94 protein-coding genes, 5 pseudogenes and 1 riboswitch (1 of these 100 running past the window's edge) are annotated in these 115,343 nt (G+C 63.9%); of the genes and pseudogenes, 48 read left to right on the plus strand and 51 right to left on the minus strand.

Going from position 1 to position 115,343, the window contains the following annotated elements:
- From FQ664_RS16340 to FQ664_RS16350, 3 genes are all read left to right on the plus strand, one after another.
- Nucleotides 1–239 carry the end of a polyamine ABC transporter substrate-binding protein gene (locus FQ664_RS16340; RefSeq protein ID WP_144173305.1) on the plus strand. It extends 850 nt beyond the left edge of the window, so 239 of the gene's 1,089 nt are visible here — the last part of the coding sequence; the start codon falls outside the window, past its left edge; it ends in the stop codon at nt 237–239.
- A 13-nt stretch (nt 240–252) separates the two neighbouring features.
- Complete coding sequence (locus tag FQ664_RS16345; protein WP_144173306.1) at nt 253–1,548, plus strand: NAD(P)/FAD-dependent oxidoreductase; 1,296 nt, start codon at nt 253–255, stop codon at nt 1,546–1,548.
- An 87-nt stretch (nt 1,549–1,635) separates the two neighbouring features.
- Nucleotides 1,636–2,313: a DUF3313 domain-containing protein gene (locus FQ664_RS16350; RefSeq protein ID WP_144173307.1), complete on the plus strand. Its 678-nt coding sequence runs from the start codon at nt 1,636–1,638 to the stop codon at nt 2,311–2,313.
- Between the two features lie 161 nt (nt 2,314–2,474).
- Here the strand turns inward: FQ664_RS16350 and FQ664_RS16355 are convergent, their stop codons facing one another.
- Nucleotides 2,475–3,851, minus strand: a complete 1,377-nt coding sequence (locus FQ664_RS16355) for an L-serine ammonia-lyase (protein WP_144173308.1) — start codon at nt 3,849–3,851, stop codon at nt 2,475–2,477.
- 146 nt (nt 3,852–3,997) lie between these two features.
- Between FQ664_RS16355 and FQ664_RS16360 the strand changes: the two genes are divergently transcribed.
- Nucleotides 3,998–4,933 (plus strand): LysR substrate-binding domain-containing protein, encoded by a 936-nt coding sequence (locus FQ664_RS16360; RefSeq protein WP_144173309.1) that lies wholly within the window; start codon nt 3,998–4,000, stop codon nt 4,931–4,933.
- A 225-nt stretch (nt 4,934–5,158) separates the two neighbouring features.
- On the opposite strand, the gene FQ664_RS16365 is transcribed toward FQ664_RS16360, so the two are convergent.
- The 10 genes from FQ664_RS16365 to FQ664_RS16415 form a co-directional block, all read right to left on the minus strand.
- Nucleotides 5,159–6,580, minus strand: coding sequence for an undecaprenyl-phosphate glucose phosphotransferase (locus tag FQ664_RS16365; RefSeq protein WP_144173310.1), 1,422 nt, complete (start codon nt 6,578–6,580; stop codon nt 5,159–5,161).
- Between the two features lie 176 nt (nt 6,581–6,756).
- A complete protein-coding gene (locus FQ664_RS16370) occupies nt 6,757–7,509 on the minus strand; it encodes a WecB/TagA/CpsF family glycosyltransferase (protein ID WP_144173311.1) in 753 nt (250 codons plus the stop codon).
- On the minus strand, nt 7,509–8,696 hold the full coding sequence (locus FQ664_RS16375; RefSeq protein ID WP_144173313.1) for a glycosyltransferase family 2 protein: 1,188 nt from the start codon (nt 8,694–8,696) through the stop codon (nt 7,509–7,511). The genes FQ664_RS16370 and FQ664_RS16375 overlap by 1 nt, the downstream gene beginning before the upstream one ends.
- Nucleotides 8,693–9,895 carry a glycosyltransferase gene (locus FQ664_RS16380; RefSeq protein ID WP_144173314.1) on the minus strand — a complete coding sequence of 401 codons (1,203 nt, stop codon included), beginning with the start codon at nt 9,893–9,895 and terminating at the stop codon, nt 8,693–8,695. The genes FQ664_RS16375 and FQ664_RS16380 overlap by 4 nt, the downstream gene beginning before the upstream one ends.
- Before the next feature lie 11 nt (nt 9,896–9,906).
- On the minus strand, nt 9,907–10,920 hold the full coding sequence (locus FQ664_RS16385) for a VirK/YbjX family protein (RefSeq protein WP_144173315.1): 1,014 nt from the start codon (nt 10,918–10,920) through the stop codon (nt 9,907–9,909).
- 10 nt (nt 10,921–10,930) lie between these two features.
- Nucleotides 10,931–11,908: a glycosyltransferase family 2 protein gene (locus tag FQ664_RS16390; RefSeq protein ID WP_144173317.1), complete on the minus strand. Its 978-nt coding sequence runs from the start codon at nt 11,906–11,908 to the stop codon at nt 10,931–10,933.
- A gap of 5 nt (nt 11,909–11,913) precedes the next feature.
- Entirely contained in the window at nt 11,914–12,438 is a 525-nt protein-coding gene (locus FQ664_RS16395; protein ID WP_144173319.1) for a serine O-acetyltransferase, read from the minus strand.
- A gap of 8 nt (nt 12,439–12,446) precedes the next feature.
- The gene (locus tag FQ664_RS16400) at nt 12,447–13,403 is read right to left on the minus strand and encodes a glycosyltransferase family 2 protein (RefSeq protein ID WP_144173321.1); all 957 of its coding nucleotides are present in this window, start codon (nt 13,401–13,403) and stop codon (nt 12,447–12,449) included.
- Nucleotides 13,404–13,458: 55 nt separating this feature from the next.
- Nucleotides 13,459–14,925, minus strand: coding sequence for an FAD-dependent oxidoreductase (locus FQ664_RS16405; RefSeq protein WP_144173323.1), 1,467 nt, complete (start codon nt 14,923–14,925; stop codon nt 13,459–13,461).
- Between the two features lie 236 nt (nt 14,926–15,161).
- Nucleotides 15,162–16,538 carry an oligosaccharide flippase family protein gene (locus tag FQ664_RS16415; RefSeq protein WP_144173325.1) on the minus strand — a complete coding sequence of 459 codons (1,377 nt, stop codon included), beginning with the start codon at nt 16,536–16,538 and terminating at the stop codon, nt 15,162–15,164.
- A gap of 95 nt (nt 16,539–16,633) precedes the next feature.
- Here FQ664_RS16415 and FQ664_RS16420 point away from each other — a divergent pair, with 95 nt between their 5' ends.
- The 3 genes from FQ664_RS16420 (at nt 16,634) to galE (ending at nt 21,835) form a co-directional block, all read left to right on the plus strand.
- A complete protein-coding gene (locus FQ664_RS16420; RefSeq protein WP_144173327.1) occupies nt 16,634–18,160 on the plus strand; it encodes an O-antigen ligase family protein in 1,527 nt (508 codons plus the stop codon).
- 5 nt (nt 18,161–18,165) lie between these two features.
- Entirely contained in the window at nt 18,166–20,781 is a 2,616-nt protein-coding gene (locus tag FQ664_RS16425) for a glycoside hydrolase 5 family protein (protein WP_144173328.1), read from the plus strand.
- A gap of 79 nt (nt 20,782–20,860) precedes the next feature.
- Nucleotides 20,861–21,835 carry a UDP-glucose 4-epimerase GalE gene (gene galE, locus FQ664_RS16430; RefSeq protein ID WP_144173329.1) on the plus strand — a complete coding sequence of 325 codons (975 nt, stop codon included), beginning with the start codon at nt 20,861–20,863 and terminating at the stop codon, nt 21,833–21,835.
- Between the two features lie 393 nt (nt 21,836–22,228).
- Here galE and FQ664_RS16440 read toward each other — a convergent pair whose 3' ends face one another.
- The 9 genes from FQ664_RS16440 to FQ664_RS16475 all read right to left on the minus strand — a co-directional run bounded on the left by FQ664_RS16440 (nt 22,229) and on the right by FQ664_RS16475 (nt 30,650).
- Nucleotides 22,229–23,035, minus strand: coding sequence for a CpsD/CapB family tyrosine-protein kinase (locus FQ664_RS16440; RefSeq protein WP_144173331.1), 807 nt, complete (start codon nt 23,033–23,035; stop codon nt 22,229–22,231).
- 10 nt (nt 23,036–23,045) lie between these two features.
- Nucleotides 23,046–24,608: a GumC family protein gene (locus FQ664_RS16445; protein WP_144173332.1), complete on the minus strand. Its 1,563-nt coding sequence runs from the start codon at nt 24,606–24,608 to the stop codon at nt 23,046–23,048.
- A 19-nt stretch (nt 24,609–24,627) separates the two neighbouring features.
- A complete protein-coding gene (locus FQ664_RS16450) occupies nt 24,628–25,743 on the minus strand; it encodes a hypothetical protein (protein WP_144173333.1) in 1,116 nt (371 codons plus the stop codon).
- A 24-nt stretch (nt 25,744–25,767) separates the two neighbouring features.
- Complete coding sequence (locus tag FQ664_RS16455) at nt 25,768–26,325, minus strand: polysaccharide biosynthesis/export family protein (protein ID WP_144173335.1); 558 nt, start codon at nt 26,323–26,325, stop codon at nt 25,768–25,770.
- A gap of 259 nt (nt 26,326–26,584) precedes the next feature.
- Nucleotides 26,585–26,761 carry an EPS-associated small membrane protein EppA gene (gene eppA / locus FQ664_RS27290; protein ID WP_178091006.1) on the minus strand — a complete coding sequence of 59 codons (177 nt, stop codon included), beginning with the start codon at nt 26,759–26,761 and terminating at the stop codon, nt 26,585–26,587.
- A 255-nt stretch (nt 26,762–27,016) separates the two neighbouring features.
- Nucleotides 27,017–27,559: a helix-turn-helix domain-containing protein gene (locus FQ664_RS16460; protein WP_144173336.1), complete on the minus strand. Its 543-nt coding sequence runs from the start codon at nt 27,557–27,559 to the stop codon at nt 27,017–27,019.
- Nucleotides 27,560–27,748: 189 nt separating this feature from the next.
- Entirely contained in the window at nt 27,749–29,167 is a 1,419-nt protein-coding gene (locus FQ664_RS16465) for a short-chain fatty acid transporter (RefSeq protein ID WP_144173337.1), read from the minus strand.
- Nucleotides 29,168–29,259: 92 nt separating this feature from the next.
- On the minus strand, nt 29,260–29,916 hold the full coding sequence (locus FQ664_RS16470; protein WP_144173338.1) for a CoA transferase subunit B: 657 nt from the start codon (nt 29,914–29,916) through the stop codon (nt 29,260–29,262).
- Nucleotides 29,917–29,951: 35 nt separating this feature from the next.
- Nucleotides 29,952–30,650 (minus strand): CoA transferase subunit A, encoded by a 699-nt coding sequence (locus FQ664_RS16475; protein WP_144173339.1) that lies wholly within the window; start codon nt 30,648–30,650, stop codon nt 29,952–29,954.
- 140 nt (nt 30,651–30,790) lie between these two features.
- On the opposite strand from FQ664_RS16475, the gene FQ664_RS16480 reads away from it, so the two are divergent.
- Together FQ664_RS16480 and FQ664_RS16485 are read left to right on the plus strand one after the other, a co-directional pair.
- Nucleotides 30,791–31,696, plus strand: a complete 906-nt coding sequence (locus FQ664_RS16480; RefSeq protein WP_144173340.1) for a LysR family transcriptional regulator — start codon at nt 30,791–30,793, stop codon at nt 31,694–31,696.
- On the plus strand, nt 31,684–32,505 hold the full coding sequence (locus tag FQ664_RS16485; protein ID WP_144173341.1) for an aldo/keto reductase: 822 nt from the start codon (nt 31,684–31,686) through the stop codon (nt 32,503–32,505). The genes FQ664_RS16480 and FQ664_RS16485 overlap by 13 nt, the downstream gene beginning before the upstream one ends.
- Nucleotides 32,506–32,728: 223 nt before the next feature.
- On the opposite strand, the gene FQ664_RS16490 is transcribed toward FQ664_RS16485, so the two are convergent.
- From FQ664_RS16490 to lexA, 4 genes are read right to left on the minus strand one after another with little or no spacing between them, the layout of a single operon-like run.
- The gene (locus tag FQ664_RS16490) at nt 32,729–35,809 is read right to left on the minus strand and encodes an error-prone DNA polymerase (protein WP_144173342.1); all 3,081 of its coding nucleotides are present in this window, start codon (nt 35,807–35,809) and stop codon (nt 32,729–32,731) included.
- Nucleotides 35,806–37,224 (minus strand): Y-family DNA polymerase, encoded by a 1,419-nt coding sequence (locus tag FQ664_RS16495; RefSeq protein ID WP_144173344.1) that lies wholly within the window; start codon nt 37,222–37,224, stop codon nt 35,806–35,808. Before FQ664_RS16495 ends, FQ664_RS16490 begins: the two co-directional genes overlap by 4 nt.
- 6 nt (nt 37,225–37,230) lie before the next feature.
- Nucleotides 37,231–37,851, minus strand: a complete 621-nt coding sequence (gene imuA, locus FQ664_RS16500) for a translesion DNA synthesis-associated protein ImuA (protein WP_144173345.1) — start codon at nt 37,849–37,851, stop codon at nt 37,231–37,233.
- Nucleotides 37,851–38,459, minus strand: coding sequence for a transcriptional repressor LexA (gene lexA, locus FQ664_RS16505; RefSeq protein ID WP_144173347.1), 609 nt, complete (start codon nt 38,457–38,459; stop codon nt 37,851–37,853). Before lexA ends, imuA begins: the two co-directional genes overlap by 1 nt.
- A gap of 100 nt (nt 38,460–38,559) precedes the next feature.
- Between lexA and FQ664_RS16510 the strand changes: the two genes are divergently transcribed.
- From FQ664_RS16510 to FQ664_RS16530, 6 genes and pseudogenes are all read left to right on the plus strand, one after another.
- The gene (locus FQ664_RS16510) at nt 38,560–39,216 is read left to right on the plus strand and encodes an HAD family hydrolase (RefSeq protein WP_144173349.1); all 657 of its coding nucleotides are present in this window, start codon (nt 38,560–38,562) and stop codon (nt 39,214–39,216) included.
- A gap of 79 nt (nt 39,217–39,295) precedes the next feature.
- A pseudogene (locus FQ664_RS28300) lies at nt 39,296–39,695 on the plus strand (LysR substrate-binding domain-containing protein); the annotation flags it as partial.
- A gap of 76 nt (nt 39,696–39,771) precedes the next feature.
- Nucleotides 39,772–41,135, plus strand: a pseudogene (locus tag FQ664_RS16515) (ATP-binding cassette domain-containing protein); the annotation flags it as partial.
- 159 nt (nt 41,136–41,294) lie between these two features.
- Complete coding sequence (locus FQ664_RS16520; protein ID WP_144173351.1) at nt 41,295–42,944, plus strand: MFS transporter; 1,650 nt, start codon at nt 41,295–41,297, stop codon at nt 42,942–42,944.
- On the plus strand, nt 42,941–44,074 hold the full coding sequence (locus tag FQ664_RS16525; protein WP_144173353.1) for an HlyD family secretion protein: 1,134 nt from the start codon (nt 42,941–42,943) through the stop codon (nt 44,072–44,074). The genes FQ664_RS16520 and FQ664_RS16525 overlap by 4 nt, the downstream gene beginning before the upstream one ends.
- Nucleotides 44,075–44,189: 115 nt before the next feature.
- On the plus strand, nt 44,190–44,783 hold the full coding sequence (locus tag FQ664_RS16530) for a hypothetical protein (RefSeq protein WP_144173354.1): 594 nt from the start codon (nt 44,190–44,192) through the stop codon (nt 44,781–44,783).
- On the opposite strand, the pseudogene FQ664_RS28305 reads toward FQ664_RS16530, so the two are convergent.
- Nucleotides 44,725–44,883, minus strand: a pseudogene (locus FQ664_RS28305) (hypothetical protein); the annotation flags it as partial. The gene FQ664_RS16530 and the pseudogene FQ664_RS28305 overlap by 59 nt on opposite strands.
- A gap of 502 nt (nt 44,884–45,385) precedes the next feature.
- Between FQ664_RS28305 and FQ664_RS16540 the strand changes: the two are divergent.
- Nucleotides 45,386–46,690, plus strand: a complete 1,305-nt coding sequence (locus tag FQ664_RS16540; protein WP_144173356.1) for an MFS transporter — start codon at nt 45,386–45,388, stop codon at nt 46,688–46,690.
- 196 nt (nt 46,691–46,886) lie between these two features.
- On the opposite strand, the gene FQ664_RS16545 is transcribed toward FQ664_RS16540, so the two are convergent.
- The 8 genes from FQ664_RS16545 to FQ664_RS16580 form a co-directional block, all read right to left on the minus strand.
- The gene (locus tag FQ664_RS16545) at nt 46,887–47,849 is read right to left on the minus strand and encodes a 2-hydroxyacid dehydrogenase (protein WP_144173357.1); all 963 of its coding nucleotides are present in this window, start codon (nt 47,847–47,849) and stop codon (nt 46,887–46,889) included.
- A 12-nt stretch (nt 47,850–47,861) separates the two neighbouring features.
- Nucleotides 47,862–49,154, minus strand: coding sequence for an MFS transporter (locus FQ664_RS16550; RefSeq protein WP_144173358.1), 1,293 nt, complete (start codon nt 49,152–49,154; stop codon nt 47,862–47,864).
- Nucleotides 49,155–49,211: 57 nt separating this feature from the next.
- A complete protein-coding gene (locus FQ664_RS16555; protein WP_144173359.1) occupies nt 49,212–50,162 on the minus strand; it encodes a sugar kinase in 951 nt (316 codons plus the stop codon).
- Complete coding sequence (locus FQ664_RS16560; RefSeq protein WP_144173361.1) at nt 50,155–50,946, minus strand: AP endonuclease; 792 nt, start codon at nt 50,944–50,946, stop codon at nt 50,155–50,157. Before FQ664_RS16560 ends, FQ664_RS16555 begins: the two co-directional genes overlap by 8 nt.
- A gap of 67 nt (nt 50,947–51,013) precedes the next feature.
- Nucleotides 51,014–52,033, minus strand: a complete 1,020-nt coding sequence (gene ptxS, locus FQ664_RS16565; protein WP_144173362.1) for a transcriptional regulator PtxS — start codon at nt 52,031–52,033, stop codon at nt 51,014–51,016.
- A gap of 461 nt (nt 52,034–52,494) precedes the next feature.
- Nucleotides 52,495–53,739, minus strand: coding sequence for a cytochrome c (locus FQ664_RS16570; protein ID WP_144173363.1), 1,245 nt, complete (start codon nt 53,737–53,739; stop codon nt 52,495–52,497).
- Nucleotides 53,740–53,751: 12 nt separating this feature from the next.
- Nucleotides 53,752–55,536: a GMC family oxidoreductase gene (locus FQ664_RS16575; protein ID WP_144173364.1), complete on the minus strand. Its 1,785-nt coding sequence runs from the start codon at nt 55,534–55,536 to the stop codon at nt 53,752–53,754.
- Between the two features lie 3 nt (nt 55,537–55,539).
- Nucleotides 55,540–56,280, minus strand: a complete 741-nt coding sequence (locus FQ664_RS16580) for a gluconate 2-dehydrogenase subunit 3 family protein (protein WP_144173365.1) — start codon at nt 56,278–56,280, stop codon at nt 55,540–55,542.
- A 445-nt stretch (nt 56,281–56,725) separates the two neighbouring features.
- Between FQ664_RS16580 and FQ664_RS16585 the strand changes: the two genes are divergently transcribed.
- The 6 genes from FQ664_RS16585 (at nt 56,726) to FQ664_RS16615 (ending at nt 63,606) form a co-directional block, all read left to right on the plus strand.
- Nucleotides 56,726–58,054 (plus strand): hypothetical protein, encoded by a 1,329-nt coding sequence (locus FQ664_RS16585; protein WP_144173366.1) that lies wholly within the window; start codon nt 56,726–56,728, stop codon nt 58,052–58,054.
- A gap of 32 nt (nt 58,055–58,086) precedes the next feature.
- Nucleotides 58,087–60,324 carry an Ig-like domain-containing protein gene (locus tag FQ664_RS16590; RefSeq protein WP_144173367.1) on the plus strand — a complete coding sequence of 746 codons (2,238 nt, stop codon included), beginning with the start codon at nt 58,087–58,089 and terminating at the stop codon, nt 60,322–60,324.
- 15 nt (nt 60,325–60,339) lie between these two features.
- A complete protein-coding gene (locus tag FQ664_RS16595; protein WP_144173368.1) occupies nt 60,340–60,813 on the plus strand; it encodes a curlin in 474 nt (157 codons plus the stop codon).
- Between the two features lie 16 nt (nt 60,814–60,829).
- On the plus strand, nt 60,830–62,275 hold the full coding sequence (locus FQ664_RS16600; RefSeq protein WP_144173370.1) for a curlin: 1,446 nt from the start codon (nt 60,830–60,832) through the stop codon (nt 62,273–62,275).
- 226 nt (nt 62,276–62,501) lie between these two features.
- Nucleotides 62,502–63,149 carry a DNA oxidative demethylase AlkB gene (gene alkB, locus FQ664_RS16610; RefSeq protein WP_144173372.1) on the plus strand — a complete coding sequence of 216 codons (648 nt, stop codon included), beginning with the start codon at nt 62,502–62,504 and terminating at the stop codon, nt 63,147–63,149.
- Nucleotides 63,150–63,318: 169 nt separating this feature from the next.
- Nucleotides 63,319–63,606 (plus strand): hypothetical protein, encoded by a 288-nt coding sequence (locus FQ664_RS16615; protein WP_063914184.1) that lies wholly within the window; start codon nt 63,319–63,321, stop codon nt 63,604–63,606.
- Between the two features lie 97 nt (nt 63,607–63,703).
- Here FQ664_RS16615 and FQ664_RS16620 read toward each other — a convergent pair whose 3' ends face one another.
- The 6 genes from FQ664_RS16620 to FQ664_RS16645 form a co-directional block, all read right to left on the minus strand.
- Complete coding sequence (locus FQ664_RS16620) at nt 63,704–63,964, minus strand: DUF1652 domain-containing protein (RefSeq protein WP_144173373.1); 261 nt, start codon at nt 63,962–63,964, stop codon at nt 63,704–63,706.
- 185 nt (nt 63,965–64,149) lie between these two features.
- Nucleotides 64,150–65,079, minus strand: coding sequence for a DNA-3-methyladenine glycosylase family protein (locus FQ664_RS16625; RefSeq protein WP_144173374.1), 930 nt, complete (start codon nt 65,077–65,079; stop codon nt 64,150–64,152).
- A 154-nt stretch (nt 65,080–65,233) separates the two neighbouring features.
- Nucleotides 65,234–66,121, minus strand: coding sequence for a pirin family protein (locus FQ664_RS16630; protein WP_144173375.1), 888 nt, complete (start codon nt 66,119–66,121; stop codon nt 65,234–65,236).
- A 96-nt stretch (nt 66,122–66,217) separates the two neighbouring features.
- On the minus strand, nt 66,218–67,192 hold the full coding sequence (locus FQ664_RS16635) for a nucleotidyltransferase family protein (RefSeq protein ID WP_144173377.1): 975 nt from the start codon (nt 67,190–67,192) through the stop codon (nt 66,218–66,220).
- 64 nt (nt 67,193–67,256) lie between these two features.
- Nucleotides 67,257–68,141: an alpha/beta fold hydrolase gene (locus tag FQ664_RS16640; protein ID WP_144173378.1), complete on the minus strand. Its 885-nt coding sequence runs from the start codon at nt 68,139–68,141 to the stop codon at nt 67,257–67,259.
- Between the two features lie 21 nt (nt 68,142–68,162).
- The gene (locus tag FQ664_RS16645) at nt 68,163–68,792 is read right to left on the minus strand and encodes a LysE family translocator (protein ID WP_075045336.1); all 630 of its coding nucleotides are present in this window, start codon (nt 68,790–68,792) and stop codon (nt 68,163–68,165) included.
- A gap of 125 nt (nt 68,793–68,917) precedes the next feature.
- Here FQ664_RS16645 and FQ664_RS16650 point away from each other — a divergent pair, with 125 nt between their 5' ends.
- The 8 genes from FQ664_RS16650 to FQ664_RS16685 all read left to right on the plus strand — a co-directional run bounded on the left by FQ664_RS16650 (nt 68,918) and on the right by FQ664_RS16685 (nt 76,417).
- Entirely contained in the window at nt 68,918–69,397 is a 480-nt protein-coding gene (locus FQ664_RS16650; protein ID WP_144173379.1) for a GNAT family N-acetyltransferase, read from the plus strand.
- A 214-nt stretch (nt 69,398–69,611) separates the two neighbouring features.
- A riboswitch (cobalamin riboswitch) is annotated at nt 69,612–69,835 on the plus strand.
- A gap of 93 nt (nt 69,836–69,928) precedes the next feature.
- Entirely contained in the window at nt 69,929–70,117 is a 189-nt protein-coding gene (locus FQ664_RS16655) for a CbtB domain-containing protein (RefSeq protein WP_144173380.1), read from the plus strand.
- Between the two features lie 9 nt (nt 70,118–70,126).
- Nucleotides 70,127–70,813, plus strand: coding sequence for a CbtA family protein (locus FQ664_RS16660; protein ID WP_144173381.1), 687 nt, complete (start codon nt 70,127–70,129; stop codon nt 70,811–70,813).
- The gene (locus FQ664_RS16665; RefSeq protein ID WP_144173382.1) at nt 70,813–71,199 is read left to right on the plus strand and encodes a cobalamin biosynthesis protein; all 387 of its coding nucleotides are present in this window, start codon (nt 70,813–70,815) and stop codon (nt 71,197–71,199) included. Before FQ664_RS16660 ends, FQ664_RS16665 begins: the two co-directional genes overlap by 1 nt.
- 34 nt (nt 71,200–71,233) lie before the next feature.
- On the plus strand, nt 71,234–71,986 hold the full coding sequence (gene cobM, locus FQ664_RS16670; protein WP_144173383.1) for a precorrin-4 C(11)-methyltransferase: 753 nt from the start codon (nt 71,234–71,236) through the stop codon (nt 71,984–71,986).
- Nucleotides 71,987–72,052: 66 nt separating this feature from the next.
- Complete coding sequence (locus FQ664_RS16675; RefSeq protein ID WP_144173384.1) at nt 72,053–72,295, plus strand: DUF1272 domain-containing protein; 243 nt, start codon at nt 72,053–72,055, stop codon at nt 72,293–72,295.
- 221 nt (nt 72,296–72,516) lie between these two features.
- The gene (locus FQ664_RS16680) at nt 72,517–73,131 is read left to right on the plus strand and encodes a response regulator transcription factor (RefSeq protein ID WP_144173386.1); all 615 of its coding nucleotides are present in this window, start codon (nt 72,517–72,519) and stop codon (nt 73,129–73,131) included.
- Between the two features lie 13 nt (nt 73,132–73,144).
- A complete protein-coding gene (locus FQ664_RS16685) occupies nt 73,145–76,417 on the plus strand; it encodes a transporter substrate-binding domain-containing protein (RefSeq protein ID WP_144173388.1) in 3,273 nt (1,090 codons plus the stop codon).
- Nucleotides 76,418–76,447: 30 nt separating this feature from the next.
- On the opposite strand, the gene gntR is transcribed toward FQ664_RS16685, so the two are convergent.
- The gene (gntR, locus tag FQ664_RS16690; protein ID WP_144173390.1) at nt 76,448–77,467 is read right to left on the minus strand and encodes an HTH-type transcriptional regulator GntR; all 1,020 of its coding nucleotides are present in this window, start codon (nt 77,465–77,467) and stop codon (nt 76,448–76,450) included.
- A gap of 206 nt (nt 77,468–77,673) precedes the next feature.
- Between gntR and FQ664_RS16695 the strand changes: the two genes are divergently transcribed.
- The 3 genes from FQ664_RS16695 to FQ664_RS16705 all read left to right on the plus strand — a co-directional run bounded on the left by FQ664_RS16695 (nt 77,674) and on the right by FQ664_RS16705 (nt 80,054).
- Nucleotides 77,674–78,213 (plus strand): gluconokinase, encoded by a 540-nt coding sequence (locus FQ664_RS16695; RefSeq protein ID WP_144173392.1) that lies wholly within the window; start codon nt 77,674–77,676, stop codon nt 78,211–78,213.
- Nucleotides 78,214–78,323: 110 nt separating this feature from the next.
- Nucleotides 78,324–79,676: a GntP family permease gene (locus tag FQ664_RS16700; RefSeq protein WP_015270532.1), complete on the plus strand. Its 1,353-nt coding sequence runs from the start codon at nt 78,324–78,326 to the stop codon at nt 79,674–79,676.
- A gap of 84 nt (nt 79,677–79,760) precedes the next feature.
- A complete protein-coding gene (locus FQ664_RS16705; protein ID WP_144173394.1) occupies nt 79,761–80,054 on the plus strand; it encodes a hypothetical protein in 294 nt (97 codons plus the stop codon).
- A gap of 189 nt (nt 80,055–80,243) precedes the next feature.
- On the opposite strand, the gene FQ664_RS16710 is transcribed toward FQ664_RS16705, so the two are convergent.
- From FQ664_RS16710 to FQ664_RS16725, 4 genes are all read right to left on the minus strand, one after another.
- The gene (locus FQ664_RS16710; RefSeq protein ID WP_144173396.1) at nt 80,244–81,671 is read right to left on the minus strand and encodes a sigma-54-dependent transcriptional regulator; all 1,428 of its coding nucleotides are present in this window, start codon (nt 81,669–81,671) and stop codon (nt 80,244–80,246) included.
- On the minus strand, nt 81,640–83,133 hold the full coding sequence (locus tag FQ664_RS16715) for a sensor histidine kinase (RefSeq protein WP_144173398.1): 1,494 nt from the start codon (nt 83,131–83,133) through the stop codon (nt 81,640–81,642). Before FQ664_RS16715 ends, FQ664_RS16710 begins: the two co-directional genes overlap by 32 nt.
- A gap of 295 nt (nt 83,134–83,428) precedes the next feature.
- Nucleotides 83,429–84,889: a sensor histidine kinase gene (locus tag FQ664_RS16720; protein WP_144173399.1), complete on the minus strand. Its 1,461-nt coding sequence runs from the start codon at nt 84,887–84,889 to the stop codon at nt 83,429–83,431.
- A 151-nt stretch (nt 84,890–85,040) separates the two neighbouring features.
- Nucleotides 85,041–85,625 (minus strand): lytic transglycosylase domain-containing protein, encoded by a 585-nt coding sequence (locus tag FQ664_RS16725; RefSeq protein WP_144173402.1) that lies wholly within the window; start codon nt 85,623–85,625, stop codon nt 85,041–85,043.
- A gap of 185 nt (nt 85,626–85,810) precedes the next feature.
- Between FQ664_RS16725 and gspG the strand changes: the two genes are divergently transcribed.
- From gspG to FQ664_RS16760, 7 genes and pseudogenes are all read left to right on the plus strand, one after another.
- Nucleotides 85,811–86,236, plus strand: a complete 426-nt coding sequence (gene gspG / locus FQ664_RS16730) for a type II secretion system major pseudopilin GspG (RefSeq protein ID WP_144173404.1) — start codon at nt 85,811–85,813, stop codon at nt 86,234–86,236.
- Nucleotides 86,237–86,247: 11 nt separating this feature from the next.
- Nucleotides 86,248–87,438 carry a type II secretion system F family protein gene (locus FQ664_RS16735; protein WP_144173405.1) on the plus strand — a complete coding sequence of 397 codons (1,191 nt, stop codon included), beginning with the start codon at nt 86,248–86,250 and terminating at the stop codon, nt 87,436–87,438.
- Between the two features lie 251 nt (nt 87,439–87,689).
- Nucleotides 87,690–88,931: a multidrug efflux RND transporter periplasmic adaptor subunit MexE gene (gene mexE, locus FQ664_RS16740; protein ID WP_144173407.1), complete on the plus strand. Its 1,242-nt coding sequence runs from the start codon at nt 87,690–87,692 to the stop codon at nt 88,929–88,931.
- 12 nt (nt 88,932–88,943) lie between these two features.
- Nucleotides 88,944–92,123 carry an efflux RND transporter permease subunit gene (locus tag FQ664_RS16745; protein WP_144173408.1) on the plus strand — a complete coding sequence of 1,060 codons (3,180 nt, stop codon included), beginning with the start codon at nt 88,944–88,946 and terminating at the stop codon, nt 92,121–92,123.
- Nucleotides 92,120–93,535 (plus strand): efflux transporter outer membrane subunit, encoded by a 1,416-nt coding sequence (locus FQ664_RS16750; protein WP_144173410.1) that lies wholly within the window; start codon nt 92,120–92,122, stop codon nt 93,533–93,535. The genes FQ664_RS16745 and FQ664_RS16750 overlap by 4 nt, the downstream gene beginning before the upstream one ends.
- A 177-nt stretch (nt 93,536–93,712) precedes the next feature.
- On the plus strand, nt 93,713–94,768 hold the full coding sequence (locus FQ664_RS16755; protein WP_144173412.1) for a HEAT repeat domain-containing protein: 1,056 nt from the start codon (nt 93,713–93,715) through the stop codon (nt 94,766–94,768).
- Between the two features lie 80 nt (nt 94,769–94,848).
- Nucleotides 94,849–96,054 (plus strand): annotated as a pseudogene (locus FQ664_RS16760) (ATP-binding protein); the annotation flags it as partial.
- A gap of 36 nt (nt 96,055–96,090) precedes the next feature.
- On the opposite strand, the pseudogene FQ664_RS16765 reads toward FQ664_RS16760, so the two are convergent.
- Nucleotides 96,091–98,108, minus strand: a pseudogene (locus FQ664_RS16765) (hybrid sensor histidine kinase/response regulator).
- A 174-nt stretch (nt 98,109–98,282) separates the two neighbouring features.
- Between FQ664_RS16765 and FQ664_RS16770 the strand changes: the two are divergent.
- Nucleotides 98,283–98,969: a type 1 glutamine amidotransferase domain-containing protein gene (locus FQ664_RS16770; RefSeq protein WP_144173414.1), complete on the plus strand. Its 687-nt coding sequence runs from the start codon at nt 98,283–98,285 to the stop codon at nt 98,967–98,969.
- A gap of 133 nt (nt 98,970–99,102) precedes the next feature.
- On the plus strand, nt 99,103–99,909 hold the full coding sequence (locus FQ664_RS16775) for a CSS-motif domain-containing protein (protein ID WP_144173416.1): 807 nt from the start codon (nt 99,103–99,105) through the stop codon (nt 99,907–99,909).
- 23 nt (nt 99,910–99,932) lie between these two features.
- On the opposite strand, the gene hppD is transcribed toward FQ664_RS16775, so the two are convergent.
- Nucleotides 99,933–101,009, minus strand: a complete 1,077-nt coding sequence (hppD, locus tag FQ664_RS16780) for a 4-hydroxyphenylpyruvate dioxygenase (protein ID WP_144173418.1) — start codon at nt 101,007–101,009, stop codon at nt 99,933–99,935.
- A gap of 300 nt (nt 101,010–101,309) precedes the next feature.
- Here hppD and FQ664_RS16785 point away from each other — a divergent pair, with 300 nt between their 5' ends.
- On the plus strand, nt 101,310–102,896 hold the full coding sequence (locus FQ664_RS16785) for an EAL domain-containing protein (RefSeq protein ID WP_144173420.1): 1,587 nt from the start codon (nt 101,310–101,312) through the stop codon (nt 102,894–102,896).
- 32 nt (nt 102,897–102,928) lie between these two features.
- Nucleotides 102,929–103,816: an EamA family transporter RarD gene (gene rarD / locus FQ664_RS16790; RefSeq protein WP_144173422.1), complete on the plus strand. Its 888-nt coding sequence runs from the start codon at nt 102,929–102,931 to the stop codon at nt 103,814–103,816.
- Here the strand turns inward: rarD and FQ664_RS16795 are convergent.
- Nucleotides 103,779–105,350, minus strand: coding sequence for a TerC family protein (locus FQ664_RS16795; RefSeq protein WP_144173424.1), 1,572 nt, complete (start codon nt 105,348–105,350; stop codon nt 103,779–103,781). The genes rarD and FQ664_RS16795 overlap by 38 nt on opposite strands.
- Nucleotides 105,351–105,631: 281 nt before the next feature.
- Here FQ664_RS16795 and FQ664_RS16800 point away from each other — a divergent pair, with 281 nt between their 5' ends.
- On the plus strand, nt 105,632–106,219 hold the full coding sequence (locus FQ664_RS16800; RefSeq protein WP_144173426.1) for a LysE family translocator: 588 nt from the start codon (nt 105,632–105,634) through the stop codon (nt 106,217–106,219).
- A gap of 121 nt (nt 106,220–106,340) precedes the next feature.
- Here FQ664_RS16800 and FQ664_RS16805 read toward each other — a convergent pair whose 3' ends face one another.
- The 3 genes from FQ664_RS16805 to FQ664_RS16815 all read right to left on the minus strand — a co-directional run bounded on the left by FQ664_RS16805 (nt 106,341) and on the right by FQ664_RS16815 (nt 109,514).
- Nucleotides 106,341–107,123 carry an AraC family transcriptional regulator gene (locus FQ664_RS16805; RefSeq protein ID WP_144173428.1) on the minus strand — a complete coding sequence of 261 codons (783 nt, stop codon included), beginning with the start codon at nt 107,121–107,123 and terminating at the stop codon, nt 106,341–106,343.
- Nucleotides 107,124–107,167: 44 nt separating this feature from the next.
- On the minus strand, nt 107,168–108,286 hold the full coding sequence (locus FQ664_RS16810; RefSeq protein ID WP_144173430.1) for a glycosyltransferase family 61 protein: 1,119 nt from the start codon (nt 108,284–108,286) through the stop codon (nt 107,168–107,170).
- A 73-nt stretch (nt 108,287–108,359) separates the two neighbouring features.
- A complete protein-coding gene (locus FQ664_RS16815) occupies nt 108,360–109,514 on the minus strand; it encodes a hypothetical protein (protein WP_144173433.1) in 1,155 nt (384 codons plus the stop codon).
- A 509-nt stretch (nt 109,515–110,023) separates the two neighbouring features.
- On the opposite strand from FQ664_RS16815, the gene FQ664_RS16825 reads away from it, so the two are divergent.
- The 3 genes from FQ664_RS16825 (at nt 110,024) to FQ664_RS16835 (ending at nt 113,467) form a co-directional block, all read left to right on the plus strand.
- Complete coding sequence (locus tag FQ664_RS16825; protein ID WP_144173436.1) at nt 110,024–111,643, plus strand: NADP-dependent glyceraldehyde-3-phosphate dehydrogenase; 1,620 nt, start codon at nt 110,024–110,026, stop codon at nt 111,641–111,643.
- Between the two features lie 111 nt (nt 111,644–111,754).
- Nucleotides 111,755–112,222, plus strand: a complete 468-nt coding sequence (locus tag FQ664_RS16830) for a VOC family protein (protein ID WP_144173438.1) — start codon at nt 111,755–111,757, stop codon at nt 112,220–112,222.
- A gap of 63 nt (nt 112,223–112,285) precedes the next feature.
- Nucleotides 112,286–113,467 (plus strand): hypothetical protein, encoded by a 1,182-nt coding sequence (locus FQ664_RS16835; protein ID WP_144173440.1) that lies wholly within the window; start codon nt 112,286–112,288, stop codon nt 113,465–113,467.
- Between the two features lie 283 nt (nt 113,468–113,750).
- On the opposite strand, the gene ilvA is transcribed toward FQ664_RS16835, so the two are convergent.
- Nucleotides 113,751–115,325 carry a threonine ammonia-lyase, biosynthetic gene (ilvA, locus tag FQ664_RS16840; RefSeq protein WP_144173442.1) on the minus strand — a complete coding sequence of 525 codons (1,575 nt, stop codon included), beginning with the start codon at nt 115,323–115,325 and terminating at the stop codon, nt 113,751–113,753.
- Nucleotides 115,326–115,343 lie beyond the last annotated feature (18 nt).

The raw sequence follows: 115,343 nt of genomic DNA on the forward strand, positions 1-115,343 counted from the left end.
CCCTGGCGTTCATCAACTACCTGCTCGACCCCAAGGTGATTGCCAAGGTCAGCGCCACGGTCGGATATGCCAACGCCAACCCCGATGCCCAGGCCTACATGGACGCGTCCCTGGTGAACAACCCCGAGATCTACCCACCCCAGGAGGTGCTGGACAAGCTGTACATCTCCAGCACCCCGAGCCCGAAGATCATGCGCGTCATGACCCGCTCCTGGAGCAAGATCAAGTCCAACCGCTGAGTCGAGAACGCCCATGTCTTTCACTACCCAACACACCGCTTCGTACTATGCCGCCACGGCACGCAATGCGGCGCCCTACCCATGCCTGGACGGCGAACTGACCGCCGATGTGTGCGTGGTCGGCGGCGGGCTGACCGGGGTCAATACCGCCCTGGAACTGGCCGAACGCGGGCTCTCGGTGGTGCTGCTGGAAGGCCGGCGCATTGGCTGGGGCGCCAGCGGCCGCAACGGCGGCCAGCTGATTCGCGGCATCGGCCATGACGTCAGTGGCTTTGCCCGGCATGTCGGCCAGGACGGCGTGCATTACCTGAAACAGGCCGGCATCGACTCGGTAGCGCTGGTGGCCAGCCGCATCGCCCAGTACGGCATTGCCTGCGACCTGCGCTGGGGCTTCTGCGAACTGGCCAACACCCCTGCGCAGTTCGCCGCCTTCAAGGACGAACAGGACGACCTGCTTGCACTCGGCTATCGCCCGGAAACCCGCCTGGTCAGTGCCGCCCAGTTGCATGAAATCGTCGCCAGCGACCAGTACGCCGGCGGGCTGGTGGACATGGGCTCGGGCCACCTGCACCCACTCGATCTGGTCCAGGGCGAAGCCCGCGCCGCCCACGGCCTGGGCGTGCGCATCTTCGAGCAGAGCCCGGTGCTGCGCATCGAGCATGGCCCCCGCGTGACCCTGCACACGGCCCGCGGCAAGGTGCGGGCAAGCAGCCTGGTGCTGGGCTGCAATGCCCACCTCGAAGAACTGGAGCCACGCCTGAGCGGCAAGGTGCTGCCGGCCGGCAGCTACGTGGTGGCCACCGAGCCACTGCCCGAAGCACTGGCCAGCAGCCTGATCCCGCAGAACATGGCGCTGTGCGACCAGAAGGTCGGCCTGGACTACTACCGCCTAACGGCAGACCGGCGCCTGCTGTTCGGCGGCGCTTGCCACTATTCTGGCCGCGACCCCAAGGACATCGCCGCCTACATGCAGCCCAAGGTGCTGAAGGTGTTCCCGCAACTGGCCAAGGTGCGTATCGACTACCAGTGGGGCGGCATGATCGGCATCACCGCCAACCGCTTCCCCCAGGTCGGGCGCCTCAGCCAGCAGCCCAATGTGTATTACGCCCAGGGCTATTCCGGGCACGGGTTGAACGTAACGCACTGGACGGCGAAACTGCTGGCCGAAAGCATTGCCCTCGGCCACAGCCGCGGGCTGGATGTGTTCAGCGCGGTGCCACACCTGACCTTCCCGGGCGGCAAGGCATTGCGCTCGCCGCTGCTGGCGCTGGGGATGTTGTGGTATCGATTGCGTGAGGCGCTGGGTTAACAGCTGCAAATTGAACCAGCCTACTGGCCAACTGTCGCCCACCTGCTAGCGTTGTTCTGGCCGACCTATCACGGATGCATCTTCATCATGAAATCATTGCCCCGCATTACCCTGTTGTGCGCCGCACTGCTTGCCGTGGCCGCCTGTTCCAGCAATCGCGTAGACCCCAAGGACTACTCCGGCTTCCTCAAGGACTACAGCCGACTGCAGGAAGCCAAGAGCCCTTCGGGTGACCCGGTGATGCGCTGGATCGACCCCAAGGTCAACGTCAACCAGTACAGCCAGGTGTTCATCGAGCCCAGCCAGTTCTACCCCAAGCCACAGCCGACGCCGGTCATCTCGGCGCAGACGCTGCAGGAAATCACCCGCTACTTCAACGAAGCGCTGCGCCGTGAAATGGGCAGCGTCGTACCGCTGGCCAAGGGCCCCGGCCCGGGCGTGATCGTGGTGCGCCCGGCAATCACTGCAGTGTCCACCAGCAACGAGGGCCTCAAACCCTATGAGGTCATCCCTATTGCGCTGATTTCCGCCGGTGTGAACACCGCCATGGGCGGCCGTGACCAGGACGTGGATGTCGGCGTGGAAGCGGCCTTCCTCGATGGCGCCAGCCAGAAGGTACTGGCCCAGGTGGTACGCAAGGGCGCAGGCCAGGAACTGGAGAACAAAACCACGCAACTGACCCTGAATGACGTCAAGCCGGTGCTGGATGGCTGGGCCAGGGACATGCGTGCGAGCTTCCTTGCAGCGAGGCAGAAAGCCCGCTGATCCCGACCGAACACGGAACCTGTGGGAGCGGCCTTGTGTCGCGAAAGGGCCGCGGAGCGGCCCCGAAATCTCAGCTCAGGCGCATGAAATGGGGGGCTGCTTCGCAGCCCTTTCGCGACACAAGGCCGCTCCCACAAGGTCGCGCTGACCGCTCCGGTGACTCAACATTCGACGAAGGCAACGGCCAGGCCGCCGCGCGAAGTTTCCTTGTAATTGGCATGCATGTCCGCCCCGGTATCGCGCATGGTGCGGATCACCCGGTCGAGCGAGATGAAATGCTCGCCATCCCCGCGCAACGCCATCTGCACGGCGTTGATCGCTTTTACCGCAGCAATCGCATTGCGCTCGATACACGGCACTTGCACCAGACCACCCACCGGGTCGCAGGTCAGGCCAAGGTTGTGCTCCAAAGCAATCTCGGCCGCGTTTTCCAGCTGCGGCGGCGTAGCGCCCAGCACCTGCGCCAGGCCGGCAGCGGCCATCGAGCAGGCTGAGCCCACCTCGCCCTGGCAGCCAACCTCGGCCCCGGAAATTGACGCGTTCTTCTTGCACAGGATGCCGACCGCCGCTGCCGCCAGCAGGAAGTCCACCACATCCGCGTCGCACGCGCCCGGGTTGAACTTCATGTAGTAGTGCAGCACCGCCGGGATGATGCCAGCCGCGCCGTTGGTAGGCGCTGTAACCATGCGCCCGCCGGCGGCGTTCTCTTCATTCACCGCCAGGGCGAACAGGTTGACCCACTCCATGGCACTGAGGGTGGAACCGATCACGTTGGGCTTGCCCAGCTCCTGCAGGCTGCGATGCAGCCGTGCCGCGCGGCGCTTGACGTGCAACCCGCCCGGCAGGATGCCTTCGTTGCGCAAGCCATTGTCGACGCATTCACGCATGGCGCCCCAGATCCGCAGCAGGCCCTCGCGTACCTCGGCCTCCGGGCGCCAGGCGCATTCGTTGGCCATCATCAGTTGCGCCACGCTCAAGCCATGGGCCTTGCACAGGGCCAGCAACTGCGCAGCGCTGTCGAACTCGTACGGCAGCGCCACCGCATTCGTTTCGCCTGGTGGCGCGTCGATCTCGGCTTGCTCGACGATAAAGCCACCGCCCACCGAATAGTAGGTCTGACGCAACAGGCTGCCCTGCCCGTCCATGGCTTCCAGGCTCATGGCATTGGGGTGGTACGGCAGGTTTTCGTCGAGCAGCAGCATGTCGCGACTGTACTCGAACGCCAGCGGGTAGCTGCCATCGAGCATCAGGCAGTGCTCCTGCATCACTTGGCCAATGCGTGACTCGATGGTGGCCGGGTCGATGCGGTCCGGCCACTGCCCCATCAGGCCGAGCAGGCAGGCGCGATCGGTGGCGTGGCCAACCCCGGTGGCCGACAGCGACCCGTATAGCCGCACCTCGACACGGTTTACCCTGGGCAACAGCCCCTGCTCACGCAGGGCCCGGGCAAAGGTAGCCGCCGCCCGCATCGGGCCGACGGTGTGGGAACTGGACGGCCCGATGCCGATTTTGAAAAGGTCGAAAACACTGATAGCCATGCTAATGCCTGACCGTGCCCGGGTATGAAGCCGCAGCACGGTTATCTGGAAAAATTGAGTGATATTGCGAAGTTGCGCGATACTGCCTAGCTGGCTCACGGATGACCAACGAAACTTCCTAAGCAAGGCTTTAGTGGTACTAAACGATGCGACGACAACTCAATGGCCAGATGTTCGTCTGGCTGCATGTGTTCGCCTGTGCGGCCCGGCACTTGTCCTTCACCCGCTGTGCCGAAGAGCTGCACATCACCCCGGGTGCGGTCAGCCAACAGATGCGCCAACTGGAAGAACGCCTGGGCTACCGACTGTTCCTGCGCCGGGCGCGTGGTGTGGAACTGAGCGCCGAAGGCCAACGCCTGGCGCAGACGGTGGCCGAAGCCTACGGCAGCATCGAAGCCGAACTGCTGCGCCTGGACGCCGGTGAAATCCGCGGCACCTTGCGCCTGCGCTCGATCCCCTCGTTCCTGGCCAAATGGCTCACGCCTCGCCTGCCGCGCTTTCAACAACGCTACCCGGACATCGAGCTGCGCCTGGTGGCCGAAGACAGTGCCCAGGCATTGAACTTGGGCGATTTCGACCTGGCCATCGACCTGAACGATGGCAGCTACCCCGGCATGCTCTCGACGCCGCTGCTGGACGAGCAGATCTTCCCCGTGTGCTCCCCCACCTTGCTGCGCGGACGCCCGCCGCTACACGGGCCGGCGGACCTGGCGCACTACCCGCTGCTGCACGACATCACGGCCTGGCGTGGCAGTTCGGAATATGCCGAATGGGAGTTCTACCTGGAGGGCATCGGCGCCGCCGGCCTGGATGTACGGCGCGGACACACCTTCAACCGCAACCACCTGACCATCGAGGCGGCGATTGCCGGCATTGGCGTGGCGATTGCTCGGCGCACGCTGCTCAACGACGAACTGGAGCGCGGTGCGCTGATCGTGCCGTTTGGCGTACCGATCGCCAATCACAAACGCTATGTGGTGCATTACCCGCCGGGTGGGCTGAGCCAGCCTGGTGCGCGAGCGGTGCATGACTGGCTGGTGGAGGAAGCGCGGGGGTTCAGGGAGACCTATCTCAAGTTTTGAGGTGGAGCGTGAATCGAGCGCCGCGCGGGCGGCGCGATCTCCCGGGCGACGCCTCTCCATCGCCGGACCCTCAAAGCCACACCGCATGGCATAAGGTCGCGGGATGGCCCCGGGGTGCCTGGCGTAGGTTATGTGGCGGTGCCTAAATCGCGCGCCGCACAGGCGGCGCTCGATCGCAAAGCCAGTGCAATTGTCGCCCCCACCCGCCCCCCGCAGCAACTCGGCTCAATAGGCCTGCTTGCCGGTAAAAGCACTAAGCGTACGCAGCAGAATCACGAAATCCAGCCACAGCGACCAGTTGTTGATGTACTCGATGTCCGAGTCCACCCGCTGGATCATCTGCTCGATATCCTTGGTCTCGCCCCTGAACCCGCGCACTTGCGCCAGGCCGGTCATGCCAGGCTTGATATTGTGGCGGGCAAAGTAGTCGACGATGTCCTGCGAATACAACGTGTCATGTTGCAACGCATGCGGCCGCGGCCCGACCAGTGACATCTCCCCGCTCAGCACATTGAACAACTGCGGCAGTTCATCCAGGCTGGTGCGGCGGATAAAGGCGCCGACCCGGGTCAGCCGCGGGTCGTTCTTCTGCGCCTGCTTGACCACGCCCTCTTCCGGCTGGTGGACATGCATGCTCCTGAACTTCCAGATGCGGAACGCTTCCCCGGTCCAGCCAGTGCGTTCCTGGCGGAAGAACACCGGGCCGCGGCTATCGAGCTTGATGGCCAGCGCAACGGCCAGCAATACCGGCGATGCAAACAGCAGGATCAATGCCGCCAATACCCTGTCCTCGAGGTTCTTCAGGAACAGGCTCATGCCCGTCAGCGGTGTTTCCGACAAGGTCAGCACAGGAATACCGGCGATTTCCCGCACGCTGTGGTTGATCAGGCGCAACGAGAAGATATCCGGCACCCAGTTCACCGCGATGCATTTGTCGAGCAACTTGAAATACACATCGTTGATGACCTCGGAACCGCCCAGTGGGGTCACCAGGTACACCGTGCGGATGCCGTAGCGGGCCAGGATATCGTCGAGCTCGGCAATATGCCCGAGCACCGGCAGGCGCTGTTTGCCTTCGGCGCTTTCGCGCACCGCCTCTTCGGCCTTGGCGATCAGCACGCAACCCAGCACACGCTCGCCGAACCAGGGGTTGTTGCTGATTTTCTGATACAGGAAGTTGGCCAAGTCACCGGCGCCTATGATCAGGGCGTTGTCCAGGCGTGCATGTGCAGTAAAGCGTTTTTGCAATTCACGCACGGCAAAGTGCAGGAACAACTGGGCGATGTAGCCAATGATGAACAACTGCACGACCAACAAGCGCGAATAGGTTTCGCTCTGCTTGGTCAGGAAAGCCATGACCACCAGGAAGCAAAAGGTTGCCGACCAGGCCTTGAACAGCCGGAAAGCCTTGATGGAAAGCCCGACATTGGTACGGTAGATCGCATAATGATCGTAGATCACTGCCAGTGCGCCAACCAGCAACAGCAGCATGATCACGTAATCGGAAGTGATGTAGCCAAACTGCTCGTAGATCAGGTACCAGGCAATACCGGTGACTGCAATTCCATCGAGGCCGGCCTGAATGGCGTTACTTACGCTGCTTCTTCTCTGCAGTAAGGAACGACTGCTTCTGGGTTCGAGAACCATTTCAGACCTCATCAATTTGCGCGTAGCAAGTGCCTTCCATCAAACAGCAAGTCTTGACAACGGCTCATGCAAAGCCAGTGAAACAGCATCGTGCAGCCTCAAGCCATTGATCTCACTGTAGCAGCCACCCGCCATCAGCGTGCCCGGAATCATCGCGCGCGCGGATATCGGCCGACTCATACCGTGCGCCTGGCTGCCCCCCGGCCCCGGCGGTACAGCAGGGTGCGCAGCAGGAACAACGGGTTGCCCACTACATAGCGCATGAACAAGCGCTTCGGTTCGCGCAACAGCCGGTACAGCCACTCCCCGCCCAACCGCCGCAGCCACTCGGGCGCCCGGCTGACCTTGCCGCCGAGAAAGTCCAGGATCGCGCCACCGCACACGATCAGGCACGGCCCGCCAGTGGCCGCCAGCCTTGCCGCCACAGCCTCCTGCCTGGGCATGCCCATGCCCAGCACGATCAGCTCCGGTTGCTGCTCCCTGGCCAGTTGCAGGTAGGTATCGACGCTGGCAAAACCATCGTGAACCGACACCGGCACCACGCCGAACATGGCTGCGCTGCGCTGCACGGCCTGGTCCAGGTAAGGTTGCCGGGTGCCCCAGAACGCCACCCGCCGCCCGCGGTAGGCGGCCAGGAGCCGAGGAATGAAGTCGGTACCATTCATGTTGAGCCCAGGTTCAAGCCCCAGCCGGCGATAGAGAATCGCCATGCCGGAGCCGTCGCGCAGTAATACGTCGGCCGCCGACAATGCCTGGTGGTACGCGCCATCGCGTACCACCAGGTTCATTGCGTGGGCATTGACGAAGCCCAGCACGGTCGCGGTTTGCGGGGCGCTCAGCTTGTCGAGCAGGCGCTGCGCAGCAGCGCCATCAGCCACCACTTCGAGCTTGCCGACAAGGGTGTTCCAGCGTTTCTGCCACTCAGCCATCAGTCTTCATCCCGTTTCGAACGTACCCATTCAACCTGGCGCTTGATCAGGAACCCCAGATACACGGGGACCTTCCTTGCAGCGTAAAACGGCGCGTACAGCAGCACGGAAAACGGGATCAGTTCGCGACAGAAGCGCGCCCAGGCCAGCACGATGGCAAGGCCCAGCAATACCAACGCAACAAGGGCGATCCACGCAGGTGCCGCCAGGCCGAACAGCAGGTACACCAGCCAGGCCAACAGGTTGAGCCCGAGCAGGGCCAGTACCAGCAACGCCAGGGGGGGCACCAGCAGGTCCAGGGTCATGGCCAGCAAGCTGCTGTTACGCTGGATGATTGCGGCCAGCGCACGCCTGGGCGCATCGGCCAGTATCAAGCCCAGGTGCCCATGCTCCCAGCGTGTGCGCTGGCTAGCCAGGCCTTGCTGGCTGGCAGGGAACTGGCTGCTGACCACGGCCTCGGGGCAGAACACTGGCGGCTTGCCCTGCTGGCACAGGTCCAGGCCCAGTTTCACATCCTCCGCCAGGTGCCCATTGGCCAGGTCGATCAAGGCCAGGTCACACCAGCCGAACGCCATGCCCGCCCCCATCAACTGGCAAGGCAGGCCCAGCCGTGCCCAGCCACGCGGGCGCACCAGGTTCTTGACCCGCCAGGCGAATTCGGCAACCTGCACTTTCAGCCCTGCCCCTGCCGGTGCGCGCATCAGGTACAGCGCCTGCACCGGGCGAGCGACCTCGCGGCAGCGCCGCGCCAGGCGCTCGATTGCCCCCTCGCCCACCTGGCAATCGGCATCCACCACGATTACCACCTCGGGTGGCTGCCCGGCCAGGTGGCGCACGCCAAAGTCCAGGGCGTAGCCCTTGCCGCGCAACCGCGCGTCGTGACGCTCCACCACTTCGGCACCGGCCTCGCGCGCCAGTTGCGCAGTGCCGTCAGTGCAGTTGTCCGCCACCACCAGCAAGCGGTCGCCAGGCCGCAACTGCGGGGTAATGCTCGCCAGCGTGGCACGAATGATCGAAGCCTCGTCATGGGCTGGCACCAGCACTGCCACCTGCGGACGAGTATTGTTGACCAACGGCTGCACGCGCGCCGGCAGGCAGGCCATCAGCACCTGCACCAACAGCAGCAGCACCGGCAACAGGACGATGACTGCCAGCATGCCCAGTAACCAAGCCAATACGCTCATCATGCGGATGCCTTGAAATAGCCGGCCAGCCTGGCCGCCTCGGTATCGATGTCATGCCGTTGCAGCACACGTTGGCGGGCCGCCTCGCCCATGTGCTGCAGCACTTCGGCAGGTTGCGCCAGGCAGTCGGCCATGGCCTGCGCCAGCTCGTCCACGGCGCCGGCGGGGAACAACCAGCCATTCTCGCCCGGCCGCACCAGCTCGGGAATGCCTGCCACATAGGTGGTCAGCACTGGCCGGCGCAAGGCCATGGCCTCCATGATCACCACCGGCAAACCCTCGGCAAAACTGGGCAGCACCAGCGCGCGGGCGGCAAGGATTTCCTCGCGCACCTGTGCGCTGCTGATCCAGCCGGTGATGCGCACCTGCTGCTGCAAGCCATGCCGTGCAATCAACGCCTCGATCTGCCCACGCATTTCACCGTCGCCGGCCAGCACCAGCTCGAAGGCGATCGACCGGGCGGCCAGTAGCCGCGCAGCCTCGAGCAACAGCAGTTGGCCTTTCTGTTCACACAGGCGGCCGACGCACACCAGGCGCGGCGCCGTGGGCAGGCTGACCGGCGCCACCTCATGGAAACTGCGCTCGAGGCCGCAATGCACCACCTTCACCTTGGCCCACTGGTCGTATGCCACCCAGCGAAACAACTGGCTGCGCCCGTACGAACTGACCGCCGCGACAAAAGCGGCACGCCGCACCTTTTCGCCCATGTGCAGGAACTGCGGCTTGTCGAACTCTTCCGGCCCGTGCACGGTAAAGCTGTAGGCTGGCCCGCCCAGCACATTGGCCAGCATCGCCACCTCGGTGGAATTGGTGCCGAAATGCGCGTGCACATGTTTTGCCTCGCCTGCCTGCAACCACTGCAGTACCTGGCAGGCCTCGGCCAGGTAGATCAGGTGGTAGGGCCAGGCGCGGTCGGCCCGCAGGCCAAGGCGCAAGGCCAGCCACAGCGCCTGGAAGAACCGGCGCGGCTGTGCGCGCAGTACCTGCAAGGTCGGTATCAGCAAGCCTTTGATGCCACTTCGCAGCACGTAGCGGGTCTTGTCCCGCTCGCTCGCATCCTCGGCGTCCTGCAACTCGGCGTCCCAGCCGCGCAGGGCAATACGCTGCACCTCTATCCCCTGGCGTTCCAGCGCCAGGATCTCGCGGCGGATGAAACTGTGGCTGACCTTCGGATACTGGTTTATGAAATAGGCAATGCGCATAGGAATCCAGATCAAGACCCGCGTAATGAACCTTCAGACCTGCCGTGGCGGCGCCCCGCCGATACCACCTCGTCAGGTGCGTCCCCCTGTTTCCCTTGTAGTCCAAGGTTGTGACCGCTGCCTGGCAACGCGGCCTGCAAGCGGGTGAAAACATCGTCGAGCAACACCTGGCGGCGGCGATACATCGCCCGTTTCTTCGCCGGGATGTCCTGTTCTGCCCGCTGTACCGCAGCCAGCGGAAGGGCGAAGAAGTCCGCATGGTGCGACGTGGTAGCGCCGTGCTCCAGCCAGATCACGTCATAGTTGGCCGCCAGGTCCTGGCCTTTGTCGGTGCCAAAATACGCGTGCCGATGATGGCGGCAGGCATCACTGACGGCATACAGGTGCGCCACGCCCAGGGTCCTGGCCAGGCATTTCAACCCCTCGAGCAGCAGGCTGCGGGGGCGCAACCCCTCGAAGTCCTTGGTCAGGTCGCGGTAGATGGCCAGCGAGGTTTCGCTGTCGATGCCCTTGTGGATGCCCTGCACGGCCCCGATGAACAGGCACAGCTCGCCTTGGCTGCGGCACAGGCTGAACGCCAGGGAAGCTACGCGCAGGTCGCTTTGGAACAGGTTCAATACCAACTCGCCTTCACGCTTGAACCAGATCGGCCGGTCCAGGACCAGGCGACAGCCCGGCGAATGGCTGGACAGCTCGCACAGCGCCAGGCTTTCGTCCCGCCCCAGCAGCAACAACGCCGGGAACTGCCCGGCCAGCACTTCGAAGTGCGAAGCCACCACCTCCAGGCGCTGCGGGGCTTCCCAGCATTTGCTGAGGTAAGGCCACTGCACGACACCGATGCAGTCCACGCCCAGCCGCTGCAGACCTTGCTGGCCCAGCGCCGCCGTCATGCGCTGCAGGAACGCATTCAGTTCAGGCCATTGCCTGGCGATCTGCAGCGTCAATTTGTACTTGTTGTGCAGCGCCCGCAACGAGTAGCCCGGTTGCAAGGTAAACACGCTTTTCACGATCGTGCCGAGCATCATTGGGCCTCTCTCACTTGTACTCGATCAGCGCCGATTTGCCGGCCGCGATGCGGTGGCGCAAGAACTTCAGTTGCCCGAGCATTTCCGGGAACTTGCCCAACACCAGAAACACCGCCTGAAGCCAGTTCTCCCGCACCGATTTGCCACCACGGCGGGCCAGGCGTACGGCCTGCAGCGGGTAGACCAACAGCAACAACAGGCCCCAGCCGCCCAGCAGCAGGCAGGCCAGTACGATCACCACGGGTATGCCCAGGCCCCACAGCCAGGCCCGGCGCGACTCGCGCAGCCAGTGCCGCTCCGGCGGCTGACCATGCAGGTAAGCGCCCTCGGCATAGGCATGGCCAGCACGCAGGCTACGCCGCCACCATTGGCTGAAACGGGTCATGGCGGCGTCGTGCAGCGTCATCTCGGCGTCCAGGCGCCAGACCTTCCAGCCCTTTGCCCGCAAGCGCACGCACAGTTCAGGCTCTTCTCCGGCGATCAGCTCGGGGCGGAAGCCGCCGACGGCGGCGAAGGCATCTGCTCGCATCAGGGCATCGCCACCACACGCCTTGGCCTCGCCGATGGGGGTGTCCCACTCCAGATCGCACAACAGGTTGTACACCGAGTGCTGGGGGAAGCGCTCGCGTCGGCGGCCACATACCACTGCCACTTCGGGACGGTCGTCGAGAAATGCCTGCGCCACGGCCAGCCAGCCAGCATCCACCTCGCAATCGCCGTCGACGAACTGCACCAGGGGCATCGACGGCAGCAACCGCCGCAAAGCGGCAAAGCCTTCGTTGCGCGCACGCGCGGCGGTGAACGGGGTGCCCATGTCCAGTGCCAGTACCTCCACCCCCAGGCTGCGGGCCAGGTGCGGTGAACCATCGGTGGAGCCCGAGTCGACATACATGACCTTGTCCGCCCCCTGCAACAGCGAACGCAGGCAACGCTCCAGGCGCTGGCCTTCGTTGCGGCCAATCACCACCACACCGATCCCGTTCGCCATGGGCCTCACTCGACGGGTGCCGTGGCGGCCGGTTGCCTGGCTTTGATGATGGCCGGCACCCCCACCGCCAGCGAGTTGTCCGGCACATCCACCAGCACCACGGCATTGGCACCGATGATCACGTTGTTGCCGATACGGATGCTACCCAGCACCTTGGCCCCGGTACCGATATCGACGTTGTTGCCGAACACCGGTGCAATCGGTTCGTTGACGTTCTTCAGGCCCACCACCACGCCGTTGCGGATGCGGCAGTCATCGCCGAACCGGGCATAGCCGCTGACGACGATGCCGCCAAAATGGTCGATGACGAAGTTGCGACCGATCACCGCTTCGCACGGCAGCTCTACACCAGTGATGATCTGCACACACTTGAACAGGATCTTGTAGATGAGCGAAAACAGCTTGCGCAGCAGTGCCGGGCGCACGCCATAGCGCCAGCGGCCGAAGCGGTACACCAGCAATACCCAGAAGCCCTGGGCGCCCCAGTCGCCACCATGGGCCCGCAGATCGGCACGTATATTCTCGAACATGGTTCCACCTACCTTGTCGGTTGGCTGGCGTACCGGGTCTTGAACAACAGTGACCAGGTCGCCCTGCAGTGACGCCAGCAGGCCTGTATTGCGCCCCGGCCGCGTCGTTTCAACAGCGCCTTGAGTGCCAGCACCAGGTCGCCCAGGGTAACCAGCAGCATGTGCAGGGCAAGCCCCGCCCGCCCGTGATGCTTGCGGAAGTACAGCAGCTCGCTTTCGATCTGGTATGACGAGATCTGCCGGCTGGCCGCCTCCAGCTCGGCCACCGACCTGGAACTTTCACCACCGATGTGCACCACCGTGGTGTGCGGGTAGAACACCACCTTCCAGCCTGCCGCCTTGACCCGCTTGCAATGGTCGACCTCCTCGTAATAAAGAAAGTAGCGCGGGTCGAACAGGCCCACCTGATCCAGCACTTCGCGGCGCACCAGGTAGAAGCAGCCCGGCAGCCAGTCGCACTCACGGACCGAGGCGTGGTCCCAGTTCATTTCGTCGACCATCTTCAAGCCCGGGAAGAAGCGCCCCAGCCCGGTACGCCCGACGAACACGTTGAGCGGTGTGGGGAAGTAGCGGCAGCTGGGTTGCAGGTCGCCGTCGCGGCCCTCCAGACGCACCCCCAGCACCCCGCACTCAGGGTGGGCGTCCATGTAGTCGAGGGTTTTCTGCAGGGAATCGGCGGCGACGAAGGCATCGGTATTCAGCAGCAAGGCGTACTTGCCCTGCAGATGCGCCAGCAACTGGTTGTTGGCCCGGCCGAACCCCACGTTCTGCCTGTTGCTCAAAAGCAGCGCTTGCGGGCACACCTCGGCCATGCGCCGCAGCGAGTCATCGACCGAGGCGTTGTCCACCACCAGGTAGTTGGCCAGCCGTTCGCTGTCGGCCCGGCGCAGCGCCTCGAACATCGGCTGCAGCAGCCCGGCCGTGTTGAAGTTGACCACCATGACGTCCACAGGTTTACCAGCCATTGTTGCCATCCCTCGAAGAAGTACCCGCGTCTTTGCAAGCTCAGCACAACCTGCGTCACACCACCGCGTCCCTGGCCGCGCTCAGCCTGGCATCGAGGTGGTCGGCCAGGCGTACCGCAAACTGCAGCAGCGGCATGGTCGGGTTGGAGGCGCCACCCGTGGCAAAGATGCTGCTGCCGGCGACGTAAAGGTTTTCGGTACCGAACACCTTGCAATTGGTATCGACAACACCGAACTGTGCCGACGACGCCATGCGCGTGGTACCCATATGGTGGGCATGTGGCGACAACTTCAGCGGTATCGAGGTGTCATAAACGAAGTCATTGAGCTTGACGAAACCCAGGTTCATGTCAGCCCACTGCTTGGCCAGTTCGCTGCCAATGCACTTGATGGTGTGCCGGTCATCGGCGCTCAGGGTCCAATTGACATTGACCTTGGCCACGCCCAGTGCGTCTTTCTCATCCAGCAGCGAAATGCGGCTGCGCAGGTTGGGGAACTGCTCGATCATGGTGCTGATGACGCCGTCACCGGGGCAACTGAACTTGGCCACGAAAGCGATCTTGCTGGCAACCCCCATGTCACAGGCCAGGTTCTCCAGAAAATGCTTGACCTCGGCAGTACGACCATAGGTCTGCACATCGGCCAGCAAGGCGGCCCTGACATTGCCTTTACCTGCCTTGTATTCGTCGACGAAGGCATCGGTGGTGTAGTACTCGCGCGGCTCAGGGGCCAGCCCCGACCTGAGGATGAAGGTGCCAAGATCAATGTTCAGATGCTCCATGAAGCATCCGCCGACCAGCCCGTCCTTGCGCACGACCCCGGCCGCCAGCAACGATTCACTGTTTAGCAGTTGCCTGGCATTTTCGATGGCTCCGGTGGCCAGCACGAAGTTTCTCGCAACCAGGCGCTGGCGATTGCGTTCGTAATCAGACAGCACTACTGCGGCCAGGTGGCCGGTGGCCTGGTCGAACTCAAGGTTCACGCAATTGCAATTGATGAATACATCCAGGCCTTGGGTCTGCTCAAGGGCCGTGGCGTATTTTTGCGCAAAACGCGTTGGCGGGCTGAGCAGAAAGCGGTCTGGCTCGAAGTCACCGCCGTCCAGGCCAGTATTCAAGGCCTGAAAATCCGACCCGGGCGGCAGGTCGACGATGTCCATGGCTGCAGGCAGGTAGGCGGCGATCTCCGAATAAGGGATGGGCCAGCCAGGCAGGTCACCAAGGGGGGGGATGGCGAAGTCCGAGGGGCTGAACGGCCGGCAACGGCCTGCCCAATGGTTGGATGTGCCGCCCAGGTAACGCAAGCGAGCTTCCTTGGCATACAGCTCCAGGCCGGTGGATGCACAGGCGTACAAGGCTTGCGAGTTCGCCGAATACTCACGCCCGCCGCCTTCGGCAAGCAGTACGCTCCAGCCGGCGGTGGCCAGGCGCAGGCCCAGGGTGATGCCCGCCGGGCCGGCGCCTATGATGCAGACATCGTAGCTGTCGCGCAGTGCCTTCTGCTGCTGATAGTCCTTGATCATGCGTGTTCGTTCCGGAAGTAACGGGACGGCAATACCCAGCCGTTGATCACCACAAACCCGGACTTGTCGGCAGGTTGACTGGCAACGGCTGGCGTAGCGCCGAACACCGCACCACCAACGCCCAGCAAGACACAACTCTGGAGAAAGCCTCTACGGCCCAATTGCGCAGTACAAAAAGTAAGCTTCCCCATGATCCGGTGACCTGTATCTTTGAAGTTTTCACCCAGCAAGCCGCATTACAGCCAGTTGAAAAAGGCTGTCAGCAGCGCCCCGCAAAGCGCCCCGACCAGTAGCATCGGCAGCACCACCAGCTCACGTTTGAGGCTGAAGATATCCAGCTTGCAATTCACGTACACGATCAGCACCAGGGTTGGCACTGTATGCAGGGCAACCCCCCAGATCGCCCAGTCCACACCGCCGATCGCCAGCAACAGCGGTAGCAGCCCCCACAGCGAGACCAGGCGAATGATGTTGTCCATGGCCTGGTACTTGGTCAGGCCCAGGGCAATCCACACCTGATGAGCCAAGGTATAGCGCAATGTGAGGAACGACAGCGAAAGAATAGCCAGCATCGGGCCGGCTTCACGGTAGCGGTCGTCGTACATCCAGCCGATCAGCAGCGGGCTGACGGTCAGGAAACCGCCACAGATGAACAGCACCAGCAGGTCGACCAGCAGACGGAAGCGGTAATACAGCGCCTTCAGGCGCTCCTTGTCATCGGCCCGGGCCGCTTCGCTGAAGGCAGGCAGCGCCACGGCCCCGAAAATTTTCAGCAGCGCGCTCTGCACGGCACCGAGAATCAGCACGGCAATCGAATACACCCCAAGTTGTGTCGCCGTCATGCTGGCGCCGAACCACATGCGGTCACCGTACATGGCCAGCACGCCGACCATCGACGACAGCAGGATCCAGCGGCCAAACACGATCAGTTCGGTCAGCGCGCTGCGGTCCCACTGCAGGCGGTTGTCGTGCCCCTCGAGGGCGGTGTGGCCCAGCATGGTCCAGGCCAGGGCCGACACCAGGCCGGCGATCACCAGCGCCCAGACCGAGTGGGTCAGGTAACCCAGCACCAGCATCACCACCAGGCCGACCACCTGCGAGGCCAGGTCGACCAGCACCACGCGCTTTTGTTGGAAAGTGCGTACCGCCACATCTATCTTGGTGGACTGGAACCCCCAGATCACCGCCGACAGCCCGGTCGCCGCCAGCACCATCGGCAACACCGGTGCGGCATAGGTGGAGTCCGCCGGCCACAGTTCGGCCAACTGGGCAAACCAGGCTCCCAGGGCCAGCAGCAAGGTCAGGGCACACAGCACGAAGCCGCGGATGATCTGCACCGTCCATGCGGTATTGAGAAAATGCGGGTCGTCCCCGCGATGGCTCTGGATGATGTTCTGGCGCAGGCCGACATCGGACAGTAAATGCAGGAGTACCGAAACGGTGGTGGCGATGACCATCACCCCGAACATTTCCGGCAGCAGCAAGCGGGCCATGATCAGGTTGCCGCCAAGGCGCATCACCTGTGACGCCACCTGCGCAACCAGGTTCCACGACCCGGCCCTCAGGGCCCGCTTGCGCAGGCTCGCGGTGGCAGACACATCAATCGACGGCATGACGTCAATCTCTGACTGATTGGCTAAAAGGTCACTATAGTTCAATCAGCCACGCTGCTAGCCGTTGCCCACCGACGCAAAGGTGTACATAGCCAATGCCTGAACATTTTCGTGCGTTGATCGTCATCCTGTTTCTGGCGAGCGTGGTCTTCCTGCTGGCGCGGCGGCCTGCCAGCGACCTGATCCCGCTGAATGACTTCAAGCGCCGGCGCAACCTGTGGTTCCTGCTTACCCTGCTGGCCTTCGTCTCGCACAGTTTCTGGGTTTACCTGGGGGCTGGCGCCGTCATCCTGTATATCGCCGGGCGCCGCGAGCACAACCCCATGGCGCTGTTCTACATGCTGCTGTTCCTGATCCCGCCGGCTTCGGTGCAGGTGCCCGGGTTTGGCGTGGTCAATTACCTGGTCGACCTCAACCATATCCGCCTGCTGACCCTGTGCGTGCTGTTGCCGGCGGCACTGGCCCTGCACCGGCAAAGCGACACCCTGCGCTTTGGCCGCACCTGGCCCGACAGACTGCTGGCGGCCGGCCTGCTGCTGATGAGCATGCTGTACCTGCGCGAAACCACCCTGACCGATACCTTGCGCCAGACGCTGTACCTGTATGTCGATGTATTCCTGCCGTATTACGTGGCCAGCCGTGGCCTGCGCCAGATCAGCGATTTCAAGGACACCCTGCTGGCCTTCGTGCTCGCCGCCTTCATCCTGGCCCTGATCGGCGTCGCCGAGTACGTGCGCCACTGGCTGCTGTACAGCGCCCTGGTCGACGCCATGGGCGTGCCGTGGAGCATGTCCGGCTACCTGAGCCGTGGCGGCTCGCTGCGCGCCAGCGTCACCACCGGGCAGGCAATTGCCCTGGGCTATGTGATGAGCGTGGCCATCGGCCTATTCCTGTTCGTCCAGGGTTATGTGCGCCGCCCCCTGCAGCGGGCACTGGGTGCCCTGCTGCTGGCCGCCGGGCTGTTCGCGCCACTGTCCCGTGGCCCATGGATCGGCGCCGTGGTCATCGTGGTGGTGTTCATCGCCCTGGGCAAAGGTGCGCTCAGGCGCCTGGCGCTGCTCGCCGCGGCCGGCATGCTGGCCCTGCCCTTGCTGACCATCGTCCCCGGTGGCGACAAGGTACTGGACCTGCTGCCGTTCATTGGCACCCTCGAAAAAGAGAACATCACCTACCGCGAACGGCTGATGGACAACTCGTGGATCGTCATCCAGCGCAACCCGCTGTTCGGCTCGTTCGACTTCCGCAACACCCCGGAAATGCAATCGATGATCCAGGGTGAAGGCATCATCGACATCGTCAACACCTATATCAACCTGGCACTGCGGGTCGGGCTGGTCGGGCTTGGCCTGTTCGTGGCGTTCTTCGCCAGCGTACTGCACGGCATCCGCAAGGCCATGCGCAGCTTCCCCGACAAGGATGACGAGCGACGCCAGCTCGGCCGGGTATTGCTGGCGACACTGATCGGCATCCTGGTGATCATCTTCACCGTCAGCAGCATCACCTTCATCCCGGTGGTGTACTGGTCTGTCGCCGGGCTGGCCGTGGCCTACATCCAGATGGTCCGCAAGCTGCACAACAGCCAGACCATCGCGCTGGCCGACCCCGGCCTTCAACCCAGGTAACGCCTATGAACGTGCTCACCCTGCGCTGCCCAGGTTTTCAAACCCTGCTGCAGGTTTCGACCATTGCTGGCCTGGCCTTGCTGCCGCTCACCGGCTGGGCATCGGCATGGCAAGTCAGCGTCGATGAACAGAATGGCCTGCCTATGGTGACCCACGGTGGTGGGCCGGTGATGAAAGCCAAGTTCGACTTCTGGGCAGGCAACTGGAGCTGGACGGGCTTCGCTACAACGTTCAAGGTCAATGGCCCTTACCACTACACGCTGCAGGGCAAGAACAAGGAGCTGGACTTTGACCTGGCGGCGGATATCCGCAAGGAGCAGGGGCAAACCCTGAGCTGGGCCTTCGACCTCGACGCCCACAGCCGCCAGGCCGGGGTGATGGGCGGCGGCATGGTGTTCCAGTTCGACCCGGCGCAAATAGCCGGGAACATGGGCGCCCCGCAGCTGCTGCCCGGCAACCGTGGCTGGTCGTGGGGCAAGGCTGACCAGGGCCGGCGCATCGAGATGCGCTTCGAGCCGCCGCTGGCCAAGGTGTATTTCGAGCGCGGCAACCCGTCCGAGCTGCGTGCATTCATCTACAACGACCCGATCAGCGCCGGCCGGCAGCAGATCAAGGCAGTGCTGAACATCACCGGTGACATCGACCTGGGGCCCACGCCCAGCGAACGCTTCGGCCTGGTCGACCCCGCCGGTTGGCCCGATGACCAACTGGACTGGCGCACCTCGCCAGTGGACCTGTCGTTCCTCAATGCCGCGCAAAAGCCTGCCGGCAAGCATGGCTTCGTCAAGGCCGTCGGCGAGCAGCTGATGTTCGAGGACCACACCCCGGTGCGCTTCTGGGGCACCAACCTGTCCGCCTATTCGTTGTTCAAGAGCCCCGACGAAGAAATCCGCCAACAGGCCAAGCGCCTGTCGGCACTGGGTTTCAACCTGGTGCGCCTGCACCACCACGACTCGCCCTGGGTCAACCCGAACGTGTTCGGCGACGCCACCCTGGTGCGCGATACCCGGCAGCTCAGTGCCGAATCGTTGCGCAAGCTCGACCTGTGGATCAAGGCACTCAAGGACGAAGGCATCTATATCTGGCTGGACCTGCACGTGCAGCGTGCGCTTACCGCCAATGACCACATCGATGACTTCAAGGAACTGGCCAAGGGAGAAGAACGCGTTGACCTGAAGGGCTACGCCTATGTGAACAACAGTATCCAGAAAGCGATGCAACGCTTTGCCGAGCAGTACCTGACCCATGTGAACGAATACACCGGCCTGGCTTACAAGGACGACCCGGCCATCGCTGCCGTACTGCTCACCAATGAGAACGACCTCACCCAGCACTATGGTAATGCCTTGATGCCGAACAAGGATGTACCGCGCCACAGCGAGCGCTACATGAACGCGGCCAAAGCCTTCGCCAAACAATATGACCTGCCCGCCGACCTCACCTGGCGCGCCTGGGAGCATGGCCCCTCAAAGCTGTTGCTCAACGACCTGGAACAGCGCTTCAACGCCGACATGATCGCCCACCTGCGCAGCCTCGGCGTGAAAGTGCCGATCGCCACCACCAGTACCTGGGGCGGCAATGGCCTGAGCGCGCTGCCGGCACTCACCGCAGGCGATGTCATCGACGCCCATAGCTACGGCGCCAACGGCCAGCTGGAGAAGAACCCGCTGACCAGCGATGGCATGATCGACTGGCTCGGCGCCGCCCAGGTGGTCGGCAAACCACTGACCGTCACCGAGTGGAACGCCGAGCCATTCCCACTGCCCGACCGTCACACGCTGCCACTGTACGTGGCCGGCACCGCCGCCCACCAGGGCTGGGACGCCATGATGCAGTATGCCTACAGCCAGCAGGCCTTCAACCCAGGTTGGCGCACGGCGGATAACTGGCACGCGTACAACGACCCGGCAATGATCGCCACCCTGCCCGCTGCCGCCCTGCTCTATCGCCGTGCAGATGTGAAGCCGGCCACTACCCGCTACGTGTTCGCGCCGACGCCCGCCATCCTGTACAACCAGGAGATCACCCCACGCAACTCGCCGCTGCTGCGCACGGCCATGGAAAAAGGCCAACTGCAGATCGCCCTGCCACAGACGCCGGAGTTGCCCTGGCTGAAACCCGCCTCCATCCCTGCCGGTACGCAGGTGCTGCAGGACCCGGGGCAGTCCCTGCTGCCAGCCGACGCCACGGAAGCGATCAGCGACACGGGTGAGCTCAAGCGCAACTGGCAACAGGGCATCTACACCATCGACACACCGCTGAGCCAGGCCGCGACCGGCTGGCTGGGAGGTCGCTCGATCAGCCTCGGCGCCATCCAGGTGCAAGCACAAACGCCGTACGCCAGCGTCGTGGTGCAAAGCCTGGACGGCAAACCCTTGGGCCAGTCGCGCGAACTGCTGGTGTCGCTGGGCACCCGTGCCGTGCCCAAGGCCGATGACAAGACACCGTTCAACGTCGAGCCGCTTGCCGGCACCTTGCGCATCAAGGCACCCGCTGGCCTGAAGCTGTTCGCCCGGGATGCGCAGGCGCAGTTGAAACCGTTGCCGATGGCTTACCAGGATGGGCGCTACAGCATCACCTTCGACAGCAAGTACATGTCCAATTGGCTGTTCTTGAAATAGGGTATATGGCCATCTACCCTCACAACAGACCTGTAGCTGAAAAGCGCGGCTGTACAACAGCAGAGTCCAGGAGGCATGGATGAAGTTTCTGGTTGTCGGTGGCGCAGGCTACATTGGCTCGCACATGGTCAAGCACTTGCTTGGTGCGGGCCATGAGGTGGTGGTGGCGGACCTGGTCTCGCCCGGTCCCGGCGTCCAGTGGGCGAAGCTGGACATCGCCGACGAACCCGCCCTGGATGTGCTGTTTGGTGTTTGCCGTTTCGATGCCGTGTTCCACTTTGCCTCGTTCATCCAGGTGGGCGAGTCGGTCAGCGTGCCCGGCAAGTACTACCAGAACAATGTCGCGGCCACCCTGGTCCTCCTGCAGGCCATGGTGAATGCCGGTATCAGGTACCTGGTGTTTTCTTCCAGTGCTGCCGTTTACGGCAACCCGCAGTATGTGCCGATCGACGAAGCGCATGCCAAGGGGCCGATCAACCCGTATGGGCTGAGCAAATGGATGGTCGAGCAGATTCTCGAGGACTTCGACCGGGCCTACGGCTTGAAGTCGGTGTGCCTGCGTTACTTCAATGCAGCGGGCGCTGACCCGGAAGGCCAGTTGGGGGAGCGCCATGACCCGGAAACCCACCTGATCCCGCTGATCCTGCAGGCCGCTTCGGGCCGGCGTGAGGCGGTGACGGTATTTGGCCGCGACTACGACACGCCGGATGGTACCTGCATACGCGACTATGTGCATGTGGCCGACCTGGCGGCGGCGCATGCGTTGGCGGTGGATTATTTACTGACGGGTGGCGAGCGCACTGCGTTCAACCTGGGCAATGGCCTAGGTTTTTCGGTGCAGCAGGTAATCGATACGGCCCGGGCGGTGACCGGGCGGCAGATCAGTGCCCTTGACGCGCCGCGCCGAGCTGGCGACCCGCCACGGCTGGTGGCGGATGCGAGCAAGGCGCTGCAGGTGCTGGGCTGGCGGCCGGAGTTTGCCTCGCTGGAGCAAATTGTGCGGCATGCGTGGCAGTGGGAGTTGCAGTACCCCTGGACTACGCGCCAGACCTGAGGTGCGGGAGGTGCTGCGCCTCCCTGTTGGCGCGGGTTCACCCGCGAACACCGGTGTAGCCGGTGCCATCCACCGCGTCGCCTGCTTCGCGGGCATTGCCCGCTCCCACAGGGGAAACCGCCAGCCAAAGGCGTGGATGTATCTGTGGGAGATGGCCCAGCCCTTTGGGCTGCGCTGTCGCATAGAGAACTGAATTCGCAAGCGGTCCGTGTATCCTGTGGGAGCGGCTTTAGCCGCGAAGAATCCAACGCGGTGGGTGGCACCGGCTGCGCCGGTGTTCGCGGCTAAAGCCGCTCCCACAGGGGCCCTGCTAATTCAACGAGTTATGTGCAGTTCTATGAGAGCGACCTTGTGCCGCGAAAGGGCTGCAACGCAGCCCCGGGATCTAAAGCTTCAGTAATAGGTCCGCGGCTGCTCGTCGGCCTTGTTCAATACCGTCCCGACCAGGTTCACCCTGGCCAGGTGATGCAGGCAATCCTCGATTTCCTTCTTGTTGTTCATACCGTTGGCCACCACCAGCAGCACACAGTCGAACTTGGGTATCACGGTGATCGCATCGTCAGAGCTGAGCAGCGGCGGCAAATCGAAAATGCAGATGCGCGACTCGTAGCGATTACGCAGTTCGTTTATCAGGTTGCTCACTTTGGGCGACGACAGCATTTCGGTAGACAACGGCACCGGTACGCGCGTCGGCAGCACCACAAACCGAGGCAAGGTCGGGTTGACCAGACAGTCCTGCAGCTCGGCCTCGTCCGTCAGAAACTCGTTCAGCGCCTGCTCCATGGGCAGGCCCAGGGTGCTGCCGACCTTGGGCCGACGCAGGTCGAAGTCCACCAGCAACGCGGTCTTGGTAGTGTGGTGGGCGATGCTCATGGCCAGGTTGATCGCCAGCACTGTCTTGCCCGCTTCTGGGGTTGGCGAGGTGATGGCCAGGGTTCGCCAGCCATTCTCGTCCATGGTCCTGAGCACTTGCGTACGCAGCAGGTCGATTGGCCCATTCATGTTGGAGTTCTTGTTGTAGGCGACGATGCGGTGACGCTCCAGGTGCTCCGCGCGCAGCGGCACCACCTTGGTGTTCACGTAATCGAACTGGCCAGGCACTTCCGCCAGCGCCGTACCAGGGGCGGGTGACAAGGCCTGCGGAGTACCCGGGGTAACCTGGTGAAGATTATTACCAACAGCCGGCTTGGTCCTGTCCATCACTGCTTCCCTATGCAAACCGAGAGATGACTTTGAACAACAGCACATCCAGTGGCATGTAGAACACGTGTACCAGCCCTACCATGATAGCCACCAGCGCCAGCGCCGCCAGGATCAGCCAGTTGCGCCAACGCTTGCGCCTGGCCATGTCGGCCTTGGTATCGATGTAAGGCAGCGCCACCAGCACCCGTTTGCCCAGCAGGTTCTCCAGGGCACCAACGCCGCGAATGCGCTGGTTGAACATTTCCAGCAGCATCACCAGTGCACCGCCGCCTGCCGGTGCCAGCACCAGGCCCAGTGCGGCGATTTTCTTGCGGTTGGGCTTGATCGGCTTCTCGGGCATCAGTGGTGGCTCCAGCAGTACAAAGCGCTCAGCCTTGTTCTCCTGTTCCAGGCTTTCGGTAATCTTCGCGCCCATTTCCTTGGCGCGGATTTCCTCGTACTTCTTGCGCGCGTTGTCGTGGTCGCGCATCAAAGTCACCAGGCCACGCTCGACCTGCGGCGCCTCGAGGATTTCCGCTTCGTAGCCTTCCATCTTCCTGGTCAACTCGCGTTTCTGTTCGGCCAGCGAAACGATCCGCTCCTGTGCAGCACTCATCTTGGCGCGCACGCGGGCGACGTCGAGGCCGACCGTGGAGGCTACCGCCGTGCGATTACCACTGGCTTCGAGCGCCTGGATCTTGCGCTTGGCTGCCACTACATCGGGGTGGGCTTCCTTGTAGCGGCTCAGGAGGCGGACATACTCGGCCTTCAGGCTTGGCAGGTCTTGAAGCTGGTCGACACTGGCCGTCCTGGGGCCTTCGCCGGTCTTGGTGGCCAGCCCGGCACTGGCCGCGGACAGTTCCAGCTCCAGGTAGCGCAGTTCTTCCTGCGCAGCCTTGTAATCACGGTCAACCTCACGAAACTCCAGCTCCGACCGCGACAGCATGTTCATGCGCAGAGTCTGGTGCTCGGGCAAGGCATTGGCATGGGCCTGCTTGAAATCCGCCAGCTGGTTTTCCAGGCTGGCCAGCTCGGCGCCCAGCTTGTTCGCCTCCTGGGTGAGGAACTCGGTGGTTTCGTTGGCCCGCTCGGTACGCTGCTTGAGGTTCTCGTTGAGGAACAGCGTCACCAGCTCGTCAGCGACTTCCTTGGCCACTTCCGGCTGTTTGTGCTCGAAGGACACATTGAACGCCACGGTCGCTTCACCGCGCCCGCGCACATAGGTGGTGAGGGTCTCGACCACGACGGCACTGCGCATGTGGTCGATCTTGTCGCTATCGCTGAAGCGCTTGTCGGGGAACAGGTTGTACTTGCCGATGATGCGCAGCAGGTTCTCACGGGTCATCACCCGCTGGCGGATCACCTCGATGCGTTCATCGGCAAAGCTGGTGTTGTTGGTCGCTACCAGCTCGGGCGAAATCTGCTGCGACTCCACCAGGATGGTGCCGGTCGACTGGTAGATCGGCGGCACCATCACTGCGACAGCAACGGTCGCGGCCAGGATGACTACGACGCTCACCCCCAATATCAGGCCCCGGTCCTTGATTATGGCGATGTAATCTCTGAGGGAGAGCTCGTAGTCAGACTTCATGGGGCCACCTGCCTGAAGTTCAGATGTCGGGGTACCTGTACGTCAACGTCAAACCCACGATCGTAGCGTTCGCATCGGGTTCCTGATCCTGCTGCCTTTCCTTGTACATCAGCGACAGGCGCAGGTCCCAGTACGGCGAAAACTCGCGGCTGGCCCACACACTGTAAGTCTGCAGGGTGTTGGGGGTCTGCCCTTTGCTGTCCTGCCAGGCAGCGTCTGCGCCCACCCGGGTCAGCTCGCTGACAGCGTAACTCCACACACCGCGCACCTGATCCAGTTCGGCGAAGCCGCCTTCGGCGCTGGCCACCGTGCTGCGTTCGGCGGTGATGCTGGCGTCGGTGCGCACACCGGTGTACAGCAGCGCAACCCCACCCTCCCCGCGTCGTCCACCTTCGTCGCCGGAAACCTCGGTGACACCAACATGCGCATCGGCGCTGAGGCGATCGGAGAACTGGTACTTGACCCCGACCGCCGGGCTGTAGCTGTTCGAGGCCGTCGCCGTCTGGTCCTGCTCGGGTTCATAGCGCCGGGCGCCAAAGCGGCTGTACAGATCAGCCCGCTCGTTCCAGGCGTAGGTCCAGGTGAACACGTTGCCCAGTTCGTCGTAACCCGTCAGCGTAGTGATGTCATAACGGGCACGGTTGTACGTGGTTTCGTTGCTCAAGGTGCTGCGTTCGGTAACCGCCTGGCTCCAGTTGCCGGTCAGCGTATACAGCTTTTGCGTGCCATCGGTGGTGACCACGCCGGTGTCCAGTACCGTTCCCGAGAGCGTCGAGCTTTCGTTGTAGCGCGCCAGCAGGCCGAAACGCCCGCGCTCGGTCTGGCGTTGCCAGCCCAGGCTTACATCGGGGTCCTCACGGTTATCGACCACCGCCGTGTCGGACGAGCGCAATACATGCATGCCCAGCCCCAACCTCAGTTCGTCACGGTCGAAAGTGCCGATCAGGGCGTAATCCGGCGCGATGATCGTGCGGGTTATGCCTTTTTCACCCGACGACAGCAGCAACGGGTTGCTGTCGTACTCGACGGATGTCGGTACCACTACCGTAGACTGCCAATTTGCCGCCAGTACGGGATCCGCCAACGGCAACACCATGATTGCCGTTGCAATGCTAGTTGTTCTAAGAAGTGGCATTAAATGTTCTTATTAAAGGCAAGATCAAGGAACGACCAGCGTATCGCCAGCCTGAAGTTGGATGTTGGTGGACATATCCCGGCCAGACACCAGGTCTCTATATCGCACGGGCAGGATCTTTTGGGAAGCGCCGGTGCCGCGGACCACTTTGATTTCGCTTTCGTCGGCAAACTTGTCCAGGCCGCCCGACATGCTCAGGGCCTGCAGCACTGCGGTAGGGCCCGCCATTTGTACCGGCCCGGGCTTGATCACTTTGCCTTGTACATAGACCAGGTTGCCGGCGATGCTCTTGACGACAACGCTGACGTTCGGGTCGGGAAGAAATTTTTCGAGTTTGGCAGCCACTTGTTTTTCAACTGCCGTGACATCCAGCCCGGCAACATCAATGCGCCCGGCAAGGGGGAAAGTGATACTGCCATCGGGAAGGACGGTGGCTTCCTGGCGCAGGCTCTCCTCCTGCCACACCGAAACCATCACCACATCGCCGGGGCTGAGCAGGTAGGCGGCATTGTTCGGGTCGGCGTTACCGGCACCGGACCACACCATCAGCATGCAGAACGCGACAAACATTGAACGCACCATGAGGGTCCCTCCGGCCGTAAAGGCCCGACAAAGAGCACTGAATGAGAACAGCACACCAACTCTCGCTCCGCTTCGCGGCATACGCCAGCCGCAACGGCCTCGATCTTTCAGGAGGCCTTACCTTGACGCTGTGCAGCCTGGGCTGTGCTGCCTCAACCGTGGACCTGCACGGGCTACTGGCAATATAGCAACGGTTGGGGAATTGACAAGCCAAGCCCCGGGCCCGCTGGCGTCAAGGGTAAAACTCAGGCTGGCGGATTCAGATCTTTCTCCTGTTGGCGACTGCCACAAAGCCAACGACAGCAAATGCAAAGAACCACCCTGCGGTTGAACCAGGGATGATACTGTTCTGATTTATATACACATCCGCCGCACGCGCCGCGCCACTTAACAGCACCAGCAAAGACATCGATTTGATAATCAGAGCCGTGCGCATACGCCCCTCCTTTAAAGAGGAAAATCAACTATTTGTTGGCGCGGTGTTCGGGGGTTGTTTCACTATTGAATTGAGCTTATGGGCACAATGACATTGCGTCAATGATTCGACACTATAATAAAATTCAATGAGCGATGCCCGATATCGTCAAAATATCGACACATCGATTGAGCTTGCAAGCGCTGTCGGTGATGGCGTCAGTGTTTCATCGCTGAGAAAGGCAAAAACCGTGGGGCACTCGGGCGCCCCGTCGTTTTACTCGTCTGCGTGGTGTACCACGACCAGCAACTGCGCCGGCAGCGGCCCCACCGATCTTAGCCGGTGTGGGGTCTGGGCATTGAAATGCAGGGCATCTCCTTGCTCCAGCAGCACCCGCTCGTTCATGAAGTCCACTTCCACCTGGCCGGCGTGGACGAACAGGAATTCTTCACCCAGGTGTTCCTTGAACGTGGGGTCGCTGAACTCGGTCGGCGGCTGGATCAGAAACGGCAGCAGGTTGCGCTGGCCGACCTGGCTGGTGAGGGCTGCGTACCCCGGCCCTGCGCCGTCACCCACCAGGGCCTGGCGCTCGCCATGGCGCACCAGGCTGTAGCGGCTCTGGCCGGCCTGCTCTTCGGCGAACAGTTCTTCGACGTTGACATTCAGTGCCCGCGCCAGCTTCAGCGCGGCGGCGATCGAGGGGGTGTTCAGGCCGCGTTCGACCTTGGACAGGTAGCTTTTGGTCATGCCGGTCTTGTCGGCCAGCAGTTCCAGGGTCAGCCCCAGTTTCTTTCGCAGCAGTTTCAATCGAATAGACATGTGACGCGGGTTTCCCTGGCGAAGGCAGCCTGACCATCATACGTGGACTGCCAGGGAAATGCTGGGGCTGCTGTGCAGCCCATCGCCGGCAAGCCACGCGCCCACAGGAACTGCGCATGGCTTGGAGCCAATGCAGTCGATGTGGGAGCCTGGCTTGCCGGCGATGAGCCGCGCAGTGGCCCCCCGGCTTTACGGCATCACCGGCGGCAAGTACTGCAACGTCGTACCCAATGCCCACAGCAACACCAGCACCAGCGGTACGTGCACCAGCAATTGCACGAACGAGAAGCCGATCAGGTCGCGCGCCTTGAGCCCCAGCACACCCAGCAGCGGCAGCATGTAGAACGGGTTGATCAGGTTCGGCAAGGCTTCGGCGGCATTGTAGATCTGCACCGCCCAACCCAGGTGGTACTGCAGGTCATTGGCCACCAGCATCACGTAGGGCGCCTCGATGATCCACTTGCCACCACCCGAAGGGATGAAGAAGCCCAGCACCGCCGAATACACGCCCATCAGCACGGCATAGCTGTCATGAGTGGCGATCTGGGTGAAGAACAGCGAAATGTGATGGGCCAGGGTCTGCTCGTCGACACCCTTCACCTGGGTGAGGATGGCAGCGATCGAACCATACAGCGGGAACTGGATAAGCACACCCGTGGTAGTCGGAACCGCGCGCGCCACCGCATCGAGGAAGCTGCGCGGGCGCCAGTGGAGCAAGGCACCGAGCATGATGAACAACAGGTTATAGGTATTCAGCCCGGAAATGGCGGTAATCGCCGGCTTGGTGGCGAACTCCTGGTACAGCCAGCCGGCGGCCAGAGCCACCAGCATCAGGATCAGGATCGGGCTGTGTTCCAGCCATTCGCCAGGGCGGGTACGCTGGGGTGCTGGTGGCGCGGTGAAGCTGGGGTCGACCCCACAGTCCTGGGCGCTGCGCGCACTGTTCGGGCCTGGGGCCGTAGCGTAGGCGATGACCAGCGAGACCACCACCAACGCCGCCAGCATCACGCCGGACTGCCAGAGGAAGATGGTTTCGGTGAACGGGATCACCCCGGTAATCGACAGGATCGACGGTGGCAGGCTGGCCGGGTTGGCCTGCAGTTGCGCCGCCGACGAAGACAGGCCCAGCGCCCACACGGCGCCCAGGCCCAGATAGGCGGCGGCGCCAGCGGCGCGGTAGTCCATCTTCAGTTCGGTGCGCCGGGCCAGGGCGCGCACCAGCAGGCCACCGAACACCAGCGACAGGCCCCAGTTGAGCAGCGACGCCAGCATCGAGATCAGCGCCACCCAGCACACCGCCGAACGGCCATTGCCGGGGATGCGCGCCAGGCGGTCGATCAGCCGCGCGGCGGGCGGCGAGCTGGCCACCACGTAGCCGCCGATGACCACGAAGGCCATCTGCATGGTGAACGGGATCAGGCTCCAGAAGCCATCGCCAAAGGCCTTGGCGGTGTCGGTCGGCTTGGCGCCCATGGCCAGGGCGCCGATACCCACCAGCATCACCGCCAGGGCAGCGAATACCCAGGAGTCAGGGAACCAGCGTTCGGCCCAGTTGGAGCAGCGCAAGGCAAAGCGCGCGGAACGGCTGTCTTGGATTTCAGCGGCCACGGTTCAATTCCTTTTATTGGTTTTATGAGATGAAACAGCAAAAACCCTGTGGCAGCGGGTTTACCCGCTGCCACAGGGATTGCGGTAGTGCCTTAGAAGGTCATTTCCTTGACATCATCCGGCACGATCAGCTTGCCGGCGGTCTTCTCGATGATTTCCTCAACGCTCACCCCCGGCGCGGTCTCGCGCAGGATGAAGGCGCCGTCTTCGATTTCCAGGTAGGCCAGGTCGGTCAGCACCTTGCGGATGCAGCCGGCGCCGGTCAGCGGCAGGCTGCACTGTGCCAGCAGCTTGGACTCGCCGTCCTTGGAGGCATGGGTCATGGTGACGATGATGTTATCGGCGCCGGCCACCAGGTCCATGGCGCCGCCCATCCCCTTCACCAGTTTGCCCGGGATCATCCACGAGGCGATATTGCCTTGCACATCCACTTCAAAAGCGCCGAGCACGGTCAGGTCGACGTGGCCGCCACGGATCATGGCGAACGACTGTGCCGAATCGAAGATCGAGGCACCGCGGCGAGCGGTGACGGTCTGCTTGCCGGCGTTGATCATGTCGGCATCGATGGTGCCTTCGGTGGGGAATTCGCCCATGCCGAGCAGGCCGTTTTCCGATTGCAGCATCACATCCATGTCGGCGGGTACGTAGTTGGCCACCAGGGTCGGAATGCCGATGCCCAGGTTGACGTAGTAGCCGTCCTTCAGTTCACGGGCGACGCGTTGCGCCATCTGTTCGCGGGTCAGTGCCATGGTCAGGATCTCTTTGTTGTTCTGGTGGATGGCGCTCAGGCCTTGACGGTGCGCTTTTCGATTCGTTTTTCGAAGGTGCCGACGATGACGCGGTCCACGTAGATGCCCGGGGTATGGATCTCGCTGGGCAGCAGCACGCCGGGTTCGACGATCTCTTCCACTTCGACCACGGTGATCTTGCCGGCGGTGGCCGCCAGTGGGTTGAAGTTCTGCGCGGTATTGCGGTACACCACGTTGCCGTAGTGGTCGGCCTTCCAACCCTTGACGATGGCGAAGTCACCGGTGATGGATTGTTCGAGGATGTACTTGCGGCCGTTGAACTCGCGCACTTCCTTGCCGTCGGCAACCGGGGTGCCGTAGCCGGTGGCCGTGTAGAAGGCCGGGATGCCGGCGCCACCAGCGCGCATTTTCTCGGCGAGGGTGCCCTGCGGGGTCAGTTCCACTTCCAGCTCACCGCTCAGCAGCTGGCGTTCGAACTCGGCGTTCTCGCCCACGTAGGAAGCGATCATCTTGCGAATCTGCCGGTCTTCCAGCAGCACGCCCAGGCCAAAGCCATCGACGCCGCAGTTGTTGGAGACCACGGTCAGGCCCTTGACGCCACGGCGCTTGATTTCGCTGATAAGGTTTTCCGGGATGCCGCACAGGCCGAAACCACCAGCCAGTACCGTCATGTTGTCGGTCAGGCCTTCGAGGGCCTGTTCATAGGTTGCAACGCGCTTGTCCAGTCCGGCCATGCTGATCCGCCTTTTGTAGTTGTTGAACCGACGAGGCTGTCGGTGAGCGTGTGGGGACATCTTCACCGCAAGCAACTGATTTGTTAATTTTGTTTTCATCATTGATTGATAACTTTTGCAAAACAACCAACAGGCCTGTCATGAACGTCAAGCAACTGCGCGCTTTTGTCACCGTGGCCAAGTACCAGAGCTTTGCCCAGGCCGGTGAACACCTGCATGTCTCGCAACCAGCCCTGAGCCTGACCATCAAGGCCCTGGAAGAGAACCTTGGCGGCGCCCTGCTCAGCCGCACCACGCGCAGCGTCAGCCTGACCGCCGAAGGCGAGGTGCTGCTGCCGTTGGCGCGGCGCCTGCTGGCCGACTGGGACGACACCGAAGAGATGCTACGCCAGCGTTTCACCCTGCAATTGGGCCGGGTTTCGGTGGCGGCCATGCCGGCCTTTGCCGGCAACCTGCTGCCCTACTCGCTCAAGGTATTTCGCCAGCGCTACCCGAAGGTCAACGTCACCGTGCACGATGTGATCAACGAACAGGTGCTGGAACTGGTGCGCCATCGCCGCGTCGAACTGGGCATCGGCTTCGAACCGGACAACATCGATGGCCTGGATTTCCACCCGTTGTACATGGACCGCTTCGTCGCCGTGGTGCCCGCCGATTCGCCCCTGGCGCAACTGCCCCAGGTCAGCTGGGCACAATTGCTGGCCGAAGACTTTGTGGCCCTGCAACGCCCTTCGGCGGTGCGCCTGCTGATGGAGCAGAACGTGGCCGCCCGCCACGGCAAACTGGCGGTGGCTTTCGAAAGCCACCAGCTGTCGACCATCGGCCGCATGGTCGCCAGTGGGTTGGGGGTCAGTGCCGTACCGGCGCTGTGCATCAACCAGATGCAGGAGCTTGGCGCCCGCTGCGTAACCCTGGTCGAGCCCACGGTCGAGCGCCGCATCGGCGTGATTGCCCTCAGCGAACACAAGCTTTCCACGGCGGCGCAAGCGCTGCTTGAGGTACTGCTTTCCAATACCCGGATCCCGGAGGTGACATGCGTTACGTGAAACTGGCAGGTTCGAGCGTTCCGGCCATCGGCCAGGGCACCTGGTACATGGGGGAAGACCCAGGCCGCAAGGCGGCCGAGGTGGCGGCCCTGCAACAGGGCATCGAACTTGGCCTGAGTTTGATCGACACCGCCGAGATGTATGCCGAAGGTGGCGCGGAAGAAGTCGTTGGCCAGGCCATTGCCGGGCGCCGTGACCAGGTATTTCTGGTCAGCAAGGTCTACCCGCACAATGCCAGCCGGCGCGGCATGGCGGCCGCCTGCGAGCGCAGCCTGGCCCGCCTGGGCACCGACTGCATCGACCTGTACCTGCTGCACTGGCGTGGCCAGCACCCACTGGAGGAAACCGTCGACGCCTTCGAGCGCTTGCGCGAGCAAGGCAAGATCAAGCGCTGGGGTGTTTCCAACTTCGACGTCGACGACCTGCGCGAGCTGCACAACCCCGATTGCGCCACCAACCAGGTGCTGTACAACCCGGCCCAGCGTGGCATCGAGTTCGACCTGTTGCCATGGTGTGAAAAGCGCGCCCTGCCGACCATGGCCTACTGCCCGCTGGCCCAGGCCGGGCGCCTGTTGCAGCACCCGGTGCTGGCGCAAATCGCCGAGCGCCATGGTGCCACAGCGGCCCAGGTCAGCCTGGCCTGGATAACCCGGGATGACGGGGTGATCGCCATCCCCAAGGCCGTGGCGCCCGAGCATGTGCGCCTGAATGCGGCTGCGGGGGCGCTGAGCTTGACCAGCGAAGACCTGCGGGCAATCGATCGGGCGTTCCCGCCACCGACGCGCAAGCAGCGGTTGGCGATGGTCTAGCTAATGACACGAAATCGCTTTTTGTGGGAGATTTCCCAGCCCTTTGGGCTGCGCTGTCGCAAAGAGAACTGAATTCGCAAGCAATCCTCGCGCCCTGTGGGAGCGGCTTTAGCCGCGAACAATCCAACGCGGTGCATGGCACCGGCTGCGCCGGTGTTCGCGGCTAAAGCCGCTCCCACAGGGGACCGCGCAAAGATCAAGATTTTGCGTATGGTGCCGGGGATTAATGGAAGTCCCGGCTGCGCACATCCAGCCCTTGCAACAGCGGGCTTACATCCTCCAGCCGCCGCGCAATCAGGTGGCGCACGCCATTCTCCTGCTCCAGGCGCCCGCTGACCTTGAGCAACTGCGCCCCCACCAGCGCCCGCCGCTGCCGTTCGGCCAGATCCCGCCACACCACCACATTGACCATGCCGTGCTCGTCCTCCAGGGTGACGAAGGTCACGCCACTGGCGGTCTGTGGCCGCTGGCGGCCCACCACCAGCCCGGCCACGGCAATGTGGTCGCCATGCCCGACAGCTTGCAGTTCACACGAACTGCGACAGCCCAGCGCCCGCAGGCGTGAGCGCAACAAGGTCAAGGGATGCGGCCCAAGCGTGGTACCAAGGGTCTGGTAATCGGCCATCAGGTCCTCTGCCACGCTGGGGACAGGCAGTGCAACGGTGCTTTCCGGCAAGGCTTCCACATCGGCGAACAAAGGCAGTTGCGGCTGCACCGCCGCCACCAGCCAGCGCGCCTGGTGCCGGTCGCTGGCCAAGGCGCGCAACGCGCCGGCATCGGCCAGGTGGGTGCGAGCACGCGAGTCGAGCCCGGCACGCAGGCACAGGTCTTCCACATCGCGCCATGGCCGCTGCGCCCTCGCCTGCGCCAGGCGCCTGGCATCGGCCTCGGCAAAACCGCGCACCAGGCGCAAGCCCATGCGAAGGGCCAGGGCCCCTGCTGGCTCAGGCTCAAGCGTGCAGTCCCAGTCACTGTGGCACACATCCACCGGCCTTACCTCGATGCCCTGGCGCCGGGCCTCTTGCAGCAACTGGTCGGGGCTGTAGAAACCCATGGGCCAGCTGTTGACCAGCGCGCAGGTGAAAATCGCCGGTTCATGGCACTTGAGCCAACTGCTGGCATAGCACAACAAGGCAAAGCTGGCCGCGTGCGATTCCGGGAAGCCATAGCTGCCAAAGCCCTTGATCTGCTCGAAGATGCGCTCGGCAAACGCCAGCTCGTAACCATTGCGCAACATGCCCTGCACCAGCCGCTCGCGGTGCGGCTCCAGGCCGCCGTGGCGCTTCCAGGCGGCCATGCTGCGGCGCAACTGGTCGGCCTCGCCCGGGGTGTAGTCGGCCGCGACCATCGCCAGCTCCATCACCTGCTCCTGGAACAGCGGCACGCCCAGGGTGCGCTCGAACACTTCCTTCAGTTGCGGCGAGGGGTACGTCACCGGCTCCTGCTTCAGCCGCCGGCGCAGGTAAGGGTGGACCATATCGCCCTGGATCGGCCCGGGGCGGACGATGGCTACCTCGATGACCAGGTCGTAGAACGTTTCGGGTCGCAGCCGTGGCAGCATGGCCATTTGCGCGCGTGACTCGATCTGGAACACGCCCATGGTCTCGGCACGGCTGATCATGGCGTAGGTGGCCGGGTCTTCGCCGGGGATGGTCGCCAGGGTCAGGTGCCGGCCACGGTGGTGTTGCAGCAGGTCGAAGCAACGACGCAAGGCGCTGAGCATGCCCAGCGCCAGTACATCGACCTTGAGCAGGCCGACCATGTCCAGGTCGTCCTTGTCCCACTGGATCACCGTGCGCTCCGGCATCGCGGCATTCTCCACCGGTACCAACTCGTCCAGGGGTTGCTGCGAGATAACGAAACCTCCCGGGTGCTGTGACAGGTGCCGGGGGAAGCCGATCAGTTCGCCGGCCAGTACCAGCACCCGCCGCAGCGAAGGGCTACCTGCCTCGAAACCGGCTTCGGCCAGGCGTTGGTCATCGGGTAGGCGATCGCTCCAGCGGCCACAGCATTTGGCCAGGGCATCCACCTGATCGGCGGGCAGCCCCAGCACCCGCGCCACATCCCGCACCGCACCGGCGCCATGGTAGGTGTTGACCACCGCCGTGAGCGCCGCCCGGTGCCGGCCATAGCGACGGAATACATACTGGATCACCTCCTCGCGCCGGTCGTGCTCGAAGTCCACGTCGATGTCCGGTGGCTCGTTGCGCTCGCGCGACAGGAAGCGCTCGAACAGCAGGTGGTGCTCCATGGGGTCAAGCTCGGTGATGCCCAGCACGAAGCACACCACCGAATTGGCAGCCGAACCCCGGCCCTGGCACAGAATGCGCTGGCTGCGGGCGAAGGCGACGATGTCGTGCACTGTCAGGAAGTAGCTTTCGTAGCCCAGCTCCTCGATCAGCGCCAGCTCCTTGGCCAGCACTTCCCGCACCTTGCTGCTCGGCCCTTCTGGCCAGCGCAACGGCAAACCCTGCCGGCACAATTCACGCAACCAGCTCGCTGGGGTATGCCCCTGGGGCACCAGTTCGCGTGGGTACTGGTATTTCAACTCGCTCAGTTCGAACTGGCAGCGCGCAGCGATGGCCAGGGTCTCGGCCAGCAGGTCGGCGGGATAGAGTTCGCCCAGTTGCGCCTGGCTACGCAGGTGCCGCTCACCATTGGCAAACAGGAAGCGCCCGGCCTCGGCCACTTGGCAATGCTGGCGAATGGCGGTCATGCAATCCTGCAAGGCGCGGCGACCGCGCACGTGCATGTGCACGTCGCCACAGGCCACGGCGCGAATGCCGACCCTGGCCGCCAGGCCGCGCAAGCGTTCAAGGCGCAAGCCATCGTCATTGCCGCGGTGCAGGTGCACGGCCAGCCACAGGCGCTCGCCGAACACGCTGCGCAGCCACTGCCCGGGGCTGGTATCGCCGCGGTCATCGGCCACCCACAATGCCAGCAGGCCCTGATGATGCTGCTGCAGGTCATCGCGAAACAGTTGGTACTCGCCCTTCTGCGCCCGCCGTCGGGCCCGGGTGATCAGCGCGCACAGGTTCTGGTAGCCGGCCAGGTCCTGCACCAGCAGCACCAGCCTGGGGCCGTCCTGCAACTGCACTTCACTGCCCACGATCAGCCGCAGCTGGTGTTCCTTCGCCGCCTGCCAGGCTCGGACGATGCCGGCCAAGGTGCATTCATCAGTGATCGCCAAAGCCTGGTAGCCCTGTTCGCGCGCGCGCCGAAACAGCTCGTCGGCGCTCGACGCGCCGCGCTGGAAGCTGAAGTTGGACAGGCAATGCAGCTCGGCATAACCCGGGGTGTTCATGCGAACCAGCCCTGCAGCCACAACGGGCCGGCCTTGCTCAGGTCGCGGTAGGCCCAGCCGCGCAGGCCGTCACGGGTTTCGATTCGGTAATAGTCGCGGCGCACATCGCCGCCATCCCACCAGCCCGACTCGATGCGCTCGGCATGGCCTTGCACGCGGTAGCCGGCTTCGTCCAGCGCCATGGGGGCCGACAGCAACCAGCCAGGGCGGCTGCCAGGGGCCACCGGCAGGTTGCCCTGGGCACCCTGCTCTAGCGCTTGCCAGGCACATTCGGGGCGATGATCGGCTGCCACGCTCAGGCCCTTGACCGCCTCATCTCCCAAGCGGGCACGCAGCCGTTCACGCAATTGTTCCCAGGGTTGCGCCTGTTGCGCACGCGGGTCGAACAATGCCTGGTGTTGCGGTACAAAGGGTGGCAGGTCCTCGGCAACCAGCCGCAGGTTGCGCACCGCTGCGCGAATGCGCAGCGGTTCCAGGCGCCCGCGCGCCAGTTCGAACAGCATCGCGGCATCGCGTTCAGCGGCCAGCAGGCCTACCTTGAGCAAGGTATCCGGCCCTTCGGCGTGTTCCAGGTGCAGGCAGAAACGCTGCACCCCACAGTCACGTCCGGCGAGGAACGCGGCAAGGTCGTTGAGCATGCGTCGCAGCGGGAACAGCAGGGCCTGGTGTGATTCGACGTCGAAGTTCAGCTCCAGCCGGCTCTCGAAACGGTCCGGTGGCTGATAGAAGTCCAACCCCAGGTTGCGCAGGCCGAGCAACTGGTCAAGGTGCAACTGCACCTGGGCCGGAAAGCGCCTGGCCAGGCTGTCGCGGGGCAAGGCCAGTACCTGGCCCAACTGGCGCAGGCCCATGCGGGCAAAGGCTTCGGCAGCCTGTGCAGGCAAGCCGATACGCTCGATGGGCATACCCAGCAGCGCCGCACGGGTGGCGTCGGCATCGCTCACGGCCAGGCTATCGTGGCCGTTGGCGAGCATGCGCGCCGCCACCGGGTTGCTGGCCAGGACGATGCGTTGGCGCAAGCCCAGTTCCGCCAGTTCCTGGCGCAGGCGTGCCTCGAACACCGGCCAGGGGCCGAACAGTTGCAGGCTGGAACCCACTTCCAGCAACAGCGCCCGTGGGTAGTGCAGGCTGACCTGGGCACTGAAGCGATAGGCCCAGGCCGCCAGCAACTGCTGCACCTGGTCGATGCGCCTGGGGTCGGCTGCGACACAGCTGAAGCCATCGGCCAGCGCACGCGCCGCCGTCAGGGTTTGCCCGGCCCGCAGGCCGAGTGCGGCCGCCGCCGGGTTGACCGCCTGCAGTACGCGGCGCTGGGTCGGCCCGCCAAGCAGCACCAGGGGTGTATCGGGGTCGTCACGCTCACGCAGGACCGTGTCCAGCGCCAGCTGCGGGAACAGGATGCAGGCCCAGAGCATGCTGCATCAGCCCCGCCCCGGGCAGGCGATGGGCAGCGCCGGCGGCATGCCACCACGGCTTTTCAGCACGCGCCATTGTGCCGGACGGGTGTCGACGGCAATGCGCAGTGCAGCAGGTGAAGGGTTGTGCGCCGCCTGTTGCGGCCTGCAGGCGAAGGCCAGCGCCTGGCCGGTTTCGGCAGCTACCTGCAAGCGCCGCAGGGCGCGGTCATCGGCACGTTCCGGCCAGCACAGCACCGCCGCGCAACTGCCGGAACGCAGGCACTGCTCGGCAGCCCACAGGGCATCGGCAGGTGCGGCGTCCACCTGTACCAGCCAGCGCAGGTCCACCCCCGCGGCCTGCCAGGCCGGGGCGTAAGGAATGAATGGCGGTGCCACCAGCACGATTCGACTGGCTTCAGCGCTCAGGCGGGCCAACGTTGGCCACAGTAGCTGCAATTCGCCACAGCCAGGGCTGGCCAACAACAGTTCGCTAAGGGCAGCCGCCGGCCAGCCGCCTTCCGGCAGACGCTGGTCAAGGATGGCATGGCCCGTGGGCTGCAGGCCGAGTGGCCGCGCCTGGGCCTGCCGGCCGCGCCATACCTGGCGCTGGTCGAGCAGCCTGTCGAGGTCGACCACCGCGCCCATCAGTCACGCCTCAGCAAGCCGCAGAACACGCCTTCGATGAAGAACGCCTGTTCAGGTCGCACATCGATGGGCGCATAGGCCGGGTTGCGGGGCAACAGCCGGTAACCGCCACCCTGGCGTTGCAGGCGCTTGATGGTCACCTCGCCGTCCAGGCGCGCGACCACGATCTGGCCATCGCGGGCGTCGGCCTGCTGGAGGATGCCAACCAGGTCGCCGTCGAAAATGCCGTCGTCGATCATCGAGTCGCCACGCACCTTCAGCAGGTAGTCGGGGGTACGGCGGAACAGGCTGGGGTCGAGCAGCAACTGCTCGTGAATGTCGAGGTCCGGGCCGATGGGGGCGCCCGCCGCCACCTGGCCCAGCACCGGCACTTCGAGGATTTCCGGGCGGCGCAGCGGTTCGGCCAGGCGAATGCCCCGCGCCTGGTTCGGCGTGACATCGATGTAACCGGCCTGGCACAGGGCGGTGATGTGCTTGCGCGCCACACTGCGCGAGGCAAAACCGAAGCGCGTGGCGATATCGGCCAGGCTCGGTGGCTGGCCGTGATCGGCGATGCGCTCACGGATGAACTCGAAGATGGCGCGACGTTTTGGGGTGAGATTGTCCATGGGGCACATTTGTACTCCTTTCGGAGCACGCTGAACAGCCCCCTTCGTCGTCGGCTTTCGCTATCATCCCCAGGCGTGTGATTTTTGATCTGGATATCCAATGCTGACTGCCCTGCTGTTCGACCTCGACGGAACCCTCACCGACACTGACACCTTGCACCTGCAGGCCTTTCGCCAGCTGCTGCGCGAGCATGACGGCCGCGAACTGAGCCAGGCGCAGTTCGATGCCCAGGTCAGCGGCCGTGCCAATGGCGAGCTGTTCGCCGAGCTGTTTGCCGGTGCCAGTGCCGAGCAGTGCCAGGTGCTGGCCGACCGCAAGGAGGCACTGTTCCGCGACATGTCGCCGTCTCTGGAGCCGATACCAGGCCTTGTGCGCCTGCTGGAACATGCCCGGGCTCGTGACATCGGCATGTGCGTGGTGACCAATGCGCCGCGGCTGAACGCCGAGCACATGTTGAACGCCATGGGCCTGGGCCAGCACTTCGCGCATGTGCTGGTGGCCGAGGAACTGGCACGGCCCAAGCCGGACCCGTTGCCCTACCTGACCGGGTTGCAGCGGCTGGGTGCCGAGGCCGGGCAGGCACTGGCCTTCGAGGATTCGCTGCCGGGGGTGGCAGCAGCGAGCGGCGCGGGGATCTTTACCGTGGGCATGGCCACTACGCAGGCGCCAGAGAGGTTGCTGGCGGCGGGGGCCGGGTTGGTGATCGATGATTTCAACGACCCAGAGTTATGGGCCTTGATCGGATCCATGCAATGAGCCTACGGGGCTGCGAAGCAGCCCCAGGATTGCAATGCAATATGCATGCCCCTGCCCTTGTGCACACCCAGGCCAACCCATGCTGATCGACGAAGAACTGACCCTCAAGAAGCTGGAAACCTTCCTCGCCTTCGTGCTGGAAAAGAAAGCTCGCCAGCTGATCCAGGACGCCGAGCAGATGGTCCGCCAGACCCGCGAGGCCGCCGGCTTCTACGCCGAACGCTTCCGCCTGGGCGCGCTCTACTCACATTACCCTGACCCAGGGCTTTGCCACCCACCGCGATGGCGCACGGGTATTCCAGCAGGCCGGCTTCGAACCCAAGGTGGCCATGCAGGTGAACGATATCTTCACCCTGCTGAGCATGGTCAGCTCGGGCGTGGGCTTTGCCCTGCTGCCCGGGCGTATCGCGGCGGTGTACGAAAACCGGGTCCGGTTGATTGCCCTGAAGCCGCAATATCGCTTGCAGCAGCAACGCGGCTCGCCCAGCGCGCGCTCGTCGGTGGGCAGCGTCACCACGCTGTCCAGCTCGATCCGCATGCTCTACTCCCGTGCCCTTCATGCACTCGCAGAACGCGCAGATGCGCAAGCGTGTGTCGCAGTACATGCGCCCCAGCCCGTGCCCGTTGTGCCAGGGCAAGCGGCTCAGGCGTGCGGCGCTGGACGTAACCTTCGCCGGTCGCGACATCGGTGAGCTGTCGCGGTTGTCGTTGCAGGCGCTGGCCGAGGTGTTCCGCCAGGTCGCTGCACCGGGCTATCTGGAGCAGCACGACGACAACCTGACCCTGGAAAAACGCCTCGCCGCACAACGCATCGCCAACGAGTTGCTCGAACGCATCGGCCCCCTGCTCGACCTGGGTCTGGGCTACCTGGCCCTGGAGCGCAGCACCCCGACCCTGTCCTCTGGCGAGCTACAGCGCCTGCGCCTGGCCACCCAGTTGAACTCGCAGTTGTTTGGCGTGATCTACGTGCTCGACGAGCCGTCGGCCGGCTTGCACCCGGGCCTACCTGTTCAGTGCATCGGCCCAGACCACGCGCACGCCACGCCAGGCCCACGACTGGCTGAAGCTCGAAGGCATCTGCCGCAACAACCTGAACAACCTCAGTGCCGAATTCCCGCTGGGCTGCTTTACCGCCGTTACCGGTATCTCCGGCTCGGGCAAGTCGAGCCTGGTCAGCCAGGCCCTGCTGGAGCTGGTGGGTACGCACCTGGGCCAGGCCGACCAGCGCAACGAGCCCGAAGAGCAGAGCCTGGAAGATGAGACCGAACAAGCCAGCAGCGGGCAGGTGAGTGCGGGCCTTGGCAGCATCAAGCGCCTGGTCCAGGTCGACCAGAAGCCGATCGGCCGCACGCCCCGCTCCAACCTGGCCACCTACACCGGCCTGTTCGACCTGCCATGGCGCCCGCTACAACCCGGAAACCCTGGCGGTGAACTGGCAAGGCATGAATGTTGCGCAGGTGCTGCAGTTGACCGTCGACCAGGCCCTGCAGGTGTTCGCCGAACAGCCAGCGGCGCGGCGTTGCCTGCAGGTGCTGCAGGATATCGGCCTGGGCTATCTGCGCCTGGGACAGCCGGCAACCGAACTGTCTGGCGGCGAGGCGCAGCGCATCAAGCTGGCCACCGAGCTGCAACGCATGACCCGCGGGGCGACGTTGTATGTACTGGACGAGCCTACCAACGGTTTGCACCCGCAGGACATCGACCGGCTGCTGGTGCAGCTTAACCGCCTGGTCGATAGCGGGCACAGCGTGGTGGTGGTCGAGCATGACATGCGCGTGGTGGCGCAGAGCGACTGGGTGATCGACATTGGGCCAGGGGCCGGGGATGCCGGGGGGCAGGTGGTGGTCAGTGGGACGCCGCAGGTGGTGGCGGAGTGCCAGGAAAGCCGGACAGCGGAGTTTTTGGCCAAGGCCTTGTAGCGCCTGTACCGGCCTCTTCGCGGGTGAACCCGCTCCCACGGGTTCTGCATAGTTTCCAAGACCTGTGGTGATCCCTGTGGGAGCGGGCGTGCCCGCGAAGAGGCCAGTACAGGCGGTAGACTGTTTTCACCCCAAGTTCCCTCAAGTACAGTCTGCCCTATGGACAAATACGCCCCCCGCCAGTGGCTCCCCCACGAAAAACCCAGCCTCCCGGGCTCGCCCTCCACGCCCCTGCACACGCCCGCCAAACGCCTGGCCTATGGCGTGGTCGGCCTGCTGGTGGCAATCACCGGTGGCCTGGGCAACGCGCTGGTCACCGCCAACCTGGTGTTCCTGCAAGGTGCGCTGGGCGCAACAACGGCGGAAATGGCCTGGCTGCCGGCCGCCTACGTAATGACCAACGTGTCCATCAACCTGCTGCTGGTGAAGTTCCGCCAGCAGTTCGGGCTGCGCGCGTTCACCGAGGTGTTCCTGGTGCTCTATGCCCTGGTCACCTTCGCCCACCTGCTGGTCAACGACCTCAACTCGGCCATCGCCGTGCGTGCAGCCCATGGCATGGTCGGTGCCGCGCTCAGCTCGTTGGGGCTCTACTACATGATCCAGGCGTTCCCGGCACAGTGGCGGCTAAAGGCAATGGTGCTGGGCCTGGGCGCCTCGCAACTGGCGTTGCCGCTGGCGCGGATCTTTTCCGAAGACCTGCTGCAGATCGCCGAATGGCGCGGCCTGTACCTGTTCGAGCTGGGCCTGGCGCTGGCCGCGCTGGGCTGCGTGCTGATGCTCAAGCTGCCCCCCGGTGACCGCTTCAAGACCTTCGAGCCGCTGGACTTCCTCACCTTCTCGCTGATGGCCAGCGGCACCGCCCTGCTCTGCGCCGTGCTGTCGCTGGGGCGCATCGACTGGTGGCTGGAGGCGCCGTGGATCGGCGTGGCCCTGGCGGCCTCGATCGCGTTGATCTTCAGTGGCCTGGCCATCGAGCACAACCGCCAGAACCCACTGCTGATGACCCGCTGGCTGGGCAGCGGCGCAATCATTCGCCTGGCCCTGTGCGTGGTACTGATCCGCATGGTCACCTCGGAGCAGTCCACCGGTGCGGTCGGTTTCCTGCAGGCATTGAACATGGGCAGCGAGCAGATGCGTACGCTATACGGGGTCATGCTGCTGGGCGCGGTGGCCGGCCTGGTCTGCAGTGCACTCACCATCGACCCCAACCACCTGGTGATCCCGCTGCTGGTCTCGCTGCTGGCCATGGCTACCGGCGCCTTCATGGACAGCAGTTCGAGCAACCTCACCCGCCCCGCGCAGATGTACCTCAGCCAGTTCCTGCTGGCGTTCGGCAGCACCTTCTTCCTCGGCCCGTCCATGGCCCTTGGCATCAGCCATGTGCGCGCCAACCCGCGCAACCTGGTAAGTTTTTCGGTGCTGTTCGGCATCTGCAACAACCTCGGCGGCCTGATTGGCGCCGCGCTGCTGGGCACCTTCCAGACCTGGCGGGAAAAATTCCACTCCAGCCACTTGATGGACCACCTCAGCTATCTGGAGCCCTTGGTCACAGCGCGCGTGCAAAGTGGCGGCGCCGGCTACGGCGGCATCATCGCCGACCCGGCCCTGCGCAGCGAAGCCGGCATGCGCCTGCTGGCCAGTGCCGCCACCCGCGAAGCCAATGTCATGGCCTACAACGATGTGTTCGCGCTGATTGGCAGCATCGCTATCCTGACCATGATCTGGATCTGCATCCGTAGCACCTGGCTCTGGCACACAAAACGCCAGGCCCTTTCCCCTGACTCCACCTCCGGCGCGCCCACCCGATGACTGACGACACCCGCACCACGACCACCACTGCCATCGCCGAAACCCCGGAAGGCGTCACACCGCCCAGCAAGCCGACCAGCCCGGTGCGTTCACGGCGGGTGCGTATCCTGTCGTCGATCAGCTTCGCCTGCGTGGCCCTGGCCGGCATCCTGCTGGTGCTGTATGCCTGGCGCCTGCCGCCATTCAGCAGCGCCATCGAAAGCACCGAGAACGCCCTGGTGCGCGGCCAGGTGACCATCATCGGGCCGCAGCTGAGCGGCTACATCGTCGATGTGCCGGTGCATGACTTCCAGTTCGTCAAGGCCGGCGACCTGCTGGTGCAACTGGACGACCGCATCTACAAGCAACGCCTGGCCCAGGCCATCGCCCAGCTGCAGCAACAACAGGCGGCTCTGGCCAACAACCTGCAGCAACGCAACAGTGCCGAAGCCACCATTGCCCAGCGCCAGGCCGCCATTGGTGATGCCGCCGCCCAGGCAGCCAAGGCCAAGGCCGATCTCGGCCGCAACCGGGCGCTGGTAAGCGACGGCTCGGTATCGCGCCGCGACCTGGACCTGGCCCGCGCCAGTGAAGCCGCGGCGGTCGCCAGCCTGGCCCAGGCCAAGGCGGCGCTGGAAATCGCCCGCCAGGACCGCGAAACCGTGCTGGTAAACCGGGCCGCGCTGGAGGCCTCGGTGGAAAACGCCAAGGCCGCCGTGGAGCTGGCCCGCATCGACCTCGACAACACCCGCGTCACCGCCCCGCGCGACGGCCAGCTGGGGCAGATCGGCACGCGCCTGGGGGCCTATGTCAACTCCGGCGCGCAGCTGATGGCGCTGGTACCCGATACCCTGTGGGTGATTGCCAACATGAAGGAAACCCAGATGGCCAATGTGCGCATCGGCCAACCGGTGAGTTTTACCGTGGATGCGCTGAACCACCTGAAGCTCCACGGGCACGTGCAGCAGGTTTCACCGGCCACCGGCTCCGAGTTCGCCTTGCTGCAGGCGGACAATGCCACCGGCAACTTCGTCAAGATTGCCCAACGCATACCAGTTCGGATCACCGTGGATGCCGACCAGGCGGAGGCCCGACGCTTGCGGCCGGGGATGTCGGTGGTGGTCAGTATCGATACCCGTGGCGAACAGTGATGTTGCCTTTACCGGCCCACACGGAGATGCCGTCTTGCCACGATTGCGCCGCTCTAGCCCGTAGGTTCTAATCGCGCCCGACCCGTTTGCCTTTGTCACTCAAGGAAGTGTCACCATGTACAGGAAGATCCTGCCGCTGACGCTGTTGGCAACCCTGGCCGGTTGCTCGAACAGCGAGGACACCAGCGAGGCCAGTTTTCACAAGGCCGCCCAAGCCTACCTCGATACCCAATACCCGCACTGCTTCGTCATCAGTTCATTCCCCACCAGAACCCAGGACTTCGACCTCCATGGCACCAACAAGGCGTTGCATGCCCTGGCTCAGGTAGGCGTGGTCAGCGAAAAGGAGATCTCGCGCACCGAGGTGCCCGCCCGCCTGTGGCAAGCGGCACGCACGGACATCTACTACGCCTATGACCTCACCGACGAAGGCCGCAAGTATTACAAGGCGGATAACGGGCTGTGCTTCGGCAAGGCGCAAGTCACGGCCATCGAACAGTTCAGTGAGCCGAGCGAAGCGACCGGGCAGAAAATGTCGCGTGTGACCTATGCCTACAAGATCACCGGGTTGCCGGGGTGGGCTGCCAATGAAGAAGTGAAGGCCAGCGTTGCCGAACTGGGCAAGGCGGTGGCCAGCAATGAAATGCCGCTCAAGGACACCCGGGAAATGGTGCTGACCAGCCAGGGTTGGCGGTTGCAGGACAAATAGCCGCTTGCTCCGGTTCGCGGTTGGCGCGCACTGCCATCAGGTAGTTGAACACCGCCACCGGCATCGCCGACTGCACCACCAGCACTGCGCGCTCCAGGCAGGCCATGGCCATGCTGGTGAAGGCGTTCGGGTCCAGTTCGGTGCGGCTGAGGGTGGACAGCACCAGCGACGGGGTGGCTTTTCTTGGAAGTGGGCCGGGCATTATGCCGCAGTCTGCGGGATTGCCGGGGCTGCTTTGCAGCCCCCGGGTTGTCTGCCCAAGACACATTGGTGTCGCCCACAGGCTGCGGCGTCTCGTCGCACACCCAAGCCCCTTGGGCAAAACCGCGCAAGCCCGTAGAATCCCGCTTCCTTTTCGCCCGTCGCCTTGAACGGTGGCAACCGGCAGCAATGACAGAGTCCGTGCCTGAACACATGACCGCACATGTGAAATAGGCTCAACCCTCCCCGCCCGGCCCGGCTCCCACAGGGCCCAGCGGTTGAGTCTTGCCCAGGTCGCATCCAGCCCAGGCACATCCGTACAGCCCCTCGGCCCCGTTCGGGTCGAGCCGGTGTGCGCGTCCGAAAAGGCGCTCATTCCGCTCATCCAACTAGAGGTACGTATGTCTCCGCGTTTGCTGGCCATGGCGCTGGCGCCCCTGCTCGGGCTGTTCATCATTGCCCTGGGCAACGGCTTCATGTCTTCCCTTACCACCCTGCGCCTGGGCGCTGCCGGTGAGTCAGCCACCACCATCGGTGTAGTCTCCTCGACCTACTTCATCGGCCTGACCCTCGGTGCCATCTTCAACGACCGGCTGATCCTGCGCATCGGCCATATCCGCGCCTACACCAGCTTCGCCTCGCTGATCGGCGTGACCATCCTGCTGCAAGGCCTGTTCTACGACGTCACCTGGTGGTCGGTGCTGCGCCTGGTCAACGGCTGGGCGGCAGTGGGCGTGTTCCTGGTGATCGAAAGCTGGCTGCTGCTGGCCGGTGACGCCAAGATCCGTGGCCGCCTGCTGGCGCTGTACATGATCGCCTTCTACGGCGCCGGGGTGATCGCCCAGGCCGGCCTTGGCGAAATCACCCACATGGGTGACACCGCACCGTTCATGCTGGCCGGGGTGCTCGCCGCCTTGTCGGTCCTGCCCATCGTGATCCTGCCGCGGGTGTCACCGCTGCTGGACCAGGTCGAACCGCTCAAGCCGCGCCAGTTGCTGGGCGTGGCACCGTCGGGGCTGGTCGGCTGCTTCGGTTCGGGGGTAGCCATTGCCGGTATCTATGCCCTGCTGCCCCTGTACCTGCAGCGCATTGGCCTGGATGTGGGTGAGGTCGGCAACATGATGGCCTGGGTGATTCTGGGTGCCATGCTGCTGCAATACCCGGTCGGGCGCTGGTCCGACCGCAAGGACCGCCAGGATGTGCTGATCGCCCTCGCCGCGCTGTGCGTACTGCTGTCGCTGGTCACGGTATTCCTGCCGTCGGACTCGGTCCTGCTGCCGGCCATGCTGTTCCTGCTGGGCGGTGGCGTGTTCACCCTGTACCCGGTGGCGGTCAGCCATGCGGCCGACCGGGCGCCGTCCGATGCGCTGGTGCCGATGATCCAGGGCCTGCTGCTGATCAACTCGCTGGGGTCGGCCATGGCGCCGGTGGCGATTTCGCCGATGATGACCGAGTTTGGCGAGGCCGGGTTGTTCTGGGCCTTTGCCGTGGTCAACCTGGCCATGGTGTGCTTCTTCATGTGGCGCCGTGGCAAGCGCCCGGCGGCAGAGCACCCGGCCCCGTTCACCGCTTCGACCACCTTCTCGCCGACCGGTGCCGAACTGCGGGTGACCGAAGACCTGATGCATGCGGCGCAGGAGCATCCGCCGCTGGAGCCGGTGGAAAGTGCAGCGCCAGCGCAGGCGCAGCGTTCAGAATCGCATTGATCGGGGGGCTGCCTTGCAGCCCTTTCGCGACGCAAGGCCGCTTCCACAGAACTGCACATAACTCATTGAATTAGCAGGGACCCTGTGGGAGCGGCTTTAGCCGCGAACACCGGCGCAGCCGGTGCCATGCACCGCGTTGGATTCTTCGCGGGTGAACCCGCTCCCACAGGGGCCGCGCAGGCTTGTGGATCTGGCGTCAGCCATTCACCAGGTTGACCGGGCGCTCACCGGCCAGCGCACTGAGCAGGTTGTCCACCGCACAACGCGCCATGGCCTGGCGGGTTTCCTCGGTCGCCGAGCCGATATGCGGGGTCGCCACCACGTTGTCCAGTTGCAACAGCGGCGAGTCCGCCGGCAGCGGCTCCTGCACGAATACATCCAGGCCGGCGCCGCGTATGCGCCGGGCACGCAACGCTTCGATCAGCGCTGGCTCATCTACCACGCGTCCGCGGGAAATGTTCACCAGGATTGCCTGCGGCCTCATCAGCGCCAGTTCGCGCGCGCCGATCAGGCCTTCGGTGCTGGCACTCAACGGCACGGTCAGGCAAACGAAATCCGCCTGCTGCAACAGCTCGTCCAGGCTGCATTGACGCGCAGCATAGCACGCCTCCACCTCGGGCTTGGCACGCTGACTGTGATACAGCACACGCATGCCGAAGCCGGCCGCGGCGCGCCGGGCCAGGGCCTCGCCGATGCGGCCCATGCCGACGATGCCCAGCGTCTTGCCGTGCACATCGCTGCCGAAGTGCGCCGGGCCAAGGTTGGCCTGCCAATGACCGTCTCGCACCCAGCTCGCCAGTTCCACAACCCGCCTGGCGGTCGCCAGGATCAAGGCAAAGCCAGTGTCGGCGGTGGTTTCGGTCAGCACGTCGGGCGTGTTGGTCAACATCACGCCACGCCGGCTGAGTTCGGCGATATCGTAGTTGTCCACACCGACCGAAACGCTGGACACCACTTCAAGTTGTGGCGCCAGGTCGAGCAGGCTGGCGTCCAGACGCAGGCTGGCCCCCAGCAGCCCGTGTGCACCCGGCAAGGCGTCGCGCAGGCGCGCCAGGCCATCGGGCTGGGTGGTATCCACCCAGGTCACCTCGACGTGATCTTGCAGGCGTGCCATCAAGTCGTCGGACAGGCGTTTGTACAGGACGATTCGCTTCTTCATTGCAGAGGTTTCCTAATGGTTCATGGCCAGACGCGAACCGCCGCGCTTGGCCCGGCCAGACGTCTGGGAGGTATTGAGTGCGGCGGTGAGCGCTACTGCGCTCAGCAACGCACCGCACATGAACAGATAAGAGGCACCGGGCCCACCCGTAGCGCCATTGAGATAGCCCACCAGCCACGAACCGCCGAACGAGCCCAGCGCGCCCATGCTGTTGATCAACGCCATGGCACCGCCCGCGACGTTGGCCGGCAGGATCTCGGGCACGATCGCGAAGAACGGGCCATAGGGTGCGTACATGCAAGCGCCGGCGACCACCAGCAACGCGTAGGACAGCCAGAAATGCTCGCTGCCCAGGGCGTACGAGCCATAGAACGCCACGGCGGCGATCAGCAGTGGCGGCCAGACGAAGCGCTTGCGTTTCTGCAGGCGGTCGGACGCCCACGACACGCCAACCATGGCCAGCACCGCTGCCAGGTAAGGTACCGACGACAGCCAGCCGGCCTGCACGATATCGAGGTTGGCCGCCTGCTTGAGGATCGATGGCAACCACAGCACGAAGCCATACACACCGATGCTCCAGCAGAAGTACTGCAGCGCAAGGATGATCACTTGCGGCGAACGGAACGCCTCGCGGTAGTTCTTCACCGGCTTGATGCCTTGCTGCTCGGCGGCCAGCGCCTGCTGCAGGGCGGCCTTTTCCTGCTCGCTCAGCCAGTTCACCTGGGCCGGGCGGTCATCCACCAGGCGCCACCAGCAGAACGCCCAGATCACCGCGGGCAGGCCTTCGATGATGAACATCCAGCGCCAGTCGTAATGCTTGATGAGGTAGCCCGACACCACCGACATCCACAGGATGGTCACTGGATTGCCGAGGATCAGGAAGGTATTGGCACGCGAACGCTCGGCGCGGGTGAACCAGTGGCACAGGTACACCAGCATCGCCGGCATCACCGCCGCCTCTACCACCCCGAGCAGGAAGCGGATGCCGATCAGCATGTAGACGTTGCTGACCACGCCGGTGAGCGTGGCAAGGCCACCCCAGAGGATCAGGCAGACAAAGATCAGCTTCTTCACACTGCGCTTTTCGGCATAGATGGCGCCGGGCACCTGGAAGAAGAAGTAACCGAGGAAGAACAGTGCCCCCAGCAGCGAAGACAGCGCGGGGGTGATCTGCAGGTCTTCAGCCATGCCGGAAGCGGCGGCGAAGCCGTAGTTGGCGCGGTCCAGGTAGGCCAGGCTATAGGTGAAGAAGACGATCGGGATGATGTACCACCAGCGGCGAGGCGCCAGGCTTTGGCTTTGCATGGTTTGTTTCTCCTGAGCTTGTTGTTTTTGTTGCAACAGGTATATCGGGGTCAGTGTTCACGCACTTCTGCGCAGCTCGTGGGCTTGCAGTTCGTGGCGCAGCGGCAGCCCTTCCATGTCGCCACGTGACTGCACGGCGCGGCTACCGCACCAGTTGCCACGCGTCACAGCCTCGGCCACCGGGTGGCCCTCCAGCAGCGCGCTGAGCACGCCGACAGCAAAGGCATCGCCAGCGCCGACGGTGTCTACCACATGGCTGACCGGCACTGGCGCGACCTGGCCTTCAGCCTTGGCGCTGCGAAAGTAGGCACCAGCTTCGCCCAGCTTGATCACCACCAGTTCCACCCCTTGGTCGAGGTAGAACGCGGCGATGTCTGCCGGGGTGCGCTGACCGGTCAGCAGCCGCCCCTCCTCCAGGCCTGGCAGAACCCAGTCGGCCTTGGCCGCCAGGGCATTGACTTCGCGTACCATGCTGCTCTGGTCAGGCCACAGCGAAGGGCGCAGGTTGGGGTCGAACGAGATACTGCGCCCGGCGGCACGCATGGCGTCCACCAACGCATGGGACAACGCCCGGCAGCCCTCCGACAGCGCCAGCGGGACGCCGGTGGCGTGCAGGTGGCGGGCCTGCAGCCAGGCTGGGCGAAGCAACTCTGGCGACAGGCGGCTAGCCGCCGAACCACGGCGGAAGTACTCCACCGCCGGGTCGCTGCCGTCATCGCAGCGGGCCTTGAGCTGAAAGCCGGTGGGGTAGCTGGCATCCACCTCGACGCCGGAGCAGTCCAGGCCTTCGCGGCGCAAGCTGTCGAGCACGAAACGGCCGAGCGAATCGTCGCCCACCCGGCTCAGCCAGCGGACCTTGAAGCCCAGCCGCGCCAGGCCGATGGCCACGTTACTGTCGGCACCGGCGATACGCTTGCCGAACTGGCCGACACTGGCCAGGTCGCCGGCCTGCTCGGCGACGAACATGGCCATGGTCTCGCCGAAACACAGCACGTCATGCTCATGCATGGCTCAGCTCCTCACGGGTTGCCACGCCCTGCCCCAGCGCCGCCAGGTTGCGCACCTGGGCACGGGTCAGCGCCAGCAGATCGTCGCTCACCAGCGGGTACTCGACGGCACGCACCACGCCGGGCGTGAACTCGGCCATCAGCGCTGCCCACTCCCGCAGGTCCGCGGCCTCTGGCGGCACCGCCGCCAGGCGGCCATCGGCCAGGCGCTGCACGGCTTTGCAATGCACATAGCGCACCCAGTGGCCAAGCTGACGTGCGGCGTGCCGGGCAGGCTCGCCCTGCCACTGCCAGTTACCGATGTCGAAGGTCATGCCCAGGTTCAGGCCAAGCTCGTCGGCGCGCTGGAAAAACTGCTGCAGGGGTTCAATTCGTCCGCCTTGCACGGTCTGGTCGTTCTCCACCAGCAGCAACGGCCCGTGTGTCGGCAACAGCGTCGCCAAGGCTGCGACGTCACAGCCCGCATGGTAGTGCCCCAGGGACACCTTGAGCGCTACCGCGCCAAGGGCGCGCGCGGTTTCCAGCTTGTGCACCAACTGCGGGTCGGGCACGCCTTGTGCGGTCCATAGCTCAAGGGGCGTGGAATACAGGCACTCCAGGCGCAGCGCGGCAATGGCCGCAGACAGCGCTGCAGTGTCCGGTGCATGGGTGAACAATTCTTCGCGCAGTTCCACGCGGGTAACGCCAGCGGCAGCCAGCAGGTCAATGAACTGCTCCTGGCCACGTTGCCGGACAAACTCGGCGCCGTAGCTGGAGAGACTGATGGAAACGGGGTTCGAGTGCATTGTTGTTGTCCTTATGAAACCGGTTTCATTTTTTCGCAGCAGCAGGCACGCAGATGCCTGCCTGTGATTACTGTGGCTGGGTTGAACCTCGGATGATCAGCTCGGCCTTGAAGTCGATGCGCCGGGCTGCCCCGCTGTCGCCGCGCAGGCGACCAAGCAGGCTCTCGAATGCTGCCACGCCGATTCGCTCGGTGGGCTGGGCCAGTGCAGTGATGCCACTGCCGACCAAAGGGTACCAGTCGAGGTTGTCGAGGGCGATCAGCCCGACGTCCGCGAACAGATTGCGCCCTGCCTGGTGCAGGGCCCGGGTCACGGCCAGGGTAGCGACACCGTTGCAGGTGAAGATGGCCTGCGGGCCATGGCCACTGCCGGCGAGGAACGAAGCCAGTTGGCCATCCAGCCCGGCGCCGATTTCCAGCACTTGCTGGCGCATGCCGGGGCGCCGGCTGACCGACGCACCGAACGCCTGTACCCGCTCCAGGCGCGAGCTGGTGCCATCGAGGGGCTCGGTTACCGCCAGGATGTCGCGATAGCCCTGCGCCTGCAGGTGGTCGAGGGCCTGCTCGACCGCGTCGGCATTGTCCAGGCCTACCAGGTCGACATTCAGTTCGGGCAACTGGCGGTCGACCAGTACCATGGGGATGTCGCGCTGCAGGTTGAGCAGTTCGCCGGGGTGATGGCCAAGCGTGTTCACGATCAGCCCTTCGACGTTGTAGGACTGCAGGGCCACCAGGTGATGACGCTCCTGCTCGTCGTCGCGGTTGGTGTTGCACACCACCAGGCTGTAGCCGTGCTGGCGGCAGGCAGTTTCCACGCCATGCATCACGGCCACTGAATAGGGGTTGAGGATGTCGGCCACCAGCATGCCGATCAGCCGCGTCTGGCCGCGCTTCAGGCCACGGGCCATCTGGTTGGGGCGGTAACCGAGGCGTTCGATGACTGCTTCCAGGCGCTTGGCGGTGGCTTCGGCGAGCAACTGGCGGTCACCACCGATGTAACGGGAGACGGTGGCCTTGGAAACGCCAGCGACACGCGCTACTTCACTGATGGTGACCCGTTCGCGGGCATGGGCAGGCGCGTCGGTCATGGGCTTTCCTTATGATTGTTGTGATAGCGATGAAACCGGTTTCAATACAGCAAAAACTTTCGCGCTCGTCAACCTGCCGTTGGTCGGGAGTGCGATTTCAGTGCGTAGTAAATACAACAAGAATACGTTTTAACTAACTGATATATATAGTAAATAAGATACGAAACCCTGTGGGGGATGGCCCAGCCCTTTGGTCTGCGCTGTCGCATAGAGAACTGAATTCGCAAGCGGTCCGTGCATCCTGTGCGGCTTTAGCCGCGAAGAATCCAACGCGGTGCATGGCACCGGCTGCGCCGGTGTTCGCGGCTAAAGCCGCTCCCATAGGGGCCCTGCTAATTCAACGAGTTATGTGCGGTTCTATGAGAGCGGGTTCACCCGCGAATGCGATGTTGAATGTGCCGACGCATTCGCGGGTAAACCCGCTCCCGCAGTGGATCGGGGGTGCAGACAGAGGGATGCAGTTAACGGAGGGCTTTCACATCACCGGCAGTGACCGCGCTGCCCTGGTTACCCCAACTGCTGCGAATGAAGTTCACCACCTCGGCGACCTCCTGGTCACTCAGGCGCCAGCCGAACGCCGGCATGGTGAAGTTCGACGGCGCCGTGTGCGTCGCCGGCACCGTGCCCCCGGCCAGCACTACGTGGATCAGCGATGTGGCATCCGCCGTCTGCACCACCGGGTTGCCGGCCAGGGCCGGGAACACACGGGTATAGCCCTGGCCATCGGTACGGTGGCAGGCCGCGCAGTTGTCGATATACACCGCCGCCCCAGGCTTGCTGTCGTCGCCCTTCCACAGCGCATCCGCCACCTGTTTGTCGTAGACGTGCGGCCGGTCGTCAGGGTTGCTCGGTGGCAGCGTCTTCAGGTAGCGGGCGATGGCGGTCAGGTCGGCGTCGCTCATGTGTTGCATGCTGTGCTCGACCACGTCGCTCATGCCACCGAACACGGCACTGCGGTCGCTACGGCCGGTCTTGAGAAACTGTACCAGCTGCGCTTCGCTCCAACTGCCGAGGCCGTCTTTGTGGTCGCCGCGAAGGTTCTTGGCGATCCACCCTTCCAGCGGTGCGCTACCCGCCAGAAACTGCTCGCCATCCTGTGGGCTGAGCGCCTTTTCCTGCATGGTCAGCGCCCGCGGCGTATGGCACGCACCACAATGCCCCAGGCCCTCGACCAGGTAGGCACCGCGGTTGACCACCGGGTCGGCCGCCGACGACGCCTGCCAGGGCTTGGCCTCTGGCGCGAACAACCCACGCCAGACCGCCAGCGGCCAGCGCATGCTCAGCGGCCAGGGGATGTCGGTGGCCTTGTTCGGCTGCTCGACCGGCTCCACGCCATTCATGAAGTAGGCATACAGCGCCTGCATGTCCTGCTCGCTGACGCGCGCATAGGACGGGTATGGCATGGCGGGATACAGGGTGCTGCCGTCCTTGCCGATGCCCTTGCGCACCGCCTGGTCGAAGTCTTCGAAGCTGTACTGGCCGATACCGCTGGCCGCCGGGGTGATATTGGTGGAGTACACCGTGCCGATCGGCGTTTCCATCGGCAACCCACCGGCGAACGGCTTGCCGCCCTTGGCGGTATGGCAGGCGACGCAGTCGCCGGCGCGGGCCAGGTACTCGCCCTGGCGCACCTGCGCATCGTCATTTGGCGCAGCCTGTGCAGCCACGCTGGCACCCAGCAGGGTTGCGATCAACAGTGTCTTCATGCGCATCGCTCCTCAAGCCTGGACCAGCGGGCCGGGGTTTTTCAGGTATTGCTCACGAATGGCGCGGGCCGACCAGTAGGTCAGCGCAGCTACCAGCCCGGTCGGGTTGTAACCCAAGCCTTGCGGAAACGCTGAAGCGCCCGGGACGAACACGTTGTGCACATCCCAGCTCTGCAGGTAGCGATTCACAGCACTGGTCTTGGGATCGCTGCCCATGATCGCGCCGCCGTTCAGGTGCGTGGTCTGGTAGCTGGCGGTGTTGAAGTGGTCCTTGACCTTCTTGCCCAGCACGGCAATGGTCTTGGGGTTCATCGCCTGGGCGATCTTGCTGAGTTTGTCGACCATGAACTGGTTCATCTTGATATCGTTTTCCTGCCAGTCGAAGGTCATGCGCAGCAGCGGCTGGCCATAGGCATCCCGGTAGGTCGGGTCAAGGTCCAGGTAGTTGCCACGGTAGGACTGGTGGGCGCCGTGGGCGTCCATCGACACCTGGTGGGTATAGTAATCGGCGGTAGCCTTCTTCCAGGCGCTGCCCCAGGCCGGCGTGCCGGGCGGGGTCGCGCCGCCGGCAATCGGCCGTGTGCCGGCCTGGTTCACCCACATGGGCGAACCACCGACGAAGCCGTGCGGGCCATGGTCGAAGTTGTCGGCGTTGAAGTCATCGATGGCAATGCCATTGCCACCGGCGCCGATGAAGTTGTTGGTGTAGGTGTTCTTGTCGAAGAACGCCTTGACCGTGCCCATGTTCTGGTAGGCGAAATTGCGCCCGACCACGCCTTCGTTCTTCACCGGATCGTAAGGCTTGCCAATGCCGGAAAGCAGCATCAGGCGCACGTTGTTGAACTGGAACGCCGCCAGGATCACCAGGTCCGCCGGCTGCTCCACTTCCCGCCCCTGGGCGTCGATGTAGGTCACCCCGGTGGCCTTGCGCTTGCTGTCGTCGAGGTTGACCCGCAGCACATGGGCATTGGGCCGCAATTCGAAGTTCGGCACCTGGCGCAGCGACGGCAGGATGTTCACGTTGGGTGAAGCCTTGGAGTACATGTAACACACGTAACCACTGCAGAAACCGCAGAAGTTGCACGGCCCCATCTGCGCCCCGTACGGGTTGGTGTACGGCCCTGAGGTGTTGGCCGACGGCAAGTTGTAGGGCTTGTAGCCCAGGCTGGCGGCCGCCTTTTCGAACAGCCTGGCCGACACCACGTTCTTCTGCGAAGGCAGCGGGAACGGGCTGGACCGGTCCGGCGCATAGGGGTTGCCGCCCTGCCCTTCGCCAACGACCTGGCCGTTGACGGTCCAGGCCTGGCCAGAGGTACCGAATACCTTTTCGGCGAAGTCGAAGTGCGGTTCCAGTTCTTCGTAGCTGACCCCGAAGTCCTGGATAGTCATGTCTTCGGGGATGAACTTGCGCCCGTAGCGTTCTTCGTAGTGGCTGCGCATGCGCAGTTCCATCGGGTCTACCCGCAAGTGCACGCCCGACCAGTGCAGGCCTGCGCCACCTACACCTTTACCCGGCAGGAAGGCACCGAGCTGGCGATTGGGCAGTGCCACGTCATTCATGCTGTGGCGGATGGTGACGGTTTCTTTCGACACGTCGACGAACAGCTTCTTGCGCACGCTGTAGGTCAGCTCGTCGATCACCTGCGGGTAGCTGCCTTCTGGGTAGGTGTCCTGCATCGGCCCCCGCTCCAGGGCCACCACCTGCAGCCCGGCCTCGGTCAGCTCCTTGGCCATGATCGCGCCGGCCCAGCCGAACCCCACGATCACCGCATCCACTTTCTTCAACACAGTCGCCATGCCTCAGGCCCTCTCGCCACGGATCGAAACAGCCGGGAACGGGTAAGGCTCGTTGCGCTCGACCCAATCCATGAAATCGGCGCGGGCGCCGGGGAAGCCGATCTGGGTCCAGCCGATCATGCCTTTGTTGCCACCATGGATCGGGTCGCAGAAGAACCCTTCACGGGTGTTCTGCACCAGCAAGCTGAAGAAAACCTTGGCCGGCACGCTGTCGAAAACCAGCTCTCCAGCCTCGATCTTGCTGAGAACATGGTCTCGGGTAGCGCTATCTTGCGCAGCGAAAACTTGCCCGGAATTGGCCTTGCACCAGCCGTCCACGGCGGCAATGCCCAGACGGTAGATCTGCTGCGGGCTGAGTTGCAGCTGGTAACCGAGTTCAGGCGCGGCGTCGGCCTTGAACGGGCCCTGCATGTACCACTGCGCGCCGGTTGCGTAGGGGGTGTTCATCTGCCGGTCGATGAATTCGGCAGCGCCGGCTTCCAGGGCACCGGGGCCAAGCTCGTCGGCCGGGATGATGCGGGCGACGGCCGCCTGCACAAAGGCCCACTCCTCGGCAGTGAAGAAGGTCGGCTGGTACTGGCCCGCTGGCGGCGTGGCCGGCACTTTGGGTTCGTGTTGCGGGGCCGCCAGCAGTTGACTGGCGCCCACGCCAAGCCCCGTACTGGCCACGGTGACCACAGGGATCAAGGTCAAGGTCTTGCGCAGAAAATCCCTGCGCGGGTTGTCTGGGGCATGCTCAGGCATTGTGAATCCTCATCGGCGGTGTGCGGCCTTGATAAGCGCCATCTGATTTTCAATGGGGGTGGTCTTGAAAGGCCATCAAGAAAACAGCCGGATAATCTAGCGCGTTCAGAAATGTTTTGAAACCGGTTTCATTGGTCATTTCAAAGGCTGTCACGGACGTTGTGGCCGGCCTGTGCCTGGCTGGCTACATTGGCATTTGCGGGCGAAGCCCGCTCCCAAGGGGCTGCGTTCACACCAATATCACAATTGGGTCTGCACGACCTTGCCCCCCCCAACCTTGGGGGCACGGTGCCCACCGGCAAACGCCTGGAAATGTCCTTGCCAAAGAATTGGATCCCTTGCCCTGCAAGGCGTACAGCACATTTTTTGCGGCTTGGCACGCCTATTGCCGACTTCCTGCCAGACGCCCCAAGTCCATGGGCCCGTTTGCAGGAGGAAATGACTCATGCACCGACCGATACCTCACCCGCTGGCAGTGGCGATTTTCGCTGGCGTGCTCCAGCTTCCGGCGCAGGCTGCCTTGAATGCTGTCGACCCAGGCGCCTATGTCCCCGCCAACGGTAACTTCCCCGCCTGGTACCAGGACAGCCACGGTCGCACACTCGACCTGTGCCTGAGCAAGGCGGTCAGCTCGCGTGTCCCTGGCGCGCCCGGCGCACCGTCGTACATGTGCACGCTGCTGCCCACCCCCGGCGTGTTCGACGATACCCAACCCATCGTCTTCCCCACCAACTTCCCTGACGAGGCGTTCTGGTTCACCGGCGACGCCACTATCGTCGACACCGCCCGCGGTATTGACCTCACGTATGTCTCGGCGATCGAGGCGGCATTTGCCGCAGAAGAACCCGTCGATGGTGACCAGGTCAGCTTCGCCCGGGTGCGTATCCGGGTCGATGTACCTACCGCTGGCACCTATGTGATCACCCACCCCTACGGCGTCGAAGTGTTCGACGTACCTGCGGGCGGTCTGCGGGCGATCAACCTGACCCGCGACATCGGCATTGCCGGCGCAGGCGACTTCACCGGAGCGCTGAAAGGCGATATCGGACCGTTCCTGCGCAGTGTCAACGGCCCCTACACCGAAGGCAGCGAGCGCTTCATCGGTGACCCGAACCTGGAAGAACGGGTGACCGGTAGCCCGTTCAACACCAACTATGTCCGCATCGAAGGCCCCGGCGGCATCGACCTGCGCACCGAGCTGTTCGCGGTCTCGGGCAAGCTTTCCGAAGTGGCCCTGCCAACCCCGCTGATGCCGCAACGCAGTACCTACTCGCGGCATACCGAAAACGGCGACCTGCGCGCCCAGCAGGACATCTTCGTAATGGCCCCGCCGCCGCCGGCCAGCGTCGCCCTGACCAGCCAGACACCCAACCTGAACCTCTCCGAGGCCAACGGCACGGGCGCCTGGTACGCCCAATCGGTCCTCGACCCGGCCGCCGGGACGATCCTGACGCTGACCGCCGACAACAGCGTGGCAATCCCCACCAGCAGCCTGAGCACCGCCAACGTGCCGCTGACCGACCTGGTCACCATTACCCAGGCCCAGTACCGCCTGTCCACCGGCGAACTGACCCTGGTGGCCAGCACCAGCGACGAAACCACGCCGCCGGTGCTCACCGCGCATACCGGCAACGGCACGCTGATCGGCAACCTGAGCGGCAACGGCGCCGTGAAGACATTGAGTACCAGCCTGTCGCCCATCCCGCCGGCCAAGGTGCAGGTCACCAGTGCCAATGGCGGTAGCGACACCGAAGACGTGGTGCTGGTGCCATGAACAGACAAAGGCTCAGCCTTCAAGGAGGCAGCATGAATACTTGGTCGCGCCGTGCGCTGTTGGCCGCCGGTTTCTCCCTTACCGTTACCAGCGCCGCCTTCGCCGCGCTGTCTGATGTCGACCCGGGGCCCTACACCTTCGCCACCGGTGGCTACCCGATGTGGTACAAGGACAGCCTCGACCAGTCCCTGGAGCTGTGCCAGTCACGTGCCGTCAGTTCGCGGGTCGCAGGCGCCCCGGGTACACCGGCCTACATGTGCACCCTGCTGCCGGAACCGGGCATCTACGACGACGCCCTGCCGCTGGTGTTCCCCGACAACTGGCCACCGGAAATGTTCTGGTTCCTGGCCGAGACCACCATCCCGGCCGTGGGCAACAGCGGCTATGAGCTGGAAGTCTACGTCGCTGGCGTGGAAGCGGCCTTTGCCGCCGAAAACCCGGTGGATGGAGACCAACAGAGCTTCGCCCGCATTCGTATCCGCGTCTCGGTGCCCAGTGCCGGCACCTACACCATCACCCACCCTTATGGCGTAGAGACGGTCAACGTCACCACACCAGGCCGACGCGCAATCAACATCACCCGCGACATCGGCATCGGCGCGCCGGGCAACTTCCGCGGAGCACTGGCGGGGGCGATCGGCCCTTGGCTGAAGGGGGTTGGCGGGCCTTACACCGAGGTCAATCCCGATACTGGCGCCACCGAAACCTACATCGGCGACCCCAATATCACCGAAGCGGTGACCGGCAGCCCCTTCAATACCAACTTCGTGCGCATCGAAGGCCCCGCTGGCACCATCCAGACCAACGCCTTCACTGTCTCGGGCAAGGTGCTGGACCCGCGCGCACAAACACCAGTCACCCTGGAACGCGCCACCTACTCGCGCAATGCCACCGGCACCCGTACGGAAGTATTTGCCGAGGCTCCCAGTGCAGCCAGCCTGTGCATGCGCAATGGCCTCGCCCTGGTCGGCACCCCGCCTTCGCCGTGCCAGTTCACCCTCACCGCCGACAACAACGGGCTGTTCTTCCACCAACAGTTCAGCCAGGACGCACCGCCTGCGGTGGTGGTGGTCACCGCCAGCAACAGCGCCGGCGGCACCCAGCCGACCGCGCTGTCGAGCAAGCTCACTGATGTGGTCAAGGTCAGCACCGCACGCTACGACTGGGCCAACAAACGCCTGCTGATCGAAGCCAGTTCCAGTGACGAGGTGGCGATCCCCGACCTGCTCGCCCAGGGCTACGGTCGCCTGTCCAAGGCAGGTACGCTGCAAAGCCTGACTGTCAACGACGTACCGCAGCCACCGGCCATCATTACGGTCAAGTCGGCGCGTGGCGGCAGCGATGTCGAACCGGTGGTCGTGGTCGGCAATGCTCCGGTCGAGGCCGCCAACCAGCCACCGCTGGCCCAGGCCGATATCGGCAGCACCAGCGTCGGTATCCCGATCACCCTCAACCTGCTGCAGAACGACAGCGACCCGGACGGCGATGTGCCGCTGACCATCAGCGACCTGACCCAACCCGGTGCCGGCCTTGGTGGCGTGGTGATGAATGGCACCACCTCGGTCACCTACACCCCGCCAGCCGGGGCCACGCAACCCGTGGTGGCCACCTTCAGCTACCGGGCGATGGACGCCAAGGGCCTGACCTCGGAACCGGCCACGGTCACCATCAACGTCGCGCCTAACCGGGCACCGACTGCCAACCCGGAAACCGTCGCCACCCTGGGCGTGCCTTTGACCATCAACGTGCTGGCCAACGACACCGATCCGGAAGGCAACCTGCCGCTGACTGTCCCCGCTGCCTCCCTCACCCAGCCGGCTACCGGCCGGGGCACCGTCAGCACCGACGGCACCACGGTGACCTACACCCCACCGGCCACGGTGACCACTGCCTTCACCACCACCTTCACCTACCAGGCACGTGACTCGCTGGGGGCGCTGTCCAACCCCGGCACCGTCACCGTCAACGTATCGCCACGGCCCGCCGCCGAAACCTTCGCGGTCACGACAGCCACGGTCACGGCACGCTCCAACAACCGGTACACCTGGGACGTCAGCGGTACCTCGTCGGTTACCACCGGCAACACCGTGACCGTACGGGTGACCACCACCACTGGCGTGCAGACCCTGGGCACCGCCACGGTAGGGGTGAACGGTCGCTGGCGCCTGTCCGTGAACAACAGCACCACGCTGATCCCGACCGCGACACCGACGGCGACGATCACTACCAGCCAAGGCACCACCCGTACCGTCAACGTCGTCGTGCGGTAAAGGCTGGAGATTGCAATGAAACGCCTGTCCCCCTTGCTGCTCGGCCTGGCCCTGGCGGGCCCGGCCAGTTGGGCCGAGGACCTGATGGACAATGCCGACCTCGCGCCCGGCAACGACCTCGGCGAACCGGTGATCATCCGCCTGTTGCCGGCCGGCGCCGGCCAGGCTGCGCTGATCGGGCAGCAAGGCTCGGGCAACCGCGCCGCCCTCGACCAGAACGGCCAGGCCCTGCTGGGCCGCATCGTCCAGGCCGGTGGTGCGCAAGAAGCGTACATCCTGCAGGACGGCAGTGACCTGATGGCCATCATCAGCCAACAGGGAAATGGCAACAGCGCATCGATCCGCCAGAGCGGCAGCAGCAACAGCGCGGCCATCGAGCAGATCGGCAATGACAACAGCGCCAGCATCGTGCAGAGCGGCACTGGCTTCAACAGCTCCGTGATCCAGGCCGGCAATGGCCAGCACGTTCAGATCACCCAATACCGATGAACCTGGAGGCACCCCCATGTACAAGCTCGCTCCGTTAAGTGCCGCTATCGTCCTGGCCCTTGCAGGTCAGGCCATGGCTGCTGACAGCACTTCGTCCCAGACCCAGGACGGCAAGGAAAACATCGCCGAAGTCAGCCAGTCCCTGGCGCCATACGCCTCGGCCACCCAGAGCCAGACCGGCAAGGGCCACAACCACATGGCGGTGCAGGCCGAGAGCACCAGCGATATCCAGCAGAGCGCCACCGGCCAGTACAACGCCGGCTACGCCGATCAACTGTTCGAAAACGGCAGCAAGATCACCCAGCACGCCAGCGGCAGCTACAACGGTGTCTTCGCCAGCCAGTCGCTGGGCCTGGGCAACGAATCGCTGCAAACCCAGCAAGGCGTCGAAAACACCTCGACCGTGTGGCAGGACAGCCAGCAAGGCAGCAAGGCCACCACCTGGCAATCCGGCCAGCGCAACGAAGCCTTCATCGAGCAGACCTTTGGTGGCAGCAACAACCACAGCAGCATCAACCAGGCCGGCCAGGACAACTACGCCGCCGCAGAGCACCTGAATCACGTCGATGGCGATATCCAGATCTACCAGGATGGCCAGGGCAACTGGGCGTATGGCGACCAGCGTGACGGCACCGGTGGCACCATCGGCATTGGCCAGTACGGTGGCGGCAACTCGGTGGAAGTGTGGCAGGACGCCCAGACCGCTAGCCAGGCCTCCGTTACCCAGTCCGGCCAGATGAACGAAGGCTATATCGACCAGAGCTTCGGCATGAACAACAAGGTCAGCCTGTCGCAACAGGGCACGGCCAATGCCAGCTGGTCGGACCAGTTCGAGACCAACAACTCGACCACCACCATCACCCAGACCGGCAGCAACAACCTGCACTTCACCTACCAGAACGGTGAAAACCTCAACCTGACCATCAACACCAAGGGCAATGGCAACAGCATCACCGCCAGCAACTGGAAAGGCGCCAAAATGGGCGGCCAGTTTGGCACCAACCAGAACGCCACCATCAACCAGAACGGCAATGGCAACGGAGTCAACCTGACCCAGAACGGTGACAACCAGCTGGCCACGCTGACCCAGAAAGGCACCGGCAACCAGATGCAGACCAAGCAGTCCGAGATGAACAACGAGCTGTACTTCGAGCAGAACGGCACTGACAACATCCTGATCGCCGACCAGCGTGGCACCGACAACTATGCCTACGGCAACAGCCAGGGCAACGGCAACCTCATCAACCTGGACCAGTCCGGCTACAGCAACCAGAGCTACACCAACCAGCTGTATGGTGGCGGCAACGAAGCCACCATCAAGCAGGCGGACAGCTACAACGTCGCCTACGTGACCCAGGGAGGCCAGGGCAACAAGGCGTATGTCGACCAGAGTGGCGTCAACCAGACCGCGACCATCAGCCAGCTGGGCAGCGCGAACCTGGCCACGGTGACCCAGCAGTAGATCGCTCCCCCTTGAACCGCGGTGCTCCTCTCCCTGGTGCCGCGGTTCCTTTTTTTCCTGTCAGAACACCTTTCTTTGCCGGCCTGTTCGCGGGCACGCCCGCTCCCACTGGGACTGCACAGGGCTTGAAGGCAGAGTGGTGTCTGGTGGGAGCGGGTTCACCCGCGAATAGGCCAGACCTGCCAAGCACATTACAATGGTCCACACCCAAGCCGATGCCCAATCCATGATCCAGTCCGACCTCGACCTGTTCGGCCCCCAGCCGCAACACCTGGCCAGCCATACCGTGCTGCTGCCCGGCTTTGCCCTGGCCGACATCGAGCCGCTGCTCGATGCCCTGCGCCCAGTGCTGCGTGCCGCGCCGTTCCGGCACATGCACACCCCAGGCGGCCTGCGCATGGCGGTCGGCCTGACCAACTGCGGCTCCCTGGGCTGGGTCAGTGATGAACACGGCTACCGCTACAGCCCCTGCGACCCGCTCAGCGGCAAACCGTGGCCTGCCCTGCCCCCAGTGTTGCTCGACCTGGCCGCCCGCGCCGCGGCCATGGCCGGGTTCGACGATTTCGTGCCGGATGCCTGCCTGGTCAACCACTACCTGCCGGGCACCCGCCTGAGCCTGCACCAGGACCGCGACGAGCAGGATTTCGGCCAGCCGATCGTGTCGGTATCGTTGGGCTTACCGGCGGTGTTCCTGTTCGGTGGCCTGCAGCGCGCCGACCAGACCCGGCGCATCCCACTGAGCCATGGCGATGTGCTGGTCTGGGGTGGCGAAGACCGCTTGCGCTTTCACGGCGTGCTGCCGATCAAGCCCGGCGTGCATCCGCGCCTGGGCGAACGGCGAATCAACCTGACCTTGCGCAAGGCCGGTGGCTGAATCGGACCTGCGGCCCGTCACCCGGCGCAAACAGGATGAACGCACATGAAACACGTTGAACATCTTGGCCAGGCAAGCTTCAAACGATAAGCCACGCCCTCTTCAGCCTGGAGCCCGCCATGCCCTGCCAGCCCAGTTCCCCGATCCCTCACAGCGGAGCCGCGCACCCATGAAAATGCCCTGCCGCGCGCCCAATGCCTCGCTGCAACTCGATTACGTACGTGACACCCTGTTCGGCCCGGTGGCACAAAGCGTGGAGTGCCAATGCCAGCTCGCCGCCCTCAACCTGCAAGGCCGCCCGGGCCTGCGCCTGCACATCTGCCCGCCGCTGCCCGACAAGGTCGACCGTGCCCACAGCGTGGCCTTTGTCTGGGACGGGCGCAGCTACCACGGTGTGGTTCGTGACCAGGGCAAATGCGGTGATGGTGGCCTGAACCTGCTGCTGGAACTGCAGTGAGGCGATCAACGAGTGTGCCTGAGCATGGGCAGTGCCGCACAACTGGCGGATAGATGCGCCCAGCCAGCCTGGGCTGAGCAGGGCGCGGTGGGCGCGCTCAGGCAATCGCCTTGAGCGGCGCCGGGTGGCTGTCACGCAGCGCGTGCAGCTGCCCCACCAGGTTGACCAGGTCGCGGCAACTGTTGAGGCTTTGCAGCGGGACCCCGCTCAAGGTCACGCCCTCGTCGAGACTCTGGCCCTGACCCAGGCGGATGGTCAGGTTGACGCCGTCCGGGCAGCTGACTTCACAACGGTCGGGCAGGCAGGCCTGCTCGATCATCTGCCGCATTTCTAGCATCGAAACTCCTATCAACGACATGGTACGACCCTCTCTGTGGGATGGCCTTTTTGTGGGAGTACGCCTTTGTCAGGCGAGGCGCCAATTGATATTGCGCATGCCGAGGCAGGCGTCCATGCGCCTGGGCAATGATCATGCGGGGAATCCTCTAGCACCTTAGTGGAAGATTGCCTGCGCAGGCCGAGTGTTCGTACGCAATGGCAGACTTAGCGACGAGTGGTCCCGGCAGGCCCCAGCGATGCCCACAGGTGTTGCGCCGCATAGGCCCGCCAAGGTCGCCAGGCCAAGGCTCGTTGCGCCAGTTGGGCATCAGCGCCTTCGAGCAAGCGCAACGCCTTGATCAGCGCCACGTCGCCCAGCGGCAAGGCGTCGGCCGCTCCGGCCTGGCGCAACGCCAGGTAGTGCGCGCTCCAGGGGCCGATACCCTTGAGTTGGCACAGGTTGCGCAACAGTTCATCCAGCATTTGCCCGCGGCGTAGCAGCCCAGGCTTGGCCAGCAAGGCACTGGCCAGCGTGCCCAGGGTGGTGGCACGCGCCCGCGGTATGCCCATGCCGTCGAACTGCGCAGCCGCCAATACCGACAGTGCCGGGAACACATGGCTCAAGCCCGGTGCGTAACAGCGCAGGGGCACGCCGTGGCGTTGCACCAGTCGACCGGCCAGGGTCATGGCCCCGGCAACACTGACCTGCTGGCCCAGCACAGTGCGCATGGCCTGCTCGCAGGCGTCCCAACCTTGGGGCACGCGCAGGCCTGGGCGTTGCTGTAGCAGGCCGGCCATCAGCGGATCGCGGGACAGTTCGGCATTGATGCGCGCGGGGTCGGCATCGAGGTCGAAGACCCGCCTCAGCCTGGCAATCAAACCGGGTAGCGCGTGGGCCTGAACACCTTCAAGGCGGACCCGCAGGTACTGGCTGACCGAAGGCGTAGCGTGCAAAACAGCGTGGCGGCCGGCAACCATCAGGGTACGACGGTAGGTGCCATCGAGGCAGGTCTCGATGCCGGGGATGCAGCGGGCAGCGAGGAAGGCCAGGGTCGAGGGCCAGTGGTAAGGGGCACGGTAGCGCAGCCACAGGGTGTGGTGGCCTGGGGTGGGCAAAGATCGGCGCACGGCGTGCAGGGGGGTGAGCTTGGGCATGGCTGCATCATGCCAGCAAATGTAATGCCTGTACCGGCCGTATCGCCGGCAAGCCAGCTCCCACAGGTTGGGCACCGCCTTCAGGCTCGGTGGAATACCTGTGGGAGCTGGCTGCCGGCGATACGGCCGGGGCAAGCCATTCAATCAAGCAGGGTCAATGTGCCGCACCGTCCCGCGCATCTTGCATCTGCCCGAACCGCCCGGCATGGAAGTCGTCGAACGACTCGGCGATCTCTACCTGGCTATTCATCACGAACGGGCCATAACCCACGATCGGCTCGTCGATCGGTTCACCGCTGAGCAGCAGCAGGCTGGCCCCCTCCAGCGCTTCGACGGCAACATCTTCACCGTCCCGGTCAAGCAGCACCAGGCTGGATGGGCCGGCTTCGCGCTCGCCGTTGATCCGCACATTGCCACGCAACACCACCAGCGCCGCATTGCGCCCGGCGGCCACTGGCAACTGCAAGGCTGCAGCGGCATTCAGGCGCAGGTCCCAGACATCCATGGCGGTAAAGGTCCGCGCCGGCCCCGAATGCCCACGATAGTCACCGGCAATCACCCGCAGGCTGCCGACCTCGCCGTCCAGCGCCACCACCGGGATGTCCTTGGCCAGCAGTGTCTGGTAGCCAGCCGCTGCGCGCTTGTCCCGTGCCGGCAGGTTGACCCACAGCTGGACCATCTCCAGCGTACCGCCACTGCGGGCGAAACCCGGGGAATGGAACTCTTCATGGATGATGCCGTTGGCAGCAGTCATCCACTGCACGTCACCGGGGCCGATCAAGCCGCCAGCGCCGGTGGAGTCACGGTGCTCCAGTTCGCCCTGGTAAACGATGGTCACGGTCTCGAAACCGCGGTGCGGATGCTGGCCAACGCCACGCCGCGCCCTGGTCGGGGTGAAGTCGTGGGGGCCGGCATAGTCCAGCAGCAGGAACGGGCTGATCTTGCTGGCCAGGTTGTCGTAGGTGAACAGGCTGCGCACCGGGAAACCATCGCCTACCCAGTGGGCGTGGGGGCTGCGGTGAATACCCAGAATCGTTTTCATGAGAAGGCTCCTCTCCAGGTTGAGATAACCTTACCAGTGATACCAATCAGGCAATAGCTGGCTTAGATGACATGCATCGTCTCATTTACAGGACAATCAGAAGAACACCGCGTGAAGTATCGGATGCCCCGTATACTGCGACCTCAACCAATGTTCCAGCTTCAACGAAAAGGCTTGCCCTCGCACCCTGAGCTCCCGATAGACCGGATCCGCCATTGCCTGGCCAGGGGTCAGTCGGTCCAGATGGCGGCGATTTTCCACCGAGGATATCGACTCGAGAAAGACTGCGTAGTCTTCAAACAGGGCGACGCTATATGGGTTGGAATGACCGAGCATTGCCAGACGTTGCAAAGGCGTGAGGGCCAGCAATTGTTGAAGGCGTATGATCTTCGACGGCGCTGGGAGGTCATGGACCTCGGCAATCGCCACGATGCCGCCTGCAAAAAGCAGTTTTCGAGAAAACAGCAGTTTGATGTTGCGTACCCCCCAGGCCTTGCCTTCGGCTCTCTTTTCCTCGAAATTCGCCATGAGGGTCCGGTAGTAGCGGATCAGGTCGTTAAGCAGGAACCTGGCAAGTCCACTTCCATGATCGTCAGGAACATAGCGGCACAGCAGGTCATTTTGCCACCTGGCAAAGGCGTCGTACCCAAAGAGGGGTCGGCCTTCAAGCAACATCAGCATTCGCCTGGTCAGCGCCGTATTGTCTTCGCACTTCCAGCCTATGTGTTCGCTCAAGTCTGAGTACACCGCCAACGCCCCACGGCCGAATTTCGCCTCGTCGCTTTCTCCCGGGTGGCTGATGGGCCGGACAAGGTCGCTGACCTGGCGCAATATGTCGTCCAGGCGATCCGCCGGCAGACTGGTGTCATGCACGATGAAGAAGTCGATGTCCGAAACAGGGGAAACTTCGCATCGGCCATAGGAGCCCACGCTAACCACAGCCAAAGGTGCCTCCCCTGCCAGCGGTGCCAGCGTGCTGTACATGGCCTGCCTGAGTGACTCGATTGTCATGCAGGAGTAGTCGTAGCGTTTTTGCAGATAGGATGGCTGTAGCAAGGTCTTGCTGGTCATTTTCGTAAGCTCGGGCAAAGCCCAAGATTACTCACGCCCTCCTACCCGGTGCTGTCTGGAAAAACTATCCCGCCGGTCCCTGCAGCAGGAAAGCCTGCACTTCTTCGGCACAACCCTCAGGATGTTCCTGCATGAAGCAGTGCCCACCTGCAACCTGCCTGGCGGTCACCTGAGCGTTGAGCGCCGCCAGGCGGTTCACCGAATGGGGCACGAAGGGGTAGGTGCGCTCGCCATACAGCACCCGCGTAGGCGTGCGGATCGCCACCAGGCTCGCCCACATGCGCTTGGGGAACGAACTGAAGATTTCCACTTCGCGGCTGGGCCGGCACTTGAGCACTACCGCTTCGCCACAGTCGCCGATGGCATGCTCGATGTAGGCCCGCAGCGCCGCATCGGTCCACCCCTTGAAGATCCCCCGCCCATGCAGCGAAGCCAAGGCCGCCTCGCGGTCGGGCCAGTGGCTGCGACGGCTGGCGGCCTTGCGCGCCAGGGCATGCCGCCGGTGCAGGCCGACCAGCGCTGCAACCCCCATCACACCCAACATGCGCCGGCTGAACAGTACCGGATCAAGCAACACCGCACGCGTGAACAGTTGCGGTTCACTGGCCAGGATCAGGCCGGTGAGCACACCACCGAAGCTGTGCCCCACGGCAAAGCGCGGCACGTCGCCATACTCGCCTCGCCCGGCTGCGAAAGCGTCCACTGCCAGCGCAGCGGTACGGTTCCAACCACGAAACACCCCGCCATGGTCACTGTCACCATGGCCCTGGACATCGCTGAGCCACAGGTCGAAATGCTCGCCCAGGCGCATCAGCAATGGCTGGTAGGCCAGGCAGCAGAAGCCGTTGCCATGGAGAAAGTGCAGCAGCGGCTTGCCACTGGCCGGGGTTCGCCAGCCACGCAGGGTGAAGCCTTCGACGCATTCGTAGGACCAGGGAATCAACTGCATCGGCTTACTGTACTCGCGGGGTCAGGAAAACACCGATTCTACAAACAGTAGCGGGTACAGTGAAATCACCAGCAACAAGGCCATCAGGACATTGAACAGCATCAGCCAGCGCGGGTTCTGCAACAGGTTGCGCAAGGCGCTACCAAACATCACCCACACCCCCACGCTGGGCAGGTTGACCAGGGCGAACAAGGCGGCAATCACAATGACGTTGGTCACATAGCCTTGCGCCGGCGTGTAGGTGGTGATTGCCCCCACGGCCATCACCCAGGCCTTGGGGTTGACCCACTGGAATGCCGCCGCCCCCCAGAAGCCCAGCGGTTTGCGGGCACTGGACGAGGCTGTGCCGACCGGCCCTGAGGTGGCGATCTTCCAGGCCAGGTACAGCAGGTAGGCGGCGCCGGTGTAGCGCAGTACCGTGTACAGTGGTGGCCAGGCCTTGAATACCTCGCCCAGGCCCAGGCCAACAGCCAGCACCATCACCATGAAACCGACGCTGATACCCATGGCATGGGGGATCGAGCGACGCACACCGAAGTTTACCCCCGAGGCCAGCAGCATGGTGTTGTTGGGGCCAGGAGTGATGGAAGACACGAAGGCAAACAGCACGAAGGCAGTCAGCAGGTCGGCAGAGGCAAGCATGGCAGGCATTCCACATTCTTTATAGGTGCTGTCACACTAACGGAGTCGCCCTCCTCTGCGACCGATACAGTTTTGCAAAATTGTGTAGATACACATCGCTGTACCGCTAACACCTGACCAAGGAAGCCGTCACCATGAGCCTCACCATTCGCCCTGCCGTACGCGCCGATGCCGAGCAGATCCTGGCCTTCATCACCGAGTTGGCCGAGTACGAACGCGCCCGCCACGAAGTGATCGCGAGCGTTGCCGACATCGAGCATAGCCTGTTCGACGAGGGCAGTACGGTGCACAGCCTGATTTGCGAGCGCGATGGCCGGGCCATCGGCTTTGCCGTGTATTTCTATAGCTACTCGACCTGGTTAGGTCGCAACGGTATCTACCTGGAAGACCTGTACATCACCCCTGAGCAACGCGGCGACGGCGCCGGGCGACAGTTGCTGCAGCACATTGCCCGCGAGGCGGTGACGAATAATTGCGGGCGGCTGGAATGGAGCGTGCTGGACTGGAACGAGCCGGCGATCGGCTTTTACCAGAAGCTGGGGGCCGAGGCGCAGGATGAGTGGGTGCGCTACCGGCTGGATGGGGACAAGCTGGCGGCGTTTGCCCGGGAATAACCGGGAGCGCTTTGCGTCCGCTTCGCGGGCAGGCCCGCTCTCTTGGAACTGCACATGACTCAGCGGGGACACTGTGGGAGCTTTAGCCGCGAACACCGGTGCAGCCGGTGCCATGCACCGCGCTGGATTTTTCGCGGCTGAAGCCGCGCACAGGGTACCCGGAGCGCCAGCAAACCCAGTTCTGGCAATTGACGCCAAGCCCGCTCCATGCTCTCCTTATGCCTCGCGTTCAGGTGCCCCCAATGGGGGTGAAACGGGAAACCGGTGCGTCACAGGCCCTCCAGCAGGGCCGGACAAAGCCGGTGCTGCCCCCGCAACGGTAAGCGAGCGAAGCGTCTGTACCACTGTGCCCGATCATCCGGCATGGGAAGGTGACGCCTTCCAGGAGCCTGACTCCTCCTCGCAAGCCCGGAGACCGGCCTGGCGTTCATGAACACCCCGCGGTGGGCGGGCGCTGTTGCATTCCCCTGGGCCACCATGCTTGGGGCTGCCGCGCTTGCCCATTGCCCACAAAAAGCAGAGGAACGCGTCATGCCCGTCACCAGCGCCAAGCAACACAGCATTACCACTCCCGTCACCCTCAGCCAGCGTGTCGTCATCGCCGTCGGCGCCAGCCTGCTGGGCCTGAGCCTGGTGTACTTCGCCGGTTTCTCGCACATCGAGGCCGTGCACAACGCCGCCCACGACACCCGCCACAGCGCCGCCTTCCCCTGCCACTGAGTATGCCCGATGATCACACGCATTGCCCGTACCGCGGGCTTCAGCGGGCTACTGGCGGCCTTGCTGCTGACCCTGCTGCAAAGCTTCTGGGTCGCCCCGCTTATTCTCGAGGCAGAAACCTACGAGTCTGCGGCACCGGCCGCCCAGCACGAACATGCTGGCGAAGTGGCCGCCCATGAACACAGCGCCGAAGCCTGGGCTCCGGAAGACGGCTGGCAGCGGGTACTGTCCACCACCGGCGGCAATCTGGTGGTAGCGGTCGGCTTCGCCCTGATCCTCACCGCCCTTTACAACCTGCGCGAACCAACGCGTGTCGGCACCGGTGCGCTGTGGGGCCTGGCCGGCTTCGCCGTGTTCTGCCTGGCCCCGACCCTGGGCCTGCCGCCGGAACTGCCAGGTACTGCAGCCGCCGACCTGGGACGACGCCAGGCCTGGTGGATCGGCACCGCCAGTGCTACTGCGCTGGGCCTGGCCCTGCTGGTGTTCGCCCGCCACTGGGTGCTGAAGGCGCTGGGCGCCGTGCTGCTGATCATTCCCCATGTGATCGGTGCACCGCAACCCGAGGTGCACCAGAGCCTGGCCCCCACAGCATTGGAAACCCAGTTCAAGGTGGCCTCCTGGCTGACCAACGCCGCCTTCTGGCTGGCCCTGGGCCTGCTCAGCGCCTGGCTGTTCCGACGCTCCAGCCAGGCCTGATGCCAGCCTTTTACGCCGGCTTCGGCTGCCGCCGGGGTTGCCCGACGGGTACGCTGGAAACCTTGCTACGCCAAGCCTTGGACAACCAGGGCCTGGCGCTGACCGACCTGCACGGCATCGCCAGCATCAGCCTGAAGGCCGATGAGGCCGGCTTGCAGCAACTGGCCAAACGCCTCGGCGTGCCCTTGGTGTTGTACGATACCGCACAGTTGCAACCCTACGAACACCAGCTCAGTCACCATTCCGCCGCAGCCTATGCCCACAGCGGCTGCCGGGGCGTGGCAGAGAGTGCGGCCCTGGCCCTGGCCAGCCAGCGGCTTGGCACGGCCAGGTTGCTGCTGACGCGCCAGGTACTGGGCCCGGCCACCCTCGCCCTGGCCTGTTGAACGTTTCACCCCCTCTTTCTTGCAAGGACTTTCCATGACCGTCTACTTCATCGGCGCCGGCCCCGGCGACCCGGAACTGATCACGGTCAAGGGCCAACGGCTGATCCGCCAGTGCCCGGTGATCATCTATGCCGGCTCGCTGGTGCCGGCCGCCGTGCTCGAGGGCCACCAGGCCAAGACCGTGATCAATAGTGCCGAACTGCACCTGGAACAGATCATTGCAGCCATGCGCAGTGCGCATGAGCAAGGCCAGGATGTGGCCCGGATACACAGTGGCGACCCCAGCCTGTATGGCGCCATCGGTGAGCAGATCCGCCAGCTGCAGGCACTGGGCATCGATTACCAGATCATCCCCGGGGTCACCGCCACGGCGGCCAGCGCCGCCCTGCTCGGCTGTGAACTGACCCTGCCACAGGTAGCGCAGACCGTTATCCTCACCCGCTATGGCGACAGTTCACCACTGCCGCCCGGCGAACAACTGGGCGACCTGGCGCGCCACGGCAGCACCCTGGCAATTCACCTGGGGGTCAAGCACCTCTCGCGTATCGTCGATGAACTGTTGCCGCACTATGGTGCGCACTGCCCTGTAGCGGTGGTACATCGCGCCACCTGGCCGGACCAGGACTGGGTGCGCGGCACCCTCGGCGATATCGTCGAGCGCGCCGCAGCCAAGGATTTCCGGCGCACGGCGCTGATCCTGGTGGGCCATGTACTGGGCGACACACCGTTTGCCGAATCGGCTTTGTACCGCGCGGGGCACGCCCACCTGTATCGCCCTGGCGACTGAGCATTGCCAGGTTCACCGCGGGCGTAGCAGACTCCAGGTTCCCGTCTGCAAACAGGAGTCATGCCCATGCTGGACCTACGCCCCAACTGCGAGTGCTGCGATACCGACCTGCCGGGTGACAGCCCCGACGCGCTGATCTGCTCCTTTGAATGCACCTTCTGCCGCACCTGCGCCGAAACCCGTTTCCAGGGCCGTTGCCCGAACTGCACCGGCCAGTTGGTGGCACGCCCGACACGGGTCGGCCAGGCACTGGCCAACAACCCCGCCGCGACCCAGCGCGTGACCAAATCCCACTCCGCCTGCGCTTGAGCGCCCTCAAAAACAGACATTGCCGCTTTGCTAGGGTGATGTCTTTCCCGTTATTTGTAGGATTTTTCAACAACAAGTGCGGGGACTTTCAACACTTCATATACTCGGCATTATCAAATTTCGGGAATGGTCGTATCGTGCAGCGCTTCCGATAACCCCACTTGCAGACGTATTCCTGAGTGATCCAGGAAGCGGACCACACCCCGACAGGAGTTTTCCTCATGACAACCGTGCTGATCGTAGACGACCACCCCATCGTCCGGCTGTCCTTGCGCCTACTGCTCGAGCGCGAGCGCTTCCATGTCGTCGGCGAGGTCGGCAATGGTAGCGAGGTGGCGCAGATAGCCCGCGAACTGCGCCCGGACGTGGTCATTCTGGACATCGGCCTGCCCGGCCTGGATGGCATGGAAGTAATCAAGCGCCTGCAATGCCTGGAGCCGGTCCCCAAGATCATGGTGCTGACCGGCCAGGCCACCGACCTGTATGTGCGGCGCTGCCTGGACGCCGGCATCGGCGCTTTCGTCACCAAGGAAGAAGACCACGAGGCGTTGCTGTTTGCCCTCAAGGCCCTGGTCAAGGGCTACTCGACCTTCCCGCAGATGTCGGTCAACAGCAACTCGCTGGAAAGCGAGCCGGTGCGCCTGGCCAGCCTGTCCAACCGGGAAATGGAGGTGCTGCGGCGCCTGGCGCGCGGCGAGAACAACAAGAATATCGGCACCTGCATGAATCTCAGTGCCAAGACCATCAGCACCTACCGGGGCCGCATCATGGAAAAGCTCAAGACCGAATCGCTGGTTGAAATGGTCGACCTGGCCAAGCGCAACAGCGTCTACTGAGCACTTGACGGCGATGAAGCGCCTGCTGACAAGCGCCCTCCTGGCCATAAGTCTGGCCGGCTCCAGCGCGCTGCTGGCCAATAGCGAACCCCGCCAGTTGCTGGCCCGCTCGGTCAGCGCCGCCGCCCCGCTCGCGCTGTCCAACGAAGAGCGGCAATGGCTACAGCAACGCCAGCACCTGGTGCTGGGCAGTTCGCGGCCCGACTACCCACCGCTCGAAATCAATGTCAGCCAGCACGACTACGAAGGCCTCAGCGCAGATTACGCGGGCATCATCGCTGAACAGCTAGGCGTCACCATCGAAGTGAGACGCTACGAAAGCCGCCACGAGGCCATTGCTGCGCTACGCGATGGCCGTATCGACCTGCTGGGCAGCTCCAACGCCTTCGAGGCGGCGGATGCCCAGCTCAGCCTCAGTTCGACCTATGCCGACGACCTGCCGGTCATCGTCACCCGCGAGGGGCGCAGCCTGAAGAACACGCCCGACCTCGCCGGCTTACGCCTGGCCATGGTCGATCATTACCTGCCGGCCAGTAGCGTCCGCACCCTGTACCCCAAGGCGCAATTGAGCCTGTATCGCTCGACCCTCGCCGGGCTGGCCGCCGTCGAACTGGGCGAGGCCGACGCCTACCTGGGCGATGCCATCAGTACCGATTTCGCGATTGGCAAGAGTTACCAGGGCACACTGAAGATCGACCATTTCTGCCAGGTCGCCCCTGGGGCGTTTGCCTTTGCCCTGGCCAGTGACAACCCGCGCCTGCACCAGCTGATCGACAAGGCGCTGGCGCGCATCAGCGAAAGCGAACGCCTGAACATCCTGCGCCGCTGGAGCAGTGGCAACACCAGCCTGCTGCTGCAGCGCCACCTCAGCGCCCTGACCGCAGAAGAAGAAGCCTGGATCGCTGCCAACCCCAGCATCAGCGTACTGATCAACACATCGCTGGCGCCGCTGACCTTCAACGACGCCCAGCACCGCCCCAGCGGCATAACCCTCGACCTGCTCAAGCAGATCTCGCTGCGCACGGGGCTGCATTTCAAGCCGATCGAAAGCGCTTCGGCACAGGCAATGGTCGAGCACCTGGCACGCGGTGATGCGCAGATGATCGGTGCATTGGGCTACGGCACGGACCGTTCGAAACAACTGCGCTATACCCGCCCCTACCTGGTCAGCCCGCGGGTACTGGTCACCCGCAGCGACAACACATCAGCGGTGCATGTCAAGGCACTGGATGGCCAGCGCATCGCCATGGTGCGCGGCTCGCCGCAACGGGCACTGCTGCAACAGCGCTACCCGCAGGCCAGGATCGTCGAAGTGGACAACCCGCTCGGCCTGATGGAGGCTGTGGCCAACGGTGCCGCCGACGTCGCCCTGAGCAGCCATATCAATGCCGCCTATTACATCAGCCATGTGTTCAAGGACCGCTTGCGCATCGCCAGTGTGCTCGACGACGACCCGGCCGTCGCCGCCTTCGCCGTGGCTGCGGACCAGCCCCTGCTGCAGGCAATCCTGGACAAGGCGCTACTGAGCATTCCCCCCGAAGAACTGGGCCAGCTGATCAACCGCTGGCGCACCAGCACCCTGGTCAGTGACAGCCCCTGGCGCGACTACCGCACCCTGGCCCTGCAGGTACTGGTGCTGTCGGCCTTGCTGCTGGCCGGGGTGGTGTTCTGGAACAGCTACCTGCGCAAGCTGATCAACCAGCGCACCGAGGCCCAGCACGCCCTGCAAGCGCAGCTGGCGCTGAGCCGCGGCCTGCTCGAACAACTACGCCAGGCCAAGGACGACGCCGAACAGGCAAGCCAGACCAAAAGCACCTTCCTGGCCACCATGAGCCATGAAATCCGTACCCCGATGAATGCCGTGATCGGCCTGCTGGAATTGGCCCTGGAAGACAGCCGCGGCGGCCGTTGCGACACCCAGACCCTGCAGACCGCCCATGACTCTGCCATCGGCCTGCTTGAGTTGATTGGCGATATTCTCGACATTTCCCGCATCGAGTCCGGGCACATTACCTTGCAGCCGGTACCCACCAACCTGGTCGAACTGGTACGCGCCACCGTGCGGGTGTTCGAAGGCAATGCACGGGCCAAAGGCCTGCATTTGTACAGCGAACTGCCCGCTGCGCCGGTCTGGGTGCTGGCTGATCCGCTGCGGCTCAAGCAGGTCTTGTCCAACCTGATCAGCAATGCCATCAAGTTCACCGACCGCGGCGAAGTCCAGGCCAGCCTGCTGCTACCCTCACCTGCCGACAACGATCACCTGGCAGTGGAACTGAATGTACGAGACACCGGCATCGGCATCAGCCAGACCGACCAGGCCCGGCTGTTCAATACCTTCGTCCAGGCCGACGGCCCCCGGGCACGCCAGGGCGCTGGCCTGGGGCTGGTCATCAGCCGCACCCTGGCCGAGTTGATGGGCGGCACCTTGAGCTTGCAGAGCGTGGAAGGCGTTGGCACCAAGGTGCAGGTCAGCCTGCAACTGCCTGCCTGCGCAGCACCGGCGCAGGTCCAACAGCACGCCCCGGCGCTGGAAAGCAGCAGCGGCCCGCTGAACATACTGGTGGTCGACGACTACCCCGCCAACCTGCTGTTGCTGGAGCGGCAACTGCATACCTTGGGGCACCGCGTGACGTTGGCGGAAAACGGCGAAATCGCACTGGCACGCTGGCAGGCAGCGCGCTTCGACCTGGTGATCACCGATTGCAGCATGCCGGTCATGGACGGTCACGAACTGACCCGCCGCATCCGCAGCCTTGAGGGCGAGCGCGGCCTGGCTGCCTGCCAGATTCTCGGTGTGACCGCCAATGCCCAGGCCGAGGAGCGTGCCCGCTGCCTGGCCAGCGGCATGGACGAATGCCTGTTCAAACCGATTGGCCTGCGCACGCTCAAGACCCACCTGCCCCAGGCCCGCGCCCGGCAACAGCCGCCGACGCGACCCGGCAGCGGGTTCAACCTGAACGAACTGCGCCACCTGACCCAGGACGACGAACAACTGACGCGGCTTTTGCTGGAACAGCTGTCACAAAGCGTCAGCGAAGACCTGAGCACCTTGCGCGCACTGGCAGAGGACGCCCCCGACGAGGCTGTGCGCGCACTGGCTCACCGGATCAAGGGGGGGGCAAAGATGCTCAAGGTGCGCACGCTGGTCAAGGATTGCGAAGCCATCGAACAGGCCAACGGCCAAGGCCTGTCGACGGCTGACTTGCGCCTGCAACTACAAGACAGCCTGGAGGCCTTGCTGGACGAGCTGGGCGATGCGCTCAGTGCAATTGCTGCGTCGAACTGATCTGGCTTCCGCTAACCACTCAAGGCGAACTCAGGAACTTTCCCGCACCATCAACTCAAACCCCAGATCCTGCTGCGCGGTCGGCACCCGCTTGCCATCGAGCAATGCCAGCAGCGCCTGCGCCGCGCCGCGCCCCACCGCGGCCCGAGGTGTGCGAATCGAGGTCAGCCGCGGCACCATGTGCGCCGAAGCCGGCAGGTCGTTGAAACCGACCATCGCCACCTGCCGCGGCACCTCCACCCCCTGACGCAATGCCTGCAGCACGGCGCCCTGGGCCAGGTCGTCGTTGCAGAAGAAAATACCGTCGACATCCGGCGCCTGCTGCAGCAGCTGGCTGAACAGCGCGCCGCCCAAGGCGATGGAAGAAGGCTCCGGCGCCAGCACCTCCAGCTCGGCCGCCTGCAAGCCGGCCTCGGCCAGCGCCTGGCGGAACCCTTCGGCACGCTGCATCACCCGCGGGTCAAGCTGCGCGGCTATGAACGCCAGGCGCTTGCGCCCGCGCTCGATCAGGTGGCGGGCCGCAGCACGCCCGGCCTGCTGCTGCGAGAAGCCGACCGACAACGCCCCGGCCTCGCCATTCAGTTCCATCATGTGCACGCAGGGCACGCCACTGGCCGCCAACATCTGCCGCGATGCCTCACTACGCTCGAAGCCGGTCAGCAGCATGCCGCAGGGCTGGTAGGCCAGGTAATTACGGATCAGGTTCTCTTCTTCGGCAAGATCGTAGTGATAGTTGCCGATCAGCACCTCGAGCCCACGCGGGCGCATGACCTCGTGAATGGCCTCCAGGGTGTCGATGAACAACTGGTTGGACAGCGACGGGATCAACACCACCACCGACTGGCTGCGTGCCGAAGCCAGGGCCCGGGCCGCCGGGTTGGCCACGTAACCCAGGCTTGCTGCGGCCGCAACGACCTTTTCGACCAGCGCCGGCGCTACCGTGCTGACCCCACGCAGGGCGCGCGAGGCGGTAATCGGGGAAACCCCGGAAAGCCTGGCAACTTCTGCCAGGGTGGGACGACCTGTGGTGCGGGAGCCGGTGCGGGACATGGGTGTTGTAATTTTACTACTTGCAAGGAAAGGGAACGGCCACTAAGGTAGCGCTGTCTCAGGACGCAGGCAATGTAATCTTTGGTTGCAGCCACCACAGGCTCGCCGCCAAGCGTCCATACTGCGTAAGGACAAGACCAATAACACCGGGGAGGTGTCTGTTCGTCGACGACGAGACAGCGCTATCTCACCCGCAGGAGGTACTGATGAATTCTCCCCTGTCCGCCATCGTGGTGATGGGCGTGGCCGGTTGCGGCAAAAGCTGCATCGGCGCTGCCATCGCCACCCGAAGCGGCGGCCGCCTGATCGAAGGCGACGCTTTCCACCCTGCCGAAAACATCCGCAAGATGAGCGCTGGCATCCCCCTGGACGACAGCGACCGTGCCGGCTGGCTGGTGCGTCTTGGTCAGGAACTGCAAGCCACGACCCAGGCTGGGGAGCGCCCGATCCTGACCTGTTCGGCCCTCAAGCGCCGCTACCGCGAGACCCTGCGCGATGCCATGCCGGGGCTGGTGTTCGTGTTCCTCGAACTGTCGCCCGCCGAGGCCGAAAAACGCGTGCTGGCCCGCCCTGGGCATTTCATGCCGGCGAGCCTCATCGACAGCCAGTTCGCTGCCCTGGAACCGCCACACGGCGAACCCCTGACCCTGGCCCTCGACGCCACCCAGCCCATCGAAGCGCTTGCCGAAGCAGTCGACAGTTGGCTGAAGGGCCGCGGTGAGCGGGGCCTGGCACAAACCGCCTGACCCTGCGGCTTTGCTGGCTCACCAAAGATAGCGCTACCCTATCCCGTAAGCACGGGCAAAATTGCAAAAAAGCTACGCCAAAACAACGATAAGACCGAGGCCTTCAAACCATGTTCGGACTGGCTACTGATACCTTCCTGCTGCTCGACGCGCTGGTTACCATCGTCGGGCTGATCCTGCTGATCACCCACTTCAAAGTCCACCCTTTTGTCGCCCTGACTATCGCGGCCGGCTTCCTTGGCCTGACCTCCGGCATGCCGGTGGCCAAGGTCATGAAATCGTTCCAGGACGGTTTTGGCGGCGTTCTGGGCTTCGTCGGCATCGTGCTCGCCCTGGGCACCATGCTCGGCAAGCTGATGGCCGACTCCGGGGGGGCCGACCAGATCGCGCAAACCCTAATCCGCGCCTTCGGCAAGAAGAACGTGCATTGGGCCATGATGTTCGCCGCCTTCCTGGTGGGCATCCCACTGTTCTTCGAGATCGGTTTCGTACTGCTGATTCCGCTGGTGTTCATCGTTGCCCGACGCTCCGGCGTATCGCTGATCAAGATCGGCATTCCGCTGCTGGCCGGTCTGTCCGTGGTGCACGGTCTGGTGCCCCCGCACCCGGGCCCGCTGCTGGCGATCGGCATCTTCCATGCCGACATCGGCAAGACCATCTTCTATGGCCTGATCGTGGCACTGCCTACCGCCATCATCGCCGGTCCGCTGTTCGGTAACTTCATTTCCCGCTACATCCCGGGCACCCCGTCCCAGGAGCTGATGGACCAGATCGCCAAGGAATCCGACCAGGGCAACCTGCCGAGCTTCACCATCACGCTGGTCACCGTGCTGCTGCCGGTGGTGCTGATGCTGCTGAAGACCTTCGCCGACGTGGTGCTGCCCGCCGAGCACATCGTACGCCAGTGGATGGACCTGATCGGCCACCCCATCACCGCCCTGCTCGCGGCCCTGCTGCTGGCCTTCTATACCTTTGGCTCGGCCCGTGGCTTCAATCGCCAGCAGATCATGAAGATGCTCGACCAGAGCCTGGCACCGACCGCGGCGATCGTGCTGATCGTTGGTGCTGGCGGCGGCTTCAAGCAGATGCTGGTGGACACCGGCGTGGGCAACGTGATCGGGCAGATGGCCGTGCAGGCGGAAATTTCGCCGATCATGCTGGCCTGGCTGGTAGCAGCGGTAATCCGCATCGCCACCGGTTCCGCTACGGTCGCCACCATCACCGGTGCGGGCATCGTAGCGCCGGTGATCGACCTGGTGCCGGGGGTTAACCGCGAGCTGCTGGTGCTGGCCACCGGCGCCGGCTCGTTGATCCTGTCCCATGTCAACGACGCCGGCTTCTGGCTGGTGAAGCAGTACTTCAACATGACCGTGGCGGAAACCTTCAAGACCTGGAGCATGATGGAGACCATCCTGTCGATCGTCGGCATCATCTTCATCATGTTGCTGTCGCTGGTGGTATAACCGTTGATCGGGGCCATGGCACCTTGAGGTTTCGGGTAGGGCCGAAGGGAAGTATCAGCCCTACCCGAAGCGAAGGAGCCTGCCATGCCCCGCTCAAGCATCCTGCTGATTGCCCTGCTCGCCGCGCCGCTGGCACTTGCTGCCGGCACCGGCCCCACCTACCCCGACGCCCCGCACAACCCGGCGCCCAAGCCGGGCGTGGACAGTACCCTCAACCCGATCGAAAAGCCCATGCCACGGGACACCGACCCGCGCATACAGGGCAACGACCCGGAAAGCCCGCCGGCGAAGCAGAATGACAACCGCGACTTGCCAGGGATGGATGGCAGTGGCTCGGAGGGAAACGGGCGGCAGGGAGCAACCGATAATCAGCGTTGATCGATGATCCTGAATGTTTCGCGGCCCCTGTGGATACAACTGTCTTGCTCAAATTTTAAAAGTTGGCGCGATCCCTGTGGGAGCGGCTTTAGCCGCGAAGAATCCAACACGGTGCATGGCACCGGCTGCGCCGGTGTTCGCGGCTAAAGCCGCTCCCACAGGGGCCCCTGTACGGCCCATTATACAAGCTCACCACTGGCGCTTGTCCGGCCTGGTCAGCCCCAGCTTCTCGATCCGGTAACGCAGCATGTCCCGCGACAAGCCGAGCATGCGCGCCGACTTGGTCACGTTCCAGTCCGTGCGGTCCAGGGTCTTGCATACCAGGTCGCGCTCCATGTCCGGCAGACTGGTGCCGGGCTCCGGTTCGTGCCGGGGCATTTCGAACAGCGAAGGCGCCGCCTGCTGCACCAGCGGCTCGTCGATCAGGGCCATGCACAGGTTCAGCTGATGCGCCTGTACCACCTCGTTCGGTGCCAACAACACGGTCTGCTCCAGCATGTTGCGCAGCTCGCGCACATTGCCAGGCCAGCTGTAACCGAGCATCAGGTTTTCCGCCTCGGCGGAAAAGCGCAGGTTCGGCTTGCCGTAACGCCGGCCATGATGGGCCAGGAAATGCCGCGCCAGCAGCAGCACGTCCTGCCCGCGGGCATACAGGCGCGGCACCTTCAGGGCAATGATGCGCAGGCGGAAGAACAGGTCGCGGCGAAACTTGCCCTGCTGCACCATCTGTTCCAGGTTGCAGTTGGTAGCACTGATTACCCGCAGGTCGACCTTGCGTTCCTTCACCGCGCCGATCCGGCGGATTCTGCGGTCTTCCAGCAACTTGAGCAGCTTGGCCTGCAGCACCAGGTCCATTTCGCCAATCTCGTCGAGGAACAAAGTGCCGCCATCGGCAGCCTCCACCAGGCCCACCCGGCGCTCCTTGGCATCGGTAAAGGCGCCCTTCTCGTGGCCGAACAGTTCGGCCTCCAGCAGGTTGGCCGGGATCGAGGCGCAGTTGAACTCGATGAACGGTCCCTTGCTGCGCGAACCATCGAAATGCAGGGCGCGGGCCACCAGCTCTTTGCCGGTACCGGTCTCGCCTTCGATCAGCACCGGTGGCAAGTCGTCGCTGGCCATGCGCCGCTCGGCATCCAGCACCTGACGCAGGGTGTGCTTGAGGGTGAGCATCGTCGGTGATTCGCCGAGCAACGCCTGCAACCCGGACTTCTGCGCCTCGCGCTCCTGGTAGAACGACAACGTGCGCTCCATGCGCTCAGCGGCCAGCGCCTTGTCCAGGGTCAACTTGAGCTCAGCCAGCACCAGCGGCTTGGTCAGGTAATGAAAGGCGCCCTCCTTCATTGCCTGCACGGCATCTTCGACATTGCCATAACCGGTCATCATGATCACTTTCAGGCCCGGCACCTGTGCCACCAAGGTGCGCAGCAGGTCGTGCCCGCTCATGCCCGGCAGAGAGTTGTCGGTCAGCACCGCATCGGGCTGGGCCCGCTTGATCTGCTCCAGTGCCAGCTCCGCGCTGTGGCATACGGTGACCTCGAAGCCCTTGAGGCTGAGGTAGCTGCGAATGTTGTCGGCGAGGATTTCATCATCCTCGACTACCAGGATGCTGTGCTCCATGGTCCCCTCCCGCTGCGATATTGAATGTGAGGCTTACGCGGGTTCCTTCCTCTTCGCGGCTGCTCAGGCTGACCGAGCCGCCAAAACGGTCCATGATGCGTTTGACCAGGGCCAGGCCTACGCCGAGGCCGCCCTGCTTGGTGGTGTAGAACGGCTTGAACACCATCCGCTCCTGCTGCTGGCTCATGCCCTTGCCGGTATCGCTAAGGACGAATTCGGCACGCTGCCCATCCTGCACATTGACCAGGGCGCGCAGCATACCGCCTTCGGGCATGGCTTCCAGGGCATTGGAAAACAGGGTGTTGAGAATTTGCGTGAGCTGTAGCGGCTGGCTGACCACCCATTGTGACCCGGGGCCTTCGTAGCAGAAGCGCACACCGTTGCGTTCGATCTGTTGGGCAAAAGCCAGGTGGGTGTCCTCGATGGCCGCCACCAGGTCCACGGCCTCGGCCTCGTCACTGCTCGGACGCAACGACACCAGCAAATCACGCACCCAGCGCGACATGCGGTCGACCTGGCTGATGATGTCGGTGATGTTCTTCTGCGCTGCGGGGCTGGCGATTTCCTGAGCCAGTTCGGCGCTGGAGCGAATGTTGGCCAGCGGGTTGCGCAAGCTATGCGCCACCGCCGAGGACATCTCGCCCAGGGCCACATAGGTCTCACTGGCCACCAGCCGGTCCTGTTGCAGGTGCAGCAGCAGCGCCGCGCGGCGCACGATCCAGAACAGGCCGAAGTAGACCAGCGCCCCGCCCACCAGGGTCGAGGCCCAGATCAGCACATAACCGCGCTGGATGCGCCGGACCAGGTCCTGCGGCTCCTTGTAGATTTCCACCATGGCCAGCACCTGCTCGCCCTGGCTGTCGAACAGCGGGATGTAGTTCTCGATGAACAGGTAGCGCGGTTCACGCTGGAACTTCTGCTCTTCGCGGTCGTCCTCGGCCTGGTGGTAGCTGGCCGAAACCGCCTTGCGCGAGCGGAAGGCGCGGTCGAGGTCGCCATCGGCCTCGATGCGCTTGCCGATCAGCTCAGGGTTGGTCGACCAGACGATGGTACGGTCGCGGGCATAGACGTTGGCCAGCAAGGTGTCTGGCAGATGCTCGACATGGTCGAGAAACTCGACCCGGGTCGATTCAGCCAGCGCCGGGGTGAACTGCAAGTGCTGCTGGTCCAGGCGTGGGATAAGCAACTCGCCCATGGTGGTGCCCGGCGGCAACTGCGAATGGCGCACCTCGGCCTGGGCCATGGCCTGGATGAACTGAGCGGTGAGCATGGCATCGCGCTCGACGCTGTCGCGCACCACGAAACGTGTCGACACATAACCCAGCCCGCCCGCCACCGAGGCAATAATCAGCAAGCTGATGACCGAAAACCAGCGCAGCAGATTGAATTCGCACAATGGCACGGCCACATCGCTGGCGGTAGTACTGGCCTTGTCGGGAACTTCATTTTCCAGCATATGCATCGTGTGCTTCCCGCGCTGGGCGTCCGTTCAGAAATGCATCAAGGCGCCGAATAGTAGCCAATTGATAGCACCCCACCCGTGCAGCCGCAGCTGCCATTTGTCGCGTGTTGCGCTCCGTCTGTCGTACTGCAAGAACTCAGCCAGTTTTCCATATTTTACTTTTATTTATTATTTTTCATATAGTTACTGAATACTTCTAAAATAATCCTAAAGAAAAACCCCCACATTTGGGGAATCTCACCCAAAAACATAAATTCTTTATAATCAACAAGATAACAGAGCTTGTTAATGTTAATCAGGAAGCTTTGAACAACCGGAAACTCAACGAAACCCGCGTGCCATGGCCTTCACTGCTGCTGAGTCGAATGGTGCCGCCGAAGCGCTCCATGATGCGTTTCACCAACACCAGGCCCACGCCCAACCCACCCTGCTTGGTGGTGAAGAAAGGCCGGAAGGCCATGCGCTGTTGCTCTTCGTTCATGCCTTTGCCGTTGTCGGACAGGCGCAGGGTCAGGCTACGCCGGTCGTGGCGCACCACCTCGACACGTAACCGCCCCCCTTGCTCCATCGACTCCAGGGCATTGGCGATCAGGCTGCTGAAAATCTGCCGCAGTAACGCCGGGTGCCCCAGCACCTGTACCGCCGGTAACGGTTGCAGGTCCAGGCTCACCCCGCCGCGTGCCAACGGCACCGCGTAGGTCTGCAGGCTTTCCTGCAATGCCAGCGGCAAATCCACCGCCACTGCCTCATCGTTGAGCGGGCGCAATGACTGCAACATCTGGCGGATCCACTGCGACATGCGGTCGACCTGGCTGATGATGTCGTTGACATTGCGCTGCGCCGGGCCATCGTCGAACGCCTGGGCCAGTTCGGCACTGGAACGGATGCTGGCCAGCGGGTTGCGCAGGCTGTGGGCCACCGCCGAGGACACCTCACCTAGTGCCACGTAGGTTTCGTTGTTGATCAGCCGCTTCTGCTGCACCGCCAGCAGGCGTGCGGCGCGGTGCATGATGCCGTACAGGCCGACATAGACCAGGCCGGCACCGACAGTAATCGCCAGCCAGATCAGGATCAGGCCGTGCTCGATGCGCACGATCAGGTCGTGGGGCTCTTTGTAGATCTCGACCATGGCCGTGACCTGATCACCATCGGCATCGAACAGCGGAATGTAGTTCTCGATGAACAACTGCTCGGGTGGGGTGACGAACTTCTGCTCGGCGCGGGCCTGTTCGAAGTTGTGGTAGCTGGCCGAGACTCGCATCTTGTACTCGAAAGCCTCCTCCAGGTCGCTGTCGCCCTCGATCAGCTTGCCGACCAGCGCCGGGTTGCTGGACCAGATCACCGTACGGTCCGGGGCATAGATGTTGGCCAGCAGCATGTCGGGCAGGTGGGCGATGTGGTCGAGGAACTCACCACGCGCCCTGCGCCGGGCGTCCGGGTCGACGTCGAGCAGGTTGGCGCGGTCGATGCGCGGGTCAAGCAGTTCACCCATGGTGCGCACATTGGGGATCGACACATGGCGCACTTCGGCATCGGCGATGGAGGTAATGAACTGCGCGGTGAGCAAGGCATCTCGTTCGATACTCTCGTCGATGATGAAACGGCTGGAAATCAACCCCAGCCCGACCGCTACCGAGAGGATGATGGCCAAGCTGACCCAGGCGTACCAGCGCAGCAGGTTGAACGGCTTGCGTGAGGTGACCAGCTCGCTACCGGCAGATACTTCAATAGCGTCGGAACGAGGGGCGATGTCCATGGCGGACTCCACAACTGGGCACCTTCAGAAGGTTATAGCCCAGAGTTGGGGAAACCATCGGGTTAGCTTGGCGGCATCCGCCGAAGGGTCTTGTTTCTGTCCTTGCCGAGGGGCGCCCGCAGACGCCCGCTCACAGGGAAAGTTGCAAAGGCTAATCACCCGCCACCCCCTGCAACCTGCGGTACTCCCGCAGCACGTTGGGCACATAGCGCCGGGTCTCGGCGAACGGCGGTACCCCACCACGGCGCAGCACCGCGTCGGGGCCGGCGTTGTAGGCCGCCACAGCCAAGGTGATGTCATTGTCGAACAAGTCGAGCATGCGCTTGAGGTAGCGGGCCCCGCCCTGCACGTTGTCTTCCGGGTCCAGGCGGTTTTCCACGCCCATCTCGCGGGCGGTATCCGGCATCAGTTGCATCAGCCCCACCGCACCCGCCGGTGAACGGGCTTTGGGGTTGTAGCCAGACTCGGCCTTGATCACCGCATGCAGCAACGCCGGGGGAACATCGTGGGCGCGCGCCGCGGCGGCAACCAGCTTGGCGTAGGGGCGGCCAGTGATCAACTGCGCGTTGGCCGGGCCGGCCTGGGCCTTCGGTTCGCTGATCACCGTTTCATAGAGGCGCCCGGGTCGATGGACGTTGGTCAGTATGTAGCTGCCTTTGGCATCGATGGAAATGTACACATCAGCCTGGGCAGCACCTGCCACCAGCCAGATCAAACCGAGAATGAGTCCTCGCATGTCGGTCGCCTCTTCGTGGTACCCCCGATGTTGGGGAATATGCCCCGGAAACCCCGAGGTCGATGACCACGACGCAAGCACTGTGCCGCTTTCCGTGCCGCATGGTGCAAGGGCCCAAGGCAGGCGTGCACGGCTGTTGCATGGAGCCTGCAAAAGCTTGTCCCCATGCAGCGGAGGGCTTCACCATGAAGCGCAGAACCACCCCCCAACATGGCTTCACCCTGCTCGAACTCCTGGTGGTGCTGGTGGTGCTCGGTCTGTTGGCCGGTATCGTCGCGCCCAAGTACTTCAGCCAGCTCGGCCGCTCCGAGGCCAAGGTGGCGCGGGCGCAGATAGAGGGGCTGAGCAAGGCCCTGGACCTGTACCGCCTGGAGGTAGGCCACTACCCCAACAGTGAACAAGGCCTGCAGGCCCTGGTGGTCGCCCCCAGTGGCGAAGCGCGCTGGACCGGCCCGTACCTGCAGAAGGCCGTGCCGCAGGACCCGTGGGGCCGCCCGTACATCTACCGGCAACCTGGCGAGAATGGCGGCGAGTACGACTTGCTGTCGATGGGCAAGGATGGACAGCCCGGTGGCGACGGGGAAAACGCCGAAATCACCAGCTGGCAGTAGGGAGAGCGGCCATGCGCTACAGCCTGAAAGCCCTGGGCAGGCAGGGTGTGGTGCAGTTGCAGATCGACGCCGAAGACGCCGACCAGGCCCGCCGCCAGGCCGAGGAGCAAGGCCTGCGCGTGCTCAGCCTGCGTGGCCACGGCGGCGCCTTGCGCGGCATGGCCTGGCGCCGCGAGGCAGGTTTTGACCTGGTGCTGTTCAGCCAGGAACTATCGACCCTGCTCAACGCCGGCCTGCCGCTGATCGATGCGCTGGAGAGCCTGGCGGAAAAGGCCCCCGCAGCCGCAACGCGCAAAGTGCTCGCCGAACTGGTCCGCCAACTGTACGAAGGCCGCTCGCTGTCCCAGACCCTGGGCCAGCAGCCACGGGTGTTCCCGCCGCTGTACGTGGCGCTGGTGCAGTCCAGCGAGCGTACCGGCGCGCTCGGAGACGCCCTCACCCGCTACATCAGCTACCGCCAGCGCCTGGACCTGGTCCGGCAGAAACTGGTGGGGGCCTCGGTCTACCCCTTGCTGCTATTGCTGGTAGGCGGCGGCGTGGTGCTGTTCCTGCTGGGCTACGTAGTGCCGCGTTTCAGCCAGGTATTCGAGGGCATGGGCACCGAATTGCCCTGGCTATCACGGCTGCTGATGCAGGTTGGTCTGTTCCTGCATGCCCAGCAACTGCCGCTGGCGCTGGGCAGCCTTGGCGCGGTCACGGCGCTTTGGCTGCTGCGCCGCCAGCCGCGGGTGCGGCGCTGGGCTGCCTGCCAACTGCGGCGCCTGCCGGCACTGCACCAACGCCTGATGATGTACGAACTGGCGCGCTTCTACCGCTCGTTGGGCATCCTGCTGCAAGGTGGCATCCCCATCCTCACCGCCATGGGCATGGCCCGCGGCCTGCTCGGCAGTGCGGCCGCCCAGGGCCTGGAGCAGGCCAGCCAGCGGGTCGGCGAAGGGCTGCCGCTGTCCGCCGCGCTGGAGGCCGGGCAACTGGTCACGCCGGTATCGCTGCGCCTGCTGCGGGCCGGCGAGCAGTCCGGCAACCTGGGCGAGATGCTGGAGCGCTGCGCCGACTTCCATGACCAGGAAATCGGCCGTTGGGTGGAGTGGTTCGTCAAACTGTTCGAACCACTGCTGATGACCTTCATTGGCCTGTTGATCGGCCTGATCGTGATCCTGATGTACATGCCGATCTTCGAACTGGCCTCGAGCATTCACTGAAGCACCTGGCCTGGGCTACCGTGCCCAGCGCCGCCCGCAGGGCGCTGGATCTCACAGGCACCGAAAATGTCGTGACGAGCACCTGCTGGCCTCACCACTCCTCCCGCAAGCCAACCCCAACCATGCCGCAAATCGATGACTGACCCACACATATCATTCATCGTGATAATAACCTTCGCCCCATTCGATTCGTGCCTCACGCGCAACACACTCACACTCCGCCCACTACTAATACATTGGCGGAGTTCTCCATGGAACAATCACTCAAACCCTTGCGCTTCCCCCTCGCTGCCCTGGCAGTGGTGGTGATCAGCGCTTGCGGTCGAACCCCCGACGCCGTGCAGGCTCCCGCCGCGCCGAAGGTCAGTGTGGCCAAGGTGATCGAGCAACCGATCAACGAATGGGACGAGTTCACCGGCCGCCTCGAAGCCCCGGAAACCGTCGAGGTGCGCCCACGGGTCTCCGGCCAGATCGACCTGGTGGCCTTCACTGAAGGCGCTCGGGTCAAGAAAGGCGACCTGCTGTTCCAGATCGACCCACGCCCGTTCCAGGCAGACGTCCGCCGCCTCGAAGCCCAACTACAGCAGGCCAAGGCCACCGCCGTCCGCAGCGCCAACGAAGCCCGTCGTGGCGAACGCCTGCGTGACAGCAACGCCATTTCCGCAGAACTGGCCGAATCGCGTAGCAGCGCTGCCGCCGAGGCCCGCGCCGGGGTCGACGCGATCCAGGCCCAGCTCGACCTGGCACGCCTGAACCTCAGCTTCACCCGTGTCACCGCGCCCATCAGCGGCCGTGTCAGCCGAGCCCAGTTCACCGCCGGCAACATCGTTACCGCCGATGTCACTCCGCTGACCAGCGTGGTCTCTACCGACAAGGTCTACGCCTACTTCGACGCCGATGAGCGCGTGTACCTCAAGTACACCCAGCTGGCCCGCGAAGGCCAGCGTGGCCAGAGCACCCCGGTATACCTCGGCCTGACCAACGAAACCGGCAACCCGCACCTGGGCCAGATGAACTTCGTCGACAACCAGGTCAACCCGCGCACCGGCACCATCCGTGGCCGTGCGGTGTTCGACAACAGCGACGGCCAGTTCACCCCGGGGCTGTATGCACGCCTGAAGCTGGTGGGCAGCGCCCAGTACCAGGCCGTACTGATCAACGACGAAGCCGTAGGCACCGACCTTGGCAAGAAGTTCGTGCTGGTCATGGACAAGGACAACAAGGCCGCCTACCGCGCCGTGGAGCTGGGGCCGAAGCTGGAAGGCCTGCGCATCGTGCGCAGCGGCCTGGGCAAGGACGAGCGCATTGTGGTCAAGGGCCTGCAGCGCGTACGCCCTGGTTCGCCGGTCACCCCGATCGAGGCCCCGATGGCCAGCGAACAGACCCTCGCCGCCCTCGCCCAGCAGCGCCAGGCTCTGGAGGCCAGCAACCCGGCGCCGAAGGTGGCGGGCAACAACGTGAAAGTCGCCAGCGCCCAGGCGCCACGCGGTTAAGGGACCACACCGATGAACTTCTCGAAATTCTTCATTACCCGGCCGATCTTCGCCGCGGTGCTGTCGCTGGTGCTGCTGATCGCGGGTTCGATCTCGCTGTTCCAGCTACCCATCAGCGAATACCCCGAAGTGGTGCCGCCCACCGTGGTGGTACGCGCCAACTTCCCCGGCGCCAACCCCAAGGTCATCGGCGAAACCGTCGCCGCGCCGCTGGAGCAGGCCATCACCGGTGTGGAGAACATGTTGTACATGTCCTCCCAGTCCACCGCTGACGGCAAGCTGACCCTGACCATCACCTTTGCCCTGGGCACCGACCTGGACAACGCCCAGGTGCAGGTGCAAAACCGTGTCACTCGTACCCAGCCGAAGCTGCCCGAAGAAGTGACCCGCATCGGTATCACCGTCGACAAGGCCTCGCCCGACCTGACCATGGTCGTGCACCTGACCTCGCCGGACAACCGCTACGACATGCTCTATCTGTCCAACTACGCCATCCTCAACATCAAGGACGAGCTGGCGCGTCTGGGCGGCGTGGGTGATGTGCAGCTGTTCGGCATGGGCGACTACTCGCTGCGCGTGTGGCTGGACCCGAACAAGACCGCTTCGCGCAACCTCACCGCCAGTGATGTGGTAGCTGCCATCCGCGAGCAGAACCGCCAGGTGGCCGCCGGCCAACTGGGCGCCCCGCCCGCCCCGGGTTCGACCAGCTTCCAGCTGTCGATCAACACCCAGGGTCGCCTGGTCAATGAGGAAGAGTTCGAGAACATCATCATCCGCGCCGGTGCCGATGGCGAAATCACCCGGCTGAAGGACATCGCCCGGGTCGAGCTCGGCTCCAGCCAGTACGCCCTGCGTTCGCTGCTGAACAACCAGCCGGCGGTGGCCATCCCGATCTTCCAGCGCCCAGGCTCCAACGCCATCGAGATCTCCGATGAAGTGCGGGCGAAAATGGCCGAGCTGAAGAAGGACTTCCCCGAGGGCATGGACTACAGCATCGTCTATGACCCGACCGTGTTCGTCCGTGGTTCCATCGAGGCCGTGGTGCATACCCTGTTCGAAGCGCTGGTGCTGGTCGTGCTGGTCGTCATCCTGTTCCTGCAGACCTGGCGCGCCTCGATCATCCCGCTGATGGCCGTGCCGGTATCGCTGATCGGTACCTTTGCCGTGATGCACCTGTTCGGCTTCTCGCTCAACGCACTGTCATTGTTCGGCCTGGTCCTGGCCATCGGTATCGTGGTGGACGACGCCATCGTCGTGGTGGAAAACGTCGAGCGCAACATCGGCCTGGGCCTGAAACCGCTGGAAGCCACGCAAAAGGCCATGGGCGAAGTGACCGGTCCGATCATCGCCACCGCCCTGGTGCTGTGCGCCGTGTTCGTACCTGCCGCGTTCATTTCCGGCCTGACCGGGCAGTTCTACAAACAGTTCGCCCTGACCATCGCCATTTCCACGGTCATCTCGGCGTTCAACTCGCTGACCCTGTCGCCGGCCCTGGCTGCCGTGCTGCTGAAGGACCATCATGCGCCCAAGGACCGTTTCTCGCGGTTCCTGGAAAAACTGCTGGGCAGCTGGCTGTTCGCCCCGTTCAACCGCTTCTTCGACCGCGCCTCCAACCGCTACGTCGGCGGTGTGCGTCGGGTCATCCGCTCCAGCGGCATCGCCCTGTTCGTGTATGCCGGCCTGATGGGCCTGACCTACCTGGGCTTCTCGTCCACCCCGACCGGTTTCGTGCCGGCCCAGGACAAGCAGTACCTGGTGGCGTTCGCCCAGCTGCCTGACGCGGCCAGCCTCGACCGCACCGAAGCGGTGATCAAGCGCATGAGCGAAATCGCCCTGAAGCAGCCTGGCGTGGCCGACTCGGTAGCCTTCCCTGGCCTGTCGATCAACGGTTTCACCAACAGCCCGAACAGCGGCATCGTGTTCACCCCGCTCAAGCCGTTCGACGAGCGCAAGGACCCGAGCCAGTCGGCGGCGGCCATCGCTGCGGCACTGAATGCCCAGTTCGCCGACATCCAGGACGCCTACATCGCGATCTTCCCGCCACCGCCGGTACAAGGCCTGGGCACCATCGGCGGCTTCCGCCTGCAGATCGAAGACCGCGGCAACCTGGGTTACGAAGCGCTGTACAAGGAAACCCAGAACATCATCGCCAAGAGCCACAACGTGCCGGAGCTGGCGGGCCTGTTCACCAGCTACCAGGTCAACGTGCCACAGGTCGATGCCGCCATCGACCGGGAAAAGGCCAAGACCCACGGCGTGGCGATCACCGACATCTTCGACACCCTGCAGGTTTACCTGGGCTCGCTGTACACCAACGACTTCAACCGCTTTGGCCGTACCTACCAGGTCAACGTCCAGGCCGAGCAGCAGTTCCGCCTCGATGCCGAGCAGATCGGCCAGCTGAAGGTACGCAACAACCTTGGCGAGATGATCCCGCTGGCGACCTTCCTCAAGGTCAGCAACACCTCCGGGCCGGACCGGGTGATGCACTACAACGGCTTCATCACCGCCGAGATCAACGGCGCCGCGGCACCGGGCTACAGCTCCGGCCAGGCGGAGGCTGCAATCGAGAAACTGCTGGAAGAGGAACTGCCCAACGGCATGACCTTCGAGTGGACCGACCTGACCTACCAGCAGATCCTCTCGGGCAATACCGCGCTGTTCGTGTTCCCGCTGTGCGTGCTGCTGGCCTTCCTCGTGCTTGCGGCCCAGTACGAAAGCTGGAGCTTGCCGCTGGCGGTGATCCTGATCGTGCCGATGACCCTGCTGTCGGCCATCACCGGGGTGATCGTGTCGGGTGGTGACAGCAACATCTTCACCCAGATCGGCCTGATCGTACTGGTAGGCCTGGCGTGCAAGAACGCCATCCTGATCGTCGAGTTCGCCAAGGACGAACAGGCCAAGGGGCTCGACCCGCTGGCTGCGGTACTGGAAGCCTGCCGCCTGCGTCTGCGGCCGATCCTGATGACCTCTATCGCCTTCATCATGGGTGTGGTTCCGCTGGTGTTCAGCTCCGGTGCCGGCTCGGAAATGCGCCATGCCATGGGTGTGGCGGTGTTCTCGGGAATGATCGGCGTGACCGTGTTCGGCCTGTTCCTGACCCCGGTGTTCTTCTTCCTGATTCGCCGTTTCGTCGAGCGTCGCCAGGCCCGCAAGGCCGAGCACGTTCAAGTGCTGGAGAACCATGCATGAACCTGCTCAAACCCTTGACCCCGAGCCTGCTGGCGCTGGCCCTGGCGGCCTGCGCGGTAGGCCCGGACTACCAGGCCCCGGCCACCGAGCCCGCACAGCTGGCCAGCGAGGTACAGGCCAAGGCCTACGACCGTAGCCGCTTCGAAAGCCTGTGGTGGAAGCAGTTCGACGACCCGGTGCTGAACCAGTTGGTGCAGGCTTCGCTGGACGGCAACCGTGACCTGCGCGTGGCCTTCGCCCGCCTGAAATCGGCCCGTTCGATCCGTGAAGACGCCGAGAACGATCAATTCCCGGTGCTCACCAGCCGCGTCAGCAGCGACATCGGCAAGGGCCAGGTCCCCGGCCAGACCACGCAACGGGTGAACAGTGAGCGCTATGACCTGGGCCTGGACATGGCCTGGGAGCTTGACCTGTTTGGCCGCATCCAGCGCCAGATCGAAGCCAGCGAAGCCCAGGAAGCGGTAGCAGCGGCCGACCTGCAGCAGCTGCAGGTCAGCCTGATCGCCGAGCTGGTCGATGCCTACGGCCAGCTGCGCGGCGCGCAGTTGCGCGAGAAGATCGCCCTGGCCAACCTCAAGACCCAGCAGGAATCGCGGGCCATCACCGTAACCCTGCGCGATGCCGGTGTGGGCAACGACCTCGACGTGGTGCGTGCCGATGCGCGCCTGGCCGGGGTGGAAGCCACCGTACCGCAACTGCAGGCGGAACAGGCACGCGCGCGGCATCGCATCGCCACCCTGCTCGGCCAGCGCCCGGATGCGCTCAGCGTCGACCTGTCGCCCAAAGCCCTGCCGGCGATTGCCAAGGCACTGCCGGTGGGTGACCCGGGGGAACTGCTGCGCCGCCGCCCGGACATCCGCAGCGCCGAACGCCAGCTGGCGGCCGCCACCGCCAATGTTGGCGTGGCCACCGCCGACCTGTTCCCCCGTGTCAGCCTCAGCGGCTTCCTGGGCTTTACTGCCGCCCGCGGCTCGCAGATCGGCTCATCGGCAGCCAATGCCTGGGCGCTGGGCCCGAGCATCACCTGGGCCGCCTTCGACCTGGGCAGCGTGCGCGCCCGCCTGCGCGGTGCCAAGGCCGATGCCGAAGGGGCGCTGGCCAACTACGAACAGCAGGTGTTGCTGGCCCTGGAAGAATCGGCCAATGCCTTCAGCGATTACGACAAGACCCAGCAACGGCTGTTGTCGCTGATGCGCCAGAGCGACGCCAGCCGCAAGGCGGCGCAACTGGCCTCGATTCGTTATCGCGAGGGCACGGTGGACTACCTGGTGCTGCTCGATGCCGAGCGTGAGCGGCTGAGCGCTGAAGATGCGCAAGCCCAGGGTGAGGTCGAGCTGTACCGCGGCATCGTCTCGATCTACAAGGCGCTGGGTGGCGGCTGGCAACCGGAGACTGTAGCCAGCTCGCACTGATACCCCCCGTTTCAACGACTCCTTTGGTTGGCTCCTCCCCCAACCGTTTGCCTCGCTGGCCTTGGTCCGCGGGGCTTTTTTATGCTGATTGAGGGTGTGTGCAGGGTGCATGCCTCTGGTTGCAATTACCCCCCGGCTAGCCCAAGCTCTGCCCTTCCCGCCGCCACGGATCAATCGATGCCCAGACGCCACCGCTACCTGATCGCCCTGCTGCTGTTGATCCTGGTATCGGCCCTGTTCGGCTACCTGTGGCGCGACGCCCCGCCAGCCCCGCCGAGCTTGCCGGCACACAGCTACGCCAAGGCCCTGCGTCTGGCCCATGAGGGCCAACCCGGCGCCGCGCGGGTGCTGTACCAACAACTGCAACGCACAGACCTGCCGCCCATCCGCCGTGCGGCCTTGTACGCCGAGTTGCCCAACTACCCCTCGCCGCAAGCATTGAAACTCGCCCGTCAGGACCTGGAGCATGCCGACCCGCTGGTGCGCCGCGCGGCGATTGCCGGTACCCGTCGCCTGCTGCCGGCGGCGCAGCGCAGCCTGGTACTCGGCCCGCTGCTGGACGCCGACGAGCAAAGCGTACGCTTTGCTGCGGTAGACGCCCTGCTCGGCCTTGACCCCGATGAGATCGGCCTGTATTTCGGCCCGCTGCAGGTAGCCCTGGGGCAATACCAGCAGGCCCTGGAGCAACAACCCGAGGATGCCGACGCCCAGGTGCACCTGGCGCGCCTGTACCTGCACGAAAACGACTACACCCAGGCCGCCACCGCCCTGCAACGCGCGCTGGCAGGCGCCCCCGGCAACCTCGACGCATTGGCGACCCAGGTACGCCTGCTGGAGCGCCAGGGCCATCACGACGCCTCGCGCCAGGTGCTGGGCAAAGCCCTGGCGCTAAGCCCCGACTCAGCCTTTCTGCAGTACGAGCTGGGGCTCTGGCTGAACCGCCACGAACAGCGCGAGTATGCCTTGCTGGCCTTGTCCCGCGCCGTCGAACTGGATCCAGACAACGCCGACTACCGCTATACACTGGCAGTCACCCTGCATGATCTGGAGCAACTCGACGCCGCGCAAAAGCAACTGGAAACCGTGCTCAGCCGCCAGCCGGCCAATCGCCGGGCAAGGGTGTTGCTGATCCGGTACTGGAAGGAAACCGGCCAGTTGCAGAACGTGCAGGTGCTGCTGGCCGAGTTGGAGAGGCAGAACCCGGACGACCCCGTGCTGCAACAGGGCCTGTAGACAACGCCCGGATTTTTGTTGAACCCTGGGACTGCGCCCAGGGTCCAGTGGATATCGGACCACCCTACAGGAGAGTCGTTTTGGCCAGTTCGTTGGCGCTGGACGAACGTGCGGTGATCCTGGCGCCCCCGCCATTAGCCGCAGATACTGCTCGCCTGCTTGCTTCCGCCGGTATCGACAGCCTGTGCGCGGTCGACCTGGCCAACCTGCAGGCCTGCCTGGTCGAAGGCGCAGGCCTGGCGATCATTGCCGAGCAAGTGTTCAGCCAGGGCCCAAGCGCATTGCTGCAGGCCTTCATCGACCAGCAACCGTGCTGGTCGGACCTGCCCATCGTGCTGCTCAGCCAAGGCAGCCAAGCGGCCATGGGCTCGACCAACCACCCGGTGGGCAACCTACTGCTGGTCGCCCCGTTCGAAAACGCCCAACTGCTGCACATGACCCAGTCAGCCCTGCGCAACCGGCGCCGGCAGTACCTGGCGCGCGACCAGTTGCTTGACCTGCAGCAACGCCTGGACGCCCAGGCCGCGCCTTCTGGCGGAGACCACGAGCGCAGCGAGTTCGCCCGCCACCAGACGCGCAAGATGGAAGCCATCGGCCAACTGGCCGGGGGGGTCGCCCATGACTTCAACAACCTGCTCACCAGCATTGGCGGTAGCTTCGAGCTGATCGACCGGCGCCTGCGCCAGGGCCGCAGCGATGGCCTGGACACCGTGCTGCGCATGGGCCGCGAGGCAGTTTCACGTGCCGCCCGCCTGACCCAGCGCCTCCTGGCCTTCTCTTCCCGGCAATCGCTGCACAGCCACCAGGTCGACCTGCACGGTCTGCTCCAGGCAAAGCGCCTGAAGGCCTGCCTGAGCCCGGCCGTGGTCCTGCAAGTGCGCATCGCCAAGGGCCTGTGGTCGGTCGAAGCCGATGACCAGCAGTTGCAGGAAGCCCTCGACAATGTGCTGCTCAATGCCTGCGAAGCCATGCCCGGTGGCGGTCAGCTGCAGATCGAGGCGAGTAACCAGCACATCGGCATCGGGCAATTTGCCGGCGGCGCCCTGTGCCCCGGTGACTACGTGCGCCTGCGCATCATCGATGACGGCCAGGGCATGGCGCAAAGCACGCTGGAGCATGCCTTCGAGCCGTTCTTCAGCACCAAGGCGATCGGCCAGGGCATCGGTCTGGGCCTGTCGATGGTGTACGTCTTCAGCAAGCAATCCCGCGGCCATGTCACCTTGCACAGCCAGATCGGCCAAGGTACCCGGGTGGATCTGTACCTGCCTCGCCATGTCGGCCAGGCCCAGGTGAGGCAGATTCTGGGCAAGCCCTGAAACGCATTACTCCTCAAGCATGCGTAACGCCTGGTCGGCAAGGTCCGCCAGCGGGAACGGCTTGTTCATCAATGCCGTGCCCGGCTGTTCGAGCAACTGTGCTTCGATCGGCTGATCCGCGTAACCAGTGATGAACAGGATCTTCTGCTGCGGCAGCTGCATGCGCATGGCCTTGGCCACCTGGCGACCACCGAAACCACCCGGCAAGCCGATGTCGGTGATCACCAGGTCGAACGGGCCACCATTGCGGAAGCGCTCCAGCGCACTATTGGCATCACCCACCTCAGTGACTTCGAAACCACGCTCGGTCAGGTACTCGCGCATGACCGCACGCAATCCGAGCTCGTCATCGACCAGCAACAGCCGTTCCCCCCCAGCCATGCGCTGGGAGCGCTGTGTCAGCGCGGGAGCCTCGGGTACCGGGCATGGCACCTTGGAAAAAGCATGGAGACCTTGGTGCCCCGGTTCGGCGCCGACTCGATCCAGGCGTAGCCCCCCGACTGGCCGACAAAGCCATACACCATCGACAAGCCAAGCCCTGAGCCGCGCCCGAGGGGCTTGGTGGTGAAGAACGGTTCGAAGGCCCTGGCAATGTCCACCTCCGGCATGCCATGGCCATCATCCTCCACATGCAAGGCAACGTAGTCGCCTGGCGGCAGGCCGTCCTCATCCGGGAAACACGTCTTCAACCGCTTGTTGACGGTGCGCAGCGTGACATTGCCACGTTCCAGGCACGCTTCGCGGGCGTTGGCGCAAAGATTGATCAAGGCATTTTCAAGCTGGGAAACATCCAGGTTCACCGCCCACGGCGTAACATCCAGTTGCCAGTGCAAATGCATTTCGGCGCCCAGCGTGCGCAGCAACAGTGGTTCGCTCAGCCGTAATTGCCGGTTGAGGTCCAGCGGTTTGGGAGCCAACGGTTGATGACGGGAAAACGCCAGCAAGCGATGGGTCAGCTCCATGGCCCGCTGCACCGAATCACGCGCCACCTCGACATAGGCCTCTACCCGTTCCAGTCGTCCTTCCTGCAGGCGCCGTTGCAGCAATTCGAGGCTGCCACCGATCCTGGACAGCAAGTTGTTCATTTCATGGCCCATGCCCCCGGCCAACTGGCCAACCAGCTCCAGGCGTTCGTTGTTGCGCATCAGGGCTTCGGATTGACGAGCGGCCTCTTCACGGTCCTCGGTGATGTCCCGGCCCACCGCAGTCAGCAGGCTGCCATCGAAGCGCGCGCTCCAGCGAAACCAGTGGTAATGGCCATCGCGGTGACGCAGGCGGGTCTCCAACTGCTCGGTGTTGCTGTACTGCAGGAACCCGGACACGGCCATCTGTACTTCGGCACGATCCGCCGGATGCACCAGTTCCAGTACCGGAGCGTCCCGTACCTGCTCCTCGGTCCAACCCAGAATGCGGTACCAGGCGGGGTTGGCGGCATGCACCTTCAGCTCGGGAGTTACCGTCATCATCGCATCGCACGACAACTGCCAGAACTGCTCGCGCCAATGGCGGTAGGCCTCAACACTGGCGGTGGTCTCGATCACCGTGTGCAGAAACCCCGCCACGCTGCCCAGCTCATCACGAATCGGCGCATAACCGAACGCACACCACAACGGCTCCATGCCTTCGCCGCAGACAATACGCAGCGGTGGGTCCTCGACAAAACTCGAGCGCCCTTCAAGCGCCTTGAACACCCAAGGCCCCATCGCCGGCCATGCATCGCTCCACAGCGCATCGAAGGCCAGGCCCAATGCATCCAGGGCTACCGGCCGCAACGCCCGATAGGCATCGTTGTGGATCACGCTAAGGTCTGGCCCCCAGACCACAGCACAGGGGAACGGTGACAAGTGCATCATGTCGACGGCAATGCGTAACGAGGCCGGCCAGCGCGGCAATGGCCCGAGCGATGTGCGCCCCCAGTCGAAACGTGCAATTCGTTCGCCCATCAGGTCGACCGGTGTCAACACCGGCGGTGGCTGGATGACCTGCAGCGCAGGCTGGCGCGGCGTACCGTTTGCGACCACCATCGTGACTCCAGCAGGGTTCAGGAAAGAGTACGGGCGCCCCCGTGAATGTCGTTCACGTTAGCACAACACACGCCACGCAATAATGGCGTACTCGCACCTGACAGCTATGCTCATTAGGTTTTCCCTCGGGCCAGGGAGCAACGGCCCATTCAGGTTGCCGACGGGAGCGTGGTCATGAGCAAGAAAATGCTGGTAGTGCTGACCAATACAGCCAAGTATCCGACCCTCAGGCGGGCGACCGGGTTGTGGCTGGGGGAAGCCGTGCACTTTGTCGAAAAAGTCGAAAAGGCCGGCTACACGGTCGATTATGTCAGCCCGCTGGGCGGCTACGTACCCGTCGACCCGCACAGCCTGCAAATGGCTCCCGACCTGGACTGGCAGTGGTATGACGACAAGCGCTTCATGACCCGCCTGGGCAATACCTTGAGCCCTGGCCAGGTAAAGGCCGAAGAATACGGCGTCATCTACTACACCGGCGGTCACGGGGTAATGTATGACTTTGCCGACAATCAACCGCTGCAAGAGCTGGCACGCCGGGTCTACGAGAACAAGGGCATTGTCGCAGCGGTCTGCCATGGCGTTGTCGGCCTGCTGAACATCAAGCTCAGCGACAACAGCCTGTTGCTGAAGGACCGTCAGGTGACCGGTTTCTCCAATACCGAGGAAAAGCTGGCCGAACTGGACAAGGTAGTCCCTTTCCTGACGGAAAACGAGCTGGGCGCCCGCGGCGGTAACTACAGCAAGCATGATGACCCGTGGCAGCCGTATGTGGTTGCCGATGATCGGCTGATCACCGGGCAGAACCCCGCGTCCACAGGCCCGCTGGCCGAGAAAGTGCTCGCGAAACTCAAGGGCCGTTAGCGGCCTACGCCGGGCTTCCGGATTTCCCATAACGCGCACTGCACCCGGCCTACAGCCGGCCGGTCATTGAATACATAGGCTCAGGGTTCAACTGTTCACCACGAACAGTTTCGGACCGGAGAGCGATTGGCCTATGTCGAAAATCATGCACGCCGGGCGCAGCTTGCTGGAACTGCTGCTGCTCATCGCCTTGGGCCTGGTGCCCGTGGTTTCAGGGTTGCTGGTGATGGTTTTCCAGCTGGAAACGAAACTCGCGGAGAACGCGAAAATTTCGGTCCAGGAGGCGGTTTTCAGTGTCGATCAGGCGCTGGACCGCATGCACGAAACCGCGCTTCAGGCCCTGCCCTTTGCGGGCAAACCGTGCAACGACGTCATCGGCACGTTGCAGGACCAGGTGGCCAGCCGCTCCATGGTGCGCTCGTTGTCCCTGCTCAAAGGCAACCAGGCCTACTGCAGCACCACATCGGATTCACTGGCTGACTTGTCGACCTTTGCCCTGTCCGGCCGCCAGGTCGAACTGGCCTACGGCTCAGAAGCAGCACCGAACAAATTGCTGGTCAACTTTTACCTGGATGGCAACGACAATGGTGTCATAGTGACCGCCTACGCCATGCAGCTACGCAACGAACTGGACGCGTTCCAGGACGGCTTGACGCTGCTGCTGGAGTTTGCTGACCGGTACATCTGGAGCCACGGAGACAGCCGCGACAGGCAGCCTCCCTCTCAGTCCGAATTCACCGCAAGCGCGCTTTCGGTCAAATATGGCTATCAGGTCAAGGGCGGCTACGCCCAAGGCTATACTGCCCGGGAAGCCCGCCAGTCGATGCTGCAAATCCTGCCTTCGCTGATGCTGGTGGGAATCGTGACAGGCTCGATTGTCTATCTGACCCTGTTCAGAGCGCGGGTCAACCGGCGAGGTACCACCGCCAACCATGCATGACGGCGGCGGTACTCCAAGGCGAATCAGTCAGTGCTCAGCACACCACGGCGCACCTGGTCGCGCTCGATGGATTCGAACAGGGCCTTGAAGTTGCCCTCGCCAAAGCCGTCATCACCCTTGCGCTGGATGAACTCGAAGAACACCGGGCCAAGCAGGGTCTCGGAGAATATCTGCAACAGCAGGCGCTTGTCGTCAGGCTGCGAGGCGCCATCAAGCAGGATGCCACGTGCTTTAAGCTGGTCTACCGGCTCGCCGTGACCAGGCAGGCGCTCTTCGAGCATTTCGTAGTAGGTTTGCGGCGGTGCAGTCATGAAGCGCATGCCGAAGCCCTTGAGGGCGTCCCAGGTCTTGAGCAGGTCATCGGTCAGGAAGGCCACGTGCTGGATGCCTTCGCCATTGAACTGCATCAGGAACTCTTCGATCTGCCCGGCACCCTTGGACGACTCTTCGTTCAGCGGGATGCGGATCATGCCATCCGGTGCGGTCATGGCGCGCGAAGTCAGCCCGGTGTACTCACCCTTGATGTCGAAGTAGCGGATTTCGCGGAAGTTGAACAGCTTCTCGTAGAAGCCGGCCCAGTACGACATGCGCCCGCGATAAACGTTGTGAGTGAGGTGGTCGATGATCTTCAGGCCGGCACCCACCGGGTTGCGATCCACACCCTCGATGAACTTGAAGTCGATATCGTAGATCGAGCTGCCCTCTTCGAAACGGTCGATCAGGTACAGCGGCGCCCCGCCGATACCCTTGATCGCCGGCAGACGCAGCTCCATCGGGCCGGTTTCGATTTCCACCGGCTGGGCGCCCAGCTCCAGGGCACGAGCATAGGCCTCATGGGCGTTGCGCACGCGGAACGCCATGCCGCATACCGACGGGCCGTGTTCGGCGGCGAAGTACGAGGCAACGCTCTTGGGTTCGTTGTTCAGGATCAGGTTTATGTCACCCTGGCGATACAGGTGCACATCCTTGGAACGGTGGGTAGCCACCTTGGTGAAGCCCAGCATCTGGAATACCGGCTCGAGTACGCCAGGGGTCGGCGATGCCAGTTCGATGAATTCGAAGCCCATCAGGCCCATTGGATTGTCGAAAATATCAGCCATGTTCGTGTCCTCATCTGTAGCGAAAATTTATTGATTGCGTGGGATGTGGAACGGAAACGGCGGTGAGCAGGGGATACCCCGCACGCTGCGGGCGAGGAAGTCACCTATGATCAGCTTGAACCCATGGTATGTCATATGGACCCATTCTCGGCGGGCTTGATCCCTCGGCGTTGAAGGACCTTATTGTTGTATTCGTAAACCGATTCTACATTGCGTAAAATGGTTTGTCGCGCTTTTAGTTGCTCGCGGGTTCCGACAAGCGGCTATCATCTCGTAATCCTCTCTAAAGATCAGACCAGCATGCCCCTTACCGTCAAACGCCGCGCCGGCCTCGGCTGGCGCCCCCTGCTGCCCTGGGTCGTCGGCGTGCTGCCGGTGGTGTGTGGCCTGGCCGTGATGGACTGGCAGATCGAGCGCGAGATGCAGGCCAGCAGCCAGGCCACCACTCGCCAGGTGGTGGAGCATGTCGAGCGCATTCTCGACAACCTGTCCAGCGCTGCCACTGCCCTGCTGCCGCTTGCCGGCAGCACGTGCGACCAGACCCAGCTCATGCTGCGCGCCCAGGTCACGCGTAACGCCTTCGTACGTTCGACCAACCTGTTCCGGCACAACGCCCTTTATTGTACCTCGCTGTTCGGCGCATTCGACGAGCCGGTCAACCCCGGCGACTACACCGACGGCAAGCTGTGGCTGATGGACGGCAACTCGGTCACCCCGGGCCACCCGCTGCTGGTGTACCGGGCCAGCGACGGTGACCGCGGGGCGATCAGCACGGTAGATGGTGACCACCTGCTGACGGCGTTACGCCTGATCGGCCCCGATGAAGACCTGCAGATCCGCGTGGGTGATGCCTGGATGGGCAAGGATGGCATCGTGCACAAGGGCGTTCCACCCGCCGCGGCCAGCGCGAATGTGCTGCTCGGCTCGACGCGTTACCCGTTCAGCGTGCATGGCGGCTATGGCGCCGACCAGCGGGGGCTGCTGTGGCGCAGCCACTACCCCGCCCTGTTCGGCTTGCTGCTGGTACTGGGTGCTGTGGCCGCCCTGGTGTGCCGCTGGCAGGTTCGCCGCGCCACCTCGCCCCGTGCCGAACTGCGCCGGGCGCTGGAGGCCGACGAGTTCCTGCCGTACTTCCAGCCGGTGGTGCGCAAGGGCGATTACCGTTGGGCCGGTGCCGAAGTGCTGATGCGCTGGAACCACCCGAGCGAGGGCCTGGTAAGGCCCGATCTGTTCATCCCCTACGCCGAACACAGCGGCCAGATCGTCGCCATGACCCGCGCGCTGATGATGCATACAGCGCAGAACCTGGCGCCATATGCCGGGCTGCTGGAGGACGGCTTCCACATCGGCGTCAACATCACCGCCGACCATTGCCGCGACTTCAGCCTGCTGGACGACTGCCGCACGTTCCTCCAGCACTTCCCGCCAGGCCGGGTGGTGCTGACCCTGGAGCTGACCGAGCGCAAGCTGATCGAGGCCACGCCGGTGGCCCTGGAACTGTTCGGGAAGCTGAATGCCATGGGCGTGAAGATCGCCCTCGACGACTTCGGCACCGGCCAGTCAAGCCTCAACTATCTGCGCCAGTTCAAGGTCGACTACCTGAAGATCGACCAGAGCTTCGTCGCCATGATCGGTGGCGACGCGCTGTCGGTGCATATTCTCGAGACCATCATCGAGCTGTCGGCCAAGCTGGGCCTGGGCATCGTTGCCGAAGGCGTGGAAACCGAAGCCCAGCGCGACTACCTGGCCCATCACGAGGTGGACTTCCAGCAGGGCTACCTGTTCGCCAGGCCCATGCCGGCTGCGCAGTTCCTCGAGGCACTGGCCGCACGCCCGACTGCGTCGCGGTTGCCGCAAGCCGCGCCCCCTGAGATCATGCGCGGCTGATTCACCCGCTCAATTCCCTATTCGAGGCATTCGTGTCAAAAGGCATTCTTTCGTCGGTCATGGCGTCCTGTCTGTTCGCCGTGATGTACTTCTATACCTCTCTGCTCACACCACTCGATGGCGAAGAGATCTTTGGCTGGCGCACCCTGTTGACGCTGCCCTGCCTGACCCTGTTCATGCTTGTCTCGAAAGACTGGAAACGGGTGGGCGAACTGCTCGCCCGGGTAAAACGCACGCCGCTGCTATTGCTGGGCATGGTCGGCACGTCGTGGCTGATGGGCGTGCAGCTGTGGCTGTTCCTCTGGGCTCCCCTGCACGGGCGCAGCCTGGAAGTGTCGATGGGCTACTTCCTGCTGCCGCTGGCCATGGTCCTGACCGGGCGGCTGGTGTATGGCGAGCGCCTGTCACGCCTGCAGAAGGTGGCCGTGGCCTGCGCCGCGCTGGGCGTGGGCCACGAGCTGTATCAGCATGGCAGTTTCGCCTGGGAAACCCTGGTGGTGACGATTGGCTACCCGATTTACTTCGTGTTGCGCAAGCGCTGCCGCACCGACCACCTGGGTGGCCTGTGGTGCGACATGTGCCTGCTGTTGCCCTGGGCATTGTACTTCGTGATCCAGGGCCCGCTTTCCCCTGCCGACCTGCAGGCACACCCCGCACTGTATGCGTTGATCCCGATCCTCGGGGCGATCAGCGCCTCGGCCCTGATCGCCTACGTGCTGGCCAGCCGCTTGCTGCCGTTCAGCCTGTTCGGCCTGCTCAGCTACGTCGAACCGGTGCTACTGGTCGGCGTGGCGCTGCTGCTGGGCGAAACCATCGGCGCGGATCAGTGGCTGACCTACCTGCCGATCTGGGCTGCGGTGCTGGTGCTGGTGATCGAGGGCTTCAAGCACCTGCTGCGTCAGCGTCGCCGTTCGGTGTAAGCCGAACCTGGCGCACCCGCCGCTCCTCGACCGCCTCCACGGTCAGCATCCAGCCATTCCAGGCCAGGCGGTCACCGACCATCGGCAGGCGGTCGAGCAGGCTCATCACCAGGCCCGCGAGGGTCTGGTAGTCCTCGGTGGCACGGGCGCTGAAGCCGGTACGCGCCTGTACCTGGCTGAGGTTCAACGCACCGCTGACCACAAAGCCTTCACCTTCCTTGACGATACCCGGGCCTTCGACCTCACTGGCATCCGGCAGCTCACCGGCAATCGACTCGAGGATGTCAGTCATGGTCAGCAGGCCGGTGAAGTCACCGAACTCGTTGACTACGAAGGCGATGTGGGTCGACTGGCCGCGCATCTGCTCCAGGGCGTTGAGGATGCTGAAGCTCTCCAGCAGGTTCAACGGTACCCGGGCCATGCTTTCCAGATCGGGCTGGCTGCCCGACAGCAGTTCCTTGAGCAGCTCCTTCTTGTGCACGAAGCCCAGTGGCTCGTCCACGCGGCCGTCGCGGATCAACGGCAGGCGCGAGTACGGTGAATTGGCCAGGGCCTGGGCGATGGCGTCGGCCGGCTGCGCCAGATCGATCAAATCGACCTCGGCGCGGGCGGTCATCACCGTACGGATCGGCCGCTCGGCCAGGTTCAGCACGCCACTGATCATCACCCGTTCACGGCGGTCGAACAGCACCTGCTCCTCACCGCCTTCGACCAGGTCGGCGATTTCCTCGCCCACCTCGTCAGCCTCGACCCGGCGGCCACCCAGCAGGCGCAGCACGGCATGCGCGGTGCGCTCACGCAACGGCCGGTGCTGCTGCAGGCTGCGCTTGCGGCGGGCACGGGCCAACTGGTTGAACAGCTCGATCAGGATCGAGAAGCCGATGGCCGCATACAGGTAACCTTTGGGGATATGGAAGCCCAGGCCTTCGGCGGTCAGGCTGAAGCCGATCATCATCAGGAAGCCCAGGCACAGCATGATCACCGTGGGGTGGGCGTTGACGAAGCGGGTCAGAGGCTTGCTGGCAACGATCATGATGCCGATCGAGAAGATCACCGCGATCATCATCACCGACAAATGCTCGACCATGCCCACCGCGGTGATCACCGCGTCCAGCGAGAACACCGCATCGAGCACCACGATCTGCGCGACGATCGGCCAGAAAGCAGCGTGGCGCACCGCACCGCTGGTCTGGGCCACATGGCCCTCCAGGCGTTCATGCAGCTCCATGGTGGCCTTGAACAGCAGGAAAACGCCACCGAACAGCATGATCAGGTCACGGCCCGAGAAGCTCTTGTCGAACACCTCGAACAACGGCGCGGTCAGGGTGACCATCCACGAGATACTGGCCAACAGGCCCAGGCGCATGATCAACGCCAAGCTCAGGCCAATGACCCGCGCGCGGTCGCGCTGGTGCGGCGGCAGCTTGTCGGCAAGGATGGCGATGAACACCAGGTTGTCGATACCCAGCACCAGTTCGAGGACGATAAGCGTCAACAGACCCAACCAGGCCGTGGGGTCGGCTAGCCATTCCATTAGCGGGTACTCACGAGGGCAGCGTCACGAGGACGGCAGAAGGAAGGCCTTGAAGGCCGGGGACTGGGGGGCTCCGCGAAGGTGCTCATATAGACCTTGATAGCAAAATGGGGAATTGATCCTACAAGTACGGCAGCTTTCCGTGATAGCGCAAAACTATTTCAAAACCTGTAACACCCTCAGCAGAAATGCGTTGGCCGGGCGTGAGGTACTTTTGTTCAATACCGCAGGCTGTCGATGCCCGAGCATGGAGGCCTCCTTCAACCAAACGGATCACCCTCATGAGCCTGTCTCTGTCCATGGCCGCTTTCGCACTGGCGGCCTCGATCTCCCCCGGCCCGGTCAACATCATCGCACTGGGCAGCGGTGCCCGCCATGGCTTGCGTGCCAGCCTGGCGCATGTGGCCGGCGCCACGCTGGGCTTCTGCCTGCTGCTGGTGCTGGTCGGGCTTGGCCTGCATCAACTGCTGCTGCGCTGGCCCTTGCTGGGCCTGCTGTTGCACTGGGGCGGCGTGGCGTTCCTGCTGTACATGGCATGGAAGCTGGCCAGCGACGACGGCCAGCTGGGCAGCGCACAACCCACCCAGGCCCCTTCGGCCTGGCACGGCGCAGCGATGCAATGGCTCAACCCCAAGGCATGGCTGGCAGCGGTGGCCGGGGTGGGTGCCTACACCGGCGGTGAGCAGCAGTTGCTGTGGCTGTTTGCCTGGATCTACGGGCCGATCTGTTTCATTTCGGTGGCCAGTTGGGCGTGGGCCGGGAGCGTGGTTCGCCAATACCTGGGCAACCCACGGCACATGCGCCTGCTGAATCGGGGCTTGGCGGTACTGCTCGTGGGCAGCGCGGTTTACCTGGTCATTCAAGGCTAGCTGCACCGGCCCTATCGCCGGCAAGCCAGCTCCCACCCCGACCGCACTCCCCTCAAGACCTGTGCAGTACCTGTGGGAGCTGGCTTGCCGGCGATAGGGCCATCACGGCGAACATGGCAATTCAGCCGAATGCATTGCGGTAATGCCCCGGCGTCGCCGCCAGGTGCTGTTTGAAGGCCCGCTGCAGGTGCGCCTGGTCGGCAAACCCGGCCTCCTGCGCAACCTCGGCAATTGCCCGACCCTGGCGCAGTTGCGCCCTGGCCAGTTGCACGCGCTGGTCGAGCAGGTAGCCATGCGGCGTCAAACCGAAGCGTTGGCGGAACGCGCGAATCAGGTACGAGCGCGACAGGCCACAGGCCGCGCAGATGTCGTCCAGGCTCAGCGGGTCGCTGCGATGGGCGCGTATGAACGCTGCCGCCGCGTCCAGCCGCGGGTTGCCCTCCTCGTTCACGCTGGCGTTACCGCCAAGCAAACCCGGCAGTGCGCCAAACAGCGCAGCCAGGCGGCCTTCCCGGCCAGGCATGCTGGCGTCGAACAGGTCGGCAAAGGCCTGCAACAGGCACCGGTACAACGCCGGCGAGCTACTCCAGATCTGGGCCGGCAAGGCAAAACCCAGCGCCTGCAACCAGGGCATATCGACGAACAACATCAGGTAGGACCACGGCTCCCCGGCGACGGGGTTGCAGGCATGCACCACACCTGGGTTCATCAGCACCGTGGTACCAGCCCCCACCTCGATGCGCTGGTCACCGTTCAGGTAGGTGCTGCGCCCACCCGTGATCACCCCGATGGAGAAGCTCTCGTGGGAATGCGCGGCGTAGCACACCTGGCGCCCGTCCCCTACCCGCCGGGCTTCGACGAAGGGTAACGCCGGATCGCGCCAGAACCGTGATACCTCGATCATCCCTCACCCCGCTCGCCGCTGCCATGCGCCCGAATACTACACGCTTATCGCGGAAACAGGTCCAGCGTCCGTTCCACTTCGCCGATATCGATGGTGAAACCATCGCCGTCCGGCATCCCGACCACAAAGCCGAAATGCTGGTGGTCACGATCCATCAGGTACTTGTAGTAGCTGACAAACCGATTGGGCGGCTGCAAGGTCAGCAGGCAACCGCCGGCCTGCAGCACATTGACCCCATGCACCAGTTGGCTACCCTCCACGCCGATGACCACCCTTGCCCCGGCGCAGGCCGCGACGATACTCGGCACATCGGACTTCAGCGGGTTGACGATGCGAAAGCCACGGGTGGCGCGCAAGTGCTCGGCCAGCGCCAGCTCATTGCGCAACAGGCGCAGGTCACCGTCGCCACCACGCAACAGGAACACCCCAGGGTGTGGCGCATGCTGCACATGCGACAGCAGCTTGTCGCCCATGGCCCGGTAGCGGGCATGCCGGCTGCGGTTGTTGGCCTGATCATCGAACAGCACCAGTTCACGGAAAAACGCACTGCGCAGGCGCAGCGGGTTCATCTCCAGCCAGTCTTCATAGGCCGGCGCCTGGGTAAACAGCGGGAATCTGGCCGAGGGCGCGGTGGTTACCGGTGTGCCTTCGTCACAGGCCAGCGCATAGGTCGGACAATCCTCCATCAGCCAGGTGCCGAACCAGGTATTGCCGTTTTGCGTGCAATAGATGGCCGCGCGGTCGATTTCGTTGTCCACGACGATGCTCGGAAAGGGGCCTGGCTTCAGCGACAGCCAGTGGCTGGCCTTGCCCTTGTACAACGCCCCGTCGACCAGCCACACCTCCTTGATCAGGTAGCCGCGGGTTGGCCCTTGCAGCGTGCTGATGCCGCCCTCCATGGTGCGCGCCGGGTGTACGTAGGGATAGAAGCGCTTGCCTTCCCAGCCCGTCACCCGCTCCAGTTGGCCTGGCAGGTAAATGGCCGCGGGCGAGACCGTGACTTCACCGGGGGCAATGTCCCAGCTCTTGGCCGCGATGCTCTTGAGGTCGATGGTGCTGTTCCCGCCCAGGCGTTTGCGCGCCATATAGCGGTAGGCGGCCAGGGTCCAGGTGTGCTGCCTGGCTGCAGGCGATGCACTGAACTGCGAGATGTCGCTTCCCATGAAGCGTCCTCCCTTGCTGACAAGGTCAAAAGCCTGGCGCAACGCACCAGATCAACGCCTTCCTGGCATCCGCTCAGTGGCACATGACCCTTTCCATGGCGGGCGGCGACTGCAGGTTGGCGTAACGGCGGCGCAAGCTTTCCACGAACGCATCGGCCGCGCCGTTGCCACCATAGAAATAAATCTTGTGCAGGCCACCAAACACCATCTCCTGGTAGCGGCTGGCAACTTCCTCGTCACTCGGGCCCTCGGGCAAGCCCAGATGCAGCGTGAGCTTGTCGCCTTCGATCGCGAACATCGGCGTGTCCCAGAGAAACTTCGCCGTGCCGGTTCTGGGTAAGCGGACAAACAGGCAGGCATGGTTACCCAGCGAATCGATATCGCCACCGCGGCGGCGCTTCCACTTCAACAAACCGTCATCCGGGCGCGCCAGGCAAAGACCGATGTCGTAATAATCGAAGCCCTGCTTCAGTGCCCATTCCAGGGCCATGAAGGTGGTGATCGAGTTCACCTCGCGCAACTTCCGTGCATCGGTAAACACTGCCTCGCAATAGCCAAAACGCAACGTGCTCCAGTAACGCTTGCCACCGCGCACCACTTCACAACCCAGATGGCAGCCGATCACTTCTTCGCCCAAGGTGATCAAGTCGAGCCGGCCGACGCTGCTGGCAATGCGATACACTTCCTCAGTGGGAAACTGCGCGGCATGGATACCTTGCCTGGCGCTGGCATAGGGGCGCAGCAGGTCGCGGTCAGCCATGGCGATCTCGTCGTCCGAGCGGGCCTGGCGCATCTGGTACAGCGGGCGGTTCTTGCGGATGCTGCGCCGCAACTCGCTGTCGTAGCGCGCCGTGATGTCATCCAGCGAGCGCCCGAGCGGCACCACGGCGCTCAGGTAATGCGGCACCGACAATGCCCCCGACGTCGGCATTTCACTGACCACCACCACGTGGTTGGCCGCCATCGTCGCGTTTGCACTGTCAATTATTGCAGCGCTGCCCTGGCCCTTGCCGGCAATCAGCAGCTTGGCCATTTCCCGTTGCTGCTTTCGGCCAATATAAACAATTTCGTAGGGGCTTTCCTGCTGCAACCGAAACCTGGCAATTTCCCAACGCCAGAAACAGGCACGCGCCATCACTTCAAGTATCTTGCTGGCCAGGTGTCTCATTTCGTAGCGTATGGAGGGCGAGATGAGTTTTCGCGCCACTGCCGTCAAGGTCGCTTTCATTTCTTTTTCGACACCCTTCGCTGTGCCTATGATCTATCGGAAAAGGACAACCATTCAGCCAAAAGACTTATCATGTTGATATTCAGGAGTTATCCGGCAAGTCCCCATGTCAATTAACAATTTAAGGTGCGCACAAACACTTTAGCAAGTGGCACTTTGATTGCATTTCACGAAGGCATTTGGAAGTCTTGTAAAGTTTCATGGCGTCAAATTTCCTGCATGAAAATCTCCCCCAACAAACACTTTTCTATCAACCTGCCCACCCGCGTTATTCCCTTAGCACTTGGCAATTGATAAATAACGTTTGATGCCTTCTTTGCATAAAAGAAGCATCGACCTGCCCGCCAACCGCACCTACCCACCCGGACCTGGATGCCTGCCTGTACAACAGGCAGGCACTTGCGGCCATGTTAAGCCAGACTGGTGTTTTTCCGGCGGCCGGTGCATGCTCGCAGCTGAAGCGATTCACCTGGCTCGAAACCCGCCCAGCAATGTGAGGTGCAGTACCCATGGACCGTCTGCTCGATTCACTCTTCCCCAGCGCCGAGAACATCCCGGAAACCTGGCGCCTGGAAGCCCCCCTTGAACAACGCGACTACCTGGTGAACGGTGAGCTCAGGCGCTGGGACGGCCCCCTGGCCACAGTGCGCAGCCCGGTCTGGCTCAAGGATGGCAACGATGAGCACCAAGTAGTGCTGGGCAGCGCCCCGCTGCTCGATGCCGACACCGCGCTCACCGCCCTCGATGCCGCTGTGCAGGCCTACGACAAAGGCCGCGGCGCCTGGCCGAACATGCGCGTGGCCGAGCGCATCCAGCACGTCGAAACCTTCCTGGCACGCATGCGTGAGCAGCGTCAGGCCGTGGTCAAGCTGCTGATGTGGGAGATCGGCAAGAACCTCAAGGATTCGGAAAAGGAATTCGACCGCACCTGCGACTACATCGTCGACACCATCAACGCCCTCAAAGACCTCGACCGCCATTCCAGCCGCTTCGAGCTGGAACAGGGTACGCTGGGCCAGATCCGCCGTGTGCCGCTGGGCGTGGCCCTGTGCATGGGGCCATACAACTACCCGCTGAACGAAACCTTCACCACGCTGATCCCGGCGCTGATCATGGGCAACACCGTGGTATTCAAGCCGGCCAAGTTCGGCGTGCTGCTGATTCGGCCGTTGCTCGAAGCCTTCCGTGACAGCTTCCCGCCGGGGGTGATCAACGTCATCTACGGCCGCGGCCGGGAAACGGTGAGCGCGCTGATGGCCAGCGGCAACGTCGATGTGTTCGCCTTCATCGGCACGCACAAGGCCGCCAGCGACCTGAAAAAGCTGCACCCGCGCCCGCACCGCCTGCGCGCCGCGCTGGGTCTGGATGCCAAGAACCCGGGCATCGTGCTGCCTCAGGTGGACCTCGACAACGCCGTCGAAGAGGCAGTCACCGGTGCACTGTCGTTCAATGGTCAGCGCTGCACGGCGCTGAAAATCCTGTTCGTCCACGAGGACGTGGTCGATGCCTTCCTCGACAAGTTCCAGCGCAAGCTGGCCGCGCTCAAGCCCGGCATGCCGTGGGAGCCTGGCGTAGCGCTGACACCGCTGCCCGAGCCCGGCAAGGTCGACTACCTCGACGGCCTGGTCGCCGATGCCACCGCCAAGGGCGCACGTGTGCTCAACGAAGGCGGTGGGCACAGCCGTGGCTCGTTCTTCTACCCGGCCGTGTTGTACCCGGTAAAGCCCGACATGCGCGTCTACCACGAAGAGCAGTTCGGCCCGTTGGTGCCGGTGGTGCCTTACCGCGACCTGCAGACGGTGATCGACTATGTACTGGACTCCGACTACGGCCAGCAACTGAGCCTGTTCGGCAATGACCCGGCGACCATCGGCAACCTGGTCGACATCTTCGCCAACCAGGTCGGGCGCATCAACATCAACGCGCAATGTCAGCGCGGCCCCGACACTTACCCGTTCAACGGCCGCAAGAACAGCGCCGAAGGCACCCTGTCGGTACACGACGCCCTGCGTGTATTCTCGATCCGCACGTTGGTCGCAACGCGCTTCCAGGAGGCCAACAAGGAACTGATCAGCGAGATCATTCGCAACCGGCAGTCAAGCTTCCTGACCACCGACTACATCTTCTGAACGGCCGCGCTTATAGAGAATCGATCTATCACCCCTGTCGATTTTCCATCTGCGCAAACGACTCTAAGCAACAGGGCGTCCACCGACGCCCACTTCCAAGGAGAGTCGAACATGGCAGCCAAACCCATCCCCGAAGGCCAGCGCAGCATCACGCCCTACCTGGCCATCAACGACGCCGCCAAGGCCATCGAGTTCTACAAGAAGGCCTTCGCTGCCGTCGAGATGTTCCGCCTCGACGCCCCGGACGGCCGCGTCGGCCATGCCGAGCTGAAGATCGGTGACTCGTCGCTGATGCTTGGCGACCCGTGCGATATGGAGGGTGGCCTCACCGCCAGCCAGAAACTCGGCGGCGCAGGCGTAGGCCTGCACCTGTATGTCGAGGACTGCGACAAGGTCTACGCCCAGGCCCTGGCGGCCGGCGCCACCCAGCTGCGTGCGGTGACGGACCAGTTCTACGGCGACCGCAGCGGCACCCTGAAGGACCCGTTCGGCAACATCTGGTTCGTTTCCACCCACAAAGAGGACCTGACTCCCGACGAAATTCGCGCCCGCGCGGCGCAGATGTTCGCTGGCAACTGAGCGGTAAGTTGAAAGCGGCGCGACTTTGCCTGAAGCTTGGAGCTCGTAGCTGGGAGCTGCTTCATGCGAATCATCGACAAAACCGCCGCACAGGTTCGTAGCCTGACCCCTGCAGAAGAGGAGCTGCTGGTCGGCTTTGCCACCGGCAGCCTCACCGGCCCACGCCTGCTGCAGGCCAACCAGTTGCTGATGAAGGTGCGCAACGCCAACCAGTGGCTGGCCTGCGACTGCCGTAACGATGCCCTGCCGGTGCTCAATGTCACCCTCAACGGCAATACCGGTACGCTGTTTCTCAAGAACAACCCGGGTACCGCCGAGCACGCACCCGGCTGTCCGTTCACCAAGGACGAGCGAGAAGCGGCCGAGCGCGAAAACGACCCTGCGCCACCCGCTGCCTGGCTGCCGCCCGACACACCATTGCGCCTGATCGGCGACTTCCGCAGCGGCACCACCAGCGGCGGCGGCGATGGCAGCGAAAGGCGTGAACAACAGCGCCTGCTGTCACTGCTGCTGACCTGGATCGAAACCAGCGGCCTCAACCTGTATGCCACACACCTGAAAAAGGACCTGACTGGGCAATTTGCCGAGTTGCGCAGCGTGGCCAGCCGCTATCCGCTGCTGGAGCGGGTGCCTGCCAGCAACTACCTGGAAACCCGCCTGGACATGAAGCACATGATGATGCTCAAGTCCCGCCTGCGCGAAGCCACGGTGTTCGGCAACCACCGCCGCCACGGCCTGCTGCTGGACTGCGTGGACCAGATCAAAGGGCGCAAGCTGTTCAACAACCGCAGTGAAGACGGCTTCGACTTCCAGGGCCACCACCTGTACTGGGGCGGCAACCGCACCGCCGGGCCGTTGCTGGCCTTGGCGCTATACTCGCCGACCAGTGCCGGCAGCCATTTCTACGAGCTGATCCATGTGGCCAGCGTGCCGGTGCTGTCCCGCGCCCACCTGTTCCCGGTGTATCGCGACGAAGAACGCGAGCCGCTCAAGGCCCTGGTATCACTGGTCGACTGGATGGCCAGCAAGGGCGTGAAAGTGCAGATGCGCCGCCCGGTGATCGGCGGCCAGGTGATGGATGAGCTGGTAATGACCTCGGACCAGGACCGGGTATTGTCGGTGTCGTTGCTGGAACAACCCATCGGCCCCGAGCCGGATACCGAGAACTTCAAGCGCTACGCCGACTTCAAGAGCCTGGAAACCTTCCGCAAATTCGTTGCCGGCTTCTTCATGCGTGAGCGCTGAGCCCATCTACCGGCACACACGAAACCTTGCAGGAGCAACTGTATGGCCCAGCCCTTTGGGCTGCGCTGTCGCATAGAGAACTGAATTCGCAAGCGGTCCGTGCATCCTGTGGGAGCGGCTTTAGCCGCGAAGAATCCAACGCGGTGCATGGCACCGGCTGCGCCGGTGTTCGCGGCTAAAGCCGCTCCCACAGGGCCCCTGCTAATTCAACGAGTTATGTGCAGTTCTATGAGAGCTGGCTTGCCGGCGATGAGGCCCGTACAGGCTGCATGAGGTTTGCATATCAGCCCAGGAACAGCGTGTACGCCGGGTTGTCGGTCTCATCCCAGTACCGGTACCCCATCTCATCCAGCGCCAACGGCAACCCCGCCAACTCATCCCCCGGCACTTCCAGCGCCGCGAAAACCCGGGCCTCTGCCGCGCCATGGTTGCGGTAATGGAACAGGCTGATGTTCCAACGCTTGCCAAGCCGCTCCAGAAAGCCCAGCAAGGCCCCCGGGCGCTCGGGGAATTCGAAGCGCAGCACCCGCTCGTCAGCCCCGGGCGCAGCATGGCCACCCACGGTATGCCGTACATGCAGTTTGGCCAGTTCGTTGTCGGTCAGGTCCAGTACGCGGTAGCCCTGTCCGCGCAGGCTGGCCAGCAACTGTTCGCGTGGGTCGTGCACAGGATGGGTCTGCACTCCCACGAACAGGCGCGCCGCCTTGCCAGGGTAATAGCGGTAGTTGAACTCGGTGATCTGCCGCTTGCCCAGGGCCTGGCAGAAGGCGCGGAAGCTGCCCGGCTGTTCGGGAATGGTGACAGCGATGATCGCCTCGCGCTGCTCGCCCAGCTCGGCACGCTCGGCCACATGGCGCAGGCGGTCGAAGTTGACATTGGCCCCGGAGTCGATGGCCACCAGGGTCTGCCCCTGCACGCCGTCGCGCGCCACGTACTTCTTGATCCCGGCCACGGCCAGGGCGCCGGACGGCTCGGTGATCGAGCGGGTGTCATCATAGATATCCTTGATCGCCGCGCACAGCTCATCACTGCTCACAGTCACCACTTCGTCAACGAAGTGCCGGCACAGCTCGAAGCAATGGGCGCCGATCTGCGCCACCGCCACACCATCGGCGAAGGTGCCGACCTGCGGCAGGATCACCCGCTCACCGGCCGCCATGGCGGCCTGCAGGCAGTTGGAATCTTCCGGCTCGACGCCGATCACCTTCACCTCAGGGCGCAGGTACTTCACATAGGCGGCAATGCCGGCAATCAGCCCTCCGCCACCCACCGGCACGAAGATGGCGTCCAGCGCACCCGGGCGCTGGCGCAGGATCTCCATGGCCACGGTGCCCTGCCCGGCGATCACATCCGGGTCGTCGAATGGCGGCACGAAGGTGGCACCTTCGCTGTCGGCCAGTTTCAGCGCGTGGGCCAAGGCATGGGGGAAGCTCTCACCGTGCAGCACTACATGGCCACCGCGCGAACGTACCCCTTCCACCTTCAGCGACGGCGTGGTGGTAGGCATGACGATGGTGGCCCTGATGCCCAGATGCGATGCCGCCAGGGCCACGCCCTGGGCATGGTTGCCCGCAGAGGCGGTGATCACCCCACGCTCACGCTGCGCGGTACTCAGCCGTGACAGGCGGGTGTAGGCACCACGGATCTTGAACGAGAAGGTAGGCTGCAGGTCTTCCCGCTTGAGCAACACCTGGTTGCCCAGGCCGGCAGACAACGCCGGCGCAGCTTGCAGGGGCGTTTCGATGGCCAGGTCGTACACCGGGGCGGCAAGAATGCGCCGCACCTGCTCCGACAGCAGTTGCTGGGGGGTGACAACGATGTCATGTGGGCTACGAGGGCTGACGCTGAAGCTGGTCATCGAAACTCCTTGGCTGTG

Origin of the sequence: Pseudomonas persica (genome assembly GCF_900291015.1) — a bacterium.
In the GTDB taxonomy this organism is placed as follows: domain Bacteria; phylum Pseudomonadota; class Gammaproteobacteria; order Pseudomonadales; family Pseudomonadaceae; genus Aquipseudomonas.

Coding starts and splice junctions, on each gene's coding strand:
- FQ664_RS16455 (WP_144173335.1), bottom strand. CDS start 26,325: ATGGTGCGTTCAATGTTTGTCGCGTTCTGCATGCTGATGGTGTGGTCC.
- FQ664_RS16805 (WP_144173428.1), bottom strand. CDS start 107,123: ATGATCGAGGTATCACGGTTCTGGCGCGATCCGGCGTTACCCTTCGTC.
- FQ664_RS16715 (WP_144173398.1), bottom strand. CDS start 83,133: ATGCATATGCTGGAAAATGAAGTTCCCGACAAGGCCAGTACTACCGCC.
- FQ664_RS16570 (WP_144173363.1), bottom strand. CDS start 53,739: ATGAAGACACTGTTGATCGCAACCCTGCTGGGTGCCAGCGTGGCTGCA.
- mexE (WP_144173407.1), top strand. CDS start 87,690: ATGGAACAATCACTCAAACCCTTGCGCTTCCCCCTCGCTGCCCTGGCA.
- FQ664_RS16665 (WP_144173382.1), top strand. CDS start 70,813: ATGCCAGCCTTTTACGCCGGCTTCGGCTGCCGCCGGGGTTGCCCGACG.
- FQ664_RS16645 (WP_075045336.1), bottom strand. CDS start 68,792: ATGCCTGCCATGCTTGCCTCTGCCGACCTGCTGACTGCCTTCGTGCTG.
- FQ664_RS16385 (WP_144173315.1), bottom strand. CDS start 10,920: ATGATGCTCGGCACGATCGTGAAAAGCGTGTTTACCTTGCAACCGGGC.
- galE (WP_144173329.1), top strand. CDS start 20,861: ATGAAGTTTCTGGTTGTCGGTGGCGCAGGCTACATTGGCTCGCACATG.
- FQ664_RS16655 (WP_144173380.1), top strand. CDS start 69,929: ATGCCCGTCACCAGCGCCAAGCAACACAGCATTACCACTCCCGTCACC.
- FQ664_RS16590 (WP_144173367.1), top strand. CDS start 58,087: ATGAATACTTGGTCGCGCCGTGCGCTGTTGGCCGCCGGTTTCTCCCTT.
- FQ664_RS16525 (WP_144173353.1), top strand. CDS start 42,941: ATGACTGACGACACCCGCACCACGACCACCACTGCCATCGCCGAAACC.
- FQ664_RS16810 (WP_144173430.1), bottom strand. CDS start 108,286: ATGGGAAGCGACATCTCGCAGTTCAGTGCATCGCCTGCAGCCAGGCAG.
- FQ664_RS16755 (WP_144173412.1), top strand. CDS start 93,713: ATGCCCAGACGCCACCGCTACCTGATCGCCCTGCTGCTGTTGATCCTG.
- FQ664_RS16450 (WP_144173333.1), bottom strand. CDS start 25,743: ATGCCACTTCTTAGAACAACTAGCATTGCAACGGCAATCATGGTGTTG.
- FQ664_RS16550 (WP_144173358.1), bottom strand. CDS start 49,154: ATGCAAAGCCAAAGCCTGGCGCCTCGCCGCTGGTGGTACATCATCCCG.
- FQ664_RS16350 (WP_144173307.1), top strand. CDS start 1,636: ATGAAATCATTGCCCCGCATTACCCTGTTGTGCGCCGCACTGCTTGCC.
- FQ664_RS16770 (WP_144173414.1), top strand. CDS start 98,283: ATGAGCAAGAAAATGCTGGTAGTGCTGACCAATACAGCCAAGTATCCG.
- FQ664_RS16620 (WP_144173373.1), bottom strand. CDS start 63,964: ATGTCGTTGATAGGAGTTTCGATGCTAGAAATGCGGCAGATGATCGAG.
- FQ664_RS16395 (WP_144173319.1), bottom strand. CDS start 12,438: ATGTTCGAGAATATACGTGCCGATCTGCGGGCCCATGGTGGCGACTGG.
- FQ664_RS16580 (WP_144173365.1), bottom strand. CDS start 56,280: ATGCCTGAGCATGCCCCAGACAACCCGCGCAGGGATTTTCTGCGCAAG.
- FQ664_RS16445 (WP_144173332.1), bottom strand. CDS start 24,608: ATGAAGTCTGACTACGAGCTCTCCCTCAGAGATTACATCGCCATAATC.
- FQ664_RS16490 (WP_144173342.1), bottom strand. CDS start 35,809: ATGAACACCCCGGGTTATGCCGAGCTGCATTGCCTGTCCAACTTCAGC.
- FQ664_RS16680 (WP_144173386.1), top strand. CDS start 72,517: ATGACAACCGTGCTGATCGTAGACGACCACCCCATCGTCCGGCTGTCC.
- FQ664_RS16415 (WP_144173325.1), bottom strand. CDS start 16,538: ATGCCGTCGATTGATGTGTCTGCCACCGCGAGCCTGCGCAAGCGGGCC.
- FQ664_RS16425 (WP_144173328.1), top strand. CDS start 18,166: ATGAACGTGCTCACCCTGCGCTGCCCAGGTTTTCAAACCCTGCTGCAG.
- FQ664_RS16745 (WP_144173408.1), top strand. CDS start 88,944: ATGAACTTCTCGAAATTCTTCATTACCCGGCCGATCTTCGCCGCGGTG.
- FQ664_RS16555 (WP_144173359.1), bottom strand. CDS start 50,162: ATGCATGAGCATGACGTGCTGTGTTTCGGCGAGACCATGGCCATGTTC.
- eppA (WP_178091006.1), bottom strand. CDS start 26,761: ATGCGCACGGCTCTGATTATCAAATCGATGTCTTTGCTGGTGCTGTTA.
- FQ664_RS16540 (WP_144173356.1), top strand. CDS start 45,386: ATGTCTCCGCGTTTGCTGGCCATGGCGCTGGCGCCCCTGCTCGGGCTG.
- FQ664_RS16625 (WP_144173374.1), bottom strand. CDS start 65,079: ATGCCCAAGCTCACCCCCCTGCACGCCGTGCGCCGATCTTTGCCCACC.
- gntR (WP_144173390.1), bottom strand. CDS start 77,467: ATGTCCCGCACCGGCTCCCGCACCACAGGTCGTCCCACCCTGGCAGAA.
- FQ664_RS16440 (WP_144173331.1), bottom strand. CDS start 23,035: ATGGACAGGACCAAGCCGGCTGTTGGTAATAATCTTCACCAGGTTACC.
- FQ664_RS16485 (WP_144173341.1), top strand. CDS start 31,684: ATGCGTTACGTGAAACTGGCAGGTTCGAGCGTTCCGGCCATCGGCCAG.
- FQ664_RS16560 (WP_144173361.1), bottom strand. CDS start 50,946: ATGCACTCGAACCCCGTTTCCATCAGTCTCTCCAGCTACGGCGCCGAG.
- FQ664_RS16785 (WP_144173420.1), top strand. CDS start 101,310: ATGCCCCTTACCGTCAAACGCCGCGCCGGCCTCGGCTGGCGCCCCCTG.
- hppD (WP_144173418.1), bottom strand. CDS start 101,009: ATGGCTGATATTTTCGACAATCCAATGGGCCTGATGGGCTTCGAATTC.
- FQ664_RS16775 (WP_144173416.1), top strand. CDS start 99,103: ATGTCGAAAATCATGCACGCCGGGCGCAGCTTGCTGGAACTGCTGCTG.
- FQ664_RS16710 (WP_144173396.1), bottom strand. CDS start 81,671: ATGGAGCACAGCATCCTGGTAGTCGAGGATGATGAAATCCTCGCCGAC.
- FQ664_RS16495 (WP_144173344.1), bottom strand. CDS start 37,224: ATGCTCTGGGCCTGCATCCTGTTCCCGCAGCTGGCGCTGGACACGGTC.
- FQ664_RS16530 (WP_144173354.1), top strand. CDS start 44,190: ATGTACAGGAAGATCCTGCCGCTGACGCTGTTGGCAACCCTGGCCGGT.
- FQ664_RS16830 (WP_144173438.1), top strand. CDS start 111,755: ATGGCAGCCAAACCCATCCCCGAAGGCCAGCGCAGCATCACGCCCTAC.
- FQ664_RS16635 (WP_144173377.1), bottom strand. CDS start 67,192: ATGACCAGCAAGACCTTGCTACAGCCATCCTATCTGCAAAAACGCTAC.
- ilvA (WP_144173442.1), bottom strand. CDS start 115,325: ATGACCAGCTTCAGCGTCAGCCCTCGTAGCCCACATGACATCGTTGTC.
- FQ664_RS16475 (WP_144173339.1), bottom strand. CDS start 30,650: ATGGCCGGACTGGACAAGCGCGTTGCAACCTATGAACAGGCCCTCGAA.
- FQ664_RS16520 (WP_144173351.1), top strand. CDS start 41,295: ATGGACAAATACGCCCCCCGCCAGTGGCTCCCCCACGAAAAACCCAGC.
- FQ664_RS16370 (WP_144173311.1), bottom strand. CDS start 7,509: ATGGCTGAGTGGCAGAAACGCTGGAACACCCTTGTCGGCAAGCTCGAA.
- FQ664_RS16735 (WP_144173405.1), top strand. CDS start 86,248: ATGCGCTACAGCCTGAAAGCCCTGGGCAGGCAGGGTGTGGTGCAGTTG.
- FQ664_RS16360 (WP_144173309.1), top strand. CDS start 3,998: ATGCGACGACAACTCAATGGCCAGATGTTCGTCTGGCTGCATGTGTTC.
- FQ664_RS16695 (WP_144173392.1), top strand. CDS start 77,674: ATGAATTCTCCCCTGTCCGCCATCGTGGTGATGGGCGTGGCCGGTTGC.
- FQ664_RS16675 (WP_144173384.1), top strand. CDS start 72,053: ATGCTGGACCTACGCCCCAACTGCGAGTGCTGCGATACCGACCTGCCG.
- FQ664_RS16600 (WP_144173370.1), top strand. CDS start 60,830: ATGTACAAGCTCGCTCCGTTAAGTGCCGCTATCGTCCTGGCCCTTGCA.
- gspG (WP_144173404.1), top strand. CDS start 85,811: ATGAAGCGCAGAACCACCCCCCAACATGGCTTCACCCTGCTCGAACTC.
- FQ664_RS16685 (WP_144173388.1), top strand. CDS start 73,145: ATGAAGCGCCTGCTGACAAGCGCCCTCCTGGCCATAAGTCTGGCCGGC.
- FQ664_RS16795 (WP_144173424.1), bottom strand. CDS start 105,350: ATGGAATGGCTAGCCGACCCCACGGCCTGGTTGGGTCTGTTGACGCTT.
- FQ664_RS16405 (WP_144173323.1), bottom strand. CDS start 14,925: ATGATCAAGGACTATCAGCAGCAGAAGGCACTGCGCGACAGCTACGAT.
- FQ664_RS16355 (WP_144173308.1), bottom strand. CDS start 3,851: ATGGCTATCAGTGTTTTCGACCTTTTCAAAATCGGCATCGGGCCGTCC.
- FQ664_RS16640 (WP_144173378.1), bottom strand. CDS start 68,141: ATGCAGTTGATTCCCTGGTCCTACGAATGCGTCGAAGGCTTCACCCTG.
- FQ664_RS16700 (WP_015270532.1), top strand. CDS start 78,324: ATGTTCGGACTGGCTACTGATACCTTCCTGCTGCTCGACGCGCTGGTT.
- FQ664_RS16720 (WP_144173399.1), bottom strand. CDS start 84,889: ATGGACATCGCCCCTCGTTCCGACGCTATTGAAGTATCTGCCGGTAGC.
- FQ664_RS16390 (WP_144173317.1), bottom strand. CDS start 11,908: ATGGCGAACGGGATCGGTGTGGTGGTGATTGGCCGCAACGAAGGCCAG.
- alkB (WP_144173372.1), top strand. CDS start 62,502: ATGATCCAGTCCGACCTCGACCTGTTCGGCCCCCAGCCGCAACACCTG.
- imuA (WP_144173345.1), bottom strand. CDS start 37,851: ATGGGCGCGGTGGTCGACCTCGACAGGCTGCTCGACCAGCGCCAGGTA.
- FQ664_RS16595 (WP_144173368.1), top strand. CDS start 60,340: ATGAAACGCCTGTCCCCCTTGCTGCTCGGCCTGGCCCTGGCGGGCCCG.
- FQ664_RS16365 (WP_144173310.1), bottom strand. CDS start 6,580: ATGGTTCTCGAACCCAGAAGCAGTCGTTCCTTACTGCAGAGAAGAAGC.
- FQ664_RS16815 (WP_144173433.1), bottom strand. CDS start 109,514: ATGAAAGCGACCTTGACGGCAGTGGCGCGAAAACTCATCTCGCCCTCC.
- FQ664_RS16800 (WP_144173426.1), top strand. CDS start 105,632: ATGAGCCTGTCTCTGTCCATGGCCGCTTTCGCACTGGCGGCCTCGATC.
- FQ664_RS16615 (WP_063914184.1), top strand. CDS start 63,319: ATGAAAATGCCCTGCCGCGCGCCCAATGCCTCGCTGCAACTCGATTAC.
- FQ664_RS16400 (WP_144173321.1), bottom strand. CDS start 13,403: ATGGCTGGTAAACCTGTGGACGTCATGGTGGTCAACTTCAACACGGCC.
- FQ664_RS16825 (WP_144173436.1), top strand. CDS start 110,024: ATGGACCGTCTGCTCGATTCACTCTTCCCCAGCGCCGAGAACATCCCG.
- FQ664_RS16345 (WP_144173306.1), top strand. CDS start 253: ATGTCTTTCACTACCCAACACACCGCTTCGTACTATGCCGCCACGGCA.
- FQ664_RS16750 (WP_144173410.1), top strand. CDS start 92,120: ATGAACCTGCTCAAACCCTTGACCCCGAGCCTGCTGGCGCTGGCCCTG.
- FQ664_RS16650 (WP_144173379.1), top strand. CDS start 68,918: ATGAGCCTCACCATTCGCCCTGCCGTACGCGCCGATGCCGAGCAGATC.
- FQ664_RS16585 (WP_144173366.1), top strand. CDS start 56,726: ATGCACCGACCGATACCTCACCCGCTGGCAGTGGCGATTTTCGCTGGC.
- ptxS (WP_144173362.1), bottom strand. CDS start 52,033: ATGACCGACGCGCCTGCCCATGCCCGCGAACGGGTCACCATCAGTGAA.
- cobM (WP_144173383.1), top strand. CDS start 71,234: ATGACCGTCTACTTCATCGGCGCCGGCCCCGGCGACCCGGAACTGATC.
- FQ664_RS16630 (WP_144173375.1), bottom strand. CDS start 66,121: ATGAAAACGATTCTGGGTATTCACCGCAGCCCCCACGCCCACTGGGTA.
- FQ664_RS16380 (WP_144173314.1), bottom strand. CDS start 9,895: ATGCGCATTGCCTATTTCATAAACCAGTATCCGAAGGTCAGCCACAGT.
- lexA (WP_144173347.1), bottom strand. CDS start 38,459: ATGGACAATCTCACCCCAAAACGTCGCGCCATCTTCGAGTTCATCCGT.
- FQ664_RS16835 (WP_144173440.1), top strand. CDS start 112,286: ATGCGAATCATCGACAAAACCGCCGCACAGGTTCGTAGCCTGACCCCT.
- FQ664_RS16575 (WP_144173364.1), bottom strand. CDS start 55,536: ATGGCGACTGTGTTGAAGAAAGTGGATGCGGTGATCGTGGGGTTCGGC.
- FQ664_RS16510 (WP_144173349.1), top strand. CDS start 38,560: ATGCTGACTGCCCTGCTGTTCGACCTCGACGGAACCCTCACCGACACT.
- FQ664_RS16375 (WP_144173313.1), bottom strand. CDS start 8,696: ATGATGAGCGTATTGGCTTGGTTACTGGGCATGCTGGCAGTCATCGTC.
- FQ664_RS16660 (WP_144173381.1), top strand. CDS start 70,127: ATGATCACACGCATTGCCCGTACCGCGGGCTTCAGCGGGCTACTGGCG.
- FQ664_RS16545 (WP_144173357.1), bottom strand. CDS start 47,849: ATGAAGAAGCGAATCGTCCTGTACAAACGCCTGTCCGACGACTTGATG.
- FQ664_RS16725 (WP_144173402.1), bottom strand. CDS start 85,625: ATGCGAGGACTCATTCTCGGTTTGATCTGGCTGGTGGCAGGTGCTGCC.
- FQ664_RS16420 (WP_144173327.1), top strand. CDS start 16,634: ATGCCTGAACATTTTCGTGCGTTGATCGTCATCCTGTTTCTGGCGAGC.
- FQ664_RS16480 (WP_144173340.1), top strand. CDS start 30,791: ATGAACGTCAAGCAACTGCGCGCTTTTGTCACCGTGGCCAAGTACCAG.
- FQ664_RS16705 (WP_144173394.1), top strand. CDS start 79,761: ATGCCCCGCTCAAGCATCCTGCTGATTGCCCTGCTCGCCGCGCCGCTG.
- FQ664_RS16460 (WP_144173336.1), bottom strand. CDS start 27,559: ATGTCTATTCGATTGAAACTGCTGCGAAAGAAACTGGGGCTGACCCTG.
- FQ664_RS16470 (WP_144173338.1), bottom strand. CDS start 29,916: ATGGCACTGACCCGCGAACAGATGGCGCAACGCGTCGCCCGTGAACTG.